96 protein-coding genes, 3 tRNA genes and 1 pseudogene (2 of these 100 cut by a window edge) are annotated in these 115,343 nt (G+C 37.4%); 53 read left to right on the forward strand and 47 right to left on the reverse strand.

Annotated elements, in window-relative coordinates:
• Positions 1-1,141: the 3' portion of a DUF445 domain-containing protein gene (locus D0817_RS15815; RefSeq protein WP_127339352.1), read on the forward strand. The gene continues 113 nt to the left of window position 1, outside the view; 1,141 of the gene's 1,254 nt are visible here — the last part of the coding sequence; its start codon lies beyond the left edge, outside the window; the stop codon is at positions 1,139-1,141.
• Between the two features lie 157 nt (positions 1,142-1,298).
• Here the strand turns inward: D0817_RS15815 and gpmI are convergent, their stop codons facing one another.
• Both gpmI and D0817_RS15825 read right to left on the reverse strand, forming a co-directional pair.
• Positions 1,299-2,816: a 2,3-bisphosphoglycerate-independent phosphoglycerate mutase gene (gene gpmI, locus D0817_RS15820; RefSeq protein ID WP_127339353.1), complete on the reverse strand. Its 1,518-nt coding sequence runs from the start codon at positions 2,814-2,816 to the stop codon at positions 1,299-1,301.
• Between the two features lie 140 nt (positions 2,817-2,956).
• Complete coding sequence (locus D0817_RS15825) at positions 2,957-5,383, reverse strand: DUF5916 domain-containing protein (protein WP_127339354.1); 2,427 nt, start codon at positions 5,381-5,383, stop codon at positions 2,957-2,959.
• Between the two features lie 328 nt (positions 5,384-5,711).
• Between D0817_RS15825 and D0817_RS15830 the strand changes: the two genes are divergently transcribed.
• Positions 5,712-6,434, forward strand: a complete 723-nt coding sequence (locus tag D0817_RS15830) for a murein L,D-transpeptidase catalytic domain family protein (protein WP_127339355.1) — start codon at positions 5,712-5,714, stop codon at positions 6,432-6,434.
• Here D0817_RS15830 and D0817_RS15835 read toward each other — a convergent pair.
• Entirely contained in the window at positions 6,423-8,015 is a 1,593-nt protein-coding gene (locus D0817_RS15835) for a L,D-transpeptidase family protein (protein ID WP_127339356.1), read from the reverse strand. The two genes, D0817_RS15830 and D0817_RS15835, sit on opposite strands and share 12 nt — an antisense overlap.
• 567 nt (positions 8,016-8,582) lie before the next feature.
• On the opposite strand from D0817_RS15835, the gene D0817_RS15840 reads away from it, so the two are divergent.
• Positions 8,583-8,655 (forward strand) — tRNA-Gly (locus tag D0817_RS15840).
• A 105-nt stretch (positions 8,656-8,760) separates the two neighbouring features.
• Positions 8,761-8,833, forward strand: a tRNA-Gly gene (locus tag D0817_RS15845).
• Between the two features lie 336 nt (positions 8,834-9,169).
• On the opposite strand, the gene D0817_RS15850 is transcribed toward D0817_RS15845, so the two are convergent.
• Together D0817_RS15850 and pepE are read right to left on the reverse strand one after the other, a co-directional pair.
• Positions 9,170-9,490, reverse strand: coding sequence for a DUF805 domain-containing protein (locus tag D0817_RS15850; protein ID WP_127339357.1), 321 nt, complete (start codon positions 9,488-9,490; stop codon positions 9,170-9,172).
• Positions 9,491-10,126: 636 nt separating this feature from the next.
• Positions 10,127-10,834: a dipeptidase PepE gene (gene pepE, locus D0817_RS15855; protein WP_127339358.1), complete on the reverse strand. Its 708-nt coding sequence runs from the start codon at positions 10,832-10,834 to the stop codon at positions 10,127-10,129.
• A gap of 161 nt (positions 10,835-10,995) precedes the next feature.
• Between pepE and D0817_RS15860 the strand changes: the two genes are divergently transcribed.
• The 7 genes from D0817_RS15860 to D0817_RS15890 all read left to right on the forward strand — a co-directional run bounded on the left by D0817_RS15860 (position 10,996) and on the right by D0817_RS15890 (position 17,159).
• Positions 10,996-11,763, forward strand: a complete 768-nt coding sequence (locus tag D0817_RS15860; protein ID WP_127339359.1) for a carboxypeptidase-like regulatory domain-containing protein — start codon at positions 10,996-10,998, stop codon at positions 11,761-11,763.
• On the forward strand, positions 11,750-12,475 hold the full coding sequence (locus tag D0817_RS15865) for a carboxypeptidase-like regulatory domain-containing protein (RefSeq protein WP_127339360.1): 726 nt from the start codon (positions 11,750-11,752) through the stop codon (positions 12,473-12,475). The genes D0817_RS15860 and D0817_RS15865 overlap by 14 nt, the downstream gene beginning before the upstream one ends.
• Positions 12,465-13,220, forward strand: a complete 756-nt coding sequence (gene bamP, locus D0817_RS15870) for a BamP family beta-barrel-assembly machinery protein (RefSeq protein WP_127339361.1) — start codon at positions 12,465-12,467, stop codon at positions 13,218-13,220. The genes D0817_RS15865 and bamP overlap by 11 nt, the downstream gene beginning before the upstream one ends.
• The gene (locus D0817_RS15875; protein ID WP_127339362.1) at positions 13,217-13,723 is read left to right on the forward strand and encodes a DUF6702 family protein; all 507 of its coding nucleotides are present in this window, start codon (positions 13,217-13,219) and stop codon (positions 13,721-13,723) included. The genes bamP and D0817_RS15875 overlap by 4 nt, the downstream gene beginning before the upstream one ends.
• Positions 13,724-13,787: 64 nt before the next feature.
• A complete protein-coding gene (locus tag D0817_RS15880) occupies positions 13,788-16,031 on the forward strand; it encodes a M1 family metallopeptidase (RefSeq protein ID WP_127339363.1) in 2,244 nt (747 codons plus the stop codon).
• Positions 16,032-16,218: 187 nt separating this feature from the next.
• Positions 16,219-16,578 carry a Sec-independent protein translocase subunit TatA/TatB gene (locus D0817_RS15885; protein ID WP_127339364.1) on the forward strand — a complete coding sequence of 120 codons (360 nt, stop codon included), beginning with the start codon at positions 16,219-16,221 and terminating at the stop codon, positions 16,576-16,578.
• Positions 16,578-17,159, forward strand: coding sequence for a phosphatase PAP2 family protein (locus tag D0817_RS15890; protein WP_127339365.1), 582 nt, complete (start codon positions 16,578-16,580; stop codon positions 17,157-17,159). Before D0817_RS15885 ends, D0817_RS15890 begins: the two co-directional genes overlap by 1 nt.
• Before the next feature lie 145 nt (positions 17,160-17,304).
• Here the strand turns inward: D0817_RS15890 and D0817_RS15895 are convergent, their stop codons facing one another.
• From D0817_RS15895 to D0817_RS15915, 5 genes are all read right to left on the reverse strand, one after another.
• Complete coding sequence (locus D0817_RS15895; RefSeq protein WP_127339366.1) at positions 17,305-17,946, reverse strand: O-methyltransferase; 642 nt, start codon at positions 17,944-17,946, stop codon at positions 17,305-17,307.
• Positions 17,947-18,059: 113 nt separating this feature from the next.
• A complete protein-coding gene (locus tag D0817_RS15900) occupies positions 18,060-18,425 on the reverse strand; it encodes a hypothetical protein (protein ID WP_127339367.1) in 366 nt (121 codons plus the stop codon).
• Positions 18,426-18,636: 211 nt separating this feature from the next.
• The gene (locus tag D0817_RS26260) at positions 18,637-18,927 is read right to left on the reverse strand and encodes a hypothetical protein (protein ID WP_238160892.1); all 291 of its coding nucleotides are present in this window, start codon (positions 18,925-18,927) and stop codon (positions 18,637-18,639) included.
• A 265-nt stretch (positions 18,928-19,192) separates the two neighbouring features.
• The gene (locus D0817_RS15910) at positions 19,193-20,584 is read right to left on the reverse strand and encodes a hypothetical protein (RefSeq protein ID WP_127339369.1); all 1,392 of its coding nucleotides are present in this window, start codon (positions 20,582-20,584) and stop codon (positions 19,193-19,195) included.
• Positions 20,585-20,589: 5 nt separating this feature from the next.
• A complete protein-coding gene (locus D0817_RS15915) occupies positions 20,590-21,159 on the reverse strand; it encodes a YceI family protein (protein WP_127339370.1) in 570 nt (189 codons plus the stop codon).
• 465 nt (positions 21,160-21,624) lie between these two features.
• On the opposite strand from D0817_RS15915, the gene rlmN reads away from it, so the two are divergent.
• Positions 21,625-22,668 (forward strand): dual-specificity RNA methyltransferase RlmN, encoded by a 1,044-nt coding sequence (gene rlmN / locus D0817_RS15920; RefSeq protein ID WP_127339371.1) that lies wholly within the window; start codon positions 21,625-21,627, stop codon positions 22,666-22,668.
• Positions 22,669-22,882: 214 nt separating this feature from the next.
• Positions 22,883-23,860, forward strand: coding sequence for a polyprenyl synthetase family protein (locus D0817_RS15925; RefSeq protein WP_127339372.1), 978 nt, complete (start codon positions 22,883-22,885; stop codon positions 23,858-23,860).
• A gap of 44 nt (positions 23,861-23,904) precedes the next feature.
• Here D0817_RS15925 and D0817_RS15930 read toward each other — a convergent pair whose 3' ends face one another.
• Positions 23,905-24,429: a GNAT family N-acetyltransferase gene (locus D0817_RS15930; RefSeq protein ID WP_127339373.1), complete on the reverse strand. Its 525-nt coding sequence runs from the start codon at positions 24,427-24,429 to the stop codon at positions 23,905-23,907.
• A 343-nt stretch (positions 24,430-24,772) separates the two neighbouring features.
• Between D0817_RS15930 and D0817_RS15935 the strand changes: the two genes are divergently transcribed.
• The 4 genes from D0817_RS15935 to dnaG all read left to right on the forward strand — a co-directional run bounded on the left by D0817_RS15935 (position 24,773) and on the right by dnaG (position 29,346).
• Positions 24,773-25,333 carry an RNA polymerase sigma factor gene (locus tag D0817_RS15935; protein ID WP_127339374.1) on the forward strand — a complete coding sequence of 187 codons (561 nt, stop codon included), beginning with the start codon at positions 24,773-24,775 and terminating at the stop codon, positions 25,331-25,333.
• On the forward strand, positions 25,320-26,039 hold the full coding sequence (locus D0817_RS15940; RefSeq protein ID WP_127339375.1) for a hypothetical protein: 720 nt from the start codon (positions 25,320-25,322) through the stop codon (positions 26,037-26,039). Before D0817_RS15935 ends, D0817_RS15940 begins: the two co-directional genes overlap by 14 nt.
• A 64-nt stretch (positions 26,040-26,103) precedes the next feature.
• The gene (locus tag D0817_RS15945) at positions 26,104-27,156 is read left to right on the forward strand and encodes a F0F1 ATP synthase subunit B family protein (RefSeq protein ID WP_127339376.1); all 1,053 of its coding nucleotides are present in this window, start codon (positions 26,104-26,106) and stop codon (positions 27,154-27,156) included.
• A gap of 126 nt (positions 27,157-27,282) precedes the next feature.
• Positions 27,283-29,346: a DNA primase gene (dnaG, locus tag D0817_RS15950; protein WP_127339377.1), complete on the forward strand. Its 2,064-nt coding sequence runs from the start codon at positions 27,283-27,285 to the stop codon at positions 29,344-29,346.
• Here the strand turns inward: dnaG and D0817_RS15955 are convergent.
• Both D0817_RS15955 and nadE read right to left on the reverse strand, forming a co-directional pair.
• Positions 29,343-29,972 carry a response regulator transcription factor gene (locus tag D0817_RS15955; protein ID WP_026730588.1) on the reverse strand — a complete coding sequence of 210 codons (630 nt, stop codon included), beginning with the start codon at positions 29,970-29,972 and terminating at the stop codon, positions 29,343-29,345. The genes dnaG and D0817_RS15955 overlap by 4 nt on opposite strands.
• Positions 29,973-30,064: 92 nt before the next feature.
• Positions 30,065-30,871, reverse strand: a complete 807-nt coding sequence (gene nadE, locus D0817_RS15960; protein WP_127339378.1) for an NAD(+) synthase — start codon at positions 30,869-30,871, stop codon at positions 30,065-30,067.
• A 101-nt stretch (positions 30,872-30,972) separates the two neighbouring features.
• Between nadE and gldB the strand changes: the two genes are divergently transcribed.
• Complete coding sequence (gene gldB / locus D0817_RS15965; RefSeq protein ID WP_127339379.1) at positions 30,973-31,929, forward strand: gliding motility lipoprotein GldB; 957 nt, start codon at positions 30,973-30,975, stop codon at positions 31,927-31,929.
• Positions 31,929-32,264 carry a gliding motility protein GldC gene (gene gldC / locus D0817_RS15970; RefSeq protein ID WP_167470950.1) on the forward strand — a complete coding sequence of 112 codons (336 nt, stop codon included), beginning with the start codon at positions 31,929-31,931 and terminating at the stop codon, positions 32,262-32,264. Before gldB ends, gldC begins: the two co-directional genes overlap by 1 nt.
• Before the next feature lie 205 nt (positions 32,265-32,469).
• Here the strand turns inward: gldC and yihA are convergent, their stop codons facing one another.
• Positions 32,470-33,090: a ribosome biogenesis GTP-binding protein YihA/YsxC gene (gene yihA / locus D0817_RS15975; protein WP_127339380.1), complete on the reverse strand. Its 621-nt coding sequence runs from the start codon at positions 33,088-33,090 to the stop codon at positions 32,470-32,472.
• 42 nt (positions 33,091-33,132) lie between these two features.
• Positions 33,133-33,897, reverse strand: coding sequence for an alpha/beta fold hydrolase (locus tag D0817_RS15980; protein WP_127339381.1), 765 nt, complete (start codon positions 33,895-33,897; stop codon positions 33,133-33,135).
• Between the two features lie 378 nt (positions 33,898-34,275).
• Between D0817_RS15980 and D0817_RS15985 the strand changes: the two genes are divergently transcribed.
• The 16 genes and pseudogenes from D0817_RS15985 (at position 34,276) to D0817_RS16060 (ending at position 51,643) form a co-directional block, all read left to right on the forward strand.
• Complete coding sequence (locus D0817_RS15985; protein WP_127339382.1) at positions 34,276-34,749, forward strand: division/cell wall cluster transcriptional repressor MraZ; 474 nt, start codon at positions 34,276-34,278, stop codon at positions 34,747-34,749.
• The gene (gene rsmH / locus D0817_RS15990; RefSeq protein ID WP_193555363.1) at positions 34,724-35,632 is read left to right on the forward strand and encodes a 16S rRNA (cytosine(1402)-N(4))-methyltransferase RsmH; all 909 of its coding nucleotides are present in this window, start codon (positions 34,724-34,726) and stop codon (positions 35,630-35,632) included. Before D0817_RS15985 ends, rsmH begins: the two co-directional genes overlap by 26 nt.
• Positions 35,633-35,644: 12 nt before the next feature.
• On the forward strand, positions 35,645-35,992 hold the full coding sequence (locus tag D0817_RS15995) for an FtsL-like putative cell division protein (protein WP_127339384.1): 348 nt from the start codon (positions 35,645-35,647) through the stop codon (positions 35,990-35,992).
• Positions 35,983-37,992, forward strand: coding sequence for a penicillin-binding protein (locus D0817_RS16000; protein WP_127339385.1), 2,010 nt, complete (start codon positions 35,983-35,985; stop codon positions 37,990-37,992). The genes D0817_RS15995 and D0817_RS16000 overlap by 10 nt, the downstream gene beginning before the upstream one ends.
• Positions 37,989-39,452: a UDP-N-acetylmuramoyl-L-alanyl-D-glutamate--2,6-diaminopimelate ligase gene (locus D0817_RS16005; RefSeq protein WP_127339386.1), complete on the forward strand. Its 1,464-nt coding sequence runs from the start codon at positions 37,989-37,991 to the stop codon at positions 39,450-39,452. The genes D0817_RS16000 and D0817_RS16005 overlap by 4 nt, the downstream gene beginning before the upstream one ends.
• A gap of 111 nt (positions 39,453-39,563) precedes the next feature.
• Positions 39,564-40,793: a phospho-N-acetylmuramoyl-pentapeptide-transferase gene (gene mraY, locus D0817_RS16010; RefSeq protein WP_127339387.1), complete on the forward strand. Its 1,230-nt coding sequence runs from the start codon at positions 39,564-39,566 to the stop codon at positions 40,791-40,793.
• Positions 40,794-42,125 carry a UDP-N-acetylmuramoyl-L-alanine--D-glutamate ligase gene (gene murD / locus D0817_RS16015; protein ID WP_127339388.1) on the forward strand — a complete coding sequence of 444 codons (1,332 nt, stop codon included), beginning with the start codon at positions 40,794-40,796 and terminating at the stop codon, positions 42,123-42,125.
• Between the two features lie 82 nt (positions 42,126-42,207).
• Entirely contained in the window at positions 42,208-42,567 is a 360-nt protein-coding gene (locus D0817_RS16020; RefSeq protein WP_262708225.1) for a four helix bundle protein, read from the forward strand.
• 29 nt (positions 42,568-42,596) lie between these two features.
• Positions 42,597-43,915 (forward strand): annotated as a pseudogene (locus D0817_RS16025) (FtsW/RodA/SpoVE family cell cycle protein).
• 42 nt (positions 43,916-43,957) lie between these two features.
• On the forward strand, positions 43,958-45,043 hold the full coding sequence (gene murG / locus D0817_RS16030) for an undecaprenyldiphospho-muramoylpentapeptide beta-N-acetylglucosaminyltransferase (RefSeq protein WP_127339391.1): 1,086 nt from the start codon (positions 43,958-43,960) through the stop codon (positions 45,041-45,043).
• A gap of 154 nt (positions 45,044-45,197) precedes the next feature.
• Complete coding sequence (murC, locus tag D0817_RS16035) at positions 45,198-46,547, forward strand: UDP-N-acetylmuramate--L-alanine ligase (RefSeq protein WP_127339392.1); 1,350 nt, start codon at positions 45,198-45,200, stop codon at positions 46,545-46,547.
• On the forward strand, positions 46,534-47,256 hold the full coding sequence (locus D0817_RS16040) for a cell division protein FtsQ/DivIB (RefSeq protein ID WP_127339393.1): 723 nt from the start codon (positions 46,534-46,536) through the stop codon (positions 47,254-47,256). The genes murC and D0817_RS16040 overlap by 14 nt, the downstream gene beginning before the upstream one ends.
• A 6-nt stretch (positions 47,257-47,262) precedes the next feature.
• Positions 47,263-48,684: a cell division protein FtsA gene (ftsA, locus tag D0817_RS16045; RefSeq protein WP_127339394.1), complete on the forward strand. Its 1,422-nt coding sequence runs from the start codon at positions 47,263-47,265 to the stop codon at positions 48,682-48,684.
• Positions 48,685-48,768: 84 nt separating this feature from the next.
• Complete coding sequence (gene ftsZ / locus D0817_RS16050; protein ID WP_127339395.1) at positions 48,769-50,754, forward strand: cell division protein FtsZ; 1,986 nt, start codon at positions 48,769-48,771, stop codon at positions 50,752-50,754.
• A 289-nt stretch (positions 50,755-51,043) separates the two neighbouring features.
• Positions 51,044-51,493: a GatB/YqeY domain-containing protein gene (locus D0817_RS16055; RefSeq protein WP_127339396.1), complete on the forward strand. Its 450-nt coding sequence runs from the start codon at positions 51,044-51,046 to the stop codon at positions 51,491-51,493.
• A 76-nt stretch (positions 51,494-51,569) separates the two neighbouring features.
• A tRNA-Arg gene (locus tag D0817_RS16060) sits at positions 51,570-51,643 on the forward strand.
• Positions 51,644-51,810: 167 nt separating this feature from the next.
• Here D0817_RS16060 and D0817_RS16065 read toward each other — a convergent pair.
• Complete coding sequence (locus D0817_RS16065; RefSeq protein WP_127339397.1) at positions 51,811-52,281, reverse strand: Mpo1 family 2-hydroxy fatty acid dioxygenase; 471 nt, start codon at positions 52,279-52,281, stop codon at positions 51,811-51,813.
• 244 nt (positions 52,282-52,525) lie between these two features.
• Here D0817_RS16065 and D0817_RS16070 point away from each other — a divergent pair, with 244 nt between their 5' ends.
• The 3 genes from D0817_RS16070 to D0817_RS16080 all read left to right on the forward strand — a co-directional run bounded on the left by D0817_RS16070 (position 52,526) and on the right by D0817_RS16080 (position 54,439).
• A complete protein-coding gene (locus D0817_RS16070; protein ID WP_127339398.1) occupies positions 52,526-53,395 on the forward strand; it encodes a hypothetical protein in 870 nt (289 codons plus the stop codon).
• Between the two features lies 1 nt (position 53,396).
• Positions 53,397-53,735 (forward strand): hypothetical protein, encoded by a 339-nt coding sequence (locus D0817_RS16075; protein WP_127339399.1) that lies wholly within the window; start codon positions 53,397-53,399, stop codon positions 53,733-53,735.
• Between the two features lie 149 nt (positions 53,736-53,884).
• The gene (locus tag D0817_RS16080) at positions 53,885-54,439 is read left to right on the forward strand and encodes a DUF4494 domain-containing protein (protein ID WP_127339400.1); all 555 of its coding nucleotides are present in this window, start codon (positions 53,885-53,887) and stop codon (positions 54,437-54,439) included.
• Positions 54,440-54,521: 82 nt separating this feature from the next.
• Here D0817_RS16080 and D0817_RS16085 read toward each other — a convergent pair whose 3' ends face one another.
• Positions 54,522-55,751 carry a TMEM143 family protein gene (locus tag D0817_RS16085; protein WP_127339401.1) on the reverse strand — a complete coding sequence of 410 codons (1,230 nt, stop codon included), beginning with the start codon at positions 55,749-55,751 and terminating at the stop codon, positions 54,522-54,524.
• 47 nt (positions 55,752-55,798) lie between these two features.
• The gene (locus D0817_RS16090; RefSeq protein WP_127339402.1) at positions 55,799-56,488 is read right to left on the reverse strand and encodes a hypothetical protein; all 690 of its coding nucleotides are present in this window, start codon (positions 56,486-56,488) and stop codon (positions 55,799-55,801) included.
• A 683-nt stretch (positions 56,489-57,171) separates the two neighbouring features.
• Here D0817_RS16090 and D0817_RS16095 point away from each other — a divergent pair.
• The 3 genes from D0817_RS16095 (at position 57,172) to D0817_RS16105 (ending at position 58,540) form a co-directional block, all read left to right on the forward strand.
• Positions 57,172-57,453, forward strand: coding sequence for a hypothetical protein (locus D0817_RS16095; RefSeq protein WP_127339403.1), 282 nt, complete (start codon positions 57,172-57,174; stop codon positions 57,451-57,453).
• 442 nt (positions 57,454-57,895) lie between these two features.
• Entirely contained in the window at positions 57,896-58,177 is a 282-nt protein-coding gene (locus D0817_RS16100; protein ID WP_127339404.1) for a hypothetical protein, read from the forward strand.
• Positions 58,178-58,351: 174 nt separating this feature from the next.
• Positions 58,352-58,540, forward strand: coding sequence for a hypothetical protein (locus tag D0817_RS16105; RefSeq protein WP_127339405.1), 189 nt, complete (start codon positions 58,352-58,354; stop codon positions 58,538-58,540).
• Positions 58,541-59,007: 467 nt separating this feature from the next.
• On the opposite strand, the gene D0817_RS16110 is transcribed toward D0817_RS16105, so the two are convergent.
• Positions 59,008-59,394 (reverse strand): hypothetical protein, encoded by a 387-nt coding sequence (locus D0817_RS16110; protein ID WP_238160894.1) that lies wholly within the window; start codon positions 59,392-59,394, stop codon positions 59,008-59,010.
• Between the two features lie 505 nt (positions 59,395-59,899).
• Between D0817_RS16110 and D0817_RS16115 the strand changes: the two genes are divergently transcribed.
• Positions 59,900-61,429 carry a SulP family inorganic anion transporter gene (locus tag D0817_RS16115; RefSeq protein WP_127339406.1) on the forward strand — a complete coding sequence of 510 codons (1,530 nt, stop codon included), beginning with the start codon at positions 59,900-59,902 and terminating at the stop codon, positions 61,427-61,429.
• Between the two features lie 77 nt (positions 61,430-61,506).
• On the opposite strand, the gene D0817_RS16120 is transcribed toward D0817_RS16115, so the two are convergent.
• From D0817_RS16120 to miaB, 9 genes are all read right to left on the reverse strand, one after another.
• Positions 61,507-62,706, reverse strand: a complete 1,200-nt coding sequence (locus D0817_RS16120) for an alkaline phosphatase family protein (RefSeq protein ID WP_127339407.1) — start codon at positions 62,704-62,706, stop codon at positions 61,507-61,509.
• A gap of 952 nt (positions 62,707-63,658) precedes the next feature.
• Complete coding sequence (gene groL / locus D0817_RS16125; RefSeq protein WP_127339408.1) at positions 63,659-65,287, reverse strand: chaperonin GroEL; 1,629 nt, start codon at positions 65,285-65,287, stop codon at positions 63,659-63,661.
• An 84-nt stretch (positions 65,288-65,371) separates the two neighbouring features.
• Complete coding sequence (locus D0817_RS16130; protein WP_012023920.1) at positions 65,372-65,647, reverse strand: co-chaperone GroES; 276 nt, start codon at positions 65,645-65,647, stop codon at positions 65,372-65,374.
• A 140-nt stretch (positions 65,648-65,787) separates the two neighbouring features.
• On the reverse strand, positions 65,788-66,126 hold the full coding sequence (secG, locus tag D0817_RS16135; RefSeq protein WP_127339409.1) for a preprotein translocase subunit SecG: 339 nt from the start codon (positions 66,124-66,126) through the stop codon (positions 65,788-65,790).
• A 3-nt stretch (positions 66,127-66,129) separates the two neighbouring features.
• On the reverse strand, positions 66,130-67,749 hold the full coding sequence (locus D0817_RS16140; RefSeq protein ID WP_127339410.1) for a tetratricopeptide repeat protein: 1,620 nt from the start codon (positions 67,747-67,749) through the stop codon (positions 66,130-66,132).
• 89 nt (positions 67,750-67,838) lie between these two features.
• The gene (locus D0817_RS16145) at positions 67,839-68,357 is read right to left on the reverse strand and encodes an LptE family protein (RefSeq protein ID WP_127339411.1); all 519 of its coding nucleotides are present in this window, start codon (positions 68,355-68,357) and stop codon (positions 67,839-67,841) included.
• Positions 68,358-68,530: 173 nt separating this feature from the next.
• The gene (locus D0817_RS16150; protein WP_127339412.1) at positions 68,531-69,790 is read right to left on the reverse strand and encodes a sigma 54-interacting transcriptional regulator; all 1,260 of its coding nucleotides are present in this window, start codon (positions 69,788-69,790) and stop codon (positions 68,531-68,533) included.
• A 53-nt stretch (positions 69,791-69,843) separates the two neighbouring features.
• Complete coding sequence (locus tag D0817_RS16155) at positions 69,844-70,167, reverse strand: GxxExxY protein (protein WP_238160895.1); 324 nt, start codon at positions 70,165-70,167, stop codon at positions 69,844-69,846.
• 137 nt (positions 70,168-70,304) lie between these two features.
• On the reverse strand, positions 70,305-71,750 hold the full coding sequence (miaB, locus tag D0817_RS16160; RefSeq protein WP_127339413.1) for a tRNA (N6-isopentenyl adenosine(37)-C2)-methylthiotransferase MiaB: 1,446 nt from the start codon (positions 71,748-71,750) through the stop codon (positions 70,305-70,307).
• Between the two features lie 401 nt (positions 71,751-72,151).
• Between miaB and topA the strand changes: the two genes are divergently transcribed.
• The 7 genes from topA (at position 72,152) to D0817_RS16195 (ending at position 81,975) form a co-directional block, all read left to right on the forward strand.
• Positions 72,152-74,668 carry a type I DNA topoisomerase gene (topA, locus tag D0817_RS16165; RefSeq protein ID WP_127339414.1) on the forward strand — a complete coding sequence of 839 codons (2,517 nt, stop codon included), beginning with the start codon at positions 72,152-72,154 and terminating at the stop codon, positions 74,666-74,668.
• A gap of 3 nt (positions 74,669-74,671) precedes the next feature.
• Complete coding sequence (locus tag D0817_RS16170; protein WP_127339415.1) at positions 74,672-75,823, forward strand: formimidoylglutamase; 1,152 nt, start codon at positions 74,672-74,674, stop codon at positions 75,821-75,823.
• A gap of 263 nt (positions 75,824-76,086) precedes the next feature.
• Positions 76,087-77,484 (forward strand): T9SS ring complex lipoprotein PorK/GldK, encoded by a 1,398-nt coding sequence (gene porK / locus D0817_RS16175; protein ID WP_127339416.1) that lies wholly within the window; start codon positions 76,087-76,089, stop codon positions 77,482-77,484.
• Between the two features lie 61 nt (positions 77,485-77,545).
• A complete protein-coding gene (porL, locus tag D0817_RS16180) occupies positions 77,546-78,193 on the forward strand; it encodes a type IX secretion system motor protein PorL/GldL (RefSeq protein ID WP_127339417.1) in 648 nt (215 codons plus the stop codon).
• 52 nt (positions 78,194-78,245) lie between these two features.
• Complete coding sequence (gene porM / locus D0817_RS16185) at positions 78,246-79,790, forward strand: type IX secretion system motor protein PorM/GldM (protein ID WP_127339418.1); 1,545 nt, start codon at positions 78,246-78,248, stop codon at positions 79,788-79,790.
• Between the two features lie 44 nt (positions 79,791-79,834).
• Entirely contained in the window at positions 79,835-80,824 is a 990-nt protein-coding gene (gene porN / locus D0817_RS16190; RefSeq protein ID WP_127339468.1) for a type IX secretion system ring subunit PorN/GldN, read from the forward strand.
• 77 nt (positions 80,825-80,901) lie between these two features.
• Positions 80,902-81,975 carry an NAD(P)/FAD-dependent oxidoreductase gene (locus D0817_RS16195; protein WP_127339419.1) on the forward strand — a complete coding sequence of 358 codons (1,074 nt, stop codon included), beginning with the start codon at positions 80,902-80,904 and terminating at the stop codon, positions 81,973-81,975.
• Here D0817_RS16195 and D0817_RS16200 read toward each other — a convergent pair.
• Positions 81,956-82,339 carry a DUF983 domain-containing protein gene (locus tag D0817_RS16200; protein ID WP_127339420.1) on the reverse strand — a complete coding sequence of 128 codons (384 nt, stop codon included), beginning with the start codon at positions 82,337-82,339 and terminating at the stop codon, positions 81,956-81,958. The genes D0817_RS16195 and D0817_RS16200 overlap by 20 nt on opposite strands.
• Positions 82,340-82,413: 74 nt before the next feature.
• Between D0817_RS16200 and D0817_RS16205 the strand changes: the two genes are divergently transcribed.
• Positions 82,414-84,327, forward strand: coding sequence for an ABC-F family ATP-binding cassette domain-containing protein (locus tag D0817_RS16205; protein ID WP_127339421.1), 1,914 nt, complete (start codon positions 82,414-82,416; stop codon positions 84,325-84,327).
• A 136-nt stretch (positions 84,328-84,463) separates the two neighbouring features.
• Here D0817_RS16205 and D0817_RS16210 read toward each other — a convergent pair whose 3' ends face one another.
• Positions 84,464-85,426 carry an App1 family protein phosphatidate phosphatase gene (locus D0817_RS16210; RefSeq protein ID WP_127339422.1) on the reverse strand — a complete coding sequence of 321 codons (963 nt, stop codon included), beginning with the start codon at positions 85,424-85,426 and terminating at the stop codon, positions 84,464-84,466.
• Positions 85,427-85,488: 62 nt separating this feature from the next.
• Between D0817_RS16210 and D0817_RS16215 the strand changes: the two genes are divergently transcribed.
• Positions 85,489-86,358: a diacylglycerol/lipid kinase family protein gene (locus D0817_RS16215; RefSeq protein WP_127339423.1), complete on the forward strand. Its 870-nt coding sequence runs from the start codon at positions 85,489-85,491 to the stop codon at positions 86,356-86,358.
• Between the two features lie 189 nt (positions 86,359-86,547).
• Here D0817_RS16215 and D0817_RS16220 read toward each other — a convergent pair whose 3' ends face one another.
• Positions 86,548-87,696: a GNAT family N-acetyltransferase gene (locus D0817_RS16220; protein ID WP_127339424.1), complete on the reverse strand. Its 1,149-nt coding sequence runs from the start codon at positions 87,694-87,696 to the stop codon at positions 86,548-86,550.
• Between the two features lie 119 nt (positions 87,697-87,815).
• Positions 87,816-88,304 carry a DUF1761 domain-containing protein gene (locus D0817_RS16225; RefSeq protein ID WP_127339425.1) on the reverse strand — a complete coding sequence of 163 codons (489 nt, stop codon included), beginning with the start codon at positions 88,302-88,304 and terminating at the stop codon, positions 87,816-87,818.
• 181 nt (positions 88,305-88,485) lie between these two features.
• Here D0817_RS16225 and D0817_RS16230 point away from each other — a divergent pair, with 181 nt between their 5' ends.
• Both D0817_RS16230 and D0817_RS16235 read left to right on the forward strand, forming a co-directional pair.
• A complete protein-coding gene (locus D0817_RS16230; RefSeq protein WP_127339426.1) occupies positions 88,486-89,343 on the forward strand; it encodes a leucine-rich repeat domain-containing protein in 858 nt (285 codons plus the stop codon).
• A gap of 328 nt (positions 89,344-89,671) precedes the next feature.
• A complete protein-coding gene (locus tag D0817_RS16235) occupies positions 89,672-89,977 on the forward strand; it encodes a hypothetical protein (RefSeq protein ID WP_127339427.1) in 306 nt (101 codons plus the stop codon).
• Between the two features lie 131 nt (positions 89,978-90,108).
• Here the strand turns inward: D0817_RS16235 and D0817_RS16240 are convergent, their stop codons facing one another.
• From D0817_RS16240 to vgrG, 15 genes are all read right to left on the reverse strand, one after another.
• Positions 90,109-91,413: an ATP-binding protein gene (locus D0817_RS16240; RefSeq protein WP_127339428.1), complete on the reverse strand. Its 1,305-nt coding sequence runs from the start codon at positions 91,411-91,413 to the stop codon at positions 90,109-90,111.
• A gap of 1 nt (position 91,414) precedes the next feature.
• Positions 91,415-92,236, reverse strand: a complete 822-nt coding sequence (locus tag D0817_RS16245; RefSeq protein ID WP_127339429.1) for a peptidoglycan-binding protein — start codon at positions 92,234-92,236, stop codon at positions 91,415-91,417.
• A 51-nt stretch (positions 92,237-92,287) separates the two neighbouring features.
• Positions 92,288-92,959, reverse strand: a complete 672-nt coding sequence (locus tag D0817_RS16250; protein ID WP_127339430.1) for a HEAT repeat domain-containing protein — start codon at positions 92,957-92,959, stop codon at positions 92,288-92,290.
• Entirely contained in the window at positions 92,956-97,221 is a 4,266-nt protein-coding gene (locus D0817_RS16255; protein ID WP_238160896.1) for an eCIS core domain-containing protein, read from the reverse strand. The genes D0817_RS16250 and D0817_RS16255 overlap by 4 nt, the downstream gene beginning before the upstream one ends.
• A gap of 12 nt (positions 97,222-97,233) precedes the next feature.
• The gene (locus D0817_RS16260) at positions 97,234-97,878 is read right to left on the reverse strand and encodes a hypothetical protein (protein WP_127339431.1); all 645 of its coding nucleotides are present in this window, start codon (positions 97,876-97,878) and stop codon (positions 97,234-97,236) included.
• 11 nt (positions 97,879-97,889) lie between these two features.
• Positions 97,890-100,136 carry an eCIS core domain-containing protein gene (locus D0817_RS16265; protein ID WP_127339432.1) on the reverse strand — a complete coding sequence of 749 codons (2,247 nt, stop codon included), beginning with the start codon at positions 100,134-100,136 and terminating at the stop codon, positions 97,890-97,892.
• 72 nt (positions 100,137-100,208) lie between these two features.
• On the reverse strand, positions 100,209-101,084 hold the full coding sequence (locus D0817_RS16270; RefSeq protein ID WP_127339433.1) for a DUF6734 family protein: 876 nt from the start codon (positions 101,082-101,084) through the stop codon (positions 100,209-100,211).
• 4 nt (positions 101,085-101,088) lie between these two features.
• Positions 101,089-101,658, reverse strand: a complete 570-nt coding sequence (locus D0817_RS16275; protein WP_127339434.1) for a hypothetical protein — start codon at positions 101,656-101,658, stop codon at positions 101,089-101,091.
• 10 nt (positions 101,659-101,668) lie between these two features.
• The gene (locus D0817_RS16280; protein ID WP_127339435.1) at positions 101,669-103,240 is read right to left on the reverse strand and encodes a contractile injection system tape measure protein; all 1,572 of its coding nucleotides are present in this window, start codon (positions 103,238-103,240) and stop codon (positions 101,669-101,671) included.
• Entirely contained in the window at positions 103,241-106,687 is a 3,447-nt protein-coding gene (locus D0817_RS16285) for a PKD domain-containing protein (RefSeq protein ID WP_127339436.1), read from the reverse strand.
• Positions 106,688-106,699: 12 nt separating this feature from the next.
• Entirely contained in the window at positions 106,700-109,402 is a 2,703-nt protein-coding gene (locus D0817_RS16290; RefSeq protein WP_127339437.1) for a baseplate wedge protein, read from the reverse strand.
• Positions 109,390-112,707 (reverse strand): baseplate J/gp47 family protein, encoded by a 3,318-nt coding sequence (locus D0817_RS16295; RefSeq protein ID WP_127339438.1) that lies wholly within the window; start codon positions 112,705-112,707, stop codon positions 109,390-109,392. Before D0817_RS16295 ends, D0817_RS16290 begins: the two co-directional genes overlap by 13 nt.
• A 514-nt stretch (positions 112,708-113,221) precedes the next feature.
• Positions 113,222-113,632 carry a GPW/gp25 family protein gene (locus D0817_RS16300; RefSeq protein ID WP_127339439.1) on the reverse strand — a complete coding sequence of 137 codons (411 nt, stop codon included), beginning with the start codon at positions 113,630-113,632 and terminating at the stop codon, positions 113,222-113,224.
• A 2-nt stretch (positions 113,633-113,634) separates the two neighbouring features.
• The gene (locus tag D0817_RS16305; protein WP_127339440.1) at positions 113,635-113,925 is read right to left on the reverse strand and encodes a PAAR domain-containing protein; all 291 of its coding nucleotides are present in this window, start codon (positions 113,923-113,925) and stop codon (positions 113,635-113,637) included.
• 4 nt (positions 113,926-113,929) lie between these two features.
• Positions 113,930-115,343, reverse strand: the 3' portion of a protein-coding gene (gene vgrG / locus D0817_RS16310; RefSeq protein ID WP_127339441.1) for a type VI secretion system tip protein VgrG. It continues 332 nt past the right edge of the window; 1,414 of the gene's 1,746 nt are visible here — the last part of the coding sequence; the start codon falls outside the window, past its right edge — the gene reads right to left on this strand; it ends in the stop codon at positions 113,930-113,932.

Here is a 115,343-nt window from a genome sequence, read left to right on the forward strand (position 1 = left end):
TTTTAAAATTCCCATGTTACAGGCTTTTAGCGAAGCGGCAATGGTAGGCGGAATTGCCGACTGGTTTGCCGTGGTGGCCTTATTTCGCCATCCGCTGGGCATTCCGATCTGGCATACGGCTATTATTCCAACCAAAAAAAATGAGATTGGGGAGAACCTGGGAAATTTTGTTTCGGAAGAATTTCTGAACCGGGAAAAATTAGAAATTAAACTGGAAGAATTCAATTTTGCCACCAAAGCTTCTGATTGGTTATCCGAGGAAGAGAATGCCAACAAAATTGCCAATCTGGTTGCTGTAAATATGATTCCCGGAATTCTGAAAACGATCAAAGATGAAGATGTTAAGAGATTCATTCAGGTACAGTTTGCGGAAAAACTGCAATCTATAAATTTTGGGAACTGGGTTGCACTGGCCCTGGAACCTTTGCAGAAAGGAAATGTTAAAGACCAGCTGCTCACCAATTTGCTGGAAGTGATGAGTGGGGAATTAAGTAATAATAAAGATCTCATTCGGAAAAAAGTGAAAGAATCAACGCCTTTTTTGAGTTTCGGTTTAGCCGATAAAAGTATTTCAGAAGGTATTTTTAACGGATTGCAGGAGTTTCTGGATGAAGCTAAAAATCCTGAAAGTGACATTAGGATTAAAATAGATGAATACGTTTATGATTTTCTGGATAAAGTTAAAAACTCGGAAGAGATGAGAGTAAAAATTAATAATATGATTCTTGATTTTGCAGGAAAGAAAGAAGTTCAGGATTATATTAACGGAATTTGGGATGAGATTAAGTTATCCATCACAAAGGATTTGGAGAAAGGGGATGAGTCTTCCATTAAAAATAATATTTCCGGTTTGATTCAGAGTTTTGGAAACGGACTGAAAGAAGATGCAGTTATGATTGACAAAATCAATAATTTTATCAAAAACGATTTGTTGTCGGTTCTGCTCAATAACAAAAAAGTAATTGGAGATCTTATTTCTTCCACGGTAAAAAGCTGGGACGGAAAAGAAGTTTCTGAAAAATTAGAATTGGAAATCGGAAAAGACCTTCAGTATATAAGAATCAACGGTACCTTGGTGGGCGGATTAATCGGTATCGTCATTTATAGTGTAGAATGGATGTATCACTATTTTATGGTTTAAAATGTTGTTCAAAACAGATTGTCAGGCTGAGCGAAGTCGAAGCCCTTCTGTGTTACAAGCCTTCGACTTCGCTCAGGATGATATCACGTGATGATAGAAACAAAAAAGAGACAAATTCTAAAATTTGTCTCTTTTTTTATACTTCAAAAAGTGTTTTTTACAACAGCGAATGACAAGTCATTGCAGCTGGTTGCTGAACGCCCATTAACTCTAAAATAGTTGGAGCGATATCTCCTAAAACACCGTCGTTGATATTTTTCAGTTGTTTGTCAACCAAAATAATAGGCACAGGATTCGTGGTATGTGCCGTATTTGGGCTTCCGTCAGGGTTGATCATTGTTTCGCAATTTCCGTGATCGGCAATAACAATTGTGGTATAATCATTGGCCAGGGCAGCTTCGATTACTCCTTTTACACAGGCATCAACAGCTTCACAAGCCAGAATTGCAGCACTCATGATTCCGGTGTGTCCCACCATGTCACCATTTGCAAAATTCAGACAGACAAAATCAACTTCGCCTCTGTTTAATTCAGGAACAAGTGCATCTTTTAGTTCGAAAGCACTCATCTCCGGCTGTAAATCATAAGTCGCTACTTTTGGAGAGTTTCTTAAAATTCTTGATTCGCCTTCAAAAGGAGTTTCTCTTCCTCCCGAAAAGAAAAATGTCACGTGTGGATATTTTTCTGTTTCGGCAATACGAATTTGTTTTTTACCCGCTTTCTCTAAAACTTCACCCAGCGTTTCGGTAATATTATCTTTATTGTAAACCACTTTTACGTTTTGATACGTTTCATCGTAGTTAGTAAGCGTAACATAATACAAGTTTATTTTGTGCATGTTTTGCTCGTAAAAGTCTTGTTGGGATAAAGCTTCTGTCAGTTCGCGCCCTCTATCCGTTCTGAAATTGAAGAAAATGACAACATCACCTTCGATAATAGTTGCCAGCGGCTGTTCCTGCTCATCAACCATCACAATTGGCTCAATGAATTCATCCGTTACGTGGTTGGCATAACTGTCAAGAATACTTGCAACCGCATTATGAGACGGGGTTCCTTTAGCATTTACCAGCAAATCATAGGCTAGTTTTACACGTTCCCATCGCTTGTCACGATCCATCGAATAATAACGGCCGATGATAGACGCAATCTTTACCGGAGTATCTTTAATATAATCTTCTAAGTCATGAATGTATTTTGCTCCCGATTTCGGGTCAACATCACGACCATCTGTAAAAGCATGAACAAAAACATTTTGTAAACCATATTCCTGCGAAGCGTCAATTAAGCCACGGAGGTGCGATGTATGAGAGTGAACTCCTCCGTCAGATACTAATCCCAGGAAATGTACTTTTTTATTGTTTTCCTTAGCATAGGTAAAAGCGTCAACAAGAACCTGTTCTTTGGCAAGTGTCTGGTGTGCTACCGCTAAATTTATTTTGGCTAAATCCTGGTATACAATTCTTCCTGCTCCAAGATTCATGTGACCTACTTCACTGTTTCCCATTTGTCCTTCGGGTAAACCAACGTTTAAACCATCAGTTCTAAGTTGGGCACTGGGATAATTTCGGTAAAGGCTGTTTATAAAGGGAACATTTGCATTGTCTATTGCAGATACTTTAGGGTCAGGAGATTTTCCCCAACCGTCTAAAATCATAAGGATTACTTTCTTGTTCATTATTTTTTGTTTTCTACAAAGATAAACCATTTATAAAATGCAGCATTAAGGGCAGGTTACAATTGTATTTTATAAAATGAACTGTATTTAAAAATACTAATTTAATTATAGAAGTCTTTATTTTTTAAAATTAATTCAGACTAAGCTCTGTTTCTAATCTTATTTTTGACAGCATTATAGTCGATAAAATATTTGACACTTACAGAAAAAATGTGTTTTAGCACGTCATTGTTCAATAAACTGGTAACGCTGGATTTGAATTCCTTATCAATAACACGTTCGAAATTAGAAGCATTATTTCGATACAGAACAGAAAGCTGACTTCCCGGAGCAAACCACCACGAATACGATAAATCGGTATTCCACGAATAAAAACTCGAATTTTTATTGCTGGTGTATTGCGGATATGAAGTTAAAGTTCCGTCAGGTTGCAGTTGCAGAATGTCTTTGTTCTCGGCATAAGACCAATATTGGCGAACGGACAGATTTAGTGTCATGGCACTGTTTAAAGCATATTTTCCCCCTAACATATTAGAGTAGGTAATTACGTTTCTATTGGCAAAAACAATAGCATCCGTTGTATTTTCATTGGCGTCATTGTCAAAACTGTCAATGTATCCTTTATTGTTGTTTTTCCTGAAAAAACTAAAAGTATACGTTAAGAGAAGCTTGTCACTGAAACGATATCTCGGACCAATATCAAAACCATAATCCATTCGTTCGTTTTCATCAAAAACGGTGATAGAAGGATTTAAATCCAGGGCGAATTTGTGGTTATAATTGGTAGAAATACTTCCCCATGTTTCTATTTTTGCCGGAATAATGACATACCTGTTATCTGCCCTTGGTTCGTAATAATCATTTCCTTTTGTATAAAAGGCTATTCCCGCTCCATAATAATTGTTTTTAACGGTTGTCAGGTTTAGATTGGCCTCTATGTTGTTTTCCTGAACTTTTCCGGATTCTTTATTAAATTCCGCATACATATTGTAGTTGATTTTGAAAGAATTGAAAAGCTTCGTCGGATTTAAAATCCTGTAATTGGCATTCCCGTAAAAGTTGTAATAGTTGGTGTAGAAGTTAATTCCAAGATCATTGGGATCAAAATTTTTAGTAACAAAATCACTACCTACGCTGTAACGGTATTTTCCGCTGGTTTCTGCAAAGCCAATGGTGGAATAAAGTCCTTTTTTGTCTTCAGTATCATTGATTGTGCTGTACTTGACGTTTCCGGATAAATTGTAGGTATTTGCTTTGGTGTTTAAATCCCACGCCAAACCTGACACATTAGAATCCCTGAAATGGCCATTTCGCGTCACATTGGTATTGATAAAGGTTACCGAAGAGTTTTTACGAAATCGCTGGTCCAGAACCAGGACATTATAATTCATCAACGGCTCTATAATTGCTTTTCTGGTTTCGCCGGTTACGGTATCTTTTATCGTGGCAAATGTTTTTTCTGTTACAGCGTTTAAAATCCCGACTCCAAGTCCTTTTTTGGTTCTTCCCGAAACTTTCAAAGCATTGATAAGATTTACATTTTGCGGGTTTTCAATTATTTCTTCATTATCCTTTAAATCCGGCTCAACAGAAGGTTTACCGCCAATCCTTCTCGAATAAAACATTTTTCCTTTATTGAAAAGGTCTGTTCCTTCGGTAAAAAAAGCTCTGTTTTCGTTGAATTGTTGTTCAAAAGGACCCAGATTCAAAATCTGATCATCATATTTTGCCTGTCCGAAATCAGGAATCAGGATGGCGTCAAGCGTAAAGGCATCATTAATACCGTATTTGATATCCATTCCGCCTTTCATGGTACCGTACGTTTTCTGGCCATCAGCAGCATTCAGATAATAGGAAGCATACGGCATAAGAAACAATCGGGTAGGAGGTTTGATATTTTCAATTCCTTCCAGATTCCCGTTTTGTTGGGTAAAAGTGCCAATTTTGGTATCAATTAGCGACCAGGTGTATTTTTTTCGTTCCCTTTTTATTTCCCTGAAAAAATTAATTCCCCAGGTTTGTTTGTTCTCTTCCGAAAAACGCAAGGCAGCATAGGGGATTTTCATTTCTACCGTCCATCCCGTGTCAGTAAGTACAGCTTTACTAATCCAGACAGCATCCCAGGAATAATCTTCACCATTGGCATCGGTCATGACGCAATCTCCCTGCACATCGGCAGCAGACACAAAGAATTCAAAGTTTTGCTGACCGTCATTGAAGCCGTTAATAAAAACACCAAAAATATCTGCCGTTCCAAAATTATCCCTTTGCGAAATTTCCTTTAGTATTTTACCGGGATCATCATCGTACATAACGGCACCAATATAAAGCGCATCATTATTATATAAAACTTTGACTTCTGTTCTTCTTCCTTCAGGAATTGATTTTCCGTTATCAGGATCAAACATAACAAAATCTGAAGCTATAGCGGCATTTTTCCACTCCGGTTCCTCTAATTTTCCATCTATTGAAATACTTTGCAAAATTTGCTGTGCCTGCAAAGTTTTCTTTTGACCGTAAGAGCAAAATGAACAAAGAAAAAGAGTAAAAAGGACTAAATTTTTCATGTGATTTTAAAACGTAATTTTTGGGATAAGAGACCGTCGGAGTAATAGACAATCTTTTTTCATAATTGTTACACTTTAATCTAGAGTATTATCAGGAAACAAATGTATACTATTTTCAGAAAAAGTTATAGAATTTAAATCCCGATTTCAATTTTTGTAAGTAAATATTTCGTAAAAATTACCATTTTGTGGTTTTTTGCTAATTTTTTGTTTCAGAATTGTTAAAGTTTAGACAAAAATGCACTGATTAACAGACTTTTATTTTGTCTACTGCATTTTTTTTATACTTTTGCCTTACCCAAATTTATTATTAACCTAAAGGAATTCAATGATTTACAAAATTTATCCATTATTGGTGTTTTTACTATTGTCTTTTGGTAAAGATTCAAAAAACACAATCGAATTAAAAAAGGTAACTACAAAGAGTATTGCTAAGGTTGAAAAACTTACAATCGACAGTAAAATTGAAAATGTGTACAGCACATTGAAAACCAACAATTGTTCGTTACCGGAACTTAAGACTTTCTCTGAAGCTTTAAAAGGTTTTTACTTACTGAAAGAGAGAGGTGTTGTTCAGAAAGATATTTTAACTTTAATTGATTTTAGTTTATCATCAAATACCAAACGTCTTTGGGTAATTGATCTGACTACTAATACAATTTTGTTTCAGTCTCTTGTAGCTCACGGAAGAAATACGGGAGAAGAATTTGCTTCAACATTTTCAAATTTAAATTCATCTTTCAAAAGCAGCTTAGGCTTTTATGCCACTGGTGAGATTTACCAGGGAAAACATGGTGCTTCATTGCGTTTAGATGGTTTGGAAAGAGGTGTTAATGACAAGGCACGTGAAAGAGGCGTAGTTGTTCATGGTGCTGATTATGTATCTGAATCTTTTATCAATAGTAATAAAAGATTAGGAAGAAGTCAGGGGTGTCCCGCTCTTCCTGTTGAATTGACGAATAAAATTATTGAAGTAATCAAAAATAAATCATGTTTGTATATCTACCATCCCTCAAGAAGTTTTGCGATGGAAGAAAAGCTAATTTCTTAATTTAGCATACAAATCCGAATCTAAATTATAAATATCAGCTCTGAAAATGAGCTGATTTTTTTTGCTCCATGCCGTCCAGTACCATTGGTATAACGCGTATTTTTTTCTGATTTTAATATTGACTGTTTTTTTAGTCTCAATAATAGAGTCAATTTTTTCCTTCGACCAGCTTACCGACTGATCTGACGAGTCTAAAATATGCTGTGCCAGTTCCAGCGGATTTTCGATACGCACACATCCGGAACTTAACGAACGGTTGCTTCTTTCGAAATAATTACGGTGATTGGTATCATGCAGGTACACACTGTGATGGTTTGGGAACAATATTTTCATTAACCCTAACGAATTGTTATAACCCGGACTTTGCACATAGCGGTATTTACCGGGATTCTTTTCATTCCACGCGGAAGGTTCTACCACATTTCCGGAGCTGTCATATATGGTAATGTTCTTTTTCGCCAGATAGTTTCGGTTGCGTTTCATTGCCGGAACCACGTCTTCTTTTAGGATAGTAGGAGGAACCGTCCAGGTGGGGTTAAAAACTACCGTTTTGAGTTTCGAGGTTATAACCGGTGTTCTTCTTTTACTGGTGCCAACGACTACGTTTCGGACCAGGGTAGTGTCTTTGCTTTCTACAACATTTAAACTGTAATCCGGAATGTTGATAATAAAATAATTTTTGGCAAATTCATTATTATACCATCTCCAGCGTTCTAAATTGGCAATGATTTGCTCCTTTCTTTTGGCTTTGGAAAAATTTAAGGCACTTATGGTTCCTGCCCCAATTACCCCATCAGCAGCCAAGCCATGTCTTTCCTGGAATTTTTTGATCGCTTCGAAAGTTTTCTGATCGTAAATTTTGGTAAGGCTGTCGCTTCTTCCCGACATGTCTTTCCAGAATAAAAGTCTTTTTTTGATGTTTACTACAGCAGGATTGGTATCATGTAACGTTATTTTCTCTGCAGATTCAATAGTCCCGATTTTATCCTCCGGAAAAGTATTAATGATTTCAAGGGCTTTCAGTAATTGCTTATAAGTGTCTGCTTTAGACTGAAAATTATCCACAATACTGTCCAGTTTGTTTTTATTGAATGCTTTTATCAGCGCGTTGTTTATATCAAAAGTTTTCTCTGCCAGATCCCAGTTGCCATATAATTTTTTTGGGTCTAATTTTCCTTTATACAAATGCGTCAGATATAATTCAAAATTATAAGTAAGCAATATGTCATACGTCACTAAATCAGAATCGCTGAGTAAACCAATTCTCTTTTCGAGTTTTTCGAGTTTTTCTATTTTGTAATCGCTTGGATTTAAGCCTAATTCATCAGATTTTTTTAATAAAGATAAAATGTAAGTTCTTTTTTTAAGATTTCCCCACACCGTTTTATTGTCAGAAGAATTATAAAATTGTTTGAGTGTCTCGCTTTTAAAAGCATTGATTTTTGCAGTATCGATTTGAACTGTTCTTTCATCAGTGAGTATGATTGCTGGCTGACTTTTTTTTACAGGAATAGCTTTTGGCTTGTCGTCTTTACAGCCGATCAGAATGCATAATACCAATAAAAGAGAAAGTTTCTTCATGTTATAATTTTTTAAACGTAAATAATGTTCGCCAACATCTTTGATCTCAAATGCTTCGCGAACGGTTTGTAATTCATTTTCTGATAAAATTCAACAGCAGCTGTTTTTGCGTTAAACCCAATCAGGATTATATTTTTTTTAAGCAATAATTTTCGCAATGTTTTACCAGAGATTCGCCAATAATTTTTTCTGATGTAGCTCTAAAACTCCTATTTATGAACCGGAGCCGGACTTTTTTCGGCAAAGGTACTGCTGATTTTTGAGTATAACGAAATAATTCCTGTTAAATCACTGTCAAAAAATAAGCCAAAATGATGTGTGGTTTCTAATGGTCACCTTCGAAGTCGCAACTTTCTGTCGGTTTTCCTATTCTAAAAACGGGGTGGCGTGCGATATAAGTTTCTTTTCATGGTATTTCTCTAATGATATTCATGTTTTGTTGAAATAAAATAAATATATAACTTTTTAATTTTAAATAGGTTATGGGAAATTGTGATTTTTAATTGATTTTTTTTGAAAAAAAGCTTGTTTTGAACTTAACTTATTTTTTATATTTGCACCAGTAATGCGAAAGTAGCTCAGTTGGTAGAGCTCCAGCCTTCCAAGCTGGTTGTCGCGAGTTCGAGCCTCGTCTTTCGCTCTAAAAACCGAAACTTAATTGTTTCGGTTTTTTTATCAAAGTTAAATAATTATTGATTTTTATTTTTTTAAATGATTTAATTGTTTACATTTGCACCCTGTTAATGCGAAAGTAGCTCAGTTGGTAGAGCTCCAGCCTTCCAAGCTGGTTGTCGCGAGTTCGAGCCTCGTCTTTCGCTCTTCAAAATCCTCAAACAAATTGTTTGGGGATTTTTTTTTGCTTTTTTTACCATATAAGTGATGTAAGTTATTATAAGTGGAGCCTGAACTTGTCGACTCAATAATTTAACTCAGTATCTAAGACGGAATAATTGTCATTGAATTTTTCGAGCCTTACTATGTTTTGATCGTTCATTCTTGATATATGAAAGCTAGTATATTTAGCTAATCAGATATGATGAATTTGATTTATAAGGAAGGTAATTGTGAAGATAAGTTATTTAAAAGAAGCTTTTTTCAATTATAGTAAAAAGCTTCTTTTGCTTTGAATAAAAACTTTTGAAAAAATCTATTGATTATAAAGCTTTAGGATCTGAGCCATATGCATTTGAACCTTTGTCACCCTCTTTGGTTGCTAAAATAAAGCCGTAGATCGGAATAAGTGAATACCACCAGGGCTTTCCTATGTCCTGCATTCTTCTTGCTCCCACTGTTATTACTGGTGGTAAAAGTATTAATGATAGAAATTGCAGGATTGTTAATCCGGTTAATTGGATGATAAAACTAAGAGCAAATGCTACAATAAAGTAAAATAATATAAAATACCAATACTCTTTTCTTCTCGCTCTGCCTTTAATGCTTGCGTACTTTTTAAAAGTTTCTACTACATAATTCATTTTTGTTTGTAATTTAATTTTATTCTACTCTTTGGTTTTTCGAAGTCCACCTTGTTTTTATAGTAATACAACTCTACTGTGGGAATTGGTCAAGCCAAATATTTTTGATAGTAATTGAATATTGTATTGGTTTGAAAATGCACTGAATTTTGATGTAAACGCGACTTAATTCCAGAATTTTCGGCAAATATAATTCAGAGCAATAAAATGCAATCCAGTTTTCAATAGATGGCTTAATAGTAGTAATAAGTGGTTGCTGAGAAGAGGAAGTGGTCAGATTTGGAGTGTGTAAAGTTGCGGACCAAAGAATAACTACTTGTTTCAGTTGTTTTTTTTAGTAATATTTGACTGCCGGTTTGTGGTGTGAGAAAACTTAATTAGTAGTGTCTGGGATCTTGTTTTCGAATGTAGAATATAATTGAGAGAGGAAGGATGAAGGATGCTTGTAAATTGGTATTTAATTTAACCATTAAGAAATTAAGAAAGAATAAGTTTAATTCTTTACAGAATCTTAATCTCCTAATGGTAAAAAACTTTGTTTAAATAGTTTGAATCATTTTTATTTGAATTGCTGTTCTGCGCTTCGAGCTACACATTTGGGGTTTGGAATTTTTCACGAGACTTCGCTATTGGAATTTATTTTAAATTGCTCAAATCGCTTTCAGTTGCTAATTCCTCCGGGTTTTGATTTTTTAAAAATAAACGAGCGGATAAATCTCCCTTTAAAGTGATTTTGCGGCCTTTTACTTCGAGCCAGCTTCCTTCGCGTAATCCTAAAACCGGAATGGAATTGAAAGCGTGGAATTCTTTAATTCTCGTTTCGCGGGTTTCTCCCATATGCTTGGATTGTGCTTCGGGATCTAAATAGTGCGGATTTAGATTGAACGGAATTAGTCCTAAAGTCTGAAAACTTGGGGGATAAACAATAGGCATGTCATTGGTCGTTTGCATCGATAAACCGCAAATATTGCTTCCGGCGCTGGTTCCTAAATACGGCGTTCCGTTCTTTACAGTTTCAGAAAGAACCTGCATGATGTTTTGTTGGTACAATTGTGTTACCAGCAGAAAAGTATTTCCGCCTCCAGTAAAAATACCTTCCGCAGTTTTTACGGCGTTTTCTGCATTTTCAAATTCATGAATCCCTTTTACGGCAATATTGATTGTTGCAAATTCGGCGGCTACTTTTTGAGTGTATTCGTTATGTGTTATTCCGCCCGGTCTCGCAAATGGAATAAATAAGATGCTTTTGCAGTTGAAAAAATGTTGTTTTAATGTAGGTAGTAAATATTCTAAATAGCTGCCTCCGTGAAGGGTAGAAGTGCTGGCGATAATAATGCTTTTCATAAATTTTAACTCATATTAATGCTGCTAAAGATATTAAAAACTCCTTTTTCATATTAGGATTCCAAACTTTAATTAACATATTTTTACCAAGCCGTTAGTATTAAATTTGGAAGACATTAAGATATTTTTACACTTTTAAGAATAAATCTAATTTTTTTATTTTGAGCGATAAGTTTTTATGTCTTTTTATTATTGTTTTGGGCCAGACTGTATGGGGGCAAAATCAGGAACGTATCATTATTAACGGAAAGATAGCGTCTAATACCTATGATCTCGAAGGTGTTTATGTGGTAAATGCTGAAACAGAAAACATGGTTACAACGAATGCAGACGGAACCTTTTCGATCAGGGCTAAAGCAGGCGACACACTTGTCTTTTCTTCCATACAATTTAAGGAAAACAGAACTTTACTGACAGCGGAAAATTTTTCGGATCTCAACTTTACTGTAAAATTAAGTCTGGTGATTCATCAGCTGCAGGAGGTAATTGTTCGGAATTATGCTAATATCAATGCAGTCTCTTTGGGAATTATTCCGCAGGGGCAGAAATCCTATACAGAAGCCGAGAGGAAATTACATACCGCTACAGCTCTAAATCCAACCGCGAATGCCGGAGGAGTGGCCGGTGGATCGATTTCAGCAGATCCTTTTCTGAATTTTCTGTCGGGCAGGACGGCAATGCTGAAAAAAGAAGTAGCAGTAGAGAAAAAAGAATTTTTTATGAAGCTTCTGGAAAGTATGTTTAGCCTTGACCATTTTGTGAACAGACTTTCAATTCCTGCTGAATATGTGAAGGGATTCGAGTATTATGCTGTTGATAATGATAAGTTTACGGTTGTGCTGAATTCCAAAAATAAAACATCAACTGAATTTTTGCTGGGAGAATTAGCGGTGAAATATAAAGAAATACTTGCCATTGAAAACAAATAACATAGTACTGATCCTGTTTTTACTGATTGCCGAAATTACTGTTGGCCAGTCGGCTGCACCGAAAGAAATCCTGGGGCAGATTATGGAGCAGTCTGTAACAGTTGAAGGGGTTAACATTATTAATAATACCACTCAGGTTTCAACGGTTTCAGATAAGGAAGGTAAATTTTCGATTATTGTCAAAGAAGGTGATGTGCTGATTTTTTCAGCTGTTAATTTAGATCCGGTCAAACGGCGAATTACAGCAGAATATGTCAACGGGAATTTGCTTTTGATTAAGATGACAGCAAATGAAGTGGAGTTAAAAGAAGTGATTGTAAACGAAAATGCCAATATTACCGCTGAAAATTTAGGGATTATTCCATACGGGCAAAAAAAGTATACACCCGCTGAAAGAAAAGTGTACACGGCAACTTCTACCTCTGTAGATAAATTGCTGAATAAGATTTCCGGCCGGACTGCTATGTTGAAAAAAGAGGTTAATGTTGAGAAAAGAGAAGCTCTTTTTAGAAAAATAGAATACCTTTTTGAAGAAGATTATTATACCAATCGATTGAGAATCCCGCTGGATGACATAAAAGGATTTCAATTATATTGCGTAGATGATGCCGAATTTGCTGTATCTTTGAATACAAAGAACAAAACAATGAGCATGTTTTTGATCACCGAACTAGCCAGAAAATACTTAATAATTCTAGAAAATGAAAAATAAATTAGGAATACTTATCGCGTGCTTATTTTGTCAAATCGTTTTAGGTCAGAATAATTCAAGAAAATCATTACACGGTCAGGTACAAAATGACTTCCTCGCTATAGAGAGCGGTTATGTAATGAATATCAATGCCAATGTCAGAACATTTATCGGTGCTGGCGGATTGTTTGATATTATGGCGAAACCAAAAGATACTTTGTTGTTTTCGGGTTTGGCTTTTCAGTCCAAAAAAATAGTTTTAACAGAAAAAGACTGCTCTCAGGTACTTTTTTCAGTAAAGCTTGACTTAGTTAATAATCAGTTGAAAGAAGTTGTCGTTCATAAGGATTTAAAAGTAAAATCACTGGATGGAGGGTCTCAGAAATTTGTAGACATGCAATTTGAAGATGACAGGCAGTCCACAGCGAAAAATACAGTGATGTACTCCGATCAGACCATTAAATACGGAACTGATTTTGTGCGTATTTTTAAGGATGTAAAAAAGTTGCTGCGTAAAAAAGAAGGTGTACAGGAAGATGTGATTTCAGATATTGCCTTTGCAGAATATGCGAAAGATAACTTTACACCTGATTTTTTCAGTAAAACATTAGACCTAAAACCAGACGAAATTGAGCTTTTCTTAATGTACTGCTCCAACGATGCCGAATCAAAAAAATATTTAAAACCGGACGATAAATTCCAGTTAATGGATTTCATGGTCAATAAAAATAAAGAGTTTAAAAAAGCTACTGTTATTCAAAAATGAAAAATAAATTAGTTTATCCTCTAATAGGGATCTTATTTTTATCACTTTCTGCATTTACCTTTCATAAGTTTTACATGGGTGTTTTTCAGGTCAATTATGTGACAGAGAAAAAGATGGTCCAGATTACTTCCCGCATTTTTATCGATGATCTGAATAACGGAATGGAAAAAAAGTACCATAAAAAAACCTTTGTGGGCACAGACAGGGAAACCCAGGCCGATATTGATTTATTGAAAAAATACCTTACGGATAACTTTTCTGTCAAAATAAACGGACAGACAAAACCCATAACCTTTTTGTCTAAAGAAGTAGAATCGAATGATGTTCTGGTCTGTTATTCGCGGATAAAAGACATAGATCCATTTAAAACAATTGAAATTTCGAACTCTGTTTTAGTGGATTGGAATGCAGAACAGCAAAATATTACGCATGTTTCGGCATTTGGAATCAAAAAGAGTGTTCTCTTTACAGAATCTTCAAGGAAAGAAGTGTTAAAGTATTAATTGGCAAGTAGAATTATCATATTAATTGTTAATTTCACAACCTCAAAAAAAACCAAAAGCATTTATGAATAAGCTTTCTCTATTACTGCTTTTCCCCGCTATGATAATAGCTCAGGAGAAGTCAGCACCTGTTGCTCCCAAACAACAAGGTAAATATGATACGAACAAATTTAGCCAGATGTATGATTTACTGGCAACACCCAACATGTTTCGTACCGCTTCCGGAGCACCCGGACCTGCTTATTATCAACAACAGGCAGATTACAAAATTGATATTGAATTAGATGATAAGAATTCAAAACTAACGGGTTCTGAGGTTATCACCTATTCCAATAATTCTCCGGATAGTTTAGAATATTTGTGGATTCAACTGGATCAGAATCAGGCGAAAGCAAACACTCAGACTTCTTTGGCGGAAAGCGAAAAAATAAATCAGGTTTTACCGCTTGACGGGTTTTCAGGCAAATACCTCAGGAAAGATTTAGAGCGTGGTTTTAACATCGAACAGGTGAAAGATGCTAAAGGGAATCCAATGTCATACACCATCAATGAAACGATGATGCGTATTAACCTGGCAACTCCTTTAAAGCCGGGTGAGAAAATTGCACTGGCTATAAAATGGTGGTATAACATCAATAATTACAGAAAAGAAGGCGGGCGTTCCGGTTATGAATTATTTGAAAAAGACGGAAATAAATTATACGTAATTGCGCAGTTCTACCCAAGAATGGCCGTTTACAACGATGTGGAAGGCTGGCAGAATATGCAATTCTGGGGAAGCGGGGAGTTTGCACTGCCTTTTGGAAATTTTGATGTAAACATTACCGTTCCTGCAGATCATGTTATTGATGCAACAGGAGAGTTGACAAACAGAGCCGAAGTTTTTACGGCAGAACAGGTAAAACGTTACGAACAGGCTCAAAAATCATTTGATAAGCCAGTGGTAATTGTAACACAGGCAGAAGCTGAAGCAACAGAAAAAGGGTTTTCTGAGAAGAAAAAAACATGGAAATTCAGTGCTAAAAACGTACGTGATTTCGGAATTGCCTCTTCAAGAAAATTCATTTACGATGCAATGGCTGTGAAACTGGGTGGCAAAATAGTGATGGCAGAATCTGTTTATCCGAAAGAAGCAAATCCGCTTTGGGGAGAAACTTCAACGATGACAGTGGCACATACTTTAAAAAGTTATTCCTCTCATACTTTCGATTATCCTTATCCAAAAGCAGTTTCTGTTTCTGCAGAAGATCAGGGAATGGAATATCCGATGATTTGCTGGAATTTTGGCCGTCCTGATGAAAATGGAGTGACCAGTAAAGAAGTTAAGAATGGAATGATTGGTGTTGTAATTCACGAAGTGGGTCACACTTTCTTCCCGATGATTGTAAATTCAGATGAACGTCAGTGGACGTGGATGGACGAAGGTTTAAATTCGTTTCTGGAGTATTTGGCAGAACAGGAATTAGATCCGAATTTCCCGTCAAGACGTGGTCCTGCAAAAAATATAGTTCCTTACATGAGCGGCGACCAAAAGTTCTTAGAGCCAATTATGTCCAATTCTGAAACCATTGCGCAGTTTGGTAACAACGCTTACGGAAAACCGGCTACAGGACTTAATATGTTAAGAGAAGTAGTGATGGGAAGAGAGTTGTTTGATTATGCGTTCAGAACCTATGCCAACAGATGGAAATTCAAGCATCCTACTCCTGAAGATTTCTTCAGAACAATGGAAGATGCTTCTGCGGTAGATTTAGACTGGTTTTTCAGAGGATGGTTTTATTCAACCGATTTTGTAGATATCGGAATCAAGGAAGTAAAGCAATATTATGTTTCCGATACTCCAACGGCAGATATTAAAGATGTGAAAGTGAAAAAAGGACGTTTCGGATTTGATAAAGGACCATTTGTTTACTTAGTGTCGGGAGATAATGCCGAAGTAAATTCATCTAAGAAAAAAGCTTTAAAAGTAGAAGATGTAAAATTACTGGCCGATTACGTCGATCAGACTTTTACAGCAGAAGAAAAGGCAGGTTTGAAATCGCCTAAATATTTTTACGAAGTTGAGTTTAATAAACCAGGCGGAATGATCATGCCGATTTTGGTAGAAATCACTTACGAAGATGGTTCTGTGCAAAACTTCCAATATCCGGCACAAATCTGGAGAAAAAATAATGATACGGCCAGAAAAGTTTATGCAACAGAAAAAGCGATTAAAAGCATTCAGATCGATCCAAAATTAATGACTGCTGATATTGATGTAACCAATAATTCCTGGCCAAAAACAGAGCAGAAATCAAAGTTTGACTAAAAATAAAAAGTTAACTTCAGAGTTCACAAAGCCAATAAGGTATAAACGGAAAATTTTTCCGGGCAACCTTTAACGATCTTTGTGAACTTTGCGGTTAAAATAAATAGGTTTAATATGCTTTTTAAGTAAATTTTAAAACTCTCGGTTGCAAAATTTAATATCTTTGTGACACACAAAAATAAAAGATATGTTTGGTATAGGAGGAGGAGAACTAGTTTTTATACTGTTTATAGTACTAATGCTTTTTGGTTCAGACAAAGTGCCGGAAATTGCCCGTACAATGGGTAAAGCTATGGCGCAACTTAAACATGCTACAAACGACATTAAAAGTGAAATTCAGAAAGGAGCTGAGGCAAATGGTCTTGATGCAAAATCTTTGACAGATATCACCGGAAATATCAATGCACAAATTAACGATGCAAAAACGAACTTATTAAGCGATACTACAAGTTTATCAGGCAATCTCTTGGGCGATACAACCACAGAAATAAATAAAGTAAAAGAAGATATCGATTCTATCTCAGGACCTGTAAAACGCCAACTGTAATGCTCGAAAAAATACAAGAATTAGATACCAGACTCTTTGTGTATCTTAATGGGTTAGGTTCTGAAAATTATGATAAATTATGGCTGATCATTACTAATCAATTGTATTGGACGCCATTTTTCCTGTTTCTGTTTTTTCTTATTTATAAAAAAATTGGAGGAAAACAAACCTTGTATTTACTGCTTTTTATAGCCGTTTTAATTACTTTTACCGATCAGACGACTAATTTGTTTAAACATACTTTCGAACGTTTGCGTCCCTGCAACAATCCTGAAATCAAATCGTTTATCCGAATTGTTCAGGTTAGGACATCCTTTAGTTTTTTCTCCGGTCATGCTGCCAATACAATGGCTGTTGCAACCTTTTTATACCTGATTTTAAGACGCCATTTTAAATATTTGGGATTCCTGTTCCTGTGGCCTTTAATTTTTGCTTACAGCCGTATCTATTTAGGATTACACTATCCTGGAGACATTCTTACAGGTTATTTCTTCGGAGCATTTTTCGGATCGTTGCTTTATTTGGTTTATAAAAAATTAAAACCACAATATTTTCCGGATACTTTTGAAAAAAGGTTCTAAGTTGCTAAGATTCTAAGGTTTTTTAAAGAGTAATTTAAGTTAGATTTGTCATTTCGAGGAACGAGAAATCACATAATGCTAGAATGCACTGTTGTCGAACACCGGATGTGATTTCTCGTTCCTCGAAATGACACAAAACTCAATATTATAAAACCCTGCTAACTGTCAAACCATCACGAATCGGCAATAAAACCGTTTCAACTCTGGGGTCATTTTTCAAAAGTAAATTATATTCTAAAAGTACTTTTGTACTCACATCATTCGGATGTACCGGTTCAAGGATTTTACCGCTCCATAAAACATTATCAGAGAGAATAATGCCGCCCTTATTCATTTTCGGAACAATTAGTTCCCAATAGTTGAGGTAGTTTTCTTTGTCGGCATCAATGAAAACCAAATCAAATTTTACATCCAGTGTCGGAATGATATCAATTGCTTCTCCCAAATGCTGAAAAATTTGATTTCCCCACGGAGATGCATCAAAGTATTTACGTTGAAAATCCACTAATTCTTCCTTGATGTCAATGGTGTGCAGTTGTCCATTTTCCTGCATTCCTTCACAAAGGCATAAAGCGGCATAGCCGGTATACGTTCCAATTTCAAGAATATTCACAGGGCGAATCAATTTAGATAACATGCTTAACACGCGGCCTTGAAAATGCCCGCTCAGCATTCTTGGTAAAAGGATTTTCTGATAGGTTTCCTTGTTTAATTTGGCCAGTAATTCCGGTTCGTTTTCAGAATGCTGTTCGATGTAGTCTTCTAATTCCTGTGATATAAAATGCATGTGATGATCTTCTAAATTTAGAGCACAAAAATACAAAAAATATCGGGTAACTTTTGGGCATAAAAAAACCATTCGTATAACGAATGGTTTCTGTTTTGAATTCTAAAAAAAAATTATTTTTTCAAAGCTTCATTTACATCTTTGGCTGTCTTTACAGTTCCGTCTTTGGCTGCTTTAGCCGCGGCTTCTACTTTATCAGCTCCTTTTTTGGTCGCATCTTTTACATCTTCAGCGGCTTTTTTAGTGGCATCTTTTGCGTCCTGTACAGCATTTTCTGAAGCTTCTTTAGCTTTAGCGGCAGCATTTTCGGCTTTAACTACAGCACTGTCTTTTACTTCTTCGATATCACTTGTCAGGGTATCGACTTTGTTTCCAAGAGTTAATTCGTCTTCAGCTTTTGTTTCTTTTTTGTCCCCGCATGATTGTGCAGTGAATCCCAATAGAGCAATAAGAGCTAAGCTTAAAATTTGTTTTTTCATGATTAATTAAATTTTTAAAGTTGATAAAATATAAAGGTTATAAAGCTGAAAAAATAAAAGTACAAATTTTAAAATTAGGCGCTCTTCGTAATATTATTTTTCTTTTAACAGCAAGACAATTCCCGTGCCAGAATTTTAAGTTTTTGTAAACCTGGGATATCTTTTTTTGAAAAAAAAAGAGAAAAGCATTTATGAGCTGCTTTTTTAGAGGCTAGTTTTTGTAAAGATAAAAATTGATTACGATATCGTCTTTCACTTTTATTAAGCCAGCCATCTTTACGGGAGGTTCCAGGCCGATATCAGAAAATTTGAGATTCAGCGTTCCCTGAATTTTGTCGTTAACCGTGTATAAAGAAAAGTCTTTGTATTTTAGTGTTTTATCCGTAATAAAAAAGCTTAAGCTGCATTTGTAATTCTTACCGGACTGTTTTATCTCTGTTATAGAAACAGTACTATTAGGAAATTCGGCTGCCTTAACAGTGCCCTTTAGGTCCTTGCTCATTATTTTGTTGTGACAATCAAAATTTGTCATTTTGATAGCGGTATTAAAAATGTTTTTTTTATTTGAATTTAAAAAAATTGTATCCTTAATAATGAAGATATTAGAGCAATTGTAATGGCCCACAGTTGATAGTCCGGTAATTTCTATTTTAATTTTGTTTATTACCAAAGTTGTATCGTCTGCGAAAAAAGTGGGTTTAGCACTTCCTAAGAAAAAGAAAGTGGCTAAACCCGTAACTAAAAATGTAAACCTTTTGAACATTTTATCAGAATGAAATTACTGCTTCGAACATAATTCCTTTAAAGCTGCCGCCAAAAAGATCGTTAGGAGTGGCCCCGTTAAACTGGGAGAAGTTTTTGTAGTTTTGATCTACATACTCCAATTTTGCCAGAATATTTTTAGTCATAAACCAGCCTGCTGCCCCTTCAAATCTGTTTATTTGAATAGACTGAGCGCTTGCGTTCGAAAGTTTTCCGTCGACTAAGTTGTATTTACCGCCCACATAAAATCTTTCATTTTCTCCAAAACGATACACAACATCCCCTACATATTGATTTATTTTACGGGTAGCATCAGTTCCTTTAAAATCACCACCGGAAGTAAACTCTAAAGTTCCAAAAAACTCAAGACCTTTGTATTTGATAAAAGGGTTAATCATGTAGGACGTTGCCCAGTTACCGTATCCGGGATTAAATCGCCCTGTGTCCTTATTCGCTGTTGGATCAAAGTTGTTGGCAACAGTACTGGTTGTAGTTCCTGTAGCGGGATCTATGATAGCATATTCAGGATGTGTCATTACACCATAAAAACGGCTTCCTGCCCTGTCAGAAGAATATAAATTTCCGCTGGAATTTGCCGTATGGTAATAAGATCCTGTTAACCTGATTCTTAAATCGTCATTAATTTGTTTGTCCCAGCCTAATTTTGCCAGAATAGAAGGGCTGATAGTTGTGTTGGAATCCGGTTTTGCAGTCGTTGCTGGTGCCGGAACAATTTCCTGAACATTCTGATTTAGTTTAGAGTTGGTAACTCCAATCATGCTCACAAATCCTGATCTGTTGTAATAAACTTCAGCTCCCATTTCTGTACTAAAGGCATCCATGATGTTATTCCCTACGAATGGATTCATAAGCGCATTTCCGTTGTCAGATCTTCTAAAATGCGCGTCACCGTAGTTATTCTCCATCTGACCAATCTTGATCGTTGTATATTGCATCAAATCAGCCAGGAAGTCTTTTTTAATGAAGTCAAGTTTATCAATTTGCAAATAACCTCCCTTCACCCAGGTTTCATTATGGTGTCTGGAAGCCAGGTAGACATCTAAGTTCACGCGGACACCATCATACAGTTGTGCACCAATCGTAAAGTTGGCATTTGGTAAATTAAAATTGTTTTCCAGATTGTTTAATCTGTAATTTGGCGCAGAAGCCAAATTCTTCTGATCGTTAAACGAATTTAAAGCCTGAAACTGAAGTGCAAAAGCTGCTCCCATATCAACGCTGATTCCTTTGTAGGCAACAGTGTCTTTTTTGACATCAAATTGATTAATTCCTTTCTGGTTTCTTGGGATTTGATTTTGGATATGTCCAAAACTAACTTGTGCATTAATGGTAAATGTGCTCACCAATGCTACAAGCAGGATATATATGTTTTTCATGATGTTTATAAATTATAGTTTAAATTAAATTTTAAGGTTAAATCTTGTCCCGTTTTGATAGTTCCCAGCATTGCAGTGGGTGATTTCATTCCGAAATCTGTAAAAGTGATTTTGTTAGATCCCTGCAGGTTTAATCCCTCTTTTGTAACAGTTGTTTTTACAGTTGTTTTAAGAACTTTACTGACACCTGCAATAGTATAGGTTCCGGTTAATTCCCAGGTAGTTTCGTTTACTTTTTCGGCAGTCTTCAGCACATAAGTAATGTTCTTGTTTTTATCTGTTTTTAAAGTCTGATAAGCTACCTTGTCCATGCTTTTTTTCTCACTCTTTATACTTTCTGCCAGAAGAGTTACAGAAAGTGATTCAATATCCGTTAATTTTGAATTGGCAATTGTAAAAGCTGCCGTTCCTGTTCCGGAACCTGACTTCATTTCCCAATCATGTAATGTTGAAGTTCCGGATACAGAAAAAGCTGATTTAGCATTTAAGGTATACGATCGCTGTGCCGATACAAATGAAGTAATTCCTAAGAATACCGCTATAAATGCGAATCGTTTGATTTTTTTAGTTTTCATTTTGTCATGTTTTTGTTTTAAAAAGGATAAGTTAAAAATGGATCGATTTCATTTAGTACTAAGGTTTCTATCTTTAACCCGATTCAAAGGTCTGCTCATAAAACGGTTGTTTTTATGATAAAAATCATTGTTAAAATTTTATTAAAATATTTAATTGATAACTACAACGTTCTCTCCTTTACAAGGAGCGCGAGTTATAAAAAACAAGTCTCTGCAATTAGTACAGAGCTCCCGTTTTAATTATTCAAAAATTCAGTTAATGACTATTATTGTTTTAATACTTATACTAATAAAGACAAAGAAGTCTTTTAGTCAGTATTTAATAAAAAAGAAAGTAAGTGTTGGCAGCTTTTGTTTCAGGAGAACAATGGAATTTTCATGAAAAGAAGTTTCGTTTTAGTTGATTTTAAATAAGAATGGTTATAAAAATCAGGAAAAAATAACAAAAGTGATTAACTTTGCACCATGCAAATCGAGAAGAAAGACATACGAGCCTTATCAAAAGATCAGTTACGGGATTTTTTTGTCGCCAACAACGACAAAGCTTTCCGTGGAAACCAGGTCTATGAATGGTTGTGGAGTAAAGGAGCACACAGTTTTGAAGATATGACCAATGTAGCGAAACCTACCAGGGCCATGCTGGAAAATAATTTTGTAATCAACCATATTAAGGTAGATACGATGCAGCGCAGTAGTGACGGAACTGTAAAAAATGCCGTTCGTTTACATGATGGCCTGGTAGTTGAATCAGTTTTGATTCCTACCGAAACCAGAACAACAGCCTGTGTTTCGAGTCAGGTCGGTTGCAGTCTGGATTGTAATTTTTGTGCAACGGCAAGATTAAAAAGAATGCGAAACCTTGAACCGGGAGAAATCTACGATCAGGTGCTGGCCATAGATAAAGAGAGCCGTCTGTATTACAACCATCCGCTTTCGAATATTGTTTTTATGGGAATGGGTGAGCCTCTGATGAATTATAACAATGTAATCAAAGCCATTGATATGATTACCTCACCGGAAGGTCTGGGAATGTCACCAAAACGTATTATGGTGTCAACCTCCGGAATTCCGAAGATGATCAAAAAAATGGCCGACGATGATGTGAAATTCAAATTGGCGGTGTCCTTACACTCTGCGATAGATGAGATTCGCGCCAAAATTATGCCTTTCAGCAAAAATTTCCCTTTGGCGGATTTGAGGGAAGCATTAGAATACTGGTACAGAAAAACCAAAAACAAAATCTCTTACGAGTATGTGGTCTGGAAAGGAATTAACGATGATAAAGCTTCAATTGATGCCCTGGTTAAGTTTTGTAAATATGTGCCTTGCAAGGTCAATTTAATTGAATACAATCCAATTGATGACGGAGAGTTCCAGCAAGCTTCTGAAGAATCTATCATGGCGTATATAAAAGCGCTGGAAAATATCGGAGTCGTTTGTAAAGTACGCAGAAGCCGCGGAAAAGACATTGATGCTGCTTGCGGGCAACTGGCTAACAAAGAAGGATAATATTTTACTGTAATAAATTCAAAAAGCATTAAAGACAAGTACAATCTTGTTTTTAATGCTTTTTTTGGGCAAAAAAGGTTTTCTTTTTAAGTAAGAATCCGAATCAGACCGCAGTGTTTTCTGGTATATTTTTTTAATTAATGGCTAAAAAATTGCGATACTAACCTTAATATATAACGTTTTTTTTATTTAAAATAGTATATTTGGGATCGAAATGAATATTACTTCTCAAATAAAACAGCCCATCTTTGACGAGATGGAACTTTTCGAAAAAAAGTTCCATGAATCGATGACCTCGAAGGTCGCATTGCTCAACCGAATTACCTATTATATTGTAAACAGGAAAGGGAAACAAATGCGCCCTATGTTTGTTTTTCTAACTTCAAAAATGGTTTCGGGAGGTGTGGTAAACGAAAGAACCTATCGCGGAGCATCGGTAATCGAGTTGATTCATACGGCAACTCTGGTACACGACGATGTTGTGGACGACAGTAACCGCCGCCGTGGATTTTTCTCGATCAATGCGCTCTGGAAAAACAAAATTGCGGTTTTGGTGGGAGATTACCTGCTTTCAAAAGGACTTTTGCTTTCTATCGATAATGGCGATTTTGATTTGCTTCGAATTATTTCTGTGGCCGTTCGCGAAATGAGCGAAGGTGAATTGCTTCAAATCGAAAAAGCCAGAAGACTTGATATTACCGAGGATATTTATTACGAAATCATCCGGAAAAAAACTGCTACCCTTATTGCAGCTTGCTGTGCCCTTGGCGCAAAATCGGTAATTGAAGACGATGTTCAGGTCGAAAACATGCGCAAGTTTGGAGAACTCATCGGAATGGCTTTTCAAATCAAAGATGACTTATTCGATTATAGTGAAGAAGCCATCGGAAAACCAACCGGTATTGATATTAAAGAACAAAAAATGACTTTGCCTTTAATTCATGTTTTAAACACTTGTACACCACAGGAAAAAAAGTGGCTGATCAACTCCATTAAAAACCACAATAAAGACAAAAAACGCGTCAAAGAAGTGATTGCTTTTGTAAAAGATAATAACGGCCTGTCTTACGCCGAAAATAAAATGGTGGAATTCCAGCAGGAAGCACTTTCCTTACTTCAGAACTTTGAAGATTCAGAATACAAAGACGCTTTGACTTTGATGGTGAATTATGTCATTGAGCGAAAGAAATAAGACGAAAATTTCATTAAGTCTTAATTTCTTTACTTAAAAATTCCTTACGCTTTCAATTGCAGTTTCATCATGATGTCCGTCTGCTCATCATTTCCTAATCTGAAAATGTGTTTGTCAAATTCAGCAAAGCCATTTTTCTTGTAGAAACTCAGTGCCCTGTGATTTTCTTCCCAAACCCCCAGCCATACATAATCTGCATTTTTATTTCTGGCAACCTGAATGGCTTTTTCGTACAGCACCTGGCCCACGCGTTGACCGTGGTATTTTTTTGGGACATAAATTCTTTCGATTTCAAGTGCTTTGCTATCCTTCAGTTCGGTTTGGGACTCTCCGAAGTTCAGTTTTAAATATCCGATTACGGTACTGTCCAGAACAGCGAAATAAAATTCGGAGTCGGGGTTTTGGAGTTCATTTGTCAATTTCTCTATTGAAAAATGCTCGTCTAAATATTTTTTCATGTCCTCCTCAGAATTGTCTCCTGAAAAAGTCTCGGAGAATGTCTGTTTACCGATTTTTTGTAATTGGTCAATATCGTTTAGCGTTACTTTTCGGATGTCAATATTTTTCATTTTATGCTGAAGTGTTTCTTTATGAGAGTGTAGTTGTAATTTCCATAGTTGCATTACATTCAAAAATACCAAATTAGCAAACGGTTTGCAACTCAACGACGAACTTTCGGTTAACTTTGGCAGGGAGTTGTAGTATTCGAATAAAATAATTAAATATTTTTTAAATTTTACCAATACCACTATTGATTTGTATATGAGTGTTTTAGAGTTGGTATTTGGAATTTTAACCCATAATCATCCGGGTTGGAATTTAAATATTTTCACCTTCATGCAACCATTTTGAATCTTCACTCGTCTATGCTAATAGAAGACTATTCGAAAAACAAAACCAGAACGCTTATTAATGAAAATTATTCGTTTACATCAGGAAGAAACCGAAATCATAAAGTTGGCCGTCGAAAATAACCGACAGGCGCAGCAGCAGATTTATAGTCGGTTTTCGCCAAAAATGCTGAGTGTCTGCAGACAATATATAAAAGACATTCAACTGGCCGAAGATGTAATGATAACTGCCTTTATGAAAGTATTTACGAACTTAAGCAGGTTTGAACACAAAGGAAGTTTTGAAGGCTGGATCCGCCGAATTATGGTTAACGAATGCATATCGTATTTAAGAGTTCAGAAGAAAGTGAAATTTGCCGAAGATGAGATGTATACCGAAGAAAGTTTTAATGCCATCGACAGCCAGTTTTCAACAGACCAGATTCAGTTTTTAATAGACGCTTTGCCTGATGGTTATAAAATGGTTTTCAATTTATATGCGATCGAAGGGTACAAACACAATGAAATTGCAAAGATGTTAGGAATTAATGAAGGAACATCGAAATCGCAATTATCGCACGCCAGAAAAATGCTGCAAACACAAATTAATATTTTAAAAAAACAAGAAAATGGAACCGAATAATTTTGAAAAGGATTTCCGTGAAAAGCTAAATCAGCGTAAGATTGAACCAAGCGACAAAGCCTGGGACCGATTAGACGCGATGCTGAGTGTTGCCGAAGAAAAGAAACCAAAAAAGAAAAATAAATGGCTGTATATCGCGGCCAGTATTGCAGGGCTTTTACTGGTGGGGACTTTCTTTTTGAATCAGGGGAAAAAGGTGGAGGTTCTACAAAATCAAATGGTTATTCAGGAAAACAGTCAAAAAGATTCCGTTGTAAAGCCAGGTTTTAAACCGATGGATTCCAGCAAAAATGAAATGGCAGTTTCAGAAAAAGAATCCCTTCAGAACGCTGAAAATTCAAAAGCACCAGAAAAAATTACAAAAAAAAAGGGAATTAATATAGTTAAGAATAAAGCAAATTCAATAGCGGAGGTTTCAATCATCAATCAAAACAATCAACAATCAAAACCGGGCAACAATCCAATCAATGTGCCTGAAATACCTAAAAACGAAACAGCAGAACAGTTGCTGAACACCGCAGAGAAAGCTGTGGTTGCAGAAAATTCAGCGAAGCCTAAATCGAAAATTAAAATTAATGCCAGCGATTTATTAAATCAGGTTGATGGCGAACTGGAACTTTCGTTCAGGGAAAAGGTAATTACCAAAGTCAATAAAAACTATCAAACAGTAAAGGTGGCGCTGGCAAACCGAAATCAACAGGAATAAACAATCAGCAATTAAAACATCATCAATCACAATCAATAATCAATTTTTAAAAAATCAATCAATCATGAAAAATTTTACCATTTATCTCGTACTCCTGGTCTTTTTATTTGTTAGTAAAGTGCTGGGTCAGGAAACCTTTGAATCAAGAGCAAAGCAAATTGCAAATAAAATCGAGAAGGTAACCAAAGAAGAAAAACAAGCATTAAAAGAAGAAATTGAAGCCTTAAATATTCAGTTATCGGAAGGCAAAATTACGCAGGCACAGGCGGATAAACGCAAAAAAGAACTGGCCGAAGCCCGTGCCGTAATTATTGAGGAAAAAGTTACTCTGGCCCAAAACGAACTTAACGATTTGGTACAGCAAAAAGTAGACGGCAAAATCAAAGAGGGAGATTCAATCAAAAAACATGGTTTGATGATTTACTGGAAGGACAAAGACTGGAGCGATAACAAAAGAAGCAAAGACTCCATTCATGGTGAAAAAAGAACTACTTCACAGTTTGTCTTCGCATTTGGACTGAACAATACAATGGCCGACGGAAAACTTCAGGATTCCAATTACAGTTTTATCGGTTCGCATTTTTACGAATGGGGTTTTACCTATAATTCAAGATTACTGAAAAACGATAATTTATTGCACGCCAAATACGGACTTTCGGTAATGTACAACAATATCCGTCCAACCGACAACCGCAATTTTGTGGTAAACGGAAACCAGACCAGTCTGGAAGTGAATCCCGTAAATTTGAATGAATCCCGTTTTAGAAATGTGTATATCGTTTTGCCGCTGCATTTGGAATTTGATTTTACCAAGCCCAAAGAAAGTAACGGAAAGACTTATTTCAGAACCCATAAAAGCTTCCGTTTCGGGATTGGCGGTTATGCCGGAATCAATGTAAAATCAAAGCAGATTTTAAAATTTGAAGAGGAAGATTTAAAATATAAAACCACGATAAAAGGGGATTATAACGTCAATAATTTTATTTACGGACTGAGTTCTTATATTGGATATAAAGACATGAGTTTGTACTTAAAATATGATTTGAATCCTTTATTTCAGGATAATTTAATTAAGAAAAATAATATTTCCTTAGGGTTACGCTTTGATTTGAATTAAGTATGAGTGAGTTTAGTTAGTTAAAAGTGCTTCGAAAGAGGCACTTTTTTTTATGTAAAATCGTTACATTTCAGGAAAGATTTTGTTTACTTTTACAGGCTCTCAACTTTAAAAATATTTTACGTTTTGATTTCACAAAGTACAATTGATTCTGTTTTTGAAACTGCTCGTGTAGAGGAGGTTATTGGTGATTTTGTCAATTTAAAGCGGGCCGGAAGTAATTTCAAAGGATTGAGTCCCTTCTCAGATGAACGCTCTCCGTCGTTTATGGTGTCGCCTGCAAAAGGTATCTGGAAAGATTTTAGTACAGGAAAAGGAGGGAACTCTGTGAAATTCCTGATGGAGCACTCCCAGTTTACCTATCCGGAAGCCATTCGCTATCTGGCCAGAAAGTACAATATTGAGATTGAAGAAACAGAACAAAGTGATGCCGAAAAAGCCATGACCGATGTTCGCGAGAGTATGTATCTGGTTTCGGAATTTGCCAAAGAATATTTTCATAAGACACTTTTAAATTCAGAAGAAGGAAAAGCAATCGGGCTTTCGTATTTTAAAGAGAGAGGTTTTACCAACGAAACCATCAAAAAATTTAGTTTAGGATATTCGCCGGAAACCTGGGATGCTTTGACTAAAGAAGCTTTGGGTAAAGGCTACAAGTTCGAATTTCTGGAAAGTACAGGTTTGACAATTGCCAGAGAAGATCGCCCTTTTGACCGTTTTAAAGGCCGTGTAATGTTTCCTATAGAAAGTATGTCCGGACGCGTTTTAGGTTTCGGAGGGCGTATTTTAACCAATGATAAAAAAGCGGCAAAATACTTAAACTCGCCGGAAAGTGATATTTACCACAAAAGTAAGGTGCTTTACGGGATTTTTCAGGCCAAACAATCAATAGCGAAGCAGAACAATTGTTATTTGGTGGAAGGCTATACCGATGTAATTCAGTTCCATCAGGCCGGGATCGAGAACGTTGTGGCTTCATCCGGAACAGCTTTAACACCGGACCAGATCAGACTTGTGAATCGTCTGACCAGGAATATTACCGTACTTTTTGATGGTGACGCTGCAGGACTGCGTGCTTCTATTCGTGGAATCGATTTGATCCTGGAGGAAGGAATGAACGTAAGGGTTTGTGCTTTTCCTGACGGAGAGGATCCGGACAGTTTTGCCCGAAAAAATTCCCATGACGATCTGGTGGCTTACTTAGAAGAAAACAGTAAAGACTTCATACAGTTTAAGGCATCGCTCCTCATGAAAGAGGCCAAAAACGACCCTATAAAAAAAGCCGACCTGATTCGGGATATGGTGGTTAGTATTTCGAAAATTCCGGATCGTATCCAGCGTGAAATTTATACGCAGGAATGTGCCCGGATTATGGATATTTCCGAGCAGGTATTGGTAAGTACTTTATCTCAGCTGATTCAGAAAGATATTGCAGAAGCCAATAAAAAGCAAAAGCAGGAACAAAAACCTTTTGAAGTTTTCAGAAACCAAAAGCCAAATAATACAGGATATTCGGGAGGGGATCCGGAAGATCCAAGAAACGGGCCGCCGGAAGATTATCCGGGAGAGCCGGGATATACAGCACCACAGCAAACCGAAAAGGTTGATATATTATACCGTCTGGAGCGAAAAGTAATCGAAATTTTATTGCTGTACGGAGATAAAACGGAAGTATTTGAAGATGTGCTTTTAAAAAGCAATGAAGAAGGGGAGATCGAAATGATTTCTGAAAAAAGGGAATATAAAGTGCATCAGCGAATTTACCTGAGTCTGCAGGAAGATGAGGTAGAGCTTTCGAATAATTTGTTTCGGGATATTTTTACGGATATCATGGCTTTCTATCATCAAAATGAAAAGTTCAGTCTGGAGCAATATCTAATGCGTCTGCAGCCTGATTTTGCTCAGGAAGTGACCGATATTTTGATGGAAGATGAAAAAGTATCACTTCACAATTGGGAGGGGCAGAATATTTTTGCGAAAGACAAACAGGCGGGTATTGCACAATATGTGACCGAAACTATTATGTCTATGCGCTGGTACCTGGTTGATAAAATTATAGAAGAATTAAAAAGCTCTATACAACCTGATAATTCAGATAATACAGAGCTTTTGTCTATGGTCGTTGATTACTCAAAATTAGTTAATGCATTTTCGAAAAAACTAGGAAGAGTAATGTCGCGATACCATTAAATAATTTCTAAAGTCTTAGCTTTGTTAACTAAGTCAACTAAATTAGTAACATTTAATTTAGTCAATAATCTTAGTTTGTAAGTACTGATCGTTTTTTCGTTCAGATTTAAGATTTTAGAGATTTCATTGTTTTTCTTACCGTCACTTAAGTAACGTAAAACCTCAATTTCACGATTCGAAAGTTTTCTGTAAAGACGTTCGCTCTTGCTTTGTTTAGCAATAAGGGCCATGTTTTTGCGAACAGTTTCGTTGATAATGATTTTTCCTTCATGTACTTTAATAATAGAAAGACCTAATGTTTCAAGTTTTTCTGTTTTGTGTACATACCCGGAAACTCCTGCTTTAATGGCATTTGGAGCATACATTTGTTCAGCCAGGTCGCTGAAAATCACAATTTTTGTCTTTGGGAAATTCTTTAGGATCGATTTAACTTCAAAGATGCTCGAAAGACCTTCTAACTCTAAGTCTAGAATTAGGATATCAATCTCCTTCGTCTGAAGAATATCTCTAACCATTGAAAAATTGCCGACATTGGCAACAATTGAAATTTGATCGTGGTCTTTAAAATAAGACTTAACGCCAAAGTGCGTAACAGGATGATTGTCTGCTAGACATACTTTAATCATAATTTTACCTTTTTAGAATTGTTCATGTTTTTTGGAACGGTAAAATTAATAAATAAATTCTGTAATTAATTACACACAAATGTTAAAAAGTTTTATTTTAACGTTTTTGGTATTAAACAAACCGGAATTGCATCCATTTTATGCTTGTTGCTGGTGTTTAAACGTTTATAAATTTCAAAGACAGATTTTTCTCTCCCGGTGAAGTCAGCTGGCGTCTTTCCTGACTCCGCGGCGATCATCGCCCATTCAAGTTCATCGTAACTGGCGCCTAATTGGTCTTCATCTGTTCTGTTGTCACCAAATAATCCATCTGTAGGTGCTGCAGTTAAAATTGAGTCCGGAATCGCTAAAAATTGTCCCAAAGCATACACATCTGACTTCATTAGGTCTGCAATTGGACTTAAATCGACGCCGCCGTCGCCGTATTTAGTATAAAATCCTACACCAAAATCCTCTACTTTGTTTCCTGTTCCGGCAACTAAAAGACCATTTATTCCTGCCAGATAATATAAAGAAGTCATTCTTAAACGGGCACGTGTATTCGCTAAAGACAAACTTACTTTCGCAGCGTCATCTGTTTGGGGTACCGAACTCTTAAAAGCTTCGAAAACAGCCGTCAGGTCAGTTTGTGTGCTCGAAACATTCGGAAAGCGTTTTTTTAACTGCTCAATATGCTCTCTTCCTCTTGAAACCTGATTTTCTGCCTGATGAATTGGCATTTCCACACATAAAACCTGTAATCCTGTCTGGGCGCATAAGGTAGAGGTAACCGCAGAGTCAACCCCGCCCGAAATTCCGATTACAAATCCGTTTACTTTTGCTTTAACAGCATAATCTTTTAGCCACTCTACGATGTGCTTATTTACTTTTTCTGTCTGAATGGTACTTTTTTTAGTCATAATAGGTCAGGTTTTAAGATACAGGAATGTATATTTGCAGAATTATTTTTTAAGTATGAATAATACTTGAATTCCAGCAACACAAATCTAATTAAAATAAAATGAAAATTTATCGCTTTATAGTGCTTCTGTGCTTGTTTTTTTTGTCTTGTGACCAGAAAAGCAAAGTTGAAAAAGAAGTTGAAGAAATCCCTGTAGATATTAAAGTGGAGCGTTTTGACAAAGTTTTTTTTGAAACCAAACCCGAAGATTTAGCGAAAGTAAAAAGACAATATCCGTTCTTCTTTCCTCCGGGAAATGATGATAATGTCTGGCTGAAAAAAATGCAGGATCCGATCTGGAGAGAAGTGTATACGGAAGTTCAGAAAAAATACTCCAATTTTGAACCGGTAAGAGAAGAATTCAACAGCTTGTTTCAGCATGTAAAATATTATTTTCCGGAAGTTAAAATTCCTAAGGTAATAACAGTGATTTCTGAAATGGATTATAATGCCAAAGCGATTTATGCAGACAGCCTGGTTATTGTCTCCCTGGAATTGTATCTCGGAAAAGAGCATAAGTTTTATGAGTTTCCCAATTACCTGAAACAAAATTTTGAAGAAAGACAGATTATGCCCGATGTGGTTTCCAGTTTTGCTTTTCGGAAAATTTCAGCGTCAGGAGACAGAAGCCTGCTTTCTCAGATGATTTTCGAAGGAAAACAACTGTATACAAAAGATTTGCTTTTACCGGAATATACAGATGCTGAAAAAATGGGATACACACCGGAACAAATCAAATGGTGTGAGGAAAACGAAAGTTATATGTGGCGTTATTTTATAGAAAATGAATTGCTGTACAGTGATGACCCGAAACTAAATACCCGATTTATAGCGCCTGCACCATTCTCAAAATTCTTTCTTGAAATTGATAATGATTCACCGGGAAGAGTCGGAGCCTGGATTGGATGGCAAATGGTGCGCTCTTATATGAAAAACAATAAAGTTGCCCTGTCGGAATTATTAAAAATCAATGCAAAAGAAATTTTTGAAAACTCAAAATATAAACCTAAGAAATAATGTCAGATACAATACACTCAGAAATTAAATTCAATATAGAATTAGACGAAAACCGTGTTCCGGAAAAATTAACCTGGAGCGCTCAGGACGGAGGAGTTCAGGCTGAAGAGGCCAAAGCCATTATGTTGTCAATTTGGGACAGTAAAGCCAAGGAAACGATGCGTATTGACTTGTGGACGAAAGATATGCCGGTAGATGAAATGAAAATTTTCTTTCATCAGACATTAGTAGCGATGTCAGATACTTTCAAGCGTGCTACAGACGATGAAAAAATGTCGGATACCATGAAGGATTTCTGTGATTATTTTGCAGAGAAACTTGAACTGACGAAATAAAATCCTTTCAGGAATTCCAATAAAGAAATTCCAAATTTGGAAAATCAATCAAAAAAATCCCAATTCCAAGCCTTCGACTTCGCTCAGGGTGACAGAAAGATTCAAAAAATAAGAAATCCCAAATCCCAATCGTACAATTGGAATTTGGGATTTTTTTATTGGAATTTTTTAAAATGTTGGAATTTGGAATTTAAAAATTTAGACTTTAAAACTGACTGTTGTTTTTAAAAACTTCCTGATTCACTTCATCAATATAATTTAAAACCTCGTCTTTTCCTGTTTGCTCTGTGGCAGAAGTCACGAAATAGTGAGGCATTTCTTCCCAGTTATTGGCGAACATCTGTTTTTTGTAAGCCGCAATGTGTGAGTCCACTTTTGTTCTGCTGATTTTGTCGGCTTTTGTAAAAATGATACAGAACGGAATTTCGCTTTCGCCCATATACGACATAAACTCAATATCGATGGCCTGGGCTTCGTGACGAATATCGATCAGTACAAAAGCACAAACCAGTTGTTCCCTGGTTTCGAAGTAATCCGTGATGAATTGCTGGAAAACCGATTTTGTTTTCTTGGATACTTTAGCGTAGCCATAACCGGGCAAATCGACCAGAAACCAATTGTTGTTAATCTTAAAGTGATTAATCAACTGGGTTTTTCCGGGTCTGCCTGAAGTTTTAGCTAAATTTTTATGATTGGTAAGCATGTTGATCAACGATGACTTACCTACGTTGGAGCGGCCGATAAAAGCATATTCCGGCAAAAAATCCTGTGGACATTTTGCAACTTCAGAATTGCTGATAATAAACTCGGCGGTATTAATTTTCATGTTTTTTGTGTTTAAGACCTCCTTAAAGTCGAAAGTCAGATGCTATAAATTCTTTTTAACGAGCCACTCTTCAAGAATATTATTGAATTCCTGAGGATGTTCCATCATAGCAGCATGTCCACATTTGTCTATCCAGTACAACGTTGAATTAGGCAATAATTTATCAAATTCTTCCGCCACATTCGGAGGCGTTACGGCATCATTTTTACCCCAGATAATACAGGTTTCCACTGTCATTTTCGGTAAATCTTTTGCCATATTATGTCGAATGGCACTTTTGGCGATTGTCAGTGTTTTAATCAGTTTGATACGGTCATTTACAGTAGCATAAACTTCATCAATTAACTCAGGAGTCGCGATTTTAGGGTCGTAAAAAACATCTTCAGCTTTCTTTTTGATGTATTCATAATCCCCTCTTTTTGGGTAGCTGTCTCCCATAGCGCTTTCATAAAGACCAGAACTACCTGTTATGACAAGTCCTGCGACTTTCTCCGGATATAACTTGGTGTGATAAAGTGCAATGTGTCCGCCTAGCGAATTACCCAATAAAATAACTTTGTCAAAACCTTTGAAAGTGATAAAGTCTTTTACGTATTTCGCAAAACTCTTTACGTTCGTTTTTAAAATGCTCTGAGTGTATATTGGCAAATCAGGGATAACAACTTTGTATCCTTTTGTTGGAAAATATTGCGCTACAGCATCAAAGTTACTGAGGCCTCCCATTAAGCCATGTAAAATAACGATAGGAGTTCCTTCTCCAGCTTCATAATAGCTGTACTTGCCTTCTTTTTTGTAGTGTTTGTCCATTTATTGTAATGCCAATTTCAATTTGGACAAATATAGGGTTAAAAAAATAAAAATGAATTTTTGCCACCCTTTTTTAACTAGATAATTTTTGTCGAATTACTAAGTGGCTAAAAGTCAGCTTGTAGGAGTGTTTTTAAGCATTGTATCGAATGTTAAAATATTTGCATAATAATTAGTTTTTTAAGAGAAAGGATGTGTATTTTTTGCAATTGTTAAACAATAATGTCTTTAAAATAATTTATATCTAAAGTGTTGATTGTCTATTGATTAATTATCAGGGGGTAAAAGTGGTTAAACTTATCAACAAAGTGGTATAAAGTGGTAGAATGTGGTATTTTTTTTTATATTTTTGCTGTACAACTATAGTAAAACATTTTCTTGAACACAATTGTAGGAACATATGAGTGTAAGGTCGATGCTAAAGGGAGGCTAATGATGCCTGCGCCCCTGAAAAAGCAATTGGCTTCTTCCCTTCAAAACGGATTTGTTTTGAAGCGCTCTGTTTTTCAGCCGTGTCTCGAGTTGTATCCGATGGAAGAATGGGATTTGATGATGCAGAAAATCAACAAACTGAATCGTTTTGTAAAAAAGAACAATGATTTCATCAGGAGATTTACGGCAGGAGTGAAAGTGGTAGAAATTGATGCATTGGGAAGATTGCTGGTTCCGAAGGATTTAGTAGCTTTTTCAGGTATTGCTAAAGATGTTGTATTCTCATCTGCGGTTAATATTGTGGAGATTTGGGATAAAGATTTATACGAAAAATCAATAAGCGGCGAAGATATGGATTTTGCAGATCTGGCCGAAGAAGTAATGGGAAATATTAATGACGACGACAATGGAATATCATAATCCGGTTTTGCTTCATCCGACAGTTGATGGTTTAAATATTAAACCTGACGGTGTGTATGTAGATGTTACGTTTGGCGGCGGTGGTCATTCAAAAGAAATTCTGAACAGACTGGGGCCAAACGGAAAATTATTTGCTTTCGATCAGGATGAAGATGCTTTGGCAAATGCATTGCCGGACGAAAGGTTTACCTTAATTAATGAGAACTTCAGATTTATAAAAAGATTTTTGCGTTTTCACGGTGTTAAATCGGTAGATGGAATCCTGGCCGATTTGGGCGTTTCATCCCATCAGTTTGATGTTCCGGAAAGAGGTTTCTCCACACGTTTTGATGCCGGACTGGACATGAGAATGAGTCAGAAAAATGATTTGAATGCCTATCGTGTAGTAAATGAATATGAAGAGCAGGATTTACGTCGTGTTTTTTATGATTACGGAGAATTGAAAAATGCTCCGGTTCTGGCAAGAACAATTGTAGAAGCCAGAGAGCATTACCCAATCAAAACGACTGACGAACTAAAAGAAGTGCTGGCTAAATATTTACCGGAAAGAGTCCGAAACAAAATACTGGCGCAGATTTACCAGGCGATTCGAATTGAGGTGAATCAGGAAATGGATGTTCTGAAGGAATTTATCGAGCAGTCATTAGAGATCCTGAATCCGGGAGGAAGATTGTCCGTGATATCGTACCATTCTTTAGAAGACAGACTGGTAAAGCGATTTATTAAAAACGGAATGTTTGAAGGAGAACCGGAAAGAGATTTCTTCGGAAATTTTTCAGTACCGTTTAAAACTATCGGAAAACTGATTGTTCCTGATGATGCAGAAATCAAGATAAACAACAGAGCAAGAAGTGCAAAATTAAGAATTGCTGAAAAGGTATAATTAATAGGTAAGATGAAAAGTGGAGTATTTAGCATATTAAAAGCAAGATTTCTGATTAACGATGACGCCGTGAAAAACTGGAGGTTCATTGTTTTTATCATTCTGCTTGCTATAATAATGATTGCCAATACGCAGCGCTACGAGCAAAAGGTTTTTGAAATTGCAAAACTGAATAATGATGTAAAAGAATTGCGATCAGAATTTGTAGACCGCCGTTCAGAATTAATGAAGTTGAAAATGGAGTCAACGATATCGGATAAGATGCTCGAAAAGCAAATTTTCCCGTCAACGGTGCCTCCTGTGAAAATAGAAGTCAAAAAAGAAGAAGAAAAAAGTTTCCTTAAAAGAATATGGCAGTAGAAGATAAACATATATCCTACAGAATTTACCTCGTAGCAGTTTTCATCTTTTTGATGGCAATTGCTATTGTTGTTAAATTGACCAATATTCAATGGGTTGAAGGGGATTATTACAGAAAATTAGCAAAACAGCGTACCGTTCGGAATTTTGTAATTCCGGCAAACAAGGGAAATATATATTCGGCAGACGGAAGTTTACTGGCAACCTCTATTCCGAATTACGAGATTCGTTTTGATGCCAAAGCGCCAAAAACAGAAACTTTCGAAAAACATGTAAAAGCATTATCAGATTCATTGGCGACTGTTCTGGACAGGCCGGGAGGTTTTTACGAAAAAGAATTGAGAAAAGCCCGCGAAAATAAAAACCGATATTATTTGATTGCACGCAATCTGAGTTATACGGATTATGTAAAAATTAAAGGATTCCCATTATTCAATTTAGGAGCTTTCAAGGGCGGGATTATCATCGAACAGGAAACAGTCAGAAAACATCCGATCGGGAAAATTGCAGAAAGAACCATCGGTTACGACCGAATTGACCCGGCAACAGGAGTAGAAGTCGGGAAAGGAATTGAATGGGCTTTTAAAAGTTACCTGAACGGAAAAGACGGAAAAATCCTGAAACAAAAAATTGCCAAAGGACAGTGGAAACCGATTCGTGATGTAAATGAAGTGGATCCAATTGACGGGTATGATGTGATTTCGACAATTGATGTTTTTATTCAGGATATCGCGCACCACGCTTTGCTGAAACAATTAGAAGATTACGAAGCAGATCATGGTTGCGTTGTGGTGATGGAAACGGAAACAGGTCATGTAAAAGCAATTTCAAATTTAGGAAGAGCAGAAGACGGATCGTATTATGAAACCACAAATTACGCTGTTGCAGAATCTCATGAGCCGGGATCGACTTTTAAATTAGTCGATTTAATGGCAATTTTAGAAGATAAAGTAGCCGATACAAGTACTGTTTTTGATAGTCACAACGGACAAGTGAAATATTATGGCCGTTCTGTTACTGACTCGCACAGAGGTGGTTATGGTAAAGTTTCATTAGCACGTGGTTTTGAACTTTCGTCCAATACAGTAATGGTTCAGGCGGTTTATGAAAATTATAAAAGCAATCCGTCCAGGTTTGTGAATCACATTAAGAGTTATGGTTTAGATAAGCCATTGGGATTGCATTTTAAAGGAGAAGGAAGACCGTATATACCACAACCGGGGGACAAACACTGGTCCGGAATTTCACTTCCGTGGATGGCTTTTGGATATGAAGTTTCAGTGACACCAATGCAGACACTGGCATTTTATAATTCTGTAGCCAATAACGGCGTAATGGTAAAACCGCAATTCGTCTCTGAAATTAAAGAATGGAATAAAACCATTAAAAAATTCGATACAGAAGTGATTAATCCAAGGATTTGTTCACCGGAAACGATTAAAAAACTGAGAGCTGTTTTGTTGAATGTGGTTAAAAAAGGAACGGCTTCCAAATTGTATTCGAAAGATTTTTCGATGGCAGGAAAAACAGGAACGGCCCAAATGAATTATGGAGGAAAAGAAGGAAAGTCAGCCTTGTATTATGCTTCCTCTTTTGTGGGGTATTTTCCGGCAGATCATCCTAAATATTCTTGTATTGTGGTAGTGCACAAACCGAATACATCAAAAAATAATTATTACGGAGCAGACGTTGCAGGGCCGGTTTTTAAAAGAATTGCCCAAAAGATATTTACAGATGCGCCATCCACCAATAAAATCAAACAACTGGATTCGAGAATTCCAAAACAGGAAAACAGTTATAACGAATATTACGCGAAGGCAGAAAAGAAAACAAAACAAATTCCGAATTTAAAAGGAATGCCGGGGATGGATGCCATTGCTTTACTGGAGAATTTAGGTTTAAAAGTAAAAGTAAACGGAGTAGGGAAAGTTAAAAAACAGTCGTTGCAGGCTGGACAGCAGATTAGTAAAAACGAAACCATAGTATTAGAATTATCGTGAAAATACTGAAAGACATATTATACAAAGTAGCTATTGAATCTGTAACGGGTTCAACGGATATCGATATACATAAAATTGAGTTTGACTCCAGAAAAATCGAAGAAAAAGACGTTTTTGTAGCCATTCGCGGATCACTTTCCAATGGTCATGATTTTATTGAAAAAGCAATTCAGTTAGGGGCTGTTGCTGTTATTTGCGACGAGTTGCCGGAAAAACTTGAAAAAGGGATTACTTATATAAAAGTTGCAGATACCAATTCGGCTTTGGCTTTTATGGCCGCTAATTATTTCGGAAATCCTTCCGAAAAATTAAAATTAGTAGGGGTAACCGGTACAAACGGAAAAACAACGATTGCTTCCTTATTGTTTCAATTGTTTGAAAAAGCAGGTTTTAAAGTTGGTTTGTTGTCGACCGTAAAAATCATGGTAGATCAAACGGAATATAAGGCTACACATACCACTCCGGATTCAATTACCATCAATCATTATCTGAACGAAATGATTGAAGCGGGCGTAACACATTGTTTTATGGAAGTGAGTTCACACGGAATTCATCAAAAGAGAACAGAAGCGTTGCATTTTGTGGGTGGGATTTTCACGAATCTGTCGCACGATCATCTGGATTACCATCCGACTTTCGCAGAATACAGAGATGTAAAAAAATCGTTTTTTGATTCACTGCCCAAAACAGCTTTTGCGTTATCCAATAGTGATGACAAAAATGGGGCTGTAATGCTGCAAAATACAGTTGCCAGAAAATTTACCTATGCCTTAAAATCGTATGCTGATTTTAAAGCACAGATTTTAGAAAGTCAGTTATCCGGTTTACTGTTAAAAGTAAATGATAATGAAGTTTGGGTAAAACTAATCGGAACTTTCAACGCATACAACGTTCTGGCGATATACGGAACTGCCGTAGAGCTGGGAATGGATAGTCTCGAGGCGTTGCGTTTACTCTCTGATTTAGAGAGTGTTTCGGGGCGTTTTCAGTACATAGTTTCAGAAGGAAATATTACCGCGATCGTCGATTACGCACATACACCGGATGCTTTGGACAATGTTTTAAAGACCATTAACGATATCCGTACCAAAAACGAACAATTAATCACAGTTGTCGGCTGTGGGGGAAATAGGGATAAAACAAAAAGACCAATTATGGCAAAGATTGCGACAGATCTTAGTGATAAAGCAATTTTAACGTCTGATAATCCAAGAAATGAAGATCCGGAAGTGATTTTAGATGAAATGGAAAAAGGCGTTGAGGCCCATAATTATAAAAAAGTATTACGAATTACCGATCGAAAACAAGCCATCAAAACAGCTTGTCAATTGGCTCAGCCCAATGATATTATCCTGATTGCAGGAAAAGGCCATGAAACCTATCAGGAAATAAATGGTGTTCGCCATCATTTCGACGATATGGAAACCGTGAAAGAAATTTTAAATCAACTAGGGAAGTAACAAAATAAAAATTTCAATTTTCAAATTCCAAAATCCAATTGAATCGTTGGGATTTGGGATTTTAAAAATTGGAGTTTAAGTTTCAAAAACGAAATTTAAAATAAAAGATATATGCTATACTATTTATTTGAATATTTAGACAAAACATTAGACATACCTGGGACAGGTGTTTTTCAGTACATCACTTTCAGATCGGCTTTGGCATTGATGCTTTCGCTGCTTTTATCTACGATTTACGGGAAAAGAATCATCAACTTTTTGCGCAAACAGCAAGTGGGTGAAACCGTTCGGGAGTTAGGTCTGGCAGGTCAGAATGAAAAAGCGGGAACCCCGACAATGGGAGGGCTGATTATCATTTTCGCCACACTGGTGCCTGTTTTGTTATTTGCACGTCTGCATAATATTTACATCGTACTGCTTATCGTAACGACCCTTTGGATGGGGATAATTGGTTTCGTGGATGATTATATTAAAATATTCAAAAAAGACAAACAAGGACTGAAAGGAATTTTTAAAGTTATCGGTCAGGTAGGTTTAGGGATTATTGTAGGAGCGGTATTGTATTTCAATCCTGCCGTGACAGTGCGAACAGATACCGCAAGAACAGATATTTACAAAAATGTCAATACGACAGTGGTTTTGCCTGCACCGGTCGAAGAAAAATCAACCGCAACAACAATTCCTTTTGTTAAAAATAATGAGTTTGATTATGCTGAAATCTTAGCTTTTACAGGAGAAGGATATGAGAAATGGGCGTGGCTGATTTTTATTCCGGTCGTTATTTTTATCATCACTGCTGTTTCTAACGGAGCTAATTTAACGGATGGAATTGACGGACTCGCCGCTGGAACCTCGGCCATATCGGTTCTGGCGCTGGGGATATTTACGTTTGTTTCCGGAAATATAATTTTTTCAAATTATCTCAATATCATGTACATCCCCAATTCGGGAGAAATGACGGTTTTTATATCGGCTTTTGTTGGTGCACTGATCGGATTTCTTTGGTACAATTCGTATCCCGCCTCTGTTTTTATGGGAGATACAGGAAGTTTAACCATTGGAGGAATCATTGCCGTTTTGGCCATTGCAGTTCGTAAAGAACTATTGATTCCGCTTTTGTGTGGAATCTTTTTGGTCGAAAATTTCTCAGTGGTTTTGCAGGTGAGTTATTTCAAATTTACCAAAAAACGTTTCGGCGAAGGCCGCAGGATTTTCCTGATGTCACCCTTGCACCATCACTATCAGAAAAAGGGATATCATGAAAGTAAAATTGTGACCCGATTCTGGATTGTTGCGATCATGCTAGCCATTTTGTCAATCGTTACCTTAAAATTAAGATAGATGAGACTGGTAGTATTAGGAGGAGGAGAAAGTGGTGTAGGTACCGCTATTCTCGGAAAGAAAAAAGGGTATGATGTTTTTGTATCTGATTTCGGAAAAATAAAAGAAAACTACAAAGAAGTTCTTATCATTAACGGGATTGCATGGGAAGAAGAACAGCATACCGAAGACCTGATCCTGAATGCCGATGTGGTTATGAAAAGCCCTGGAATTCCGGATAAATCGCCTATAGTAAAAAAACTGACAGAAGCCGGAGTCAGCGTGATTTCGGAAATTGAGTTTGCTAAACCTTTCACGGAAGCTTTGACGATTGGAATTACCGGAAGTAATGGTAAAACAACCACAACAATGCTCACGCACCATCTGCTGAAATCAGCAGGATTGAATGTTGGTTTAGGAGGGAACATCGGAAAAAGTTTTGCCTGGCAGGTAGCCGACAATAAATTCGACGCCTATGTGCTTGAGCTAAGCAGTTTTCAGCTTGACGGAATTGTAGCATACAGGCCTGATATTGCCATAATTACGAATATTAGTCCGGATCATTTAGACCGGTACGAATATAAATATCAAAATTACATCGATTCAAAGTTTCGAATAACAATGAATCAGACCGAAAGCGATTACCTTATTTACGATGCAGATGATGAGGCAATTGCAGAATGGTTAAAAAATAACAAAACAAAAGCAAAATTAATTCCTTTCTCATTGTCTAAAAAATTCGATGAAGGGGCTTCTATAAATAACAACAAAATGGAAATAAAGATCAACCAAGAAGAGTTTACAATGGAAACAGAATACATTGCGTTAGAAGGAAAACATAACATGAAAAACGCAATGGCAGCAAGCTCTGTAGCAAAATTGATGCAAATTAGAAATGCAACAATACGCGAAAGTTTATCTAATTTTCAAGGTGTCGAACACCGTTTGGAAAAAGTATTAAAAATTCAGAATGTACAATACATCAACGATTCGAAAGCAACAAATGTAAATGCTACATTCTTTGCCTTAGACAGCATGAACGTTCCAACAGTATGGATTGTAGGCGGAGTCGATAAAGGAAATGATTACAATGAGCTGATGTCACTAGTTCGCGAAAAGGTAAAAGCAATTATTTGCCTTGGAGTTGATAACCGCAAAATTATTGAAGCTTTTGGAAATGTTGTAGACATCATGGTCGAAGTAAACAATATGAGCGATGCCGTAAAAACAGCACAACGCCTTACTGAAAAAGGAGATACCGTATTATTGTCCCCAGCCTGCGCCAGTTTCGATTTATTCGAAAACTACGAAGATCGTGGAAAGCAGTTTAAGCAAGCGGTTCATAACTTGTAATTTTAGATTTCTGATTTCTGATTTTAGATTGTTTTCTAAACTTTGAAATCAAAAAAAAGTTTTTGAGATGACGACTGAGGAGATGAAGGTGAGGACAAAAAAGTTCTCTTTGAAGATAATTGATTTAGCTGAAAAATTACCTGTTACATACGTTGTAAAAGTAATTGCAAATCAAATTGTGAGAAGTGGTACATCTGTAGGAGCTAATTATCGGGTAGTTTGCAGAGCAAGAAGTGATAAAGAATTTGTTGCTAAAATGAATATCGTTTTAGAGGAAGCGGACGAAACTTTATTTTGGTTAGAGATTATAAAAGAAAAGAATTGGAGTGATAAATCAGAGTTAGAAATAATCCTGAAAGAAGAAAATGAGTTAACAGCTATTTTCGTCAGCAGTTTAAAAACAGTAAACAATAGAATTAATAATATAAAACCGAAGGTTTAAGAATAATCTAAAATCAGAAATCTAAAATTATGAAAGAGCTGGTAAACAAACTAAAAGGAGATAGGGTAATATGGTCATTCGTGGCTTTATTGGCGCTGTTTTCGTTTATGCCTGTTTTTAGTGCGAGTAGTAATCTGGCCTATATTGGTCACGGAACCGGAAACACGCTGGGGTATCTGGTCAAACATCTGGCACATATTTGTATCGGATTCCTGATTATCTATTGGGTTCATAAAGTGCCGTACCATTATTTCAGGGCCATTTCAAAGATAGCATTGCCGGTTGTCTGGATTTTGCTGTTGTATACGTTGCTGAAAGGAACCGTAATTGCCGGGGCAAATGCAAGTCGTTGGATTCAGGTGCCGTTTATCGGAATCACGTTTCAGACATCAACGCTGGCCTCTATTGTTTTGTTCATTTATGTGGCGCGTTATTTGTCAAAAACAAAACAAGAAAACGAGCCGTTTCAGACGTCGTTAGTACAGCTTTGGGTTCCGGTTTTTATAACCTTAGCCTTGATCTTGCCGGCGAATTTCTCTACCACCGCATTGATTTTTTCGATGGTGATTATGCTGACATTTATAGGGAAATATCCAATAAAATACATAGCATTTATCATAGGGTCAGGAGTAGCCATGCTGTTGTTTTTCCTTCTGATTGCAAAAGCATTTCCGGAATCGCGATTTTTCAGCAGGGTAGGAACCTGGGGAAGCCGTATTGAAAACTTTACGACAGATAAACCCGATGAAGATGATTATCAGATTGAAAAAGCAAAAATCGCCATTGCATCCGGAAGATTCGGAGGTTTAGGACCCGGAAAAAGCGTTCAGAAGAACTTTTTGCCGCAATCCTCTTCCGATTTTATCTATGCCATTGTTGTGGAAGAATATGGTTTAGTTGGCGGGGTTTCGATCTTGCTGCTGTATTTATTGTTATTGTTCCGATTTGTGATCGCTTCGCATAAAGCCAATACATTATTTGGGAAATTAGTCGTCGTCGGACTCGGTTTTCCGATGATCTTTCAGGCGATGATCAATATGGCGGTTGCAGTTGAATTACTGCCGGTAACAGGGCAGACACTTCCGTTGATCAGTAGTGGAGGTAGTTCCATCTGGATGACCTGTTTTTCGCTCGGAATTATCATTAGCGTGACCAAAAAAGACGAAGAAATTGTAGAACAAGAACTGGAAAAGGAAAGAAGAAAAGAAGCACTTCAAAGACTGATAGATAAAGAACTGGCCGAAGAAGATTTGCCCTTGATGAAAGAGAAGAAATATATGAAGAAGAACAAATGTATTCCATTGCCGATAATTCCGGAAATCCGATGAATGCAGTTTTAAACAAATAAGATTAAAAAGAATAATTTTTAGAGCGAATAACTTTTAAAAATATGGCAAATTATAAATTCATATTAAGTGGCGGCGGAACAGGAGGACACATCTATCCTGCTATCGCTATTGCTAATGAATTAAAAGCACAATTTCCTGATGCAGAGTTCCTTTTTGTCGGGGCTAAGGATAAAATGGAAATGCAGAAAGTGCCTCAGGCAGGTTATGAGATAAAAGGCCTTTGGATCGCTGGTTTGCAAAGAAAATTAACATTGCAGAATTTGATGTTTCCTCTAAAACTGGCAACAAGTTTGCTGGAGTCCAGACGAATCATCAGACAATTCAAACCAAATGTGGTAATAGGAACGGGAGGATTTGCGAGCGGCCCTTTATTGCAGGCAGCCGGAGGAGCAGGAATTCCCACAGTAATCCAGGAACAAAATTCATTCCCGGGAATTACCAATAAATTGCTGAGTAAAAAAGCGAATGCAATTTGTGTGGCCTATGAAAATTTAGAACGTTTTTTTCCTAAAGAAAAAATCATTCTGACCGGAAATCCTGTTCGTCAGGATTTAATAGATATCGACAGCAAACGTGATGAAGCAATCGCTTTTTACGGTTTAGATCCGGACAAAAAGACATTATTGGTTTTAGGCGGAAGTTTAGGAGCCAGAAGAGTCAATCAGTTGATCGAGAAAGAATTGCAAAGTTTTCTTGCGCAGGACGTTCAGATCATCTGGCAATGCGGAAAATTATATTTTGAGGATTATAAAAAACACGCTCAGCAGAACGTAAGGGTGGTTGATTTTATTGAAAGAATGGATTTTGTGTACGCTGCGGCAGATGTGATCATTTCACGTGCAGGAGCCTCATCCGTTTCAGAATTATGTATTGTTGGAAAACCGGTTATATTTATTCCGTCACCTAATGTAGCCGAAGACCATCAGACCAAAAATGCACAGGCCATTGTAGAGGCAAAAGGAGCGATTTTGCTGAAAGAATCAGAACTGGACAGTCAGTTTAGTATTGTTTTTGAAGCTTTGGTGAAAGATCATGGCAAACAAAAACAATTGAGTGATAACATCAAAAAACTGGCGATGCCAAATGCTACGAAAGTTATTGTAGATCAGATTAAAAAGTTGTTATAATGTAACTTTTTATAATAATTATAGAACATCAAAGGAATTGAACTATGTTATTTTAGGCATTTTTGATTCATAAGCAAAAGAAAATACAAAGGCTTAAGGACTAGTTTTTTATAAAATATAAAGCGCTGGTTTTAAGCTGAAAACATAAATTGAAATGAATTTAAATCAAATACAAAACGTTTATTTTATTGGTATTGGAGGCATCGGAATGAGTGCGCTGGCCCGTTATTTCAAATATATCGGGAAACAGGTTTCAGGATACGATAAAACGCCGTCAATGCTGACAGATGAGTTGATTGAAAGTGGTATTGCTATTCATTTTGAAGATAATATAAGCTTGATTCCGAGCGATTATTACGTCGAGAATACTTTAGTGATTTTCACGCCTGCTGTGCCTAAAACGCATTCCGAATGGAATTTTTTCATCGAAAGACATTACGAGGTTAAAAAGCGTGCTGAAGTTTTAGGGATTATTACAAAAGATACTTTTTGTTTTGCTGTTGCAGGAACGCACGGAAAAACAACAACCTCAAGCATTTTGGGACATATTTTGCATGAAAGCGGTGCTGATGTTACCGCTTTTGTGGGTGGAATTGTAGAAAACTACAACTCTAATTTAATCGGAAACGGAAAAACCGTTACTGTGGTGGAAGCAGATGAGTTCGACAGATCGTTTCTGCACCTGCATCCCGATATTGCCTGCATCACATCGATGGATGCGGATCATCTGGATATTTACGGTACGAGTGAGGCTATAGAAGCTTCGTTTGTAGAATTTGCTTCAAAAGTTGAGGATAAAAATAAATTGTTTATAACCAAAGATTTGCCCCTGGAAGGCGTTCAGTGTGCTATAAATGAAGAGGCTGTGTACAAAGCCTTCAATGTTCGAATAGAAAATGCCAATTATGTTTTTGATGTGCAGACGCCAACAGAAACAATAGAAAATTTACGTTTTGGATTGCCTGGCAAACACAATCTTATGAATGGATTGATGGCTATTGCAATGGCCAAAACTTTTGGTACCCCGACCGAGGCTATCGCAAGGGCTATTGGCTCTTTCAATGGAATCAGAAGACGTTTTTCGTATCAGATCAAGACAGACCAATTGGTTTATATAGATGATTATGCCCATCATCCGACAGAAATAAATGCAGTGCATCAGGCGGTTAGGGAATTATATCCGAATCGTAAGGTACTGGCGATTTTTCAGCCGCATTTATTCAGCAGGACACGAGATTTTGCTGACGGATTTGCTGAAAGCTTATCTGCGTTTGACGAAGTGTTTTTAATGGATATTTACCCGGCACGCGAGCTTCCGATGGAAGGGATTACATCAGAGTGGCTGTTAGGTAAAATGACAAATCCAAACAAAAGAATTGTTGCAAAAAGTGATTTATTAGCGTCCATCGAAGCCAGTGATGCGCCAATAATTGTGACAATAGGAGCTGGTGATATTGGTGAAATGGTTCCGTCAATTAAAAAAATGCTAAATGAAAATATTTAATTGGACAAATATTCGGTTACTTCTCATTTTTGTGGTCGTACTTTTTTTGTATTCGTTTGCACAGCATCGAAACGGGAATAGAAAACTGAAGAAATCGGCTGTTGTTTTTGTAGGAGAAAATACACTGTTTGTAAAGCCTGAAACGGTTAATAAATTGTTGATAGAAAATAAAACAGACGCTTCCAGTATCCGAAAAGATGAAGTAGATTTGAATAAGATAGAAAAAAACCTCGATACGCAGGACATGATTGAAAAGTCAGACGTTTTTGTAAGTATCGATGGTGTTCTGAAAGCGGTAGTAAAACAGAAGACTCCGATCGCCCGTATTTACGATGGCGACCGGTCTTTTTATATTGACTATGAGGGAAATAAAATGCCTTTGTCGGACAATTTTACGGCGCGGGTTCCGCTTGTTTCCGGGGCAATAAATAAAAAAAATAACGAAGATTTAGCTACGCTGTTTCGCACAATTTATGACGATGCGTTTTTGAAAAAAAACATCATTGCAATTCAAATTATGCCTAATGGTAGCTTAAAAATGTTTAACAGAAATTATAATTACTTCATCGATTTTGGCCGAACGATGAATGTTGATAAGAAATTCAGAAACTATAAAGCCTTTTTTCAAAAAGCAGTTTTAGATAGTTCGTTATACAATTACAAAAAAATTGACCTTAGGTTTACGGAACAAGTAGTTTGCACAAAATAATAGAAAATGGAAAAAGATAACATTGCAGTAGGTCTAGATATTGGAACGACAAAGATAGTTGCCATGATCGGCAAGAAGAACGAGTATGGAAAGCTTGAAATTTTAGGTATTGGGAAATCCAAAAGCTTAGGAGTTGCGAGAGGCGTTGTAAACAACATCACGCAAACCATTCAGTCCATTCAGCAGGCAATACTTGAAGCAGAAAACAATTCAGGTTATAAAATAAAAGATGTGGTGGTCGGTATCGCCGGACAGCACATCAGAAGTATACAGCATACCGATTACATCAGCCGCAGCAATCCGGAGGAAGTAATTGGCGAAAACGATATTCAGCTTTTAATTGACCAGGTGAATAAATTAGCCATGTTACCGGGAGAAGAAATTATTCACGTTTTGCCACAGGAATTCAAAATCGACGGGCAGTCTGAAATTAAGGAACCTATCGGAATGTACGGCGGAAGACTGGAATCCAGTTTTCACGTAGTAGTAGGACAGGCTTCTTCGATCAGAAATGTGGGAAGATGTATCCAGAGTTCCGGAATCGAATTGTCAGGATTGACCTTAGAGCCCTTAGCTTCTGCTGATGCAGTTTTAAGTCAGGAAGAAAAAGAAGCCGGTGTAGCACTTATTGATATCGGTGGCGGAACAACAGATCTGGCCATTTTTAAAGATGGTATCATTCGTCATACCGCAGTAATTCCTTTCGGAGGAAATGTAATTACCGAAGATATCAAAGAAGGATGTTCGATCATTGAAAAACAGGCAGAGCTTTTAAAAATAAAATTCGGATCAGCCTGGCCGGGCGAAAATAAAGACAACGAAATTGTTTCTATACCGGGTTTAAGAGGAAGAGAGCCAAAAGAGATTTCGCTTAAAAACTTATCTAAAATTATTCATGCCCGTGTGGTAGAAATTGTAGAGCAGGTTTTTGCTGAAATTAAAGCGTACGGACACGAAGATCCGCGTAAAAAATTAATTGCAGGAATTGTGCTTACCGGTGGTGGCGCTCAGCTGAAACATATCAAACAATTAGTTGAGTATATCACAGGAATGGATACCAGAATCGGATATCCAAATGAGCACCTGGCAGGGAATTCGAGCGAAGAAATTTCAAGTCCTTTATTTGCAACAGCAGTTGGTCTTGTGATGAATAGTATCGAAAATAGTACGCAAAGTGCTGTTAGAATGGAACTTGTAAACGAGCAGCCAAAAGTAGTGTACAGAAATGTTAACACTCCGCCGCAACCGCCCGTACAGCAGCGATACGAAGTGGAAGAAAATTACGTTGAAAGAGTAGAAAGTTTCGATGATCACAGAGAAGTCAGGAATGCCGTGAGCAAAGAAGAATCTACCGAAACAAAAATAAGAAGATCATTTTTTGATCGTTATGTCGATAAAATCAAAGATTTTTTAGACAACGCAGAATAATAGAATAAGAAACGAAAAGGATTACTTTTTGCCCCAAGTCAAGAAGTAAAAAATGTATTTAATAAGAATTTCAAAACCAAAAAGATGATGAGCAACTCAGAATTTGGAAGTATTTCATTTGATTTACCGAAAAACCAATCAAATGTAATCAAAGTAATAGGTGTCGGTGGAGGCGGAAGTAACGCAATCAACCACATGTTCAAGCAAGGTATTAAAGGGGTAGATTTTATCGTTTGTAATACAGACTCACAAGCACTTCAAAACAGTGCTGTACCAAATAAAATTCAGTTAGGGATGAACTTAACAGAGGGTCTTGGAGCAGGAGCAAATCCTGACGTAGGCCAGCAATCTGCTATTGAAAGTATCGCCGATATCGAAAAAATGTTAGACCGTGGTACCAAAATGGTATTTATTACCGCTGGTATGGGTGGTGGAACAGGTACCGGTGCAGCTCCGGTAATTGCACAACTGGCAAAAGAAAGAGAAATCCTGACCGTTGGTATCGTAACAATTCCTTTTCAGTTTGAAGGGAAAGTACGTCAGGAACAAGCGCTTTTAGGAATCGAAAAATTGCGCAAGCAGGTCGATTCACTAATTGTAATCAATAATAATAAATTAAGAGAAGTATACGGAAATCTTGGTTTTAAAGCAGGATTCTCAAAAGCAGATGAAGTTTTGGCAACAGCCTCAAGAGGTATTGCTGAAGTAATCACGCACCACTATACTCAAAATATCGATTTACGTGATGCTAAAACTGTTTTATCAAACAGTGGAACAGCCATCATGGGATCTTCTGTTGCGGAAGGTGAGAACAGAGCAAAAGATGCAATTATTTCTGCATTGGATTCTCCGTTGCTAAACGACAACAAAATTACAGGAGCCAAAAACGTATTGTTGCTTATCGTTTCTGGATCAGATGAAATTACGCTGGATGAGATCGGAGAAATCAATGATCACATTCAGGCAGAAGCAGGATTTAACGCTAATATCATCATGGGGGTTGGTGAAGACGAAACTCTTGGTGAAGCTATTGCCGTGACTATTATTGCGACTGGTTTTGATGTTGAACAACAAAACGAAATTGTAAATACAGAACCTAAAAAAATCATTCATACGTTAGAAGATGAACAAAGAAGTGTTCATAATTTAACCAACAGAACACTTACTTCTTTTGATGTAAATGCAGAGACACCCAGTGCCCCTTCAGAACAAAAGATCGTTTTTGATTTGATGGAAGATACGGTTGCTCCCGTAACAGCTGCTCCTGTTGCACCAGTAGCAGTTGCTCCGACAATCAATCAGGAAGAATTAGTGGTAATGTCAGAGTTTATCAAAAACCTTGATGTTACTTTTGAAATCGTTTCGCCAATTACAGATATCGATTTTAAAATTTCCCCGCCGGAAGTTCCCGCTTTCCAGGAAGTAAAACCTGTTCAGCAAAGAGTTTTTGAAAAAGAGGAACAAACTACTTTTTCATTCGATCTGCCTCTTTTCAGAGCAGAACCGGAAGCAAAAAAAGAACCGGCAGCTGTTGAAGACAATAAAATTTTATTCGAATTAACGAATGATACCCGTAATATAAAAGTAAACGATCCGGTACAGTTTGTTCCGGTAACAGAACTTTCAGATAACGGAATTATCAAATATTCGCTGGAAGAATACATGGAAGTTGAAAACGACCTGATCACTTCAAAGCCGACTGAAAAAGTAATTCAGGATGTAGTTCCTGAGGAATTAAACATTACTTTGAAGCCGAGAGTTGACTTTGCCCAGGAACCGGCTTTTACAACAACAGATCATGTTTCTCCGTTGGAATTGACAATCGAAGAGACTTTGCGCCTGAGAGCAGAAGAAAGAAGAAAGAAACTAAAAGAATTTAATTATAAATTTCATAATAATGTTTCCAGAATTGACGAGCTTGAAAAAGAACCTGCTTACAAAAGATTAGGGATCGATCTTTCAAATACACAGTCAAATACAACTAATTCGAGAATCTCTGTGGGTACTGACAGTAATAATGATTTGCAATTGCGCTCCAATAATTCATTTTTGCACGATAACGTAGATTAATATTCCAATCATAATTATAGGATAACCCGAAAATTGGATTTAATTTTCGGGTTATTTTTTTTATCTTCGCACAGAATTTAGGAATTTGACTTTAAAAGTATTTATATTTAACAAATATTGTAATCCTGAGCGAAGCCGAAAGGTAATTACCTAAACGTCTTCGAATCGTTTATCCTGAGCGAAGCCGAATGGACTCAGCCGGACAAATGATCAATGTGTTAGAGAAGTCATAATTTCAAATAAATAATCAATTTATAAGCCTTGCTGCTTATCTAAATAAAAAGACAAAATGAGTTTACAAATACAAATCATGGATGAGATTAAAACAGCCATGAGAGCAAAAGATACAGTAGCGTTAGAAGCATTAAGAGCCATTAAATCTGAAATGTTACTGGCAGCCACTGCTTCCGGATCTAAAGAAGAATTAACGGAAGACGATGAAATCAAATTGCTTCAGAGATTAGTAAAAACGCGTAAAGAAAGCGCAAGGATTTTTACAGAACAAAACCGTCCTGACTTAGCGGAACCGGAATTGGCTCAGATCGCTGTAATCGAGAAATTTTTACCTGCACAATTAAGCGAAGAAGAAGTTGAAGCTGTAATTGCAAAAATTATTGCTGAAACAGGAGCTTCAGGAATTGCTTCAATGGGTAAAGTAATGGGATTGGCTTCTGCACAACTAGGCGGAACTGCTGAAGGAAAAACAATTTCTACAATTGTAAAAAAATTATTAGTTTAGTAGAAATTCCAAAAAAGAAAATTCCAATTTCCAACTTGGAATTTGGAATTTTAAAAAATTAAAATTTTAAAATATTGACTGCGTAGTTCAACTGGATAGAATATCAGATTTCGACTCTGAGGGTTGCAGGTTCGAACCCTGTCGCGGTCACATAACGGGCTAAGGAGATTTTCTTCTTAGTCCGTTTTTTATTTAGGAGCCAATTCCGGCCATTCACTGTATCTTTTGCGGCGAACCCCGCCACAAAAGGATGCCGTTCCTGTCCGGGCTGGAACATCTTCGGAACAACCGGGTTATTTTGTTGAAAAACCTGAAGTCTATTGTCTCTTTCCGGAAAACAAATTCTCCACCACCCAGGCCGGACCAATCATTAAAAACTGAAGGTCTTTCAGGAAAGAAGGTTTTTTGCCCTCAATATTATGTCCGTAGAATTGTCCGATCCAGGCAATTACAAACACGCCAATGGAAAACGCCCACAAAGGTAAAACCTGCCCGATATAATAATTGACCACCAGACAGATCGCAGAAAAAACAGCAATCTTAATCGCCATGGCAACCGATAGCCGAATGTAAAAAATAAGTACAAAAAGCAATACGACAAAAGCCCAGTTTTCGATTACAGGTGCATTTAATTTTAAAGTGGAAGCAATAATGCCACTCGGAATACTCATTAATAATCCAACAATAGAAAAGTAAATCGCCGGAACACAGACATAATGGATTGCCTTGTTTTTTGGATTCTGATGACTTACTGCATATTCTTCAAACCATTGCTCTAATGTTCTCATATTTTTGGATTTAGGTATCTAACAAAGCTATTGAATATTTTGCATTTTTAGCATTACAAAGGGTTAAAAACTATTCCGAATACAAATTTGACGCAAACCTGTTTACCGTCCCGTTATTTAAAAATAAATCATAAGACAAAGAATCATCATGATTTATTTTAAAAGATGAAATCTTTTTTTTGTAATTTTATTCCTCCCTAGTAAAGTGCTGTAAAACAGTACTCCACCCCCAAAAACAAAAAAAATGAAACAAAGTCTCATTATCCTGTTAGTACTATTTCTAACCTCCTGTTCCTCCTCCAAAATTATTGAATTAGGAAATGCAACCGCCGCAAAAGGTATGGATGTCTCTCAAAAAGCACAGGGTATTTATGCAACGTTATCAGAGCAGTCCGCTATCGATAAATCGCAGCAGGACGAGGTAAAAGTCCTTACACATCCAAGTCCTTCTACAATGGCATTGCCGGATACCAAAGCCTCCGATTTCTCCAGACAATTACAACCAAGAACACAGGCTTATCAAAATTTATTTGAGGTTTACAAAGCATTTTCGCTTTTAACAGACCCTAAATATGCAGATAAAACCAAAGATGCGATGACCGCCCTGCAGGATAGCTATGATGCTATCGAAAAAATGCCCGACTTACCGGCTGAGGTCAAAACAAAACTGCCCAACGTCTTAAAAATGGCTGGCGAAGCGGTTCAGGCAAAAGAAGTGAAAAAAAACAATGAAATATTATATTTGCTTTCCGAAGTTTATTTGGAGTTGTGGAATGCCGATAAACAAACCTGGAACGATTATATCGATCTAATTTACAATTCCTATGCCCAGGGACTTAATACCGTTGATTCCAAACGGTATGATGTCAGTAAAATTTCCCAAAGCAATTCCGGACCTTACAGTGACAGTGCTACCATGATTTTAATGTACAGGCTGAAGAACAGGGATGACATCATGAAGCAAAAAAATGCTTTGAAAAAGGAACTGGATACTTTTGGTCAGGCACTTCAGGAATTGACCAGGGCACAAGCTGAAATTGCAAAACAAAGCACCGACATCACGAATGTTATTTCATCCTTAAACAAAATCGAAGAACTTCTAAAAGACAAGTAAAATGCAGGAAGAATTAAAAGAATCATTATCTGAGGCAATTACTCAGTTTAATAACAGGAGAACACAGCTCTTGCAGGATGCCTTTACGGAAGGAGGAGAACCTGCACTCGATAAACTGGTAGAAGAATACGATGCACTCCGGGATGCGTATTTTGAAATCCTGAAACGAGAACTCGATAAAAACAACCCCCGTTATGCACAACTTACAACTGCAACAAAAGCAGAAGCCGATAATTTGGCCACAAGTCTGAAAAAGCTTAATAATGTAAATGAAATCGTTGCTTTGACCACTTCTGTTATCAACCTGGTCGGGAGAGTTTTAATTGTTTTGGCGCTGTAGTAAAACGCTTCTGTTTGAAAAATAAGGAGTTACAAAACGAAGCGTGATCTATACTGAAATTCAATGCGAAATTGTGAATATCTATTTTGGGATTTGTCGATTTTATGCCCGTTAAAATCTATCTTTGGCAACCTTAAAAAACAGAAGAAATGAGCGCAATTTGGTACGAATGCAAAGTAAAATATAGAAAGACCGATGAGACTGGAGGACAAAAAGTTACTACAGAACCGTATTTGGTAGACGCAGTGTCTTATACAGAGGCAGAAAGCAGAATCAACGAAGAAATGGGAGCGTATGTGAGTGAAGAATTTAAAATCACCAATATAAAAGTGGCGAATTACGCCGAGATACACCCGTTTGAAAATGCTGATCGCTGGTTTAAGTCAAAAGTTACGTTAATGGCTTATGATGAAGAAAGCGGCAAAGAAAGAAAAACCAATATGTATCTTTTGGTTCAGGCCAATGATGTAAAAGAAGCCTACGACAATACGATTACGGTAATGAAAAATACAATGGGAGATTATACCATTCCTGCTATTTCAGAATCGCCTATTATGGATGTTTTCCCGTATTTCAGTGGTGAAGAAGGAGAATTGGAACAACTGGAAAGATTCAATGCCCTGAAAGCCTCCAAACCTGAACTGGTTGCTGTGGGTGACATGGGAGAAACGGTAGAAGACCTTATTGAGGTTGAAAACGAATAATTTACAACATTATACAACAAAAAAGAGGATCTAATAGTCCTCTTTTTGTTTTTTATATAATTTGGTTGCTTTAAATTAATTCTTATTTCTGATTATACTCAAAAACAGTATCCCACAATTCATCAATTTTTACGAGGGCTTTATCCAGGGCAATCACTTCCCACTTTCCGTTTGTTTCTATACCCAGACCAATATTTTTTAGTTTGTCTAAAGCATCTTTTACATCAAAATCCAGGTTGGTCTGGAACTTCGTCATAAACCAGGATTCAATCTGATCATCGAGTTCTTCTGCAGTAATCGGATTCTGACTACGGTCTAAAAAGGCATAGGCGAGTATCGTCTCTTTTAGTACTTCTTCTTCAGATGAATTTAGCAGCGAATAAAAAGCACCGCTGTTGTTTCCGAGATTCTTAAAGTAAAGACTGTCAGAAAGCATTTTCCCGTATTTGATTTTTTTATTGATAAAGTTGCTGTACTGGCGGAACAAGTACGCAGACAGGATTCCCAAAGCAATTAAACCCTGATTTAGCGAAGCTTTACTGTTTAGTAAATCAATCGCCTCGCCGGACTGATATGCCGCGTACATGCCAATTAAAGCCGGAATTACCGTGGTACTCAATAAGGAGATTCCGCCCCCGATTCCCGGCACCCAGAAGAATAATTTATCTCTGGTAGACATTCGCGGAATGGCATTTGGAAATATCGTTTCAAGATCGTTTTTAGGAACCCGTTTAAAAATCTTTAATCCGATAGATCCCGGATCAACAGGCATTTTTCCTAATTTGACCTTTTTCTCTTTTAGATAATCGGCTTCGTTATAATTCAGGTAAATCATCACACGGTCATAATATTCGACTTCTATTTCCTTTTTCCAGAAAATAAATTTCTTAACCGTTTCTTTCGCTTTATGATGTCCGCGAACGTACAATTCATAATCTTTAAAAGCATTAAAATCGATAGAAAGATTCAGGCCTATTAAATCAGATTCCTTAAAAGCCCTTTCTAAAGTTTCCTGATCGATGCGGGTATAATTTCCGTGTTTTAAAACGGTAAGAAGGGTCTCCTTAAAAACCGAAAAATCACTTTTACCAATAAATCCTTCCCGTTCCTTCGGACTCAGGTCGGGATCAAATAAAGCATAATGTTTTTTCAGGTTCCGGTTCAGGTTAAAGGCTTCGTAATGAAAGTAATGTTCGACAATATCGAAAAGCTTTTTAAAATCAGCAACCTTTTTTTTATCTTCAGAGAACGTAGCTATTTGTTGTTCGAGTAAGAATTCCTTATTAAAGGGAATATAATTTTCTCGTGTCATATTCAGTTGGGGACTTTAATGGATGGGCTGCGTTTTCAAAATAAAAATTACAAATCTGAATTGTCTGCGTTATCTGTTTTTTCTAAAATTTTCGGCAACGGTTCGGTATTGATAATCCTGAAACGTCCGGGATATTTACCCCAGATGTTTTTTTTGTTGCCGTAATAGTCCATATATTCCTCACACACAAAAACGGCATGTGCAGTAGACCAGGCCACAACACCACAATATTCACTTCCGGAGAGTCTTTTTAAGGGTACTATTTGTTTGTCTTTTTCGAAACCTAAATATTTGTAGATGGTCGGGGTATATACTTCACCATCTTCCAGATCCTCCAAAGCTTTATCAAAAGTCGACTCCCTGTCAATAATTTGTTTGTATTTCGCCATCACGGCATAGGTTAGTACGGCGTAGTCTTTTATTTTTTTGCTTTCTTCATTGGTTTTGATAAATACAAAACCCGCAGAAAATTTAGCTTTCTCCAGTTCCTCCTTTTTCAGCTGAAACGAAGCATTGTTTTTTAATCGGATATAAAAGAGACTATCTGCCGTTTTTTCTGTTGTATAAAGATTATCCAGCCCATAAATATTAAGGGCCGCCTTAATAAAAGCAATCGACGAACAGTTGGTGCGCTCTCCCTGTTTAAAGCTTTCGAATATTTTATCTGAACTCAGTTGGGAGTAACAAGTTGAGGAAGAAAATATTAAAAATAAAAATGTTAAAAAAACAGCTTTCATCGGCCTAAGATTTTATAATTTTTTTTCCTGATCATTTTCGGAAAAAATAGATTTTACAAATCTATGAAAACCAACTAATAGTTGGTGTGTTTACTTCTTAATTTTTGAAAGATTAACAATTGATGCAAACCCGTTTTTGTCATTTCGATGGATGAGAAATCACACCATAAACTCCGTCATTCCTGTATAGTATAGTTGTGTCATTTCGAGGAATGAGAATCTTCGCCAGTAATTCCATTTCAGTGGGAAAAACTTTGTCGAGCTTCAAACGGAGATTTCTCCTTCGTCGAAATGACAAATATTGCGGATAAGTATTGTTTGTCGTGCAGTTCTGTCATTTCGAGGAAGGAGAAATCTTCGCCAGTAATTCCATTTCAGTGGGAAAAACTTTGTCGAGCTTCTAACGAAGATTTCTCCTTCGTCGAAATGACAAATATTGTGGATAAGAATGGTTCTTATGCTCAGGATTTGTAGTATTAATCTTTTTTTTGGTTCATTAAAATTATAGTTGTACGTTTGCCTTGACAAAATACCTTAAGGATTTATCCTGAAACTTTTTATAAGTTAACATAAGCGAACCCTCGCCATGATGCTGTAGTTTAAACCGAAAGGCTGCTAAATCTACCTTTTTGGTATTTTGTCACATCTAAAGCGGGGGTTTCGTGCGTTTAATATTTTCGATTATGACAAAAGAAAATCAAAAAGCATCACACCTTGATGTAATGCCATCCGTGGCCAGTTTCGTTTCAGACGTATGTTTTGAAGGCGATTTTAAAGAACAACCCCTGTATTTACAGGAAATTTTCGAGTTACTGCTTGATACAGAGTACGGCAACAATCTCGAGTTAAGGCAAAAGATGCTGAGCTGTTTAAGAACCAGCAGATCTTTAGCCGAAACCTTATCTCCGTTTTCAGATGAGGAAATTCAGAAAGCTTGTACTGCGTTAGCCCTAAAAGCGAATTAAATTTTTAGCACCTAAATACCACACTTTAAGCCCTGCATTTGCAGGGCTTTTTTTGTAATGTCATTTCGATATAGTATGTCATTTCGACGAAGGAGAAATCACACGAGAAACTCCGTAACTAAACGTCGCCAATCTTTGTCGAATTACGAGTGTGATTTCTCCTTCCTCGAAATGACAAATAGTGCGGATAAGTATTGTTTGTCGTCCAGTTCTGTCATTTCGAGGAACGAGAAATCTTCGCCAGTAACTCCATTTCTGTGAGAAAAACTTTGTCGAGCTTCTAACGAAGATTTCTCCTTCGTCGAAATGACAAATGCTGTGGTTGAGTATTGTCCTTATAATCAAGATTTGTAGTATTAATCTTTTTTTGTTTCATTAAAATTATATTTGTAAGTTTATAATGACAAGCAATTCATAGGGTGAAACTTAAATTTTTTTTATTATGACAAAAGAAAATCAAAAAGCATCACACCTTGATGTAATGCCATCCGTGGCCAATTTCGTTTCAGACGTATGTTTTGAAGGCGATTTTAAAGAACAACCCCTGTATTTACAGGAAATTTTCGAATTACTGCTCGATACAGAGTACGGCAACAATCTTGAGTTAAGGCAAAAGATGCTGAGCTGTTTAAGAACCAGCAGATCCTTAGCCGAAACCTTATCTCCGTTTTCAGACGAGGACATTCAGAAAGCCTGTACTGCGTCAGCCTTAAAAGCGAATTAAATTTTTAGCACCTAAATACCACTTCAGGCCCTGCAATTGCAGGGCTTTTTTTGTAGTGAATATCTTGTTTCCGATTTATTTTATTTTGTTGAAAACTTCCGATGTAAAAAAAAGTATAATACTTAGAAGAACCTGTTAAAATAAAGAATACGGTCAAAAAAATTAAAAATTTTTATGAAAGCAATTGAAGAAATTGAAGAAAAAATTAAAGAATTGGAAGAACTTTACCACGATCAAATAACCTTAGCAAGGTCCTATTCTGCTAGTAACCCATCTTTTAAAGATTGGTTATCTAAAGAAATAGGAGAGTTAAAAGGAAAGTTGAGAAAATTAACTATTGAAAACATCATCGGCGAGGTTTAATAAAGAAGCGATGACGTTAAATAAGTTATATGACTATCAAAAACAATGATCAATGACGTTCCCCAGCGTATAAGTATACGTTCGGTCAGTCGCGATTGGCATGTAAGCAGTCACGGGTAGGGTGCTGTAAAGGAAGTTTTGGGTTAGACACGCGAAATTTGAGGTATTTTCATCATCAAAAGGCTCATTAGATGTGTCTATTTGTATTGCTGAGGTATAATTTACGCAACCAGACGCCATTGACGCCTGCCCGAACCTAAATGACAGATGCCAGAACCTAAAAAATAGATGATGGAACCTATAGAAGTAGCCTCATAAAAAAAACCTTCTGAAATTTAACTTCCGGAAGGTTCTTTATTGTTATTGAATTTCTTTTTCAGGAGGATTTTCTGTTTTAGCAGTACCTGATTTCTTAAAGAACTGTGCCAGTTCGTTTACCTTAACCTGAAAACCTGCAGCCTTTGTTCCTACCTTGTATTTACTGAAATCATAATCGGTAATGCTGCCTGATAACAATCGAAATCGTGCAGGATTTTATTGTTCTTAAGGCTGCTGGCCAGACTTTCTAAACGTGCGATAATACTTTGAAGAAATTCTCTCGAGTCAACATCGTTCTGAAATTCGACCCAGTCAATATCGGGACTGCTCAAAGCGGGCTGATTGGTTCTGAAATCTTTTACCTTGTTGATTACAAGTTTGTTTTGTTCGTTTACACTACCGTACTTGGTTCGCTCTTCGGGGGTAAGGTTCTTGAATTTTGCGGCAAGAGAACCTTCAATAGTGGCCAGCGCGGTTGCTACAATAGTTTTTTCCTGTGTCGTGTAGTGCAGGGAATTTAAATTTTCGATTGCCATAGTTTATAGTTTTAATTAATAATAATTGAAACAGTAAACTTAAAGGTCAGCTAAGGAATTGAATAGTCCTAAAAGGGCATATTTATAATAAAATAGGACAAATTACCAAGATTTAGCAATTATTAAAAAAAAACTATCCGGCAAAATCTGGTATTATAAGAGACTGTGTCAATTGTCCGGGCTATATCTGTGTGCCTTTAGAATAATATTTTTGGCATTTTCGGGGCTGTTTTTCCTTATGAAAATCAGGGGAAAATACCCGTTTTTTATCTAAAAGATTAATGCTATTTTTGAGGCGATAATTTCTTCACAATACGTTACATCCAAGCCTCAAAAAGGCTTTTAATAAAAGGTTCTATGATTAGTTTTATTCTTTCCGTTGTATTGTTGTTATTGAATCAGTTTTAAAAAAGCTATTCCTTCATGATAATAATTTTTCAGGCTTTTTTCAGTATTGGAAAGGTTTCTTCTGTTTATGCGCATAATTTTTTAAATTTGTGCCCTTATGAAAAAAGCATACTCCCTCTTTGACTTTTCGCAAAAGGTTAATTATAAAAATGAAATTTTAGCGGGGCTCACCGTAGCCATGACGATGATTCCCGAATCATTGTCGTTCGCGATTCTGGCTGGTTTTCCTCCCCTGGTGGGTTTGTACGCTGCATTTATTGCCGGTCTGGTTACGGCCATTTTTGGCGGCAGGCCCGGAATGATTTCGGGTGGGGCAGGCGCAACGGTAATTGTTCTGATTGCCCTGATGAAATCTCACGGAATTGAGTATGTTTTTGCAGCTGTTGCACTTGGTGGCGTGGTGCAAATCTGTATCGGGCTTTTTAAACTCGGAAAATTTATCAGACTGGTACCGCAGCCCGTCATGTTTGGTTTTGTAAACGGACTTGCAGTGGTTATTTTTATGTCGCAATTGGAGCAATTTAAAACAGTTGTAAACGGACAAGTTTCTTGGCTGCAGGGAACAACGCTGTACATTATGTTGGGTTTGGTCGCCTTAACGGTGAGCATTGTTCTTCTTTTTCCTAAAATCACTAAGACAGTTCCGGCTTCTTTGGTGGCCATAATGGTGGTTTTCGCTATCGCGCTTTTGTTTCATATTGATACCAAAACAGTAGAAGATATTGCTTCTGTTCAGGGCGGATTTCCTCCTTTTCATATTCCCAATATTCCTTTTTCTTTTGATACGCTTAAAGTGATATTTCCCTATTCGGTAATTGTTGCCGCTGTTGGTTTAACAGAGGGTTTGCTGACCTTAAACCTGGTGGACGAAATTACAGGAACCCGCGGAAACAGTAATCGGGAATGTATTGCTCAGGGAAGTTCGAATATCTTAAACGGTTTTTTCTTCGGAATGGGCGGCTGTCCGATGATTGCACAGACCCTCGTCAATCTTTCGGCAGGTTCGAGAGCACGGCTTTCGGGAATAATTGCGGCACTGACTATTTTGATAATTATACTTTTTGGTGCTCCGGTAATTGGAAAGTTACCGATGGCAGCTTTAGTTGGGGTGATGATGATGGTGGCGATAACAACCTTCGAATGGGCAAGTTTCAGGATTATAAACAAGATGCCCAAACACGATATTTTTGTTGGAATATTGGTTGCCCTAATCACGATTGTGTTGCACAATTTGGCTTTGGCAGTATTAATTGGAGTTATTATTTCGGCCTTGGTTTTTGCCTGGGAAAGTGCCAAAAGAATCCGTGCCAGACATTATACAGATGAAGAAGGAGTAAAACACTACGAAATTTATGGTCCTCTATTTTTTGGTTCTATTGCTGCTTTTATGGAAAAATTCGATATCCGGAATGATCCCAATCATGTGATTATCGATTTTAAGGAAAGCCGCATTGCCGATATGTCTGCCATTGAAGCTTTGAATAATCTGACCAAAAAATACAGTCAGTTAAACAAAACGGTCGAACTGACGCATTTAAGTCCTGACTGTATTCTGTTACTTAAAAATGCCGAAGCAGTTATTAAGGTAAATGTTATTGAGGATCCGACTTATAAAGTAGTCAATTAAAGAATTAGATAATGAGAAAATTAGATAATTAGATAATGAGATAATGTTTGAAATTTTCTAATTATCTAATTGACTCATTATCTCATTAACCCCTTCACTTCGCTAAACTTTCCGTCCACTTCATCTATTTTCAATCCTAAGATATGGGCGATTAAAGAATAAACCGAAACGTTCTGAAAGCATCTGACTTCTTTATTGACTTTAAAAACCGGGCCTTTTGCATAAAAAATAGCCTGCATGTCTTTGTTTTTATTGTCGTAACCGTGGGTTCCTCCTTTTATCTTTTGGTCTTTATCATTTACTAAACTATATCCTTTTTCGGCTTCAATAACAAAATCATGCACCCGCGGATTCGTGCCATAATGCAATCTTTTGGGCAATTTTCCGGCTCTCCAGAATTTAATATGCGGTACTTTTTTTAAAGCTGCTGCAATGGAATCCTGATAACCGGGTTTGGCCTGTAAACTCATAATCGGATTAATAACAGCTTTGTAACCTAACCATTCGGGTTTTAGATACTCTAAAAGGGCCACTTTTTTGTCATTGCTGATAGCTGCCATTCCGTGATCGGAAACGATGATTAAATTGATTTGTTTACCGATCGGCAACTGATCCAGTTTTGCAGATAATTGTCCCATGATAGAGTCCATTTTAATAGCCATCTTTTTATTTTCCGGAGAAAGTGGACCAAAATTATGTCCGGTGTGATCGGGTTCATCAAAATATAAAGTAATTAAGTGCGGACGTTGTTTTTCAGGAAGCTGTAGCCATTTTATCACGGTGTCAATTCTGGTTTCGTACGGCACTTTATCGTCGTACTTCTTATAAATACCGGGTCTTTTCTGATCGGTATCCGATCCCGGCCAGAAAAAAGAAGCTGTTTTGATACCCTGTTCTTCGGCCACATTCCAGATTGGATTCCCACCATAAAAACGGGAATCATTTTTGGCATTCGATGATAAGGAGAAGGATTCGTTAAGTTGAGCGTCATAAAAAACGTTATTAATGATGCCATGATGATCCGGGTAAAGACCTGTCACAATCGAATAATGATTCGGGAAAGTTTTGGTCGGATAGGAGGGTTTCATTGATTTTGCATGAACGCCTTCTTTGGCTATTTGTTTTAAATTCGGAAGATTAAATTGCTTCCCATAATCCCAGCGAAACCCGTCCATAGAAACTAAGACTACGTAAGTGTCTTTATTGGTCTGGGCCTGTGAAAAAGTGGTAAGAAGTAAAAATGTAAAAGATAATAGGTGAGTAGTGAATTTTCTCATTTTGTAATTTTAATAGAATTACAAAGATATTCATAACAGATTTTTTAATGAAAAAGAGAGTGTTAAGTTTGCCACCAATTACACGAATTTTCGCGAATGCTTTATGTAGAAAAAGGTTGCCACAGATTAAAGGATTAAATGGATTAATCTGTGGAAATCTTGTAATCTATGGCTAAAAAGTTTGCCACTAATTACACGAATTTTCACGAATGTTTGGTTTGGAAAAAGTTTGCCACGGATTAAATAGATTAATCTGTGGAAATCCTTTAATCTGTGGCTAAAAATGGTTGCCACGAATTGCGCGAATTTTCACGAATTGCACGTGTGGAAAAAGTTTGCCACGAATTACACGAATTTTCACGAATGTTTGGTGTGGAAAAAGTTTGCCACGGATTAAATAAATTAATCTGCGGAAATCTTTTAATCTGTGGCTAAAAATGGTTGCCACGAATTGCGCGAATTTTCACGAATTGCACGTGTGGAAAAAGTTTGCCACAGATTAAAGGATTAAATGGGTTAATCTGTGGAAATCTTTTAATCTGTGGCTAAAAAGTTTGCCACTAATTACACGAATTTTCACGAATGTTTGGTGTGGAAAAAGTTTGCCACAGATTAAAGGATTAAAATGATTAATCTGTGCAAATCTGTTTAATCTGTGCGAATCTGTGGCAAAAAAGCCATTGAATCGGTATCTAAAAAACCTGCAGTGAATTATGCGCAAGCTTTAAAAAAATAATTCGTGAAAATTCGTGTAATTCGTGGCAAAAAAAAAGCCATTTAATCGGTATCTAAAAAACCTGCAGTGAATTATGCGCAAGCTTTAAAAAAATAATTCGTGAAAATTCGTGTAATTCGTGGCAAAAAAAATCCTTTTAATCTGTGGATAAAAAACAAAAAAAACGCCAAACAGAATCTCTGTTTGGCGTTTTATAATGTAAGAAGTGAAGAACGATTACATCATTCCCGGCATACCGCCACCCATTGGCATTCCGCCTCCGTTTTCTTCTTTAATATCAATTAAGGCACACTCTGTAGTTAAGATCATTCCGGCAACAGAGGCAGCATTTTCTAATGCTACACGGGTTACTTTCTTAGGATCGATAATTCCTGCTTTAAGCATGTCTACATATTCGTCAGTTTTGGCATTGTATCCGTAATCACCTGAACCTTCAGAAACTTTCGCTACTACTACAGAACCTTCAAGACCTGCATTTTCAACGATAGTTCTTAATGGAGATTCAACAGCACGGGATACAATCTGAATACCTGTAGCCTCGTCAGCGTTGTCAGCTTTAAGATCTGCTAAAGCAACTTTAGCTCTTAATAATGCTACACCACCACCAGCAACGATTCCTTCTTCAACAGCAGCACGGGTTGCGTGTAAAGCATCGTCAACTCTGTCTTTTTTCTCTTTCATTTCCACTTCAGAAGCAGCACCAACATAAAGAACAGCAACACCACCTGCTAATTTAGCCAAACGCTCCTGTAATTTTTCTTTATCATAATCAGAGGTAGTAGTTTCCATCTGACCTTTAATTTGGTTTACTCTGTTTTTGATGATATCAGCTTCACCAGCACCACTTACAATTGTAGTGTTGTCTTTATCGATAGAAACTCTTTTTGCAGTTCCTAACATCTCGATAGTGGTGTTTTCAAGTGTATACCCTCTTTCTTCAGAAATTACGGTTCCACCAGTTAAAATAGCGATATCTTCTAACATTGCTTTTCTTCTGTCTCCAAAACCAGGAGCTTTTACAGCAGCAATTTTAAGAGCACCTCTTAATTTATTTACTACAAGAGTAGACAGCGCTTCTCCGTCAACATCTTCAGCAATAATCAACAATGGCTTTCCTGATTGTGCAACCGGTTCTAAAACAGGTAGTAATTCTTTTAAAGAAGATACTTTTTTGTCGTATAATAAGATGTATGGAGAGTCTAATTCAACTTCCATTTTCTCTGGATTTGTAACGAAATATGGAGAAAGGTATCCTCTGTCAAACTGCATTCCTTCAACAACATCAACGTAAGTATCTGTTCCTTTAGCCTCTTCAACAGTAATTACCCCTTCTTTACCTACTTTAGCGAAAGCTGTAGCGATCAAATCACCAATCACTTCGTCATTGTTTGCAGAAATAGAAGCAATTTGTTTGATTTTATCAGAATCACTTCCAACCACTTTAGCTTGTTTTGCCAAATCAGCAACGATAGCTTCAACGGCTTTATCAATACCGCGTTTCAAGTCCATTGGATTTGCTCCTGCAGCAACGTTTTTCAAACCTTCCTTTACAATCGCCTGAGCTAAAACTGTAGCAGTTGTAGTTCCGTCTCCTGCCAAATCATTGGTTTTAGAAGCAACTTCCTTAACCATTTGCGCGCCCATGTTTTCTAACGGGTCTTTTAATTCGATTTCTTTTGCAACCGAAACTCCATCTTTAGTAACCGTTGGTCCACCAAATGATTTTCCGATAATTACGTTACGACCTTTTGGTCCAAGAGTTACTTTTACAGCATTTGCCAATGCATCAACACCACGTTTTAATCCGTCACGTGCTTCAATATCAAATTTTATATCTTTTGCCATTTTTTTAATTTTTGTTTAATGTTTGGTTTGTTTCAAGTTCCAAGTCTTAATTCGTAGTACTTAGAAACTTAATACTTATTATTTTTAGATTATCGCTAAGATATCATCCTCACGCATGATCAAATAATCAGTTCCTTCCAGTTTTAATTCTGTTCCTGCATATTTACCATATAGAACAGTGTCGCCAACTTTTACGGTCATAGTGTGATCTTTAGATCCATTTCCTACAGCTACTACAGTTCCTTTTTGTGGTTTCTCTTTGGCAGTGTCCGGAATAAAAATTCCTGAAGCAGTTTTGGTCTCAGCTGCTACAGGCTCAATAAGTACGCGGTCTGAAAGCGGTTTAATATTTAAAGCCATAATTTTATTTTATATTAGGTTATATTTTTTTAATGTTCTGTAAACTTTCAGAAATTGTGCCATGCTCAAAAAACTGACATTTTTTCTTAAAAAAAATGCCAGCTTTGACAGGCTGGCATCTTAATTTTATATCAGAAATATTATTTTGCTGCCGGAGCTGCAGGAGCAGGAGTTCCTTGTACAGGAGCTGCAGGCGTTGTAGCAGGTGCTTCGGTTTTTTCAATAAGTTTAGAATCAGTATCGCTTAATGATCCTGTAAAGCTTAAGCTTGAAAGTAAGATTAATGCAATAAGGATAGTAGCCAACGTCCAGGTACTTTTGTCTAAAAAGTCTGTTGTTTTTTGTACTCCACCTAACATTTGAGTTCCGCTGATAGTAGAAGACAATCCGCCTCCTTTAGGGTTTTGAACCATGATTACTACGATCAATAGAAAGCAAACTATTGTGATTAAAACTAAAAAAATTGAAAATGTGCTCATTGTTTAATTATTATTGTTATTTTGTTGTAAAATCTTTATATCCGAAATACGGTCTGCAAAGAAACTAATTTTTTCTGGATATTTCAAAATTAATATTTGATAAGCTTGTATCGCTTTTGTATATTTTTTTTGCTCCAGATATACCCGGGCCAGAGTTTCGGTCATTAAATATGAATTGTCCTCGTTTTTATTGGGGTCAAGCACCACCGTTGGAACAATTGCAGTGGGTTTTATAGGCGGAATTTTCGGATTTGTTTCAATAAATTTATTAATAATCTCCGCTTTTTTCTTTTTCTCTTCTTCAATTGACTCAGTTTCCTGTCTTTCAGCAACAGGTTCAGTTACAGGCTCCGGAGTTTTTTCGGTTTCTTGTACTGCTTCTGTTTTTTCTGCCGGACCTTCTTTTGTTCGGTCAATTGGTTCTGTTCGGGCTAATTGCAGCCATTCCTGAAAAGAATGTTTTTCATTAGCAGAAAAATCCAACGGTTTTCCGATTTCCAGATTTTCTTCGGCATTTTTTACCGTTTCAGCAATCTCAGTTTCTTTTAAATCTTCAAAAACAACTGTTGTAGCTTCTTTTACAGCATTATAGACTGACTCTTCAATCGGTTCAACACGTACTTCAGGGATTTTTTCTGTTTCCTGCACGGTAATCGGTTCATCAGTACTAATTAGAGTTTCTTCTTCTTTTTCAAAAGTGGAAGCAGGCTGCTCCACGAAAGAATCAATGGTAATCTCTTCCACTATAATTCGCTCTTCTGTAGCACTTGGAGTTTCTTCTTGTACTGAAGCCTGAACAGGCTGTTCAACAAAAGAATCAATGGTGATTTCTTCAATTACAATTGGTTCTTCTGTAACAATTGGAGTTTCTTCCTCCGTAAAAGTAGAAACAGGTTGTTCAACAACAGAATTAATGGTAATCTCTTCAGTTATAAGCGGTTCTTCAGTAACGATTGGAGTTTCTTCTACAGAAGCGGAAACAGGCTCCACAAAAGAATCGATGGTAACTTCTTTTACTAGTACCGGTTCTTCAACAATACCTGGAGTTTCTTCTTTGACAGCCGGAGTGAAATTTTCTACAAAAGAATCTAAAGTAATTTCTTCGATTGCGATTGTTTTTTCAATTACGACTGGAGCTTCTTCTTTTACGGGAGTCAGAACAGGCTGTTCAACAACAATATCAACCGGTTTTTCTTCCGCTTTTTTAGGTTCTTCAAAAACTACTGTTGTGGCTTCCCTTATAGATGACAAAATAGATTGTTCAATCGGATCAATTCTTATTTCGGGAACTTTCTGGATTTCCGGTAAAACGATTTCAATTTCAAAAACCGTAATATTCAAAAGATCTTTGAGTTTCTGATCGTAATATTCATTTTGTATAGAGACAAAGGTCTCAGATGTAATAAAGTCAAACAATACAGAACGATCTGTAGTATGTGCTGCAGTAACTTTTAAGGCATAATTATACTTAAAACTATTCTGGTTGTAAAGCCCTTTCAATCGCAATGCCCTTGCACTTTGAAAATAGGGAAATTCATTCAGAACATTGCCTAATGCTTCCGTTTGCTTTTCAGTAATAGCATCGGGTTTGTTTATTAGGTGTGTATAATCAGTTACATTCATTTTTGTTTTTTTAATCGTTTATTCCTTTCCTTGTTAAATTGTTCGAAAACCGATCTAACGGTTAACCGATTCAACAGGTCAATATTTTTTTACCATTTAGCTAATGACTCATTAAAAATATCCTGGGTAATTCTGTCGTAAATCTCTTTAATGGCAGCATTCAGGGAAGATCCTACAAGTTGTTCTGTTCCGGGATAATCTTTGTAGAACTCAAATGTTTTTTCGAAATCATCAGATTCTTTATTCTTATTGGTAAATCTCACATTAATACGGATTGTTAAACGGTTTTGGGCTGCGCCCACATCACCGCCTGATGTCACCGCAGTTGCTGTCATTGGAGTTGTTCTGTAGTCTACAATTTCTCCTTCATACACCAAATCCCCGCCATTGCTGACAAGGTTCAAATTAGTCTGATTCTGAATTAAATCCTGCAATGCCAGCGTAAAGTCCCTGTCGATTCCCGGCTCGATCAAATCGGCATTGTTCTGGAAAAAGTTAACCTGAAACGTTTTTGCATCAATTTTTCCTGTCCCTGTAAAATTGTAAACAGAACAGCCACTTAACATAAAGAGGCTCATTAAGGCGAATAAAGAATATATTTTTTTCATAAGATGTTTGGTGAAAATTCCAATTTTTTAAATCCCAAATTCCAATTTTAAGAATTGCGTTGCAATTCTCTGGTGTTGGACTTAGTTACATTTTTTTTCAAATATACTAATTTGGAATTTTAAGTTTTGCCAGATTGGAATTTGGGATTTATTTTTTGGAATTTAATTTATTTTTATAAATCAAATTGTTTAATTTTTCGGTACAAAGTTCGTTCTGAGATCCCTAGCTCATCGGCAGCTGCTTTACGTTTTCCTTTGTTTTTTTCTAATGATTTTTTGATCATTTCGATTTCTTTTTGCTCCAGGCGTAAAATTTCTTCTTCCTCTATTGTTTCGGCATCCAGATAATTATTATCATCCTGTATGTGATAATTGTCTTCGCGGGTCGCGGGGGTCATGACAGCTGTTCTTGGTTCTTCTTCAAAATCTATTTCGCTGTCATTTTCCTGTGAACCGTATATTTTCTGAATCAGGTTAGGATTGATATCCTGTACTTTTGCAGATCCGTTTTTCATTAATTCCAAAGTGAGTTTTTTCAGGTCATTCAGATCACTTTTCATATCAAAAAGAACCTTGTACAAGATGTCTCTTTCGGTGCTGAAATCACTTTCTTTTTTCTTATCGCTAATAACAGATGGCAAACTGCTTCCTTCAGTTGGTAAATAAGATTGTAAGGTTGCAAGGGAAATATCACGGTTGGTCTCTAAAACCGAAATTTGTTCGGCTACATTTCGCAACTGACGAATGTTACCGTTCCATCTGAATTTTTGCAGAAGTTGCACTGCATTGTCGTCCAGCCTTAAAGGCGGCATTTTGTATTTGTGTGCAAAATCGGCCACAAACTTGCGGAACAGCAAATGAATGTCTTCATTTCTTTCGCGTAACGGTGGCAATGTAATTTCTACGGTTGTCAGACGATAGTATAAATCCTCACGGAATTTTCCTTTTTCGATGGCATTGAATAAATTGACATTGGTTGCGGCTACGATTCTCACATTTGTTTTCTGAACCTGGGACGAACCTACTTTTATAAATTCTCCGTTTTCAAGAACACGCAGTAAACGTACCTGAGTGGTTAAAGGCAATTCTCCTACTTCATCCAGGAAAATAGTTCCGCCGTCTGCCACTTCAAAATATCCTTCACGTGTGCTTGTTGCACCGGTAAAAGCTCCTTTTTCATGACCAAAAAGTTCACTGTCAATTGTTCCTTCCGGAATGGCTCCACAGTTTACGGCAATATATTTACCATGCTTTCGGTGTGAAAGCGAATGAATGATTCTCGGAATGTTTTCTTTACCAACACCACTTTCCCCTGTTACCATTACCGAAATATCAGTAGGGGCAACCTGAATGGATTTTTCTATGGCGCGGTTTAACTTCGGGTCATTCCCGATAATCTCAAAACGTTGTTTTATTGCCTGAACTGTTTCCATGTATGTTTTTTATCTTTTGCCACAGATTAAATGATTAACTCAGATTCTCTAAATTATAAAATATATCTTTTATATTGAAGAGATTTTGTTTGAAAGTTAACTAGTAATCCTAATTCTGAACGCGACAATTTTATATAATTTAAAATCTGAGCGATATGTTCGCTTGAAAATTCTTTTATTGCTTTTACCTCTAAAACAATATCTTCATTAATTATGAAGTCGGCATAAAATTTATGAGGTAAGATTTTACCTTTGTATTCAATTGAATATTCCTTCTCTCTTTCGAAAGGAATATTGTTTTCCTTAAATTCTATTTCTAAAGCATCTTTGTAAATTATTTCTAATAATCCTGGTCCAAGGTTCTTATGAACTTCCATGCATATTCAAATAATCTTATAAGTCTCTTTTTCTCTGTAATATTGCATAAGCTAACTAATTTTACCAATTAAATTTAAAATAAGAAAAATAATACAAAAAATCATTTTAATCATTTAATCTGTGGCAAAAAAAAATATTAATTCATGCTGCTCAGCCCAACAGCTTTTCCTTTTAAGGTTCCTGAAGTACAGCTTTCGATTTTTACATTTACGAAATCTCCAATTTTATAATTTTCCTTTGGAAAAACTACGGTAATACTCTGGGAATTTCTTCCTGAGAATTCTTCGGTTGATTTTTTAGATACTTTTTCGACTAAAACTTCAACCGTCTGGCCTACAAACTCCTCACTTCTAAACCAGGCGTGTTTTTGTTGTAAGTCTACGATTTCCTGCAATCTTCTGGCTTTGGTTTCTTCCGGAACATCATCTTCCATTTTTCTTCCGGCCAAAGTTCCCGGGCGTTCCGAATACGAATACATATAACCGAAATTATATTTTACATATTCCATAAGGCTCATGGTATCCTGGTGATCCTGCTCTGTTTCTGTAGGGAAGCCGGCAATCATATCTTGTGAAATCGATGCATTCGGAATAATAGACCTGATTTTATCGATCAGCGTCATGTATTCTTCACGCGTGTGCAGACGATTCATTTCTTTTAAAATTCGGTCACTACCGGACTGAACAGGCAAGTGGATATGTTTACAGATATTTGGATATTTTGCAATAACATGCAAAATGCTTTCGTGCATATCCTGCGGATTAGAAGTCGAAAAACGGATACGCATTTTAGGAAAACCAACAGCAACCATTTCAAGCAGCTGATCAAAATCAACAGCCGTTGCTTTTTGCATGTCCGAAGCATTGACAAAATCCTTTTTCAGGCCGCCTCCGTACCAAAGGTAACTGTCAACGTTTTGGCCTAATAAGGTAATTTCTTTAAAACCTTTGTCCCATAAATCCTGAATTTCCTTCATGATACTTTGTGGCTCACGGCTGCGTTCACGACCGCGTGTAAAAGGAACAACGCAGAACGTACACATATTATCACAGCCACGGGTGATGGAAACCAAAGCGGTAATTCCGTTGCTCATTAAACGAACAGGCGAAATATCACCGTACGTTTCCTCTTTCGATAAAATTACATTAATGGCGTCACGGCCTTCTTCCACTTCCGCCAACAGATTAGGCAAGTCTTTGTACGCATCAGGACCTACTACAAGATCAACTATTTTTTCCTCTTCCAGAAACTGACTTTTCAAACGTTCGGCCATACAGCCCAAAACGCCCACTTTCATTTTTGGGTTAATGCGTTTTACGGCATTATATTTTTCCAGACGTTTACGAATGGTCTGCTCGGCCTTGTCACGGATGGAACAGGTATTTACCAGAACCAGATCGGCTTCTTCCAAAACAGAAGTCGTATTGTATCCGCCTTCATATAAAATGGAAGCTACGACTTCACTATCCGAAAAATTCATCGCACAGCCGTAACTTTCTATAAAAAGCTTTTTAGTATTCTCAGGTTTATTTTCCAAAACAAGATTTTCACCCTGCTTACTTTCTTCAATAATCTTTTCCATTGCGTAATTTCAAAGTGCAAAGATAACGCAAAACCGATAAAGATGACAAGATGTCAGATAAAGAATTAACAATGTTTTCAGAAATGTTGATAGATTTTTGAATTCGAATTGTAGTGTCCGGACTTCCGATTTTTAAAGCAGTTTTCTTTTTTACGAACTATTTTTTGGTGCTTATGCACTTCTAAAGTAGAGGAGTATTTTGTACTTATACGATTTTAAGTATTAAAAAAAAGCATATTTCCGGGGTGTAAACCTTTAAAAGTTATACCTATATATATAATCGATATGTTTACAGATAAATCTGTAATTTTTAGAAACATATTATTAAAATACTTCAAAAATGAACAGAGAAGGTTGATATTTAAAAAAAATAGATACTTTTGTTGCAGAAAAATAGAGCAATGGCAAAGAATTTAGTAATAGTGGAATCACCTGCAAAGGCGAAAACGATAGAGAAATTTCTAGGAAGTGATTTTCAGGTAGAGTCGAGTTACGGACACATAGCCGATTTACCGTCAAAAGAAATAGGAGTAGATGTTGAGAATGGATTTAAACCTAAATATGAAGTTTCTCCGGATAAAAAAGCCTTGGTAAGTAAACTAAAAACACTATCTAAAAATGCCGAAATGGTTTGGCTGGCAAGTGATGAGGACCGCGAGGGGGAAGCTATTTCATGGCACCTGGCGGAAGAATTAAAACTGGATACTAAAAAAACCAAAAGAATTGTTTTTCACGAAATTACTAAAAGTGCCATTCTTAAAGCAATTGAAAATCCAAGAGAAATCGATTATAATTTAGTAAATGCCCAGCAGGCGCGTCGTGTTTTAGACCGTTTAGTGGGTTATGAATTATCTCCGGTTTTATGGAGAAAAATTAAAGGCGGTTTGTCTGCCGGTCGTGTGCAGTCTGTTTCCGTTCGTTTAATTGTAGAAAGAGAACGTGAAATTCAGAATTTCAACGCCGTTGCGAGTTATTCGGTTGTTGCGGAATTTGTTAATGAGGCCGGAAAAGCATTCAAAGCCAAATTGCCTAAAAATTTTAATACGAAAAAAGAAGCCGAAGATTTCTTAAAACAAAATATCGGGTCTATATATAAGGTAGCGGATTTAGAAACCAAACCTACCAAAAAATCTCCAACAGCACCTTTTACTACGTCGACTTTACAACAGGAAGCGGCCAGAAAATTGTATTTGCCGGTTGGAATCACCATGCAGTTGGCACAGCGTTTATACGAAGCCGGACTTATTACGTATATGAGAACCGATAGTGTAAACCTTTCCAAAGATGCTATGGATGCTGCAGAAGCTGAAATTATAAAATCATACGGAAAAGAATTTTCAAAACCCCGAACTTTTGCTACTAAAAGTAAAGGAGCGCAAGAAGCTCACGAGGCCATTCGTCCGACAGATATGTCACGTCACACGGTTAATATTGATCGTGATCAGGCACGTTTGTATGATTTGATCTGGAAAAGAACACTGGCTTCTCAGATGAGCGATGCACAACTGGAAAGAACAAACGTAAAAATTGAAGCGAATAATCACGGTGAAATTTTTACTGCTTCCGGAGAGGTTTTACTTTTTGAAGGTTTCTTAAAAGTATACTTAGAAGGGCATGATGATGACGAGGAAGAGCAGGAAGGTATGCTTCCGGCATTAAAAGTAAATGAAAAATTAGCCAATAATTATATTACGGCTACAGAAAGATATTCAAGACCACCGGCACGTTACACGGAAGCTTCCCTGGTAAAAAAATTAGAAGAATTAGGAATTGGTCGTCCGTCTACGTATGCACCAACTATTTCGACGATCATCAACAGAAATTATGTTGAAAAAGGAACTCTTGAAGGTCAGGAACGTAATTATACACAACTTACTTTGCAAAACAGTAAAGTTGGAGAAAAGCTGTTAAAAGAAAATACAGGTTCGGATAAAGGAAAATTGGTTCCGACAGATATCGGTACTATCGTAACAGACTTCCTGGTTAAGAATTTCGGAAACATCCTTGATTATAATTTTACGGCGAAAGTAGAGCAGGATTTTGACGAAATTGCAGAAGGAAATATTGACTGGGCCACCATGATGAAGGAGTTCTACGATAAATTCCACCCGAATGTAAAGGAAGTAGAAGCAAATGCGGAGCGTGAAAGCGGTGAAAGAATCTTAGGAAAAGATGCTGACGGAAGACAGGTTTCTGTTCGTTTGGGAAAATTTGGGCCAATGGCTCAGATTGGAGAAGCAGATGATGAAGATAAAAAATTCGCCAGCTTAATGTCAGACCAGAATATTGGCAACATTACGCTTGAAGAAGCTTTGAACTTATTTTTATTACCTAAAAACTTAGGGGAATATAAGGGAGAAGAAGTAGAGGTGAGCAATGGTCGATATGGCCCTTATGTTCGTCACGGAAGCGTATTTATTTCTTTACCAAAAGGAGAAGATCCTTTAAGTTTGTCTAAAGAAAGAGCACAGGAATTAATTGACGAAAAAGCTATTGCTGATGCTCCAATCGCTGTTTACAAAGGCGAAGGTGTTCAGAAAGGTGTGGGACGTTTTGGTCCTTTCATCAAATGGAACGGTATTTTTATCAATGTAAGTAAAAAATATAATTTCGATAATTTATCACAACAGGACGTTGAAGAACTGATTGAAGATAAATTGCAGAAAAATATAGATAAAGTACTCCACAATTGGGAGGACGAAGGAATTTTGGTTGAAAAAGCACGTTGGGGCCGCTCGGTGATTACAAAAGGTAAGATCAAAATTGAATTAAGCAAAGATGTTGATGCTACCAAGCTGACACTGGAAGAAGTTCAGGAAATGATCGCCAAAAAAACACCGGCAAAGAAGACACCCGCAAAAAAAGCAACAACAGCTAAAAAAGCCCCAGCTAAAAAACCAGCTGCTAAAAAGAAATAAAAAATGGAATTTGATTTTCTAGAACCAGTTAATGACGGAATTTTAAAATTCATTAGTTCGTTGTCTTCTCAGGAATTGGGCAGTAAAGTAGCTTTTCATACGCAGGACCAGTTTCCTGATATTAGCAAAATTACGATTGCAATTGTTGGCGTTTTAGAAGACCGACGAAATACAGAAGGTTTTAATGTGGTAAATCTGAATGCTGTAAGAAAGAAATTTTACAGTATGTTCCCGGGTAATTGGGATGCATCAATTGCAGATTTGGGAGACATACTTGCGGGAGATTCAGTAGAGGATACTTATTTTGCACTTAAGAAAGTAACAGCTGCTTTGATTAAGAATAAAGTGATTCCGATAGTTGTGGGAGGTTCACAGGATCTGACCTACGCTTTGTACCGCGCATATGACGATTTGGAACAGATGGTAAACATGGTTTCGGTAGATAATAAATTTGACTTTGGCAAAGAAAATGAACTGGTTTCGGCTAATTCCTATCTGACAAAAATCATAATAGATGAACCGAATAATCTCTTTAATTATTGCAATATCGGTTATCAGACCTATTACAATTCTCAGGAAGAGATTGATTTAATTGAAAAATTGTTTTTTGATGCTTACCGTTTAGGGGAGATTTCAAATAAAATAGCATTAGCAGAACCTGTTTTCAGGGATGCGGATTTGGTAAGTATCGATTTAAATTCGGTAAAATCTTCAGCTTCAGGTAATATGGTTTCTTTTGAGCCTAATGGTTTCAACGGAAAAGAGATCTGTTCGCTGGCCAGATATGCCGGTATCAGTGATAAAGTTTCCTCTTTTGGGATATTTAATCACAATAGTACCGTACAGGAATCGGGAATTATTGCTCAGATCATGTGGTACTTTATAGAAGGGTATCACTATCGTTCAAAAGAATATCCATTTGGGAGCAGGGCCAACTATTTAAAATATATTGTTCCTTTGGAAGAGGAAGAATTAATTTTTTATAAAAGTGATAAAACAGACCGTTGGTGGATAGAGATTCCATACGAATCTAACGGACATAATAAATTGAAAAGAAATACGTTATTACCATGCTCTTACGACGAATATTTGCTCGCTTGTAACCAGGAACTGCCAGAAAGATGGTGGAAAGCGCAACGAAAAAATGCTTTATAGAAGCAAATTTTAACAGAAATCAGAATTTTTTAAAATTATTAAAAAAAAGTTAAAAAATATTAGTAAGAAAAGAAGTATATATTATAAAATTTAACGTTTTACGTCGATTTTTCAGGTTAGTTTATCGACAAAATATTTTTTTTTTATTTTATTTAACATTATTTTTGAACGGTGAAATAAATTACGTGAGTAGTATTGTTTTTTAGATAAATAATAAATACGTTTACGGACTTATAATAATGAATAGATAATCCCAAATTTATATGAAGAAGTTTATTGCATTTGCAGCAATGTTAACCCTAGTTATTGGCTGTGGAAAATCAGGTGATAAAGGAGAGTTAGTTGGTGTTACAGGAGGAAAATGGCATCCTGAAAAACCTTATGGAATGACATTGGTTCCAGGTGGATCTTTTATTATGGGTAAATCAGATGCTGATTTGGCTAATGTAGAAGATGCTCCAACTAAAACAGTAACGGTACGTTCTTTTTACATGGACGAAACTGAAATTACAAATAGCGAGTACCGTCAATTTGTGGAATGGGTAAAAGATTCTACAATGAGAGTTCGTCTGGCTATTTTAGCTGATGAGACCGGACAAAAAGGTGCTGGTGACGCTAAGGGTAAAAAAGCAGGTAGTATTGCTGATTATGCATTTAATGATTCAGATCCTGAAAAAATGACTGCGTATGACAAATACATGTATGATAACTACTATAGTGTAGGTACTGCTGATGATCCTTACGCGGGAAGAAAATTAAACAAAAAAGTAAAATTAATCAAAGATACAAAGGCTTACCCGGATGAGTATTATACTGAGGTAATGGATTCTATGTATTTGCCAATTGAAGAATCATATAATGGTTTGAGAACAATTGACGTGAATAAATTGAAATTCCGTTACTCCTGGATGGATATTCAGGCTGCTGCAAAAGCTAAAGTTGGAAAAAGAAAAGATTTCGTTAAGACAGAGCAGGTGAGTGTTTATCCTGACACAACAGTCTGGATTAAAGATTTCGCTTATTCTTATAATGAGCCAATGCATAATGACTATTTCTGGCACAAAGCTTACGGAGATTATCCTGTAGTTGGTGTTACATGGAAACAGGCAAAAGCATTTTGTGCCTGGAGAACTTTGAACAAAAATAGTTATATCAAATCTAAGAAAAAAGGACGTGACTTAGTAAATGCTTTCAGATTGCCAACAGAGGCAGAATGGGAGTATGCTGCAAGAGGAGGTCTGGAATCAGCTACTTACCCATGGGGAGGACCTTACACGAAAAGTGACAGAGGTTGTTTCCTTGCAAACTTCAAACCAAGCAGAGGAGATTATGCTGCTGATGAGGCTTTGTATACAGTTGAAGCTAAATCTTACGATGTAAACGGTTATGGATTGTATAATATGGCTGGTAACGTTTCAGAGTGGACGGATTCAGCTTACAATCCAAATGCTTACGAATATGTTTCAACAATGAATCCAAACGTAATTGACGGAAACAACCAAAGAAAAGTGGTTCGTGGAGGATCGTGGAAAGATGTTGCTTACTTCCTACAGGTAAGTACTCGTGATCACGAATATGCAGATTCAGCAAGAAGTTATATTGGTTTCAGAACTGTACAGGATTACATGGGAACTCAAGTAACGGGTAATAGAAAAAAGTAAATTATAATAAATTCAATAACCAAATCAATCTATTTCAAATTAAAACCTAAAAAAAAGTATTATGGCATTATTAAGTAAAAAAGCAATGAATTTCGCTTATGGTATGGGAGCGGCAGTGGTAATCGTTGGAGCGTTGTTCAAAATTACGCACTTTGAACTTGGACCTTTAACTGGTACGGTTATGCTTTCAGTGGGATTATTAACTGAAGCATTAATTTTTGCTCTTTCTGCTTTCGAGCCTGTTGACGAAGAGTTGGACTGGACTCTTGTGTACCCTGAATTAGCTAATGGTCAAGCCAGAGTAAAAGCTGACAAAAAAGAAACCCCTTCTGATGCTCAAGGATTATTGTCTCAAAAGTTAGACGTAATGTTAAAAGAAGCTAAAATTGACGGAGAATTAATGTCAAGTTTAGGAAACAGTATTAAAAATTTCGAATCAGCTGCTAAAGGAATTGCTCCTACTGTAGATTCTATCGCTTCTACTAAAAAATACAGCGAAGAATTGTCAATGGCTGCTGCTCAGATGGAATCATTAAACAGCTTGTACAAAGTACAATTGGAAAGCGCTGCAAGAAATGCTGACGCTAACAAAGAAATCGCTGATAATGCATCTAAATTAAAAGAACAAATGCAATCAATGACTGCAAACATTGCTTCTTTGAACAATGTTTATGGTGGTATGCTTTCTGCAATGAGTAACAAAGGATAATTAGTTTTTAACTATTATAGTAAATTTATTAATAAGAACTAATTAGAAAAAAATGGCAGGAGGAAAATTAACCCCTAGACAGAAGATGATTAACCTGATGTATCTGGTTTTCATCGCAATGTTAGCAATGAACGTATCGAAAGAAGTAATTTCTGCTTTTGGTCTGATGAATGAAAAATTTGAAAGTGCAAATACTAATTCAACTGAAACAAATGCAAGTTTATTGATGTCTTTAGATCAAAAAGCTGCTGAAGCAAAAGGAGAATTCGCTATTGCTGCAGTTACTGCTCACAAAGTTGAAACAATCTCAAAAGAATTTTATGATTATATAGCTACTCTAAAAGCTCAGTCTATCAAAGGATTTGAAGTAGAAAAAGAAACCGGAAAACTTCCATACGAAGCGATGGACAGAGGTGATAATATCGACGACTGGTTTACAGGAGACGGTTACACTAAAAAAGGTAAAGAAATTATCGCTAAAATCGAGAAATATAAGTCAGATATTAAAGCTGCCTTAGGGACAGATAAAAAATATGCTGGTATTATTTCTGAGGTTGAGAAAAAGTTTGACGTTTCAGATGTAAAAAACAAAGAAGGAATTAAAGAAAGATACTTAGAGTACCACTTTAAAGGATTTCCTGCAATTGCATCAGCTGCAAAGCTTTCAACTTGGCAAAACGATGTTAAGAAAACTGAGGCTGACGTTTACAACAGTGCTTTAGGAAAAGCGGCCGTAGCAGCTGCATCTTATAGTAACTACCAGGCAATCGTTGTTTTAGATAAAAATGCTTACTTCCAGGGAGAAAAAGTAACTGGTAAAGTTGTTTTAGGTCGTTATGACGAAAACACAAAGCCAGAAAGTGTTACTGGAGCTAGCTTAGATGCTGCTACTGGACAAGCTAGAATTAACTTAACTGCTGGAAATGTAGGAGAGCAAAATATTGGTGGTCAATTTAATTTTATAGAGGATGGTAAAAAAATTAATTTACCTTTCAAAGGAACTTATGTTGTTGTACCAAGACCAAACTCTGCTACAATCTCTGCTGATAAGATGAATGTTGTTTACAGAGGAGTTGTTAACCCAATCTCTGTTTCATTCGCTGGTGTTGACGCAAACAAAATTGCTGCAAGCGCTCCGGGATTAGTTTCTGCTGGTAAACCAGGTAAGTATAACATGAGCCCTGGTCAGGGTACTGAAGCTACTATTTCTGTTACTGGTACATTACCAAACGGAGATAAAGTTACAGATAAGAAAACGTTCAGAATTAAAGGTATTCCTGGGCCAACAGGAACAATTAGAGGTGAGATGGGTGTTGTTAAAGGACCAAAATCTAACTTAGAAATTGCTACAATTGGTGCTAAATTACTTGACTTTGACTTTGAAGTTGGTTTAGATGTTGTTGGATTTAACCTTAAAGTAACAGGACAACCTACAGTTGTTGTTAGTGGAAACAGATTAAATGCACAATGTAAACAAATACTTTCAAGAGCAGGTAAAGGAGATCAGGTTACTATTTCTGAAATTAAAACTAAACTTGTTGGAGCTGGTAGTTACTTATTACCAAGAACTGCTCCGGTAATTTACGAAATACAATAATAAAGTAGGTGAAACTACGTTCAATATCTTATAATGATATCATGATGAAAGTAAGAAATTTTTTAATAGCTATTGTTTCTATCGCCGGAGGTTTCGCTTCTAATGCGCAATCTAATTTGCTTAATGCAAAAACACCCGCTCAGATAGGACTTAAGACTCCTGCACAGCTTATCTCCGATAATGACAAGCCTCTTGCTTATGGTTATGTGGATGATAGAGATGTATTGATGGGGAAAACTACTTGGGAAATTATTGATTTGAATGAAAAAATCAACTTTCCATTGTACTTTCCGGTAGATACGGCTAATATTGGTGCTGATAGACGCTCTTTGTATGATGTTTTGACGAAGGCTATGAAGAATGGCAAAATAACTGAAGTGTATTCTGATAGTTATTTTAATACTAAAAAATCTTTGAAAGACATTCAGGGTTCATTATCTCGTGTTGATACAACAGATGCTGGTAGAGAGTTAATCAATCAATATCCTGATGACTACAAAACACACGTTGTAAAGAAAAAAGTAGTTACTGGTACTGGTAAAAAGAAGGTTGTAACCTATGTTGATGAAACAGTTGGAGCAACAAGAACAGTTCCTGCTGAGTATATTCTTAAGCAAGATCTTACTTCTGCAGATGTTACACAATACAAAATAAAAGGATACTGGTATTTTGACAAACGTCAAAGTGAATTAAAATATCGTTTACTTGGAATTTGTCCTGTAACTCCTGACGTTTATACCATGAACAGTGACGAAAAGGATTATATCGAGTTGTTCTGGATTTTCTATCCAAACTCAAGAGAAGCATTGCATGAAGCAAAAGCTTTTAATGACAGCAATTCGGCATTACCAATTTCTTTCGATCAAATCTTAAATTCAAGACGTTTTAACGCTGTTGTGTATAAAGAAGAAAACTTGTACGGAGATCGTGAGATCAAAGAATACATGAAAGACAATGCACAGAACCAGTTGTTAGAATCAGAAAGAGTAAAAGAGAAGATTCGTAACTTCGAACAGGATATGTGGAACTACTAAGTTTCTAAAATTAAATTATAATAAAAACTCTTACTACCTTTGTAGTAAGAGTTTTTTTATTTTACCTATTACTTAATATGATTGATTATCTCATTATCGGATCCGGACTGGCCGGAATTTCCTTTGCAGAAGTTGCCCTGAAAAACAATAAAACGATTGTAGTTCTTGATAATAATTCTCAAAATTCATCGCGGGTAGCAGGAGGTTTGTATAATCCTGTTATTTTAAAACGCTTCAGCGAAGTTTGGAAAGCACAGGAACAATTGGTTTTAATGAATGATTTTTACAATCAGATTGAAGATAAATTGCAGACGAAGTTTAATTTTAAATTACCGATTCTTAGAAAATTCTTTTCTATCGAAGAACAGAATAATTGGTTTGCCGCTTCAGATAAAAAAAACCTCGCACCTTTTTTATCCACCAAACTAATTAACCGAAAATACAATAGCATAGATTCTCCTTACGATTACGGGGAAGTGCTTCATACAGGCTATATCGATACGGCTTTACTGTTAGATCGTTATAAAGAGTACCTCATAGAGCACAACCTATTGCTGGAAGAATTTTTCGATAGTGTGTATATCGAATTTTTGAATGATGGAATCCAGTATAAAAATATTCAGGCGCGCCATATTATTTTTGCGGAAGGCTTCGGCCTGCACAAGAATCCTTTTTTCAATTATCTGCCCTTAGATGGTACGAAGGGAGAATTATTTGTCATAAAAGCTCCGGACTTGAATTTAGATGTTATTGTCAATACAAGCGTTTTTATCTTGCCTATGGGTAATGATCTCTTTAAAGTTGGTGCTACCTACAACTGGCAGGATAAAACTGATGTGCCAACAGAAGAAGGAAAACAGGAGTTAGTAGATCGCATTAAAGAAATTATTACTTGTGATTTCGAAATTGTAAAACATTTTGGCGGAGTTCGCCCGACTGTGAAAGACAGAAGACCTTTAATAGGAACACATCACGAGCGTAAATCAGTTCACATCCTCAACGGATTAGGAACACGCGGCGTAATGCTGGGACCTGCAATGGCAAAGGCTTTGTTTGACAAGATTGAAAATAACATTCCATTAGATGCTGAAATCGACATTCAGCGGTTTCATAAAAGATATCTCAAAACCCTTATTGTTGACCGGCCGTAGGATCATAAGAAACAAACATATTGATGTATAGATTTCTTGAAAGCCTTAAAACAAAAGGAAACAATACAATCAGGCTGATGACGATTGCTATAAAAGATGTTTCGATCGTGGCCTGAAAAAATACAAACGAAATAATAAAAGCTGTGATTCCAACGGCTACATTTAAACCATAACTCACGTACATTGCTCCGTAAAAAAAAGAAGGTTCAATTTGATATTTTAATCCACAGTGACTGCAATGATCGTTCATTTTGAGAACTTTAGTCAAATGAAGCGGATTTTTGTCCGAATACATGCTTTCTTTTTGGCATTTTGGACAACTTCCTGTTAAAATACTATTTAGTTTGGATCCTTTTTTTAACATTTGCAAAAAATTAAATTACCCATTGGTTTGGGAGTGTAAATTTACACAATCAATTAGTTATAAAATAACAATACATGCTTAATATACATAATTTATCGGTTTCTTTTGGAGGTACATATTTATTCGAAGAAGTTACTTTTCGTTTAGGTGCGGGAGACCGTGTTGGACTTGTCGGGAAAAACGGAGCAGGTAAATCTACAATGCTTAAAATGCTGGCAGGAGATTTTGCCCCTGATTCCGGAGTTATTTCTCAGGAGAAGGATATCAGAATAGGGTTTTTACGTCAGGATATTGATTTTGAACAAGGAAGAACTGTTTTGGAGGAAGCATATGAAGCTTTTACTGATATTAAAATTGTTGAAAAAAAGTTAGAGCATATCAATCATCAATTGGTGACCAGAACCGATTATGAAAGTGAAGAATACAGCCAGATCATTGAAGATTTATCTGATTACACGCATCGTTTTGAACTTCTTGGAGGTTACAATTACGTAGGCGATACAGAGAAAATTCTTTTAGGATTGGGTTTTAAAAGAGAAGTTTTCAATAATCAGACGGAAACATTTTCTGGAGGGTGGAGAATGCGTATCGAATTGGCTAAATTATTATTGCAGTCGAACGATGTATTGCTTCTGGATGAGCCGACGAATCACCTTGATATCGAAAGTATCATTTGGCTGGAAGGTTTTCTTCGCAATTACCCGGGAGTTGTGGTAATTGTATCGCACGATAAAATGTTCTTAGATAACGTAACCAACCGTACGATCGAAATTTCATTAGGAAAAGCATACGATTTTAATAAACCTTATTCTCAATATTTAGAATTGCGTCATGAAATTCGCGAGAAGCAATTGGCCACCCAGAAAAACCAGGCGAAGAAAATTGAAGAAACAGAAAAATTAATTGAAAAATTCCGTGCAAAAGCTTCCAAAGCTTCAATGGCGCAGTCGTTGATTAAAAAATTAGATAAAGTAGAACGAATTGAAGTTGATGAAGACGACAATTCGGTAATGAATATATCTTTTCCGGTTTCAAAAGAACCCGGAAGAGTCGTAGTTGAAGCGGAACATGTAACAAAAGCTTACGGCGATAAAGTTATTTTAAAAGATATTGATTTACTGGTAGAACGCGGAAGCAAAATTGCTTTTGTGGGACAGAATGGCCAGGGAAAATCAACCTTCATTAAAGCGATTGTAAACGAGTTTGAATACCAGGGAAATATCAAATTGGGACACAACGTTCAGTTAGGGTATTTTGCGCAAAATCAGGCGGAATATCTGGATGGTGAAATTACCTTGCTTCAGACTATGGAAGATGCTGCCATGGATACAAACCGTTCTAAGGTTCGTGACATGTTAGGTTCTTTCTTATTCCGTGGCGATGATGTAGAGAAAAAGGTGAAAGTACTATCCGGAGGGGAACGTAACCGTCTGGCACTTTGTAAACTATTGCTGCAGCCTATCAATGTTTTGCTGATGGATGAGCCTACCAACCACCTTGACATTAAATCTAAGAACGTTTTAAAGGCCGCGCTTCAAAAATTCGGCGGAACATTACTATTGGTGTCGCACGACAGGGATTTCCTTCAGGGAATGTCTAATATCGTTTATGAGTTCAAGGACCAGAAGATTAAAGAATATTTAGGGGACATCAATTATTTCCTGGAACAGCGCAATCTTGAAAACATGCGTGAAGTCGAGAAAAAAGATGTTGCCAAAGCTGCTGCCCCAAAAGAAACGAACAAAGCTTCGTACGAGGATCAGAAAAAAGGTAAAGCACTGCAAAACAAATTAAGTAAAGTTGAAAGTCAGATCAAACAATTGGAAAGAGATATTCAGCACGATGATAAAATGCTGGCTTCCAATTATGACAAACATATCGAAGACGCTTCATTTTTTACCGCCTATAATAAGAAAAAAGCAGATCTGGAGCAATTGTTACTGGATTGGGAAATCGTTCAGGAAGAGATCGATAATTTTAGTGCTTAATGTAATTTTCAGTCGCAGTCTCAGTTTCACTTTTTGAAATTAAGATTCATTATACAGACCTTTGTCAAAGTGTAAAACTTCGGCAAAGGTTTTTTTAGCTATTAGTTGCTGTGTCCCTCTCTCACAAAGTAACTAACTATTTGATAATTCCAATCGATTTGGAGTGCATGATTGCTTCGCTGCTGTCTTTAAAATAACAAACAGCAACATCCAGCGACTGCATATTTTTCAGGATAGTTTTAGTGGTTTCCTTCTGACTTTTGCCGGTTTGCCTAATGTAAACAGCCGTTACGGTGACCGGAAATATTTTGCAGATTCGTTCGTACAAAATCGGATCGTGCTGTGAGTCATCTCCCATTAATACATACTTTAGATTGGGGTAAAACTCTAAAACATGCTTTATTTTATCGAACTTATGATCGTGATTCCCTCTTCCGCTCATGAAAAAATCGGTGATACCTCTTTTAATGTCTTTCAATAAGATTACCGCTCTTGGCAGTTGATGGATTTTAGTGAATTTTATAATGAAATTGTACAAATTCCATTCGCTGCTTGAGATATAAAAAAAGGCATTTTCCTCTTCCTTATTATTTCTTCCGGCAGAACTCAGGGCCTGATAATGCGGGACCACATCTTTAAAAACCTTTCTGTCGTTGACATTTTTAAACAAGAGAATGTATATTTTTTTGAAGATATTATGCGTGTGGGAAATCAGAAAAGTATCATCAATATCGGAGATAATTCCGAGATTTCCTTTGTGTGGCCTGATGAAACTTCCTTTAGAAAGGATAATTTCCGAATTATATTTCAAACTGACTTCGTATTCCATCCATCCAAAATTAAATTCCTTCTCAAGCGGAATACAAAACTTAAAATAACCGTCGTCTAATGTCTTGGTATGGATTTCCTGATCGCCGTATTTAAGATAAATATCAAAATTCTGAATAGTTTTTATTCGAAACTGATTAATAATGGAAGTAGCATTTTTAAAGTTTTTCTTCTGAAAATCATAATCATACATTCTTTTGAAAACATGGCCCATTACAATTAATTCTTGTTCATTAGCATAACCGCGATATAATTGTAGGATTGGTTTCATTAATTGTGTATTTTTATATATGTTGTAAATTAATTATTTTAATCGGTTTTAAAAATTAAATTTTGAAAAATAATATCATTTTTGTTGTAAATCCTATTTCCGGAGACTTAGATAAATCGGATTTAATAGATGCTGTGCATGAGTTTTCGATTACCCATAATTTCAATCTGGTTGTTCATGAGACAACCGGCGACCAGGATATTAAAGCCATACATTCCCTTTACAATGAATTTCAGCCGGAAAGAATCATTGTGGCAGGTGGTGACGGAACCATAAAAATGGTAGCCGAAGCAATGGAAGAGCATGATATTATTATTGGTATCCTGCCAGCCGGCTCTGCTAATGGCCTTTCTGTAGATTTGAACTTGCCCGGAACCATAGAAGAAAACCTGAAAATCGCCTTTTTAAATTCTTATATAGAAATGGATATGATTTGCATTAACGGCAAAAAAAGTATCCACCTAAGTGATATCGGTATCAATGCTGATCTCGTTAAAAATTATGAAGAAAGTAACCTGAGAGGATTTTGGGGCTACGCACTTCAGGCGTATACAACGCTGGTAGATTCTAACGAACCTTTTGTAGCAACAATTACGGCCAATAAAGAAACCATCAAACATACGGCGAGAATGATTGTAATTGCGAACTCTCAGAAATATGGAACCGGAGTTACAATCAATCCCAATGGTGCGATGAACGACGGGAAATTTGAACTGGTCATTTTAAAAAGCCTGGATATATTATTGCTGGGAAAAATTATTACGGGAAATATGCCAATTGATTCCGATGATATTGTGATCATCTCCACTGATAAAGCCACTATTGAAACCGATTATGCGGTTAACTTTCAGATTGACGGAGAATATTGCGGAGCGCAGCGCCTTTTGGAAATTCATATCCTGCACAAGCAAATGAAGATTGCGGTTCCTTAATTGAGGGAGTCGCAGTTTTTAGTTTTCAGTCTCAGTTTTCAGTCTCGGTCTCAGTTTTCATTCTCAGTCCTCAGTCTTTACTCTTTATTCTTTATTCTTTATTCTGTACTCTTTATTCTGTACTCTTTACTCTCTACTCTTTACTCTTTACTCTCTACTCTCTACTCTCTACTCTCTACTCTTTACTCTTTACTCTCTAAAAGGATTTCGCTCTTTCCATTCGGTTTTGGGTTCGAGATAATTAAAAAGTTTGGCAATGTTATGGTTGATTAAGGCGTTGCTGTGCGTAATTAATCCGTACATTTTTTGTGGCTTGGCGCCTACTGAACTTTTAATTTCGAGGGCAGTTCGTGCAAAGACGATTTCAGAAAATCCCTGATTTATCGAATAGGCAATCATGTCGTACAGCATATTGAGGTATAACATTTTTTCCCGCTGGATCGTTTCATCGTAACCTAAAAAATAGGTATCCATTACTGTTCCGTTTTTGATCAGCGTATTGAAACCGATAAGTTTTCCATCCAGAAAATAACCATAAAAGAGGAAATTTTCTTTCATGATTTCTTTAAAAAAGCTAAAGTGATTCCGGGCCAGGAAAAAAGTATTAAAGGGAGCGTTTTTGGCCACATGAAAATACAAATCGTAAATAACATCTTCATACTTTCTGATATCATTCAACGACATTTTTTGCTTTTCAATTGCTTCGGCCTTTTTGCGGGCGCGCTTGTACTGATCCCGATATTTTTTTGACAAGGCATCAATATAATCCTGTTCAGACTTCCAGTTTTTATTGATTTCAAAAATCATATTGGGCTGAGTCGAAAAGGTGTAATTATTCTTAAATTCAGCTTGTAAGGGCTCAATTTCCAATGCGGTAAAATCTTTTATACTTGTAATGTGTACTTTTTTTCCGCTTTGTTTCAGGTCTTTTTTAAGCTGGTTAATGGCTTTGTGAAGGGTCTGAATTGCCTTAGACTGCTTTACAGCCGGATCAAAAGAAAAGGCATTTTGGCCTGTAAGCATATTGTTACCCACAAATAATACATGCGATGCGAAATTTTTAAAAGCAAAATTGCGCACGGAAGTTTTTAAACACTGATCGCGGTCGCCAAAGGAATCGAGTTTTTCTGCAAATAAAAATTGAGTTACGACAATTCCCGCGAGTTTCTCTTCCTTAAAAATTCCAATAAAATGACAAATCATATTGACCGGAGAAGAGTTTTCCAGTACTTCGAGATATTCCCTGGTCAGGAAAATATTTTCTGCGGCAAGCGAATTCCATTCTAAAGGAAGTAAGGAAACGCTATTGTAAATTTGGAAGGAATAGGTTGTACTCAAGTGTGAAAGCTAGTTTCTTCAAAATTAGATAATATTTGTAATAACTAATGGGGTTTAAGTTATTATTAAGAAAAACCCGTTTGCGAATAAAAAACGCAAACGGGTTCTATATGGATAAGTTAGGCGAATCCGCAAATTACGCCGCCCATTAAAGTGAGTGACACCGTCCAGAATCCGGCATGAATTAAAATGTATTTCCAGGATCTTCTTTCAAACAAGGCAGTAACGCCGATAACAGGTAAAGCAAAAAATAAACCTGAGATAAAGCCATGCAGGGCACCATGTTTAAAAGTACGATACGCTGTTCCATAATCTGCCATGAAAGCAGCGAAAGAAGGTTTTGCACTTTCAACTAGAGGCGGCCCGCCAACCATTCCGATTGCGCCGGACTGATGAATCGTTAACGACATGAGGGTCATGGTAATCATTAAGGAAAAGACATACGTCAAACCGAAGATTTTAAGCATATTACCCGTACGGAGCTGCTCCTGGGTAAGGTTATTTTCTCTCATCCAGATCGTTCCAAAGACTTTGGGATGGTACCAGACAAAACCGACAACAAGTGTAATCACAGCGGATAAAAACAATGCAACAGGGTTAAATTCCATAATATGAGGTTTTTAGGATTAGTTGTTTCAAATTTAATCAAAAAAATACAACTTTCTGCTTTTCAATTTAAGTAGTATAAATACGACTAAACATTTACTTATCAACAGTTTATCGACATTCTATGTATTATAACCGTAAAAATGTATAATTTTGCCCTGAAAACAAATCCCCAAATCTGTTATGAAAAGTTATATCACTCTTTTTTTAGCACTTGTTTTTTCTCATACTATTTTTGCAGATACTGTTTCTGATAAAGAAAAAGATGCCCTTATTAAATTGTACCATGCTACAAATGGATCACAATGGAAAGTAAAATGGGATTTATCACTGTCAGTATCAACATGGTATGGAGTAACAGCTGAAAACGGAAAAGTAGTCGGGCTCAATTTAGCCAACAATAATTTGCAGGGAGAATTACCCGGTGAATTTTATGATTTGGTGCATTTAGTAGCTGTAGATTTGCACAAAAATAATCTGAAGGGGCAGCTTTCCGCCACCATTCATAACCTGAAAGAACTGGAAGTTTTGGATGTTTCTATTAATCAATTATCAGGAACAATACCCGCTTCTATCTGTGAATTAAAAAAACTTAAGGATTTAGCGCTTTTTGAAAATAAAATTTCCGGAGAATTACCGTTGGAGATTGGAAAACTGGGCAGCTTAGAAACCTTATCACTGTTTAATAATAAACTGCACGGGCCATTACCAGGATCACTATATAAAATTCGTACTCTGAAAGTATTACTTCTGAATAATAATAAGATGTCAGGAACGCTTAGCAGAGAAATATTGAATTTTTCTGCACTCGAAAATTTGAGCTTGTTTGATAATGGTTTTGAAGGTGCAATCCCTTCAGGGCTGGAGAAGCTGCATCATTTATCTGAAATGAATCTTTCGTATAATAAATTTAAGGGAGCCGTTTCTAAAAATCTGGCATTGCTAGATGCGCTGAATCTGACTATGTTTGATGAAAACGGAAATCCGGTTTTATTGCCAATTACTACTGAAAAAGAAACGACAGATGTTACCCAAAATTAATCGTGCTTAGGACTGAAAATTACTCTCGTTAACAAGTTGATTACATATATTTAGTTAAGTATTGAAAACCGTAACCCCCATTACGGTTTTTTTATGCTCTTTTTTGAAAAGATTTCTATAATACTGAAAGTTGTTCCGTGAAATTCCCTTTTTAAATACTATTTGAAGTAAATTTGTGCCGATTTAATAATTATACGGCAGTTTAACAGCGATTTGATTTTTTTTCATAACTTTAATATCGAATTCAGCAGTGGAGTGTTGATATGATGAAATATTTAATTTTAACTTTTTAATCCTAAAATTATGGTAGTACAGTATACCTAAAATTATGGTAGTACAGTATAAAGGAGAACAATACGGAAAGTCTACAACATTTACGATACGAATTATTGGAAATAATCTTTCAAAAAGCAGTTCCAATTACCAGATAGATTTATTAATCGGGGAAAAGCAAATCCCTACTTTTACAACTGCAATTCACCAAAGTCTGTCCAATTGCCTGAAAGAAATCTATCTGTTTAGAAAGTACAACGGAATCAAATTTGACGCTTCTTCAGAAAAAATAGCGACTAAGCTGGTGCCTTACGATCAGGTGTTATACAACTATAATAAATACGCTTTGTTTATGGCTTAAGGCTTATAAATCAATCATAAAAAAAAGACTGTTTGGTAAAGACGGTCTTTTTTTATGCCTGATTTTTAGGAACAGGCAGATTTCTCTGAAGCTTCGATCTTTACCTGATTTAAATAAAAAAACATCCTCATTTACATCATCTTCCCTTCTTTTGCATATTCTTTTTTAATGCCCTGAACAAGGTGGTGCAGGTGAATACTTTTGTTTTCGTCTTCCAGTGTTCTCAGGCAGGCATACTGAATGATATTAACAATGTTGGCGCCTGTAATGTCGTATTTTTTGGAGAGTTCGTTTAGGTTTACATCTTCGGCAATTTTGATTCCTTTGGGCAGGTTATTTTCCCAAAGCTGTAAACGTTCGCCATAGGAAGGCACTTCAAACTCAATGATAGACTGAAATCTTCGTGTGAAAGCCGTATCAATATTCGTTTTAAAATTCGAGGCCAGAATAACCAGTCCCGGATGGTTTTCGATACGCTGGAGCAAATACGAAACTTCCTGATTGGCGTATTTATCATGTGCGTCCCTGACGTTGGTTCTTTTTCCGAAAACCGCATCGGCTTCATCAAAAAAGAGAATCCAGTCCTTGTCAGCCGCTTTGTCAAAAAGGGAAGAAAGGTTTTTCTCGGTTTCCCCAATGTATTTCGAAATCACCATAGACAAATCAATTCGGTACACATCTCTTTTGGTATATTTTCCCAACAGGGAAGCTGTAAGTGTTTTTCCGGTTCCGGGTGCGCCGTAAAACATAACCCTGAAGCCCGGTTTGATTTTGGCTTTCATGTCCCATTCGTGGAGCAGAATCTCGTTGAATTTGAGCCAGGTTTCTATTTCCTTAATGTAATTTAATGTGGTCGTATTGAGCACCAGATCGTCCCATTCGAGTGAAGTTTCTATTAGTTGTGCCGGAAAAATACTGCTGAGCTGCGGTTTAAGAATTTTTCCGGTAATGAATTTCTCGATGTATTCGTCTTCTAAAATCAGTAAACCACTCAGTTTGGGCTCTCCATTCGGAACAGAATCTATTTTGATAATTCCTTTCCGGTAAAGAAAAGACTGATTGTGGAGGTAATTATAGAACGAAATACGGTTGTCGAGATCATTTCCGCCCACTAAAAACTGAGCTGTTTCACCGGTTGGCAAAATGCCGCGGTGGTTCTTCGTTTTAATGCCGCCAAATTCGGGTAATTCACCGCCATTGGGTAAATATTCAGCAATAATCGAACTCAGGAAATCGGGTTTGACATGTGGAGCCAAAGCCAGTGCCACCAAAAGAATATCGATTTCCGTCAGACTGTTTTCGATAATAAATTCGTTGATAAACCCAGTAGAATCCATTTGATTCAGAACCGGTTTTTCCATTGGGTTTTCGACCTGAAAAAGGGTGTCAAGCTGAAATACGAATTGGTTTTTTAAGTAAGTGAATACATTTTCCATTTTATGCTACTAAAGATTCAATTGAAAAAAAATCTATTTTGGATTGTTTATAATTCCTGATTCTGTTCATGACGGCGTTTCCGTTATGAGAACCATCAGAATTGGTGTTGCCTTCGATGGTCTCAATCAGATCTCCGTTAACCGCAGTTACAATTCCGGTATGAAACCAGTCGTTTGTGGTTTTCTGAATCAGAAATACATCTCCGGGTTTTATGAGCGCCGGATTCGTTCTCGCCGCCTGATAACGCGTCAGTATTTTTTTCTGAATACCGGTTACACCAACCGTATCGCAGCTATACGTTAAGGGCATCAGGGTTTTGAAGTTTTTTCCCTGAACAGCAGCTGCCTGGTCAATTATCGCCTGCACAAAGCCCATACACCAAAACCAGTCGCTTCCTTCATGACCGTCCATATAACTTCGGACCCAGGGTCCCGTATTGCTTTGGTTGTTGATGACGAGTTCGAAAGGATGATTTTTAAGATGGTTTTTGGCTGTACTCAAAATTAATTCTCTCAGATTATTGCCGGGTACAGGATCTTCGAAAGCCTTTTTAAGAGGGGCTGTCAGTGCATCGAATACCTTTTGGTCTACAGTTCCGGTCTGGGATAAGCCGTTGAATTTTTGAAAATTCAGCACTGCTTTTTCAGTGGCCGGTCCAAAATCGCCATCAATGCCCGTTGCCGTTCCCGCGTTTGGATTTTGAATAGCAAATAAGTTAAGCCAGGACTGAATTTTTTCAATGTCTTTTTTATTGTTATTGAGCCCTTTTCTTTGTTGTGTTGCTTTAATAAGCAGCTCTTTTTGGTAAGATGTTTTTTGCATGACTAAAGTTTTTTACGGTTATAAAAATTGGTTTCGTAGATTGTTTAGGGTTTAGGTATTGCCGTTCTGACCAAATAATTTGCTTTCTTTTACAAATTGCATAAGTCTTTCCTGATTAATGGTTGAAAAATCATATTTGTCTTTAGAAATTATCTCCCTAATTAGTGCATCTTCAATAGGGTTAATTAGGAATAATTCATTTAGAAGCCGTGAAATAAAGATCAGGTTGCCATTATATTTTTGGAACAACTTATTAAACATTACTATTACCTGATCTCTGTATATTGGTTTTTGTTTTGCAAATTCAACTAATACTTTAAAGAGGACGGTTTTAAAATTCCAATCCTTTTTTTCGTCTTGTAAAAATGATTCCAGTTCCGGAATTACTTCCGGTCCCATTAAAGTCAAAACTTTGGGTAATTCATTCTGATAATCAAATGCTTCTTCATTTTTTGTTTCTGTCAGTGCCTTTAATAATGGCTTGACAGCTTTGATAATTTTTAGTTGGCCTAATGCTCTCCATGCATGTCTTGGTGCAAAATCTTCGATTGTAAATCCGGATATAGCACGACTGAGATCAGAAGTACTTATGATATCAATCAATTCATCGTCGTGCTTTTTATCTAAGTCCATTTCTTTGACATAGTTTGGCCAGTTAGTAACCAGATTCGCATCTCCATAGGAGAATAATTTTTCTACTTCTTCAGAATATTTGTTTTTCATTTTATGTAAAAATTAGGTCCGCTTTTAGTTATTGCACCACCAGGAACGTTTAAGGTCTGTATGGCATCTGATATTATCGTATTGTCTCTTTGCAGAGCTGTTGCGATTTGTCTTACACTTGTAAAATTTGTTTTGGTGTAGACATCGCTTCCAATAGTGATTGTTCCGGCAACTTTATTGGCATTCAATAAATTGGTAATTAAAATCTCAGGAGCAACAGCCGGAACAATTGCCAGGTTTGGAAAACTTCCTCTCACAGTGCTATTAAACAGAGAGGTTACAGCAGTTCCGTTTACTTCATCCACCTGTGCTGTAATCGATTCAGCAATATAAAAGCCAAGACCCAGTCGGAGTTGGGCGGCAGACGGAGAGGCTGAGGTCAATAAAGCATCATTATTGGTGTTTTCATAATAATTTACAGTCATCGAATATTTTAAGGTTTTGTTTTTATTGGTTTTTCCAATAGTTTCAGGACCATTATCCATATTGGTATTTAACGATTGCGATCCAAAAACGATATTCCAGGTACTCCACGGACCAAATAAACGTGCAGACAAAATGTGCACACCTTTTAATTCTGATTGATTTCCGGCATTTTTGGCAACATGAGTATCAATATGCGTACTACCGGCAACAATGTTTCTGGATCCTCTTTCCTGACCGGGTCCACTTGCAGGCTCAATATCCGTTAACGGATCTGCAACTACCGTTTTTGGCCTTCCCTGATCCATTATTGGAGGGGTAATTACTGTTTTTGGTGCTGTCCTAGGTACGCTGTGTGTCATTAATTGAACATAATTATAATCCCATGTATCTCCACCATCCGTTACGGAAGAAATGTTTATGACGGATGCCTGGTCACTGTTAACCTTATTTTTAATGGCTTGGGCTTCATCTGGAGTTACCATTCCTTCATCATTTTCTTTTTCACTTTCACTATCAATTTCCGCTAAAGCTCCGGCAACGGGACCTGCCGGTGTAGCGGCTTGCGGTTCGCTTCTTCCCATAAGGCGGTCTAACATCGCCATTCCGGTATCTACCGCTTTATTTACCAGCCACGTAAGGGCCTCGTCTACCATTAGGCGAACCGAAACAATCATCTCGCCAACCCTGGCACCAATTCCGGAAAGCCCAACCTGATTGGCGAGGAACCCGATGACAATCGGCATGGCCTGACCCATGGTTCTTTCGAGATAATTGGCAGCTGTCGTTACATTTCCCTGGGCGATATCGGCCACACCGTTGACAAACGAATTGACTACTTCGAGCATTTCACGCAGGTATTTTATAAAACTCTGAATCGCACTGTATAAAGCTATTGCCCCATTGATCACCGCCATAATTCCGGTTGGATCCAGCATGCTTAGCAGTCGGGCGGTGATACGGTTTACGATGCGTTCCATGATAAAGTTTTTCACGGCATCGAGAACGGTATTCCATAAATTACTGAGCTGTTCCTGGATTTTATCCCAAATCGCTGCCATACCGCGTTCCTGAACATCTTTTATGAAAGTCCAGATGCCTTCGAGCGTGTTGATCATGTTGCGGATTTTGGCGACTCTTGCCGGACCAATTCGAGGATGGGCTGCCAGTTTCTCCCATATTTTTTCCATTGATATGTCAAGGACTTCAAGTACCCATGAGATTACTCCTTTTAAAGTAAAATCGGTAAGCACAGGAATATTGGCATCTTTCAGTTCGCTCATTAACCAGCCGGTTACGCCGTTAATTAAATGGGTCACAATGTTGTCAAAGAACTGAACAAATCCCTGTTTGATGGCACGTAATATATTTTTAAGGAAACCGATCGGATCTTTTTTGATGTCGTCGATGGCCTGCATGGCGCGGGTTATAATGTTTCCGATGAGATCGAATGGGAAATTCATGATCTCAAGTATGGCCACGATGACAATTCGGACGATTTCTGCCACAAAAGCGATAAGGCGTCCGATAGGTTCACCGAATTTTTCAATAATACGAACAAAGGCATCAAGAGGATGAATAAGGTCGTCGATTGTAAACGAGTTCCACAGATCGGTAAAGAGCTGGATAATAGCCGCTGGTGTCATGTTTAAAGTAGCAACAGCCGCTTCAATTTCACCTGTAATTCGGGCTATGGCACCCGTTTCAACCATTTGGGCATATTGTTCTTCACCGCCGTCCATTAGGCTCATAAAACCTCTTATGAGATTTGGAATGGAGCGTTCGACAGTTTCGTTGGTAAAAGGATCTTTGCCTATAACTACTTTTATCAGGGAGTACCCTCTTACAGTCGCGGCCTGTGAGGAAAGCCATCCTAATAACGACTCTTTCACAAGTTCCAATACCTTAAGCGCCACGCCTGAGGCAAAATCCCAGACTCTTTGCAGGAATCCTCCCGCCTGAGCTGCCAGTGCCGAAAGATTATCGGCAATGTTGGCCAGATTCGAAGGCTGAATGGCATCCCAAGCAGAATTGATGAGTCCGCGGAGTTCGCCTAACAATGAAGTGAAAGTCCCTACCTGAGTGTCCAGCCAGTCGGCCGTTTTTTGAAGCGTGCCTTTTTCACGCATTTGTTCCAGCTCGGTTTGCTTGTCGATCAGGATTAGGAAATCTTCTAATATTTCGACAGTGGTCGCATTTACTTCCTCGTCTCTTAACGGATCGTATCTGATTATTTTTTTGATCAGTGACCAGGCCTTGTTTTCTGCCAGTATAGGTTCTGCCACATCAATCAGCGCTTCTTTGATCCAGGTGATGACCTGATCTACCGTAGCACTTACAAAAGAAGTTATTCTGTGTACTAATTCGCTGAATTTTTCAGTAACCAAATCGATGATATCGGTATAGGGGAAGGATACTTTATCCCAAACATCTTCCACCATATCCATAATACTGTCGATTGTTAATCCGAGTTCGCCTAGTTTTCCTTCTACCCAGTCGAAAACTTTTTGCAGTATTCCGTATTCCTGAAGTTTGTCGAATATGGCTGTTCCAAAAGGCACAAGTCCCATCAATCCTTCTACCAGGTTAATAGGGGTTCGCTCTACATCCACCTCCCTTAAAGGATCATAACCGATAATAACGGTGAAAAGCGTATAGCCGGGAATGTGGCGTGCTTCATTGATGATCCAGTCGGGAACTAAATCCAGGAACGAACCCTGAATCATTTCGGGAGCAGGGGAGATTGGCTTCGGTTTTTTTCTGATGGCTGCCCCTTGCTGAACCGTATGGGTTAATTCGTGTGCAAGTAAATGTTTGCCCGACTGCGAGTCTGGATTGTATTTTCCTTCATTAAAATAAATATTGTTTCCGGTGGCAAAAGCCTGAGCGCCCAATTGTTTGTTCATCTGAACAGCGGTGGAGTCATTGTGTATGCGGACATTGCTGAAATCGGCACCAATGCCGGATTCCATTTCGGTTTTTACTTTTCCGGACAGGGGAGAACCGCCGCCTTTACTACTGTTTAAAGTGCTTTCAAGATTAGAGCTGTCAGAAGGGTTCGCATCGGCACCCGCACTCATCTGCAGTTCTTTTTCGTCGTCTTTGGCCTGGATTTCGTCTTCTTCCTTGGCCTGAATTTCCTTTTCCGGTTTTGGCTGGATAACTGCTTTTACAGCTGCATTACTAATGCTGTATTCTGCTTTTGGCTGTGCTGGTGGCGGAGTTACAGCCTCGGTTAAAGGTTTTTTTTGTAGGTCTGCCTTTTTTTCCTCTTTGGGCTTTTCGTCTTTTTTCTGAACCTCTTCTTCGGTTTTATTTTGGATTTCAGGTTTCAGTTCCACTTTTTTTACCGGAACCGTTGCTGTTTTTTTTACTTCTTTTTTGTTTGGCAGCGTTGCTTCTTTTTGCGGAACCTCATTTTCAGTTTTGTTCTGAATTACGGTTTTTGGTTTGGAAAAGTCTTTATTGATTTCACGCTTTTCCGTTTTTTTAGCATCGAGCTTGTTCTGAATGGAATCCTCTTTTAACTGTGCAACCGGAGTGATGGTTTCGGCAACTGTTTTTTGTTGGATTTCCTTGTTCTGGTCTTCTTGTTTTTGTACGTCTTCGGCCAGTTTCTTCTGCACTACGGATGAAGGCGAAAAAAAGGTTTCCGTATTTGTGGTTTTTTTGGCAGCGACTACATGGTCTGCGACCCTGTCGGCCTCGGCCTCATGTTTATCATTGGATTTTCCGATATTCAATTTCGCCTGTACACCAAAAAAAGATTCCTGCCCCTTGTCCTGATGGGACGAGGAGTGCGAAGGAGTTGCTTTTGTTTTTGATGTAAAGGCTGGCATTCGTTATCAATTTTAAATTGGAATTATACTTGTTTCCGGAATTTCATTAACTCCGATTCTCTTAAATTCTAAAAAGGTTTCCAGTTCCTGACCGGTTTCCGAGTAGAAAACAATCCACAATCCGTCTTTAAAAACCGTTATATTATTTAAAGACAAGACATACGGAATCGTGCTATTTGTTTGCACTAAGGCAGATTCTGCTTTTTGAGAATCAAGCTTTCGTCTGATATTTGCAATCGATTTGTTACGCTCCCGGTCTATTTTATTTTTAAAGGCTGATAAATCTTCTTTATCATGAAAAATAACGACCAGGATTTCCTTTTTTAAAATGGTGTCATTCTTAGGATTGAGGTATACATTTTTTAAACTCGGGAAAACGGATAATACGCCCTCCACTCTCAAACATTTCGATACGGATGCATCTGCCTGTAGGACTAAAGGGTTTGATTTGTTGACATAAATAGTGTCACATCCCGCAAAGCAGCAACACAGCAAACAAAAAAGGGTTGTAATTCCCAAAAATTTAAATTTCAAATTCCAATGAATGAGTTGGTTAAAAAACAGAAACTCCAAATTTTCAGATTCCAACTGATCGGCTTGTTTTAAAATTGGAATTTGGAATTTATTCTTATTGGAATTTAGAAGTACTACTTTCATATTTCTGATTTTTAAAATTTACCTGCCCTCATTTCATTCACAAAAGGCAGCAGGGCAGCGGCAGAAGCATGTCCGCCTCCGCCATTTAGTGCTTTGTAATAATCTTCACAGATTGAGGCCTGTTGTTCTCTGTTGAATTCATTAAAATGGGCATGTTTAAAAGTTCCGTCGCTATTGATATAATTGTATCCTTCACCAAAAGCCTGTGCATGTATCGCCTGCGCCATGTATACCGATCCTGCGTGCTCGTATTGTGCCACATGTGACAATTCGTGAACCATAGTTGCGGTGTCTTCTCCGGGTGCTGCATGAATGATATGCGCTGTGGTTACGGCTCTGTAGCCTCCACCGGAAAAATAACCGGAAATATAGGCTACCAGAGAACCTTCATCGACATATACCTGATCATACGGAATCATTCCTGCAGGATGTACCTGAAGCGAGGCGTTTCTTTCGACATCGGTCAGTTTTCGCATTCTAAAAATAAGGCCCCATATCAGCTGTAATATTTCAAAGATTCCAAGTAAATCGATAAGGTATAATAAAAGTTTTCCTGCCCAGCTAAGTCCGCCCAAAATGCCATCCCATATCCAGGAAGCAAAACCTTTAATTCCCTGCCAGGCCCAGACTGCTGCGCCAACGATACCGTTCCATCCCCATTGTGCAAAGCCTGAAATCCCTTTTCCCAGCCAGCTCAGCGTTCCGGTCAGGGCATTCCACAGTTTCGAAAGGCTTGGTGCCGTAACAAAATCAACTGCCCAGTCGTAGCCGGCAACAACACCTTCCAGGATCCAGTTTGCGGCTCCTGAGATCCCGCCTCCCAACCAGCTAAAGACTCCTTTTACACCTTCCCATAAATGTCCTGCGGCGGCACTCAGTCCGTCCCAGGCCCAGCCTAAGATGCCGGTAATTGCGTCCCAGCCGTGTACAATTAATCTCCACAATCGGGATGGGATATTAGAAATGAAAGACCATACATTGTTGCCCAAAAGGCATAGTTTTTCCCATAAAACGGTACCAATCACTTTGATGATGTCCCAGGCTTTATTTCCAAACCACTTAATACCGTCCCAGACATACGATGCGGCACCGGATAACCAATTGAGTGCATCACTTCCTAGTGATTTCATGCCATCCCAGACAGCAGTCGCCTGTTCTCCAAGATAAGAAGTAGCAGAATCCCAGGCCGCGCTTACGTCACTGGCAAAACCAGAAACCGCCTCGGTAACGGCTCCGGTTGCGGAATTCCAGCCCTCACTTACGGTATCGGCAAAACCGGATGCCACATCAGAGACTGCTCCTGTTGCCGCCTCCCATCCGTCACTTACCGTATCTGTTGCGCTGTCCCAGGCATCGCCAAGCCAGCTTCTTTGTACCGGAGTGTTTTCTTTCTTTTGAATATTCGAACCTTGTTGTACGGTATGGGTAAGCTCATGTGCGAGTAAATGTTTGCCTTGTTTGCTGTCGGCATCATATTTTCCGGAATTAAAATAAATATCATTTCCGTTCGTAAAAGCCTGAGCGCCGAGATCCTGACTCATTTGCATGGCATTGCTGTCGGTATGAATGCGAACCTGACTGAAATCGGTTCCGAAACCGGATTCCATTTCGCTTTTTACCCCTTTAGAAAGAGGTGATCCGCCGCCTTTACTGCTTTTTAGATTGGTTTCTAATTTAGCATCGTTTGCAGTCGACTCGTTATTATTTGATTTTTTCTGAACAGGCTTCTTTTTATCTTCTTCTTTTTCCTTGCCTTTTTTCTGTATCTTTTTATCTTCGTCTTTGTCTGCTTTTTTTTGTATTTTCTTTTTATCGTCCTCTTTTTCTTTACCTTTTTTTTGTACTTTTTTATCTTCGTCTTTATCTGCCTTTTTTTGAATTTTCTTTTTATCGTCTTCTTTTTCCTTGCCCTTTTTTTGAATTTTTTTGTCTTCTTCTTTAGCTGTCTTTTTTTGGATTTTCTGTTTGTCTTCTTCTTTTTCCTTGCCTTTTTTCTGTACTGGTTTCTCTTTTTCCAAATCCTGTTTCTGAACGGTGGATATGGTTTCGGAAATGGGTTTTCTCTGCACGCCTTCTTCTCCTTTGGACTGCAGTAATCCGCCACTTTTTCCTTTGTTCACTACCTTATCGGCAACAGTATCTGCTTCGACTTCGTATTTGTCCCCCACGGTACCGGTCGTTAGTTTTTTTTGGATTTTTGGTCCAAAAAAAGGAGAAGAGGAGTGATTGTCCGGTTTTTTATTTTCTAAAGTTCTCATCACTTTATGGTTTTATTATTTGAAACAAATACTTGTTTTTTAAATCCCAACTGGATTTATTTTCGTGAAATACTAAGCTACCAGGGTTTTAGCGTTAGCCTCTTCTTTCGGTATGATCTGATGTTTTTCTAATTCGATCTTTATCTGTGCATACCAGTACGGAAATATTTTAAAGAGTCGGTGTTCGATTTCGTCGGTAATGTCTTTCTTGTATTTTTTAATACCGAAGAGATGACTGTAACCCATTGCAGCGGCATAGATGCTTTGTTCTGCAATATTTTTTCCTTTTAGCAGCAGTGTTGGTGAAATGTTGTTATAGTCTAATATTGAGGCCAGGTTGTATTGTTCGATGACAATGCAGGGTTCGAATCCCTGTTGTTTTAACGGGGCAAATTCTTCCCGGTGTGCCGTATAAATTTTTTCCATATCATAGTAGGCGCTTACAAATTTCCTGCAAAGCGTAAGATCATTAAACCCCAGTATTCCACAACTGTACGAATGCCCGAGATTGGAATGCCAATACGGCAAATGGGCAGTATACTGGTTGAAAAAATCAATTTGTTTCTTATAATGCATTTCATAGCCGCATTCTTTTCGTTCCAGAATAATACTGTCGAAGCTAAAATTGATTTTTCTTTTTATAAACACATCTGTATCGAGGTGAACAAATGGTTTTGTCTGTCTTTCGATCGCATGAATTTTGGACTTCATCCAGAGTTCCTGGTTTTTTTCATTAGTCATTTTTGTAACCCTGCAGGGCAGCATGTATAAAAATTTATAAGCGGTTTCATCTGCATAAAGTTCAATGTCTTTGTACCAGAGGTGACTGTATAAAATACTCAGGGCAGTCATATAGATCGTTTCCTTGAGTTTATTGCCCATCTGCCAACGGTTATTGATTAGCGGAAAAGCATCCAGGCTGTATATAATTCTTGGTTCTTCAGTCATACCATTATTTTTTAAGTGTTTGAAGGAGTTGTTTTTCTTCCAAGTAGCATACATTGTTGTATAACGATGCCTTTTTACTGTGTTTGTAAAGTCTTTTCCACTCATACTTATGACCCATTGCCGCTGAGGTTACTTCCGGTAACTGGGTGTTATGGAATTCTTTCATCTCATTAAAAGTGGCATGCCAGACCATTCTGCCGAGTAAGGGAGACTGGGTGAGTTGTATTTTGGAAAAAATCCTTTTGTAATAATCCGTGTGCACATTCTTATTATTGACAAAGAATTCCGAGACTAAAACTTCCCCGACATTTATATTGTAAAACCGGCTGAAATACCGCGTTATTCCATCCTGTTCCTGAATCGGCAAAAGGTCTTCTTCATTTTCATAAATAATATCAATGTCATTGACGGGCATATCATAATAACTGCGGAGATTGATATAATCTGCAATTCCGCCTACAAACGCAATTTTTGACAAATCGAGTTTGTCAAAAATATTTTGAAGCGCCTGTTGCTGCTCATAGAAAATGTTTTTTTCATCTTCCTTCAGGAATGTTTTTTCTTCAGTTTCCATATTTTTAAAATTACCAGTCGACAAAAATTACTTTGTTTTTCCAGGCCAGTTTTACGATTCCTATATTCCAGGTAATCTTATCCAGCAAGATGTCCTGTGTTTTTCTTTCTACAAGAACTTTCGGATTATCTCCGGTCAGGATTATTTTTCCGGGTCTTTGTAAATATTCATTTTGCAGCAAGGCGACAGAGGAGTTCTTCATAACCGGCCAGTGGTCCAAAGCTGCCTGAAGCATTTCAGTACTGTGTTTTTTGAATTCTTCCGACAGTATGATGTTTCGGTTAATGGTCTGGTTAAGCGGAATGTTGCACAGTAATTTTTCGAACAGCATTTCATTTTCATAATCCTGTTCTTTTGCTGTGGCGGTATAGTGTAAAAGATGTGCTGCAACTTCCGGATCCTTTATCGTATTGTCTTTGTTGAGTAATCCGCAATTCAGGAAAAGCTGTTTCACGAAAGGATGAATCAGAATCAGTCCGGCATTGTTTACGTAATGATTGGCCGGGACCTCAGCAATTTCTTCCTTTAGAAATAAAGGCGATTCGAGAATTTTGGCCTCTTTGGTTTCGTCACGATTTAAAACAGGGTTCACTGCTGCAACCTTATTTTCGGAGGCCGGGCTGTCAACCGTTTGGGAGCACGAAGGTACCGTTGTGGTATTGCTGTTTTTTTTAAGTAGCTCCAAAGCTTTTTGTGCCAGCATAGTGGTTAGTTTCAGGACTTCAGGAGCAAGATTACTCAGTACATCCAAAACGGATCTGTCTGTGATTTGCTTATTAAGTTGTTCTGCAACAAATTTCAGGTCGTATTTTCGAACCGCATCAAAAGAAGCCATCAGGAAAACTAATTTCTCTTTTACGATACTTTCGTTGTACTTTAATACTATTGACAGGACGATATCCCAAACTAGATTTCGCTGATGCAATCCTGTCTTAGATTGTGAAAGAACAGCCGTCATATTGATTTTAATCCTTTCGATATTTTTCGATATCGTTTCTTCAGCAGCTAATTCTAAAAGGAAGGTGTTTTTTAAAATAGTGAAAATCTGGTCATCTGATAATTGTTTGATAAAGCGGATTCTTATGGCACGGCTCGCTAAAGCACTCATTAATTTAACGCCAAAAGCTTTGTCTTCGATCATTTTTTCAAATGAATCTTCTGCGGTTGCTTTAGGCGTGCTTCCTGAATCATACCACCATGAATGGGTTCCGGTTTCTAAAAAACTGAAGAAGGCATTCAGGTCTTTTTCCTTATTCTTAACGAGTTTATACTGTTCCGTATCAAGAAAACCCTGTTCCATTTGTTTCCCGATTTGTTTCCGGAACTGATCCATAATTTCAATCTTCAGGCTATTAAAATCAAGATCATGCGCTACAGCAAGATCCATGTTTAATTTTTCGATCTGAATACTATGCAAGGGCATTTTTTTATCGAGCGTATCAAAATACGTTTCTAAAAGCGGAAATAATTCTGCTTTTAGAAACGTGTCCAGATTGTCTTTTAGGAAATACGCATTTTTTTTGGAAGGCGTATTCACCTCAACAAATAACTTATTGATACTATGTCTTTCGGAGATCTGCATTTAGGCTAAATTTTCTAATTGTAATTTGATTCCGTTTAAAATAAATTTCAATCCTTTAAATGACAGTGCCACATCTTCAAGGAATTTTTTTAGTGTTCCTTTAGGATCCGTATTGTATTTCATTTCTATAAATCCTTTTAACAGCGTTTCAAAACGGGTTGAAATGGTGGTAATCTGTTTTTCAAATTCATTTAGCCGGTCTGGCTTCTGACATTTTAAAATATGATAAAACAGCGAGATATGGTTTTCGACAAGGAAACTCAGTATGTTTTTTTCTGTGACAGTTTTAGCATTTCGTACCGCTGATAATAAACTATCATAAACAAGGGCGGTAAACATTTCTGCCAGTTGATTATTAAATTCGCCATTTACAAAACCATCCACTTGTTTGTCAACAGTCATAAACTGTTTTTCAATCTGGTCTGTCAGATCAATAGTTTCAGGACTAAAATTTTTAAATTCGCGACGCAGTTTTATTCTTCCTATTTCTTCGATTGCTGTTTTGGTAAACGTGCTTACACTTTCCAGACATGGATTTGTTTCAACTTGTTCCTTAAGAATAATTTCTTTGGCCTCTGTGCTTTCACCGCATCTTTTATTCATTGCCGTAAGTGACACTGTGATAGATCCGCTGTCATATTTGGAGACAGAGCGAATGATTGGGTCTTTGGATTCTGTTTCTATTACTTCTCCCGAAATGTCCCACACATATCTTTCTGCATCTGCAGCATTATTGGTGAGGATAAGATCGTCGCCTTTTATCGCATAATTAAAGCGTGCTAACGGCGGATTTTGCAGGGTAATGACAAGATCTGTAGGTTTACCATTCGCCAGTATAATGACTTTGTCTACATTTTCAGGAACATCATAACCAATAAAAACATATTGGCCTGAATCATCCTGAGAAACACCGTGACCACTTAAGATTACCTTGTTTTTGGATTCGATGGTAAGAACATAGGGTGTATCGTCATTTCTGCAGATATATTTACTTTCAATGCTAACCCTGATATCCGTAATTTCAAAAACGACCGAATGTTTTACGGTATAACTGCAATTTCCATTTTCGCCCACAACAGTTACAGGAAAAGAAAAACCTTCTTTAACAGGCAATTCATAAGTATAAATACGCTGCATTTTTGTCTCGTTGGTAATGACTTTTTCGCTTCCGTCGCCAAAATCCCAGCTGTATTTCATGCCTTCCTGATTTTCTCCGGTAATGGTAAAATCAGCCGTAACTTCATTGGTTGTATCTGATTTTGTGATGTCAATTGTAAAATCAAATTTTGGCTTTCTAAAAATGGTTACTTCACATTTTGTTTCAAAATTATTAACCGTAAAAGAGATGGGTTTCCCTATCAGTTCTTCGCTGACCAGTTTTGGATCAAATATAAATTCGCCATATTCATTGGTGGTAACCCCTCCGTTTAAATCTTCGTCGATATCCGCTTTTACAAAACCTCCGGTTGGGGTAACATGAAATAGATAATACGGACTTGTTTCATCAAAACAGAGTTTGTTTACCGGTAAAGACAGCGTGATGAAGTTATCATCGCAGCATAAATAAGGCAACGTAAAGTCGGCTACTATTGGATTCAATACAATCGATTCGCCATTATCGCCCTCTTTTTCAAAATCACCGGCCAGGGAGTTCCCGCGTGGAAATTCATACGGATATCCATACCCATAATAGTACGGATACTGGCTGTATTCGCCTTCGATATAAATCATGACAAAAGTACCGCCGGGTGCTACACCGCCTTTATGCTCGTAGCCATGGTTTTTGTTGAGGTAGTACGAGGTGAAGTTCTCCATCACTTCCTGTGCTTCGTAGGCATTTATGGCCAGTACCGCTACATTAAATCCCAGACCATTCTGACGTCTGATGTCCTGAATGGTTTTGAGGGCCTCTTTGTAATTTTTTCCGTGATGCCCTTCAATTCTATAGAAATCATGGTCTTCCCTGATTTCCAGCGGACGTTTTGTATTTAAAAGGTTGTCGTGATAACTCCTGTTGCTGCGTTGTTTTCCTAAGGCTGTTTTTTCGTAGTCCCAAAGTTCAATAAGGTGATTCCCCACATTGTTATAAAACGGAATCGCTTTTTTACCCAAAACGCCTAATTCAAAACTCGGTGTAATTTTTATGGCATTGTAATTAACATTATAATTGGCCAGGAGTTGCACACAGCGTTTGATAAGGCTGTACAGTTGCTGTACGTCTGTATTTTTTCCGTAGCAGATTTTGATTTCCTTGCCTTCCAGATCGATGACAAATTCGGCTATTGTTTCTTCTGTACCAGGTTCCGTAAGCGGATCCAGTGTTAAACAATCGTTGCGCGTCGTCAGGTTTTGACCCGTAAGCAAAGGCGATTTGTAAAAAGCGTGTCGGTATTCAAAGCAAGGTCCGGTTTTTAGGACTTCTCCAAGCATTAAGTGTTTAGGGAACGATGTAATGTCCGGACAGCAAAATTCACCATCCATATTCGCTAGCAGAAGCTTTATCTCGTTGTACGTATCTATCAAATCGTTGAGAAGATCATATCGGTACTGAAAATCCGGAGGGACATTATTTTCGTTGAAACTGTATAATTCGTTGAGGTTTTTTTTAATGGAGGCCAGCATGAGCGGCATTTGTAAACCGTTCAGCAGGATTTCAAAACCATCACGCAGTTTGTTCACTACATTGTTTTTAAAGATACCATTGGTGAATTTCTTTTTTACTTCATAATAATTGGTGAAGTTTTCCGGCTGCAGTACGATGCGGTTGGACAGGATTTCGGGTAGTTTATGGTACAGGTTAGCGAAATTGGTGGCCGTAATAATTGTATCATTGCTGTTTATTTGTGCGGCCACAGCTTTGCTCACCAATAGCGCTTTGTGATTGCCAATGATTTCCAATCCCTGGTTATCACACGAAAGACTGACGCAGAGATCAAGGTCTTTTTCATACGATTCTAAATACAATAGTGCTACGGCATCATTGACATCCAGTCCCGTATTGTCTTTCAGGTATTGTATGGGGAAAGTATTGGCATTATCAAGTACCTGCTGTTCGTAGGTCAGGAGTTCGAAGATTTCAAGCTGCTCACTGCCATTGTAGAAATACGGTTTGTAGGCTGCCTTTTTATTGTCGTGTATTTTATAATGCGTGTATTGTTTGCTTTCAAAATCAATAATTTTTCCACCATTCGGAATTGTATTGTAGAGGTGAAAAAGATCACCATCAGTAGTTATTCCGCTGCCTTGTGTTATGGAGATGAGTTTTGCAGCCGGATCATAAGAAACCTGGAAACCGCAAATGATTCCCACGCCACTAAGACCAATTCTGGAAATACGGTCCTGATCATCAAAATAATCTACAATCTCGTTAAGATGTCCTTCTGTAAGTACCTGGTTTTTTGTAAATTTTCGGTACAGCGTTATTATGGTTGAAAGTTTTGCTAACATGTTGAATGGTATTTATAGTGATCCTAAATTTGTTTTTCCTAGTATTATTTTTTCGAATTGATTTTCATTTTCGTCGCTGCAATCAAATAGTCTTCCCGTAGGATATAGATTGCTGAGGCTGGATAGGGATTTAATAAAGGGTATTAATTCTGTTTCCGGTTGTTCCTGGTTCAGTACGGTTTTAGCAAACAAATAGGCTTTGTAAGTGTTTTCAAGCTGTAAAAGTTCATTTTCTGCCGGGTTTTCGATTTCATTTTTCCGATGTCCGATCCAGCAGATTTTTGCCAGTACATGTGCCGGTAATTCTTCCTTGATTACTTTTTCCATATAATTCCTGAAATCGGTATTGGCGAAGCGAAGGGTATATCCGGGCAATACAATACTCACACGATAGGAGTAGGGGTCCAGAGGTTCGCAGTTTTTGCACTCATCGGTACAAATCGGTAAAAAGGTTTCCGGATTTACCGTAGTCAGATTCACATCCGGGCGAAGCATCATGTGTTCGACTATAAACATTCCTTCCTCTGTAAAAACTTCTTTCATGAAATAAATCAGGTCCAGAATAGATTGTTTTACTTCCTCGAGGGTGTCATAGTACGTATAGCGTTTTGCAATAATCCGGTCGGCATTGTCTTCGTCTTTTATTAGCGGATTAATAATATCATACGAATATTTACCGGAATCGGCCTGATGAATCTGAATGTTATCAATAATTTCAGGATCCGAAATTCCGTTTTTAAAGGCCTCTTCCACATTATATTCACGAGTCTGGATAATTTGCAAAACGGCAAAATACAATTCCCTGTTGGCGGCTGAGGTATCGTAATACTCGTCGGTTGCCGAAAGGATGATATTGTTTTCCGTATCCCTGATTCTCCATCGGTAGACCAGCTGATTGTCGGAATCGATAAAGTGGTATAAATCAACAAATGAATCTGAAAGGTGTCTGCGGTTGTAATCTTTGATGCCCAGCAGTCTTGAAATTCGCTTTTTTACGCCCGAAACATTATCGGTATCCCATAATTTGCTATTCGGCTGTTTGTAATAATTAAAAGAGTTGCCGCGGTTTTTGCTTACGATTTTATAATCTTTCAGAAAGTCTTCTTTGGTTTTCAGGACCACTTCGTCTGTAGCTGCACCGTATATGCTTTTGTTGATGAAAACATATTCGGAAAAACGTTCTGCAAAACGCCCTAAAAGGTGGTCCAGAATATTATTTCTTCTGTCAATATTATTGTCCAGTTGTTTAAAAAGTATTTCAGTCAGATATTCATCATTGTTTTCAGGATAATCGCTTACCAGTTCACTTAGTCCGTCGATATCTTTTATCGCCTGGGTAAAGAAGGTTTTGGTAAGATTGCCGCTTACCGAAAGCATTTCATTCACCTGACCTAAATGTTTAAAATAGCTGCCCAAAATCTGATCAAAAAACAAGAGATAGCCTTTAAGTTGTTTCGCTTGAGATTTTCGGGTTACGGTGGCTCTTGTTGGCAAACCATTTTCGCCAATCCCGTAGGTATCCGGAAAATCGTTTTGTATGGTAGTATAACTTTCTATGTCAAGATAGTTGCCATTCGGCAGTTTTAGTTCTTTATTATGACCTGAAAAATCGGTGGCTTCGTCTTTGGCCGCTTCAAATTCATCCAGATACAGCTGTACTTGCGTTTTGTTGATATTCAGCGGCAGCAGGCCTTTGTTATAATTGAAAACACTTTTATAACAGATTACAGGTTTTTGGTATTCTTTGAGGCAGATCAGCCATTGATTGGCATCCGGTTCGCCGTCACCGCAATTTCCGAGGGAGATGTCTTTGATGGTGATCACTCCGGGAACATTCATTATTAATTTTATAATATCCGATAATCGTACTTCACTGGTCAGTTCCGCTTCGATCAGCTCTTTGGTATCTATAAAACCATTTTCCAGAATAGGCCCGTCAAAAATTTCCAGGGAAGTATATCCCTTATCCATCATTTGCTGCACCGAATAGAAATTGACTGTTGTTGATAAATAACCATCCAGTGCCTGTAAGACAAGCGCATGCACCATCTCTTCATCGGCCTGGGTATCTACCTCAATGCTGGCACAGATTTTTATCGGATATTCATCTACTTTTATAATATTGATCAGGTCCTCGCACAGATTCCTGTTGGCATGGTATTTTGCTCTTATTTTTTCTTTGACACTATTGATTTCAGAAGGCTTTTTGCTTTCAAAATCTACATAAAGGTCATATAATCCTTTAAGCTCAAACTGTTTTTTAAAGCCTCTCGGCACTTCAGTAAAATCTTTATAATCATAAGACAGCTTATCCTCTTTGCAATTGACATACACTGTTTTTTTGTGTTTGGCCGGCCAGCAATTTTTAACACCGTCAATATCGATAAACAGCTTTCTGTAATCGAGGGCCGTTACCGGACTTGTCGGCAGTACCTCGGAGGCTTTAAAAAACTGCGAAGCAATGCCTTTACTCTTTTGGTCGGAGGCGAGAATATTTTCGATCGGAAGATCCATTCGCATGCCAAGATCGGTTATGGCGTAGCAAAGCATCTCCAGCATTGTGATACCCGGATCATGCGAGTTAAAATCAGTCCATAATCTGCCCCCAAGCTGTTCGATATACGCAATACCTTTTTTTCTCAGGTAAAAGAAATCCAGGTCGTCCTCGGTGGCGACTTTTTTCGGAATAGTGCTATGTGGATTTAGTATTGACATGTTTCTGGTGCTTGAATATTAGGAATTTTACAAGTTTTTATATCGGTAGAAATAATATGGTTTTTTACCGATACAAGAATGCGTTTTGGGTTCGATGGCGACACTACAGGTAAAAATTCAAGTGCAGCCTGATAAGCAGGATCGTTTACATTTTCGGGTTCTGTAGGATCTTCCAGTTTAGCCATTTCCAGTTCGGCCAGATAGTCTACATAATATAATTTTTCGATGTAGTCTATCACGGTGCTTCGGTGCAGCTCAATTCCGAAAAGAATGTCCTGAGAGGTGTCAAATGCCCACGGGGACAGGAATTTTGCAATATCCTCATTCAGTTGTTTTTTATAAAAATTCTCATCGTATTCCGCATAAAAACGGACACTTAATTTCACGACGACTTTTTCATACTCCGGATTAATGACCACTGCCTCTACATGCATGCTGTTCAGGTTGCTGATGTAATGCTGAATTTTATTTAAGGTTGCCGTACTCACTCTCGGCTCATAGATATCAAATACATTTTTGTTTATAATATCCGGCACTACAATAAGCGTTACATCGCCTGGTGAAAGAAAGGAATTGTTAGCGTTATTGGTATGGTTCAGGCATTTTACGCGGAATACTTCGGGAAATTCCTGAAGGATCAAATGCTCATAATCCCAAAGTGTGATGGCCCTGTTTTTGTGGCGCAGGCGTTCGCTTACACGTTTGTAATACGTATCATCCGACTCCTGCGGTTTTCCGTTAAAAGAATTAAAAGGCTGTGATACACTTTTAACCTGTGTTATTCTGGTAATAAGTTTCGAAATCGTTTCGGCAGGCAGTCCTTTTTCCAGATGCGACAATTCATTGTCATTGTCGAAAAATTCAGCGGTAACAACCTGTGTTTTTATATCGATTACTTTGCAGACGGCATCATACGCCTTATGCATTTTTGCTTTGATCCAGATGAGGTTGTCCGGCAATAAAGTATTGTTTTTTGTGGCCTGCTTTGGAATATTAAATTTCAGGATACCGGACTTTAAAAAATTATCTATGGAATTTCCCAGAATATCATTGTCAAGATTTTTCCACTGGTTATCGCAAAGAACAAACCATTCTACTTTTTGTTTTCCCGTAAAGGATTCCGCCAGCGGATTTTCACTTCCTTCCAGAATCTGAAACAATAAAGCCACCTGCTGTGAAGTTTCTGCTTCATCAAGGCCGATATAAAATTCGCCGCCATTACAATAATCAGGAACCAGACGGCTTGCAATTGTGCTAGTGCCCTCAAGAACCGCTTTTTGTCTAGCCAGCTTTTTTAGATAAGAATGCTCTTCACCCTGACCGAAAGGGGCTTCATGAAATAACTTTATTCGTTCTGTCCCGAATTGTTCCTCGGTTTCATTAGTGAAATTGGTGGTTTCCTCTGCTGTATAATTCAAACTGATCGATTCTGCAAAGGGCGTATACGCTTCATTTGGAATAAGCGTTTCGGGAATTTTGCTCATGATGGCGAGCGTATATATTTTTGGATATAAAGCATGCAGGAAGGACTGGTTTAAAGTCAGTCGGATGGGGCCGCTTTTATCCACATCATAAGTGTTTCCTGCCACGGAGAAGATGGTTTGATACAACGCATCTTTCTTTGCGAACAATACTGTTTCTTTACTTTTTTCCTCCCAGTTTTCTTTATTTAATACAGAAACTGTCGCTTTAAAATAAGCATCCGAATCTACAATAAGATCTGATGTATTCGAATTCAGGACAAGCTTGCCTTTCTCCGGAGTCTCAGCGGGAATATTTTCTTTTGGTTGTGGATCTTCCGGCTGGTTGGCAGACAATTCCTTTACGATTTCTTCGGTAAACATTCCCTGATAAAAAATGTTTTTGCTTATGGTCGTAAGATATTTGCTTTTGTAAGCATCATAGTGAGTCTGGAAAGAAGCTGGCGTATTTTTCCAATTGATCGTAATGTCAACATTTTTCCATTTTTTCGAAAAGATCTCCGGATAATTAATCAGAAAGGAGGAACCTTTAACGGGTTGTGTCGTAAAAGGATAGAAAGGTTTGGCGGCGTTTAGCAGACCAGTGTCGCTTTCCAGTGCTAAAGATTTAACATCTTTTACGGCTACCTTTACGATAATGTCACTGATGGTTTTGGTCACTAAATTTCGGAATAAATAATGCCCCTTTTTATTTTCGGTATGAATTAAAAATCGGATGACAGGCTGCGTCACGGCGAAAGATTCACCCAGTATTTTCTCATTGTAATTGACAATAGCCGGAGTGTCTTTTGGAATCTGAAAGACAAGTTTTAACTGATTTCCTGAAATAGCTGATGCAGCAGCTGCACCATTCAGTTTAAAATCACCCAGCCATTCTTTTTCGCCACTGCAAAAAATACTGATGTTATCGGTAAGATCGTTCACGGTAAAAGGCCCGGATTGAAAATTAAAGGCCTCCTTAAAAGTGATGGTGATGTCAATATTTCTTTCTCCTTCCTGTAATTCCAATAGGGGAGAAGCGATGGCAAATCCCAGTTTGGCCGCTGGCAGTTCCGTATATTTTTCTTCGGCAGAGGTATAGCCGAAAGGCAGCCAGTATTGTGATCCCTCTTTGAGGCTTTCACCTTTTCCGTCGAGTGAATTAGCCACAGCACTGAATTTTATTTCACCTAATTTAATGTCATTATATACACTTTTTAGTTGTGTAATCTGAGCTTTATTGGCAATTAGTTCCTCGGTAGTTTTATAAATAAGTTTGTTTCCTTCAGCATCTTTTCCGGCATCTAACTGCGTTTTTGATGCAATTCGTTCTTCGGTACTTTTTTTGGCCAGTTCAAAAATAATATGCACTTTATCAGCTCTTGCCGGAAGTTTTTCGATTTGAAGGATGTCTTTATAAAAGAAATCGAGGTGTTTTTTTGTAATTGAATTGAAACGTGTTTTAGAGAATTCCAATAGCTTTAGGAAACACACAAAAAGCGTCATATGCGGAGTCAGCGTACCTTCAAATTCAATGTCTTTGAGTATTTTTGATATATTTTGTTTTAAGGCGGTATAAGGTTTGTCTTTTCTGTACGGAATATCGTTTGGTAAACCAAAGTGGTTAAAAATCTCCTGCCAGTTACCGGATGCATTTTCGCTGTCGTTGGTCTCAAAAAAATTAACCTGTTTAGCGAAGTTATAGGTAAAGAGTAACCAGTCCTCCATATCAAAGTCGTGGAGCTCCAGGTTTTCGGGATCGAGAATAGAATTCAGCCGATCGCCCTGGTCTGTACCATTTCTTTTAAATAATATATCGTTTGTATGGTCGCTGTTGTTACACATAATATTATTAAATATGAACCCCGAAGGGTATAATTCATTAAACGTTTCATTAAAAACTTACAAGCATAGCTTTACTTTTTTTCCGCAGACCGCAATTTTTTGCCACGCCCGAAAGCGATCAGGACAAAGGATTTAAATGGATTAAAAATCTGCCTGATCTGCTAAATCTGCGGGAAAAAATTACTCTAGCAGATTTGGCAGATTTTGGAGATAAAAAAATCATTCTCCTCTCTTTAATCTGTGGCGAAATATTTTAGCACATATTTTGCCTTATGAATTATCACCCTGAGCGGAGTCGAAGGGCGTTCCAATTGGCACACGGGGCTTCGACTTCGCTCAGCCTGACAATCGATTTTCATTATGCCTGACAAATATGAGTTGCTCACCCTGGCAATTGACTTCGCTCAGCCAGACAGTGAACAATAACAATGTCCCACCCACAACTCACAACCCAAAACTCACAACCCAAAACTCAAAACTCAAAACCCATAACTCATAACTCAAAACTCATAACCTAAATATTAGTTCCTTCCTCCATATAGAAAGGATAAACCATATTCGTCCTTGAATTCGTTGCTCTTATTTTATAATCTAAAACCACTAATAATTCGCCGTTTAAATCATCTCCCTGGCTGATGTCGATTTTCTCTACATCAATGCGGGGTTCATGGTATAAAATGGCGGTTCTTATTAATTCGGACACAAAGGTTTTTAGTGTTCTGTTCAGCGGATTAAAAAGAAGTTCCTCCATATTGCAGCCGTATTTAGGGAGCATAATACGTTCTCCTATTTTGGTCGACAATAAGATTTCGAGACTGCTCTTAATATCCTCCTCATCAGAAATCATTACAACTGCATTTGTTGTTTTCTTAAATTCGGGTGGAAAACTCCATCCGGTTCCCAAAAAAGCTTTTTCACTTTCCATAATTAACCTATTAAAACAGTTGCTAATCCCGCTACGATTGTTCCGCCATGTGCGGTGGAGTCTCCCATTCTGGCTGCAGGTTTCCCGCCAATCAAAACCGTTGAAGAACCCATTGCGATGCTGTCCGGCGGACCGCTGCACGTCGCCATGTCCCCGACACAGGCTGCCGGAACGCCGCCAATTAAAACGGTCGGTACGCCTGCAGGTAAAATCGGGCCGCCCACATGCGGAACGGTTGCTGTTACCATTGGGCAAACATGCATATCTGAAACTCTTGCGGCCGGTGCTCCCATGATTTTAATTTATTTGTACAATACTTCCTTTTAAGACGGCAGTGGCTCCTGATGATACTTCTGCGCCTGCGCTTCCTTCTGCCTTAAATTGTGCGGTGGCACTTACTGAAACATTGGTCCCTTCAATTTTTACATCTCCGGTAGCTTTGAGTTCAATGTTTCCGGCACTTTCCATTTTGATGCCCTTGCTGTCGATGGTGATGACGTTCGAATTTTCATCTTCGATAATAATGACCCCTTTGTCTTCATCAAGCGTGATTTTTTTACCCGCAGGCGTTTCAATGCCGATTGATTTTTTTTCATCGTCAAATACCACCTTCATTTCGCTCCGGGTTACAATTCCTTTCTGGTGATTGGCATCGGCAGCTGTTATCGGAGCGGGTTTTCCACTGCTGTGAAGCATTCCCAAAACGATGGCGTTGTTCGGATCTTCGTTGATAAAACCGATGATGACTTCATCTTCAATTTCAGGCCTGAAAAAGAAACCCCTGTTTTCCCCTGCATCCGGAGAAGCTACGCGGCACCAGATGCCCTGTTCTTCATTGTTGATGATCGGAATCTTTACTAAAATCCGGTCTTCGCCATTGGGGTCACTTTCGAGCTGCGTTACAATTCCGGTGTGCAGCCCTTTTATGGCCGGAATGATCCCGGAACCGGTGGGTGTATGGATGTCGAATGTTTCAGAGAACCATTCCGGATTCAGTCCGAATTGGGCATCGATTGTCCAGTTTCCTTCAGAGATTTCATGAAAAACCCCGGTGATGTACGCTTTTCCGTTGAACCGGTCACCAACGCCTTCGAGCGTAATGATGGTATTGGGTTTTACGGCAGGTATTCCCTGAAACTTTACCCTTCCGCGGATTTTTGATAATTGCTGAAAGAGCAGCTTGGCATCGGCCCAATCCTGAAGTTCCACATCCGATATATTGCCGCCGTGACGCAATTCGAGGTTTTCCAATTCGATGGTTTCGGCCAGATCTGAAGGGCTTAAATTTCCGTTTAAGGAAACAGCCGGATCATTCGCCTCAATTTCTACCAGCTCCTGATTGCTGTAATCCCAGCTGTACGAAGACACTTTTGCGAATTGGTTTCTGGCATCTATCTCAGCGTCAAAGTCCAGTAAACTGGCTCCGAAAGTGACCGTTTCAACAGACGCTGCCGTTACATTGGGTTTGCTGATGGTGATTTTGCCATTCTCCACAAAACAAAGTTTACCGCTGGCCTGTGCCCGTGACACTATAAAATCCCAATCGGAGGTATTGTACTGAACCAGTTCTTTGTGACTGAAATTGGTCGCCTCTACCTCTTTTTCCAATCCGTACGCATCGATAATTTCCTCGAAAGCTTCGCTGTCTTTGACGTCATAGAAATATTTGCTCTTTCTGCCGATGGTCAGTTTTACAGCTTCGTCTTTGCAT

The sequence above is a fragment of the Flavobacterium cupreum genome, from assembly GCF_003996965.1.
Taxonomy (GTDB): Bacteria; Bacteroidota; Bacteroidia; order Flavobacteriales; family Flavobacteriaceae; genus Flavobacterium; species Flavobacterium cupreum.

Excerpts from the sequence above, each read along its gene's own strand:
- D0817_RS16270 (WP_127339433.1), bottom strand. The coding sequence starts at position 101,084 with ATGACTGAAGAACCAAGAATTATATACAGCCTGGATGCTTTTCCGCTA.
- D0817_RS16260 (WP_127339431.1), bottom strand. The coding sequence starts at position 97,878 with ATGAAAGTAGTACTTCTAAATTCCAATAAGAATAAATTCCAAATTCCA.
- D0817_RS16245 (WP_127339429.1), bottom strand. The coding sequence starts at position 92,236 with ATGCAAAAAACATCTTACCAAAAAGAGCTGCTTATTAAAGCAACACAA.
- D0817_RS16250 (WP_127339430.1), bottom strand. The coding sequence starts at position 92,959 with ATGAAAAACAAATATTCTGAAGAAGTAGAAAAATTATTCTCCTATGGA.
- D0817_RS15980 (WP_127339381.1), bottom strand. The coding sequence starts at position 33,897 with ATGGACAAACACTACAAAAAAGAAGGCAAGTACAGCTATTATGAAGCT.
- D0817_RS16195 (WP_127339419.1), top strand. The coding sequence starts at position 80,902 with ATGATTGATTATCTCATTATCGGATCCGGACTGGCCGGAATTTCCTTT.
- gpmI (WP_127339353.1), bottom strand. The coding sequence starts at position 2,816 with ATGAACAAGAAAGTAATCCTTATGATTTTAGACGGTTGGGGAAAATCT.
- porN (WP_127339468.1), top strand. The coding sequence starts at position 79,835 with ATGAAAGTAAGAAATTTTTTAATAGCTATTGTTTCTATCGCCGGAGGT.
- D0817_RS16115 (WP_127339406.1), top strand. The coding sequence starts at position 59,900 with ATGAAAAAAGCATACTCCCTCTTTGACTTTTCGCAAAAGGTTAATTAT.
- ftsA (WP_127339394.1), top strand. The coding sequence starts at position 47,263 with ATGGAAAAAGATAACATTGCAGTAGGTCTAGATATTGGAACGACAAAG.
- D0817_RS16210 (WP_127339422.1), bottom strand. The coding sequence starts at position 85,426 with ATGAAACCAATCCTACAATTATATCGCGGTTATGCTAATGAACAAGAA.
- D0817_RS16305 (WP_127339440.1), bottom strand. The coding sequence starts at position 113,925 with ATGGGAGCACCGGCCGCAAGAGTTTCAGATATGCATGTTTGCCCAATG.
- D0817_RS16285 (WP_127339436.1), bottom strand. The coding sequence starts at position 106,687 with ATGTTAGCAAAACTTTCAACCATAATAACGCTGTACCGAAAATTTACA.
- D0817_RS16075 (WP_127339399.1), top strand. The coding sequence starts at position 53,397 with ATGCAGGAAGAATTAAAAGAATCATTATCTGAGGCAATTACTCAGTTT.
- D0817_RS16020 (WP_262708225.1), top strand. The coding sequence starts at position 42,208 with ATGAAGGTGAGGACAAAAAAGTTCTCTTTGAAGATAATTGATTTAGCT.
- D0817_RS16145 (WP_127339411.1), bottom strand. The coding sequence starts at position 68,357 with ATGAAAAAAATATATTCTTTATTCGCCTTAATGAGCCTCTTTATGTTA.
- D0817_RS16280 (WP_127339435.1), bottom strand. The coding sequence starts at position 103,240 with ATGCAGATCTCCGAAAGACATAGTATCAATAAGTTATTTGTTGAGGTG.
- porL (WP_127339417.1), top strand. The coding sequence starts at position 77,546 with ATGGCATTATTAAGTAAAAAAGCAATGAATTTCGCTTATGGTATGGGA.
- D0817_RS16230 (WP_127339426.1), top strand. The coding sequence starts at position 88,486 with ATGAAAAGTTATATCACTCTTTTTTTAGCACTTGTTTTTTCTCATACT.
- D0817_RS15995 (WP_127339384.1), top strand. The coding sequence starts at position 35,645 with ATGAAAAGTGGAGTATTTAGCATATTAAAAGCAAGATTTCTGATTAAC.
- D0817_RS15955 (WP_026730588.1), bottom strand. The coding sequence starts at position 29,972 with ATGATTAAAGTATGTCTAGCAGACAATCATCCTGTTACGCACTTTGGC.
- D0817_RS16300 (WP_127339439.1), bottom strand. The coding sequence starts at position 113,632 with ATGGAAAGTGAAAAAGCTTTTTTGGGAACCGGATGGAGTTTTCCACCC.
- D0817_RS16265 (WP_127339432.1), bottom strand. The coding sequence starts at position 100,136 with ATGAGAACTTTAGAAAATAAAAAACCGGACAATCACTCCTCTTCTCCT.
- D0817_RS16105 (WP_127339405.1), top strand. The coding sequence starts at position 58,352 with ATGAAAGCAATTGAAGAAATTGAAGAAAAAATTAAAGAATTGGAAGAA.
- murD (WP_127339388.1), top strand. The coding sequence starts at position 40,794 with ATGAGACTGGTAGTATTAGGAGGAGGAGAAAGTGGTGTAGGTACCGCT.
- D0817_RS15925 (WP_127339372.1), top strand. The coding sequence starts at position 22,883 with ATGAATATTACTTCTCAAATAAAACAGCCCATCTTTGACGAGATGGAA.
- D0817_RS16070 (WP_127339398.1), top strand. The coding sequence starts at position 52,526 with ATGAAACAAAGTCTCATTATCCTGTTAGTACTATTTCTAACCTCCTGT.
- D0817_RS15830 (WP_127339355.1), top strand. The coding sequence starts at position 5,712 with ATGATTTACAAAATTTATCCATTATTGGTGTTTTTACTATTGTCTTTT.
- D0817_RS15835 (WP_127339356.1), bottom strand. The coding sequence starts at position 8,015 with ATGAAGAAACTTTCTCTTTTATTGGTATTATGCATTCTGATCGGCTGT.
- D0817_RS16065 (WP_127339397.1), bottom strand. The coding sequence starts at position 52,281 with ATGAGAACATTAGAGCAATGGTTTGAAGAATATGCAGTAAGTCATCAG.
- D0817_RS16055 (WP_127339396.1), top strand. The coding sequence starts at position 51,044 with ATGAGTTTACAAATACAAATCATGGATGAGATTAAAACAGCCATGAGA.
- D0817_RS16130 (WP_012023920.1), bottom strand. The coding sequence starts at position 65,647 with ATGGCTTTAAATATTAAACCGCTTTCAGACCGCGTACTTATTGAGCCT.
- D0817_RS16100 (WP_127339404.1), top strand. The coding sequence starts at position 57,896 with ATGACAAAAGAAAATCAAAAAGCATCACACCTTGATGTAATGCCATCC.
- D0817_RS16200 (WP_127339420.1), bottom strand. The coding sequence starts at position 82,339 with ATGTTAAAAAAAGGATCCAAACTAAATAGTATTTTAACAGGAAGTTGT.
- D0817_RS16000 (WP_127339385.1), top strand. The coding sequence starts at position 35,983 with ATGGCAGTAGAAGATAAACATATATCCTACAGAATTTACCTCGTAGCA.
- D0817_RS15940 (WP_127339375.1), top strand. The coding sequence starts at position 25,320 with ATGGAACCGAATAATTTTGAAAAGGATTTCCGTGAAAAGCTAAATCAG.
- ftsZ (WP_127339395.1), top strand. The coding sequence starts at position 48,769 with ATGATGAGCAACTCAGAATTTGGAAGTATTTCATTTGATTTACCGAAA.
- rsmH (WP_193555363.1), top strand. The coding sequence starts at position 34,724 with ATGACGACGACAATGGAATATCATAATCCGGTTTTGCTTCATCCGACA.
- D0817_RS15890 (WP_127339365.1), top strand. The coding sequence starts at position 16,578 with ATGCTCGAAAAAATACAAGAATTAGATACCAGACTCTTTGTGTATCTT.
- D0817_RS16095 (WP_127339403.1), top strand. The coding sequence starts at position 57,172 with ATGACAAAAGAAAATCAAAAAGCATCACACCTTGATGTAATGCCATCC.
- D0817_RS15945 (WP_127339376.1), top strand. The coding sequence starts at position 26,104 with ATGAAAAATTTTACCATTTATCTCGTACTCCTGGTCTTTTTATTTGTT.
- D0817_RS16155 (WP_238160895.1), bottom strand. The coding sequence starts at position 70,167 with ATGGAAGTTCATAAGAACCTTGGACCAGGATTATTAGAAATAATTTAC.
- bamP (WP_127339361.1), top strand. The coding sequence starts at position 12,465 with ATGAAAAATAAATTAGGAATACTTATCGCGTGCTTATTTTGTCAAATC.
- D0817_RS16080 (WP_127339400.1), top strand. The coding sequence starts at position 53,885 with ATGAGCGCAATTTGGTACGAATGCAAAGTAAAATATAGAAAGACCGAT.
- D0817_RS16120 (WP_127339407.1), bottom strand. The coding sequence starts at position 62,706 with ATGAGAAAATTCACTACTCACCTATTATCTTTTACATTTTTACTTCTT.
- porK (WP_127339416.1), top strand. The coding sequence starts at position 76,087 with ATGAAGAAGTTTATTGCATTTGCAGCAATGTTAACCCTAGTTATTGGC.
- porM (WP_127339418.1), top strand. The coding sequence starts at position 78,246 with ATGGCAGGAGGAAAATTAACCCCTAGACAGAAGATGATTAACCTGATG.
- D0817_RS26260 (WP_238160892.1), bottom strand. The coding sequence starts at position 18,927 with ATGAGCAAGGACCTAAAGGGCACTGTTAAGGCAGCCGAATTTCCTAAT.
- mraY (WP_127339387.1), top strand. The coding sequence starts at position 39,564 with ATGCTATACTATTTATTTGAATATTTAGACAAAACATTAGACATACCT.
- secG (WP_127339409.1), bottom strand. The coding sequence starts at position 66,126 with ATGAGCACATTTTCAATTTTTTTAGTTTTAATCACAATAGTTTGCTTT.
- D0817_RS16290 (WP_127339437.1), bottom strand. The coding sequence starts at position 109,402 with ATGTCAATACTAAATCCACATAGCACTATTCCGAAAAAAGTCGCCACC.
- yihA (WP_127339380.1), bottom strand. The coding sequence starts at position 33,090 with ATGAAAATTAATACCGCCGAGTTTATTATCAGCAATTCTGAAGTTGCA.
- D0817_RS15880 (WP_127339363.1), top strand. The coding sequence starts at position 13,788 with ATGAATAAGCTTTCTCTATTACTGCTTTTCCCCGCTATGATAATAGCT.
- D0817_RS15850 (WP_127339357.1), bottom strand. The coding sequence starts at position 9,490 with ATGAATTATGTAGTAGAAACTTTTAAAAAGTACGCAAGCATTAAAGGC.
- D0817_RS16275 (WP_127339434.1), bottom strand. The coding sequence starts at position 101,658 with ATGGAAACTGAAGAAAAAACATTCCTGAAGGAAGATGAAAAAAACATT.
- D0817_RS15900 (WP_127339367.1), bottom strand. The coding sequence starts at position 18,425 with ATGAAAAAACAAATTTTAAGCTTAGCTCTTATTGCTCTATTGGGATTC.
- D0817_RS16235 (WP_127339427.1), top strand. The coding sequence starts at position 89,672 with ATGGTAGTACAGTATAAAGGAGAACAATACGGAAAGTCTACAACATTT.
- gldB (WP_127339379.1), top strand. The coding sequence starts at position 30,973 with ATGAAAATTTATCGCTTTATAGTGCTTCTGTGCTTGTTTTTTTTGTCT.
- D0817_RS16110 (WP_238160894.1), bottom strand. The coding sequence starts at position 59,394 with ATGGCAATCGAAAATTTAAATTCCCTGCACTACACGACACAGGAAAAA.
- topA (WP_127339414.1), top strand. The coding sequence starts at position 72,152 with ATGGCAAAGAATTTAGTAATAGTGGAATCACCTGCAAAGGCGAAAACG.
- D0817_RS16040 (WP_127339393.1), top strand. The coding sequence starts at position 46,534 with ATGAAAATATTTAATTGGACAAATATTCGGTTACTTCTCATTTTTGTG.
- rlmN (WP_127339371.1), top strand. The coding sequence starts at position 21,625 with ATGCAAATCGAGAAGAAAGACATACGAGCCTTATCAAAAGATCAGTTA.
- pepE (WP_127339358.1), bottom strand. The coding sequence starts at position 10,834 with ATGAAAAGCATTATTATCGCCAGCACTTCTACCCTTCACGGAGGCAGC.
- D0817_RS16170 (WP_127339415.1), top strand. The coding sequence starts at position 74,672 with ATGGAATTTGATTTTCTAGAACCAGTTAATGACGGAATTTTAAAATTC.
- D0817_RS16090 (WP_127339402.1), bottom strand. The coding sequence starts at position 56,488 with ATGAAAGCTGTTTTTTTAACATTTTTATTTTTAATATTTTCTTCCTCA.
- groL (WP_127339408.1), bottom strand. The coding sequence starts at position 65,287 with ATGGCAAAAGATATAAAATTTGATATTGAAGCACGTGACGGATTAAAA.
- D0817_RS16150 (WP_127339412.1), bottom strand. The coding sequence starts at position 69,790 with ATGGAAACAGTTCAGGCAATAAAACAACGTTTTGAGATTATCGGGAAT.
- murC (WP_127339392.1), top strand. The coding sequence starts at position 45,198 with ATGAATTTAAATCAAATACAAAACGTTTATTTTATTGGTATTGGAGGC.
- D0817_RS16295 (WP_127339438.1), bottom strand. The coding sequence starts at position 112,707 with ATGTGTAACAACAGCGACCATACAAACGATATATTATTTAAAAGAAAT.
- D0817_RS16140 (WP_127339410.1), bottom strand. The coding sequence starts at position 67,749 with ATGAATGTAACTGATTATACACACCTAATAAACAAACCCGATGCTATT.
- D0817_RS16240 (WP_127339428.1), bottom strand. The coding sequence starts at position 91,413 with ATGGAAAATGTATTCACTTACTTAAAAAACCAATTCGTATTTCAGCTT.
- D0817_RS15895 (WP_127339366.1), bottom strand. The coding sequence starts at position 17,946 with ATGCATTTTATATCACAGGAATTAGAAGACTACATCGAACAGCATTCT.
- D0817_RS15825 (WP_127339354.1), bottom strand. The coding sequence starts at position 5,383 with ATGAAAAATTTAGTCCTTTTTACTCTTTTTCTTTGTTCATTTTGCTCT.
- miaB (WP_127339413.1), bottom strand. The coding sequence starts at position 71,750 with ATGGAAAAGATTATTGAAGAAAGTAAGCAGGGTGAAAATCTTGTTTTG.
- nadE (WP_127339378.1), bottom strand. The coding sequence starts at position 30,871 with ATGACTAAAAAAAGTACCATTCAGACAGAAAAAGTAAATAAGCACATC.
- D0817_RS15875 (WP_127339362.1), top strand. The coding sequence starts at position 13,217 with ATGAAAAATAAATTAGTTTATCCTCTAATAGGGATCTTATTTTTATCA.
- D0817_RS16225 (WP_127339425.1), bottom strand. The coding sequence starts at position 88,304 with ATGGAATTTAACCCTGTTGCATTGTTTTTATCCGCTGTGATTACACTT.
- D0817_RS16205 (WP_127339421.1), top strand. The coding sequence starts at position 82,414 with ATGCTTAATATACATAATTTATCGGTTTCTTTTGGAGGTACATATTTA.
- D0817_RS16255 (WP_238160896.1), bottom strand. The coding sequence starts at position 97,221 with ATGCCAGCCTTTACATCAAAAACAAAAGCAACTCCTTCGCACTCCTCG.
- gldC (WP_167470950.1), top strand. The coding sequence starts at position 31,929 with ATGTCAGATACAATACACTCAGAAATTAAATTCAATATAGAATTAGAC.
- D0817_RS15910 (WP_127339369.1), bottom strand. The coding sequence starts at position 20,584 with ATGAAAAACATATATATCCTGCTTGTAGCATTGGTGAGCACATTTACC.
- D0817_RS16085 (WP_127339401.1), bottom strand. The coding sequence starts at position 55,751 with ATGACACGAGAAAATTATATTCCCTTTAATAAGGAATTCTTACTCGAA.
- D0817_RS15915 (WP_127339370.1), bottom strand. The coding sequence starts at position 21,159 with ATGAAAACTAAAAAAATCAAACGATTCGCATTTATAGCGGTATTCTTA.
- D0817_RS15885 (WP_127339364.1), top strand. The coding sequence starts at position 16,219 with ATGTTTGGTATAGGAGGAGGAGAACTAGTTTTTATACTGTTTATAGTA.
- D0817_RS15930 (WP_127339373.1), bottom strand. The coding sequence starts at position 24,429 with ATGAAAAATATTGACATCCGAAAAGTAACGCTAAACGATATTGACCAA.
- D0817_RS15935 (WP_127339374.1), top strand. The coding sequence starts at position 24,773 with ATGAAAATTATTCGTTTACATCAGGAAGAAACCGAAATCATAAAGTTG.
- murG (WP_127339391.1), top strand. The coding sequence starts at position 43,958 with ATGGCAAATTATAAATTCATATTAAGTGGCGGCGGAACAGGAGGACAC.